Genomic DNA, 115,343 nt, shown 5'->3' on the forward strand with positions numbered 1-115,343 from the left:
TTGCGCAGGCGCATCACGGCAGCCTTGATATCTGCGCCATCGAACTCGTCAGCCTCTTCCTGCGTACGCTCCGGCGCGCGCGTATAGGCAAAGACGCTGACACCGCCCTGGTCCTCGTATTCTTCTTCGGCTTCTTCCTCAGTTCCTGAAATCTGCGCCGCTTCGGAAGCGGGGTGCGCTTCAGCAGCGCCATCATCTTCCGGTGCATCGCCAGCTTCGTCCGTGACGAAATCGGTCACAAAGGACTCAACCTCCTCCAGATCCGCCAGGTCATTGATCAGAACATCGTCTTCCGTCAGAGCTTCTTCATCCGGCATCTGGAAACCGGACGGTATGACATCGGACAGCAAGCCTTCGGCCTCAAGGTCCGCCTTGCCCGGCAATGTATCGAGGCTCTCCAGCCCGAAATGCTCAAGAAACTTTTCAGTCGTTCCGAAGCAGACTGGCAGGCCGGGTGTTTTACGGCGGCCGCGTGTGCGCACCCACCCCGTTTCCAGCAGCGTATCGATGACCGTCTTGGAGACCGCCACGCCGCGCACAGCTTCGATCTCGGCGCGGGTCACCGGCTGACCGTAGGCGATAATCGCCAGCGTTTCCATTGCCGCCTGCCCCAGCTTTTTCTGGACCTGACGTTCCTCCACGAACAGCCAGGAGAGATCCTGCGCCGTCTGAAAGCGCCATTTTCCAGCGACTTCGACCAGGTTCACGCCACGTTTGGAATAGACGCCGCGTAGCGACATAAGCACTTCGCCCGCCTCGATCCCATGGGGCAGAACCTGCGCAACCTGATCGGCGGAGAGCGGCTCGCCCGCGGCAAAGAGGATCGCTTCAGCACGGCGCACGCCTTCCGCCAGCAATTCCTCACGGCTGCCGGCAAAGGCAGGTGTGTTCAAGCCCGGAAACTCGGCCTGCGGATCTACTGCCCCCTGATCATTCATCTCGTCGGTCATGGTCAGCATCTCAGGCAGTTGCCACCATCTCCTGCGGGCGCGCAGTCATGCGGCGCAGGAAGATGGGCGCGAAGTGCGTATCCTGACGAAGATCCACTTCGCCGTCGCGCGTCAGCTCAAGCGCTGCGGAGAATACGCTTGCGGTGACAGAACGTTCAGGCACTTCAGGATTGATGTCCGTCATCGCCGTGCGGATGTCCTCAAGGCTCGCCCATTGGTCGAGTTGCTCACGCAGCGCACGCAACGTCGTGCGCGCCTGCTCCAGCGGCAGGACCAACTGTTGCTCGATCCGGTGCGGGCGTTCCTTTTCCTTCCGGTCACGGAGCGCGCCCAGCGCCGTGGAAAGATCGTAAAGCGAAGCGGTGTATTCCATATGCTTCACGACTTTGGGCTGCTCGGTCTCGCCGCGAAGATGCACCACCTGCCCCAGGATCGGGCCAGCTTCCAGCTCGCGCACGGCCTGGCGCATGGCATCCAGCCGCTTGAGGCGGAACGAAAGCCGGGCGGCCATCTCTTCGCCGGTCGGCTCGTCTTCTTCGAGTGCTTCGGGCTTGGGCAGCAGAAGGCGCGACTTCATGAAGGCGAGCCAGGACGCCATCAGCAGATAGTCAGCCGCAATGTCGATCCGCTTGGTGCGCGCGTCTTCGATGAAGCTGAGATACTGCTCGGCCAGCTGCAGCATCGAAATCTGCAGCAGGTTCACCTTCTGGCGGCGCGCCAGTTCCAGCAACAGGTGTAGCGGGCCTTCATAGCCGCCGATCTCGACGGTGAAGATATTGATACCCTCGGCGTCTTCAGCGCCCGCAGACAGCGCATCGATGGAAATCGTGTCGCTCATGCCATCGTCCCCGGCGGCGGGATCAGCTCATGGAAGCGGCGCCAGGCTGGCGCGGGCTCAAATGGCTGGACGGATTTGGCAATGGCATCGGCGGCGGCGGCGCGCGCTTCCGCCTTGCCGGAAAGACGCGGCGCAGCGCGGGCCACTTCGGTCATTTCGGCCAGGATGGCATCGGCCTCTTTCAGAAAGCCGGAACAATGGAGTAGCACATCGCAGCCCGCTGCGATCGACGCATCTGCGCGCTCCGCCAGAGTGCCACCAAGGGCCTTCATTCCGAGATCGTCTGTCATCAGGAGGCCATCAAAGCCGATTCGGCCGCGGATGATGTCCTGAATCATGATCTTCGAAACGGTCGCCGCTTTGCCGGGATCATAGGCCTCGTAGGCTATGTGGGCGGTCATCGCCATCGGCGCGTCCGCGACGCGGGTGAAGGCGTCGAAATCCTTGGCGAGCTCATTCTGACCGGCCGTAACGCGCGGCAGTTCCAGATGGCTGTCGGCAACCGACCGGCCGTGGCCGGGGATGTGCTTGATAACGCCGGCAACGCCGCCTGCAGTGAGGCCAGCGAGCGCGGCGCGGGCAAGATCGGCGGCCTGATCTGGCTCGGCGCCAAAGGCGCGGTCACCGATCACGTCATGCGCGCCGGGGACCGGCAGGTCGACCACCGGTGAGCAGTCGGCATGGATTGAAAGGCCCGCGAGTTCCGAAGCGATCAGGCGATGGCCGAGCCAGGCGGCTTCCCGGCCTAGATCCTTGTCCTGCTCGTAGAGGGCGGCATAGTCCGCCCCGCGCGGGAATAGTGGCCATTCAGGCGCCTTCAGACGCGCAACACGGCCACCTTCCTGATCGATGAAGATCAGCGTTTCGCGGCCTGTGGCATTCCAGATATCCGCCACCAGGCGTCGCACCTGCATCCGCGAGACGCAGGACCGACCCATGAGGATGACACCCCAGGGGTTTTCAGCGGCAAAGAGGGCCGCTTCGCCGGAGGTCAGCTCCGGTCCGGATACGCTGAGAATGCAGGCTTTCACGTTTATCCCGTCACCACGATACAGGTTGCCCCTGATTCCTTGATTGCCTCGCAGAATGCTGCAGCATCGGCACGTTCAGCGAAAGCACCAACCCGGAGGCGATAGAAAACGCCTTCCGAGCCAAGGTCTGCCCGCTGAATGCGCTTTGAGGCGCCATGATACAGTTCCGGCGCAGAGGTGGTCACCCGGCGCCACGCAGTTTCAGCTGCTTCTTCCGAGCGCAGCGCGGCGATCTGGACCAGGAACGGACCGGTTTCCGCGAACTTAAAACGGGCCTGCGAAGAGAGCGGCGCAATCGGCTCCGGCGCCGGAAGCGTCACGGTGGCGAGCTTCCTCTCAGTTTCGACCGATGGCGTGGGAACTGCAGTGTCTACAACGGTTGAAGGCTGAGGCGCGGCAGTCACGACACTTTCGGCCGGCTCGTCCAGCAGCGAGGACGGACGCAGGTCGCGCGGCGGGCCACCCGCGAGGGTGCCGGAGGCTGGCAGCGACGCCGGAGTAACCGCCGGATCGCGCTGCGAGGCATCCATCGCATCGTAAAACTGCTTGTCCGTATGGGCGATGGTCTCGCCGCCCGGCTCAGCGGGGCGCTGCTTGAAGGGCTGGGCCTCCGCAATCACACTGGGCAGACCATCAGCCGATGGGCGCACGCCCTGCCGGTACGTGTTCCAGACAACACCCCCGAAAATCAGCAGAACGCCAACGGCCAGCGCCAGAATCAGCGGTCCGCGCGCAGCTTCGTCTTCGCGCACATCGAACCCGCGATAATCGTCTTCAAACGGGTTGTCGTGGCCTGCCATGTCCGATCGGCTCATGGAAGAACTCCTTGGAATCAATCACCTAGGTTAATTTTTAGGCGGCTTTCCTTAACGAGCCTTGAAGAGAGACCTATTCCACAGCGGAAATCGGCCCCTCGCCTCAGGTCAGTGCGCTTGTGTCGAACAGGCGGCGATGCTCATCCATGGCAAAAGAGTCAGTCATTCCAGCGATGTAGTCGCACACCGTGCGGGCGCGCTGGGTCTCGTCCTGCTTTACCGCGACGCCGTTCCACGGGGGTGGCAAGGTCTGAGGCTCGCTCAGGAACACCTCGAACAGGTCCGCCAACACCCGCTTTGCCTTCGAGCGCATACGGTTCACCCGGTAGTGCTTGTACATGCGGGCATAGAGGAAGGTGCGCAGGGCGCGTTGGGGGCCTTCCAGTGCCTCTGAGAAGCCGATCAGCGGCTCGCCCAGCGCCCGAACCTCTGCAGCTGATCCAGGGTTGAGCCGTTTCACCCGCTTCTGCGTCTCGTCCACGAGATCGTTTATCCACAGGCCGATCAGCCGTCGAACCGCTTCATAGGTGACCATCCGGTCATCCAGATCGCGGTATTCCATGCGGACACCGCGGAACACGTCTCCCACGACGGGGATGTCCATCAGGTCCGCCACCGTGAACAGGCCAGCGGCGATGCCATCGTCGATATCGTGGTTGTTATAGGCGATGTCGTCCGACAGGGCGGCGACCTGGGCTTCGGGGCCGGCGAACTGGTCCAGCTCCAGATCCGCCAGGGGGGTAAAATCCCGGAAGGCGAGCGGGAGGGTGCTGATGGGAGTATCAGGCCCGGTCAGCGGGCCATTGTGTTTCACGAGGCCTTCAAGGGTTTCCCAGGTGAGATTGAGGCCATCAAAGCGTGGATAGCGGCGCTCCAGACGTGTGACGATGCGCAGCGACTGCGCATTGTGATCGAAGCCCTCATAGGGCTGCATACAGGCGTCCAGCTGGTCTTCCCCTGCATGGCCGAAGGGCGGATGGCCGAGATCGTGGCAGAGGGCGAGGGTTTCGGCCAGATCCTCATCAAGCCCGAGCGTGCGGGCGATGGTTCTGGAAATCTGTGCAACTTCAAGGGAGTGCGTCAGGCGCGTGCGGAAATGATCGCCTTCATGGGCGACGAAAACCTGGGTTTTCTGCTTCAGGCGGCGGAAGGCGGTGGAGTGGATAATCCGGTCCCTGTCCCGCTGGAACGGCGTGCGAGTGGCCGAGGGCGCCTCCTCGACATAGCGGCCACGGCTATCTTCATGCCGTGTTGCATAAGGGGCTCTCTTTTCCATTCGGGGATTCGTCCTTATCTTCTGCCCATGACCGAGACGACTGCCCCGGATGTGACCCTCACGGCTTCTGCCGCCAAGCGGATTAACGCGATTCTCGCCAAACAGGACGGCGCCGCATACCTGCGCGTGTCCGTCGAAGGGGGCGGCTGTTCCGGCTTCTCCTACAAGTTTGATTTCGCTGGAGAATCCAACTCTGACGATCTGGTGATCGAGCGCGATGGCGCCCGCGTGCTGATCGACGAGATGAGCCTGGAATTCCTGCGCGGCTCGGAAATTGACTTCTCGACCGAGCTGATCGGCGCGGCTTTCAAGATCAACAACCCGAACGCCACAGCGGCCTGCGGCTGCGGGACGAGCTTTTCGGTCTAATCCGGCCCGCCATTCCGGCCCCTCAAAAAACAGAGTTGATGAGCTGGCGCCCGCTGCGCGCCGGAGCGTGTCATTGCGTACCCTTCAGAGGCGAACCCGTGTCAAACCGTGTCTTTTTGAGGCTTTTCAGGGACATTTTGGGTCGTTTCGCGTCACTTCAGGATCGTTTCGAACCGGATGCGCGCCCCTTCCAGCTAACGCCGGGAGACGGCTTTCAGGATGGCGCGCGGCTCGGCTAGTCTGCCCCCAACAAGACAAGGGGAGACATCATGAGCCAGCCGAAGCCATTCAAAGTCCATGTTCCGGATGCAAAGCTGGCGGAGATCCGTGCCGGCGTCGAGCGGTACAAATGGTTCCCTGCCCCGGCCAATGAACAGGGCTTTGCCTATGGCATGTCGACCCCCGTGATGCAGGACATCCAGCGCTACTGGCTGGAGCAGTATGACTGGCGCGCCGCCGAGGCGGAGCTGAACCGCTGGCCACAATTCACCGCCGAGGTGGACGGGCAGACGATCCATTTCGTGCATGTGGTGGGCGAGGCGGGCGGCAAGCGCCCGCTGCTGATCACGCATGGCTGGCCGGGCAGCATTTACGAGTTCTGGCAGGCAATTGGACCGCTGGCATACCCTTCCGAACACGGAGGGAAAGCGGAGGATGCGTTTGATCTCGTGATCCCCTCCCTGCCCGGCTATGGCTTCTCCGGAAAGCCTGCCTCGCCCATCGGGCAGCGGGCGACTGCGGCGCTGTGGGACAAGCTGATGCGGGAGGTGCTGGGCTACCCTACCTATCTGGCGCAGGGCGGGGATTGGGGCTCGATGGTCACGGGCTGGCTGGGCAAGAACCACGGGACGCATGATGGCAAGGGCGGAGCGAAGGCGATCCACCTCAACATGATGGGCTTTCGCCCAACACCGGCTGTTCCTCAGACGCCGGAGGAAACAGAATGGCTGCAGCATTCGCAGATGATGATGCAGATGGAGGGCGCCTACCTCATGCAGCAGGCGACCAAGCCGCAGACGCTGGCGATGGCACTGATGGACTCGCCGATGGGCACGGCGGCGTGGATTCTGGAGAAGTTCCACGGCTGGAGCGATTTGAGCGAACGCGGCCTGTTTGACGTTTACACCCGCGACCAGCTGCTCACGAATGTGATGATCTACCTCGTGAACGACGCGATTGCGACGAGCGTCTGGTATTACAATGCCCTCTTCCAGGAAGGCGGCAATGGCCTGCCCGAAGGCGAGCGCTGCGAAACGCCGACCGCCTTTGCGAGCTATCCCGGCGAGCGTTACATCGTGGCGCCGCCGCGAAGCTGGGCCGACCGGGCGTATAATATTGTTCGGTGGACGGACATGCCGCGCGGCGGGCATTTCGCCGCGATGGAAGCGCCGGAGGTTTATGTGGACGATGTGCGCGCGTGGGCGCGGGAGGTGGGGTGAGATGGCATAACCGCGTTCGATCTTGCCCGTTGACGGTTCATCCTGAGCGAAGTCGAAGGACGATCCGGGGCTTGGGACAGCTCTGGGGGGCCATCCTTCGACTTCGCTCAGGATGAGCGTTGGGTCTCAGGACGAATGTCGCGTTTGGGGAGGTTTTTCGCTTTATTTCACCAGATGTTCAGGAACCATCCGATCTGACGGCTGCGCCTGCACAGGGTGACGTGTGCGGAGGGGTTTGCAGGAACGCCTCAGTTTCGTCATCCCGGAAAGCGCAGCACGCGCTTGTCCGGGAACCCGCCGCAGCCACGTTTCTGGGCCCCGGATATTTGCGGCGCAAATTCCGGGGTGACGGTGGAGGGGGTTTGGGACAGCTCTGGGGGCCATCCTTCGACTTCGCTCAGGATGAGCGTTGGGTCTGGAGGATGGGAAACGCTAGGCGCGCAGGTCGTGACCGACATTCTGAAGGACGGCGTTGGCGAACTTCGCGTCGGCTTCTTCGAAGAAGTCGTGGGCGAGGGAGACGTATTCGTCGAGGATCACTGCGTCGGAGAGTTCCTGATGCTGAATGAATTCAGCCGCGCCGGCGCGCAGGAGGGCGCGCATGGTGGCGTCGAGGCGGGTAAGTTTCCAGCCCTTGGCGAGACGCGCGAGAATGGCGGTGTCTATCTTCGCCTGATGCTCGACCACGGCATTGACGATGGATTTGAAAAGGTCCGGGTCCGCCTCTTCCACGGGCAAACCGTCCGGGCCGAAACCCAGACGGTCTTCCATGAATTCACGGATGGTGGCGCGGGCGGATTTCTCCGTCTGCTCCATTTCGTAAAGTGCCTGCACAGCCGCAAGGCGCGCACCTGCACGGCGCGCACGGGTTACGTCAAAAGGCATCTTCTGGGTCATTATCGGATCAGCTCTTTGCGGAATTTGATCATCGCAAGGCAGGCATTGGCCGCTTCGGCGCCCTTGTTTTTCTGCTTGCGATCGGCGCGTGCGAGCGCCTGTTGCTCGTTTTCGACCGTGAGAATGCCGTAGCCGATGGCCTGGCGGCGCTGGACGATGAGGTCCATCAGACCGCGCGCGCTCTCGCCGCAGACATAATCATAGTGCGAAGTTTCGCCACGAATGACACAGCCGAGGGCCACAGCGCCGTCAAAACGCCCGGAATCGGCCGCCATGGCGATCAGGCCCGGGATTTCGAAGGCGCCCGGAACTTCCATAACCGTGACTTTCGCGCCAGCAGCCTCAAGCGCTTCAAGCGCGCCGGCCTCCAGCTCGTCACTGATATGCTTGTAATAGCGCGAAATCGCGATGAGGACGCGGTCGGCCATCAGGTGTTCTCCTCGTTCAGGCGGCGCCAGCCCTCTATTGTCAGACCGTATCCGTCAAGCCCTGCCAAGCGGGTGGGCTGCGTATCGGACAGGTATACCATGCGTCGGACGCCGAGTTCGCGCAGGATCTGAGCCCCGACACCGTATTCCCGCAAGGGAGTGGACGGATCGCGCGGGGCCGCGGATTTCAGGCCGAGACGCTCCGCGATGGAGCCCGGCTGCATTGTGTTGACGAAGACAATCACGCCCGGCTCGGGCGCAGAGGCGATGAGGCGCATAGCGCTGCCGACAAGGCCCGAACGCGGGCCTTTCTCGCCAAGGATGTCTGCCAGGATGTCCGTCCGGTGGACGCGGACGAGCGTGGTGGCGTCCGGCGTGATCTCGCCATGGACGATGGCGATATGCTCGGAATTGTCCAAAGCGTTGCGGAAACAGACCGTGCGGAAGCCGGTACCGTGATCGGATTCCAGCGGGGCCTCGATGCGGCGTTCCAGGAAGCGGTCGTTCTGGCGGCGCCAGGCGATCAGATCCGCAATCGTGCCGATACGGAGATTGTGGAGCTGGGCGAAGGCGACCAGTTCCGGCAGGCGGGCCATGGTGCCGTCATCGTTCATGATCTCGCAGATGACGCCCGCCGGATTGAGGCCCGCGAGGCGGGAGATATCCACCGCCGCTTCGGTGTGGCCGGCGCGGACGAGCGTGCCGCCTTCCTTGGCGATCAGCGGGAAGATGTGACCGGGGGTGACGATGTCGTCATGGTCCAGCGTCGGGTCGATGGCGACGGCGATCGTCCGGGCACGGTCATGTGCGGAGATGCCGGTGGTGACGCCCTCTTTCGCCTCGATGGAGACGGTGAACGCCGTGCCCATACTTTCGCGGTTGTTGCGGGTCATCATGTCGAGCTGCAGCGTGTGGGCCCGCTCCTGCGTCATGGCCAGGCAGATGAGACCGCGGCCATGCTTGGCCATGAAGTTCACCGCTTCGGGCGTGGCGAAGTTTGCCGGGATGATGAGGTCGCCCTCATTCTCACGGTCTTCGGCATCGATCAGGATGAACATGCGCCCGTTGCGGGCGTCTTCGATGATGTCCTCAATAGAGGAGATGGCGGCGCTGAACTCGCTGCTCATTTTGGTTGGCTCCCTTCCGGCGCGTCCGCGCCGACCATGCGGGCGACGTAGCGGGCCAGCATGTCGATTTCGAGATTGACGCGGTCTCCCGGCTTTTTCTGGCCGAGTGTCGTGACCTGCCAGGTGTGCGGGATGATGGCGACCTGGAAGTCGCCATTCGGCAGCGCGGCGGCGACCGTGAGCGAGACGCCATCAACGGCAGCCGAGCCCTTGGTGGCGAAGTAGCGCGCAATGACGGCAGGTGGGCGAATGGTGACGCGGAAGCTCTGGCCTTCCGGCTCGATGCTGACGATTTCGCCGACGCCATCGACATGGCCGAAGACGAAATGGCCGCCGAGTTCATCGCCGAGCTTGAGGCTCTGTTCGAGATTGACGGCCGTGCCCTGCTCCCATCCGCCAAGGATGGTTTTGGAGAGGGTTTCGGGCACAGCCTCCACGGCGAACCAGGCACCGCGTTCGCCCTGCCCCATGTCCACCACCGTCAGGCAGACGCCGGAATGGAGGATGGACGCGCCCATGGCGATCTGCGCGAGCGGAAACCCGCTCTCGACTTCAAAACGGGTAAGGCCGTTGCGGTGCTCTGCCTTGCGGACAGTGCCGACATCGGTGACGAGGCCAGTAAACATTGTTCTTATCCTTGGGCCTATTGCTCAGACCGAACATAAGTATCGAGGACATCATCCCCAATCCGTTCCGTCGCGACAGGGCGCCAGCGGGTCGCAGATTTCAGGTCTGACAGGCCGAGGGCGCCGAGGGCGGGAAGGCCTTCCCCGCCGATGAGAATGGGCGCGCGGAACCAGGCGATCTCGTCGACCAGGCCGGCGCGGATGAAGCTGGCCGCCAGCGTGCTGCCGCCTTCGATCAGCAGCGTGCGCAGCCCTTCCGCCTCGGCGCGGCGGACAAATTCGCGGATGTCCATGCGCACACCGTTGCCGCAGCGCCAGACATCGACGCCTGCGCCGGCCAGCGTATCGCTGCCCTCCCGCGAAGTGACAGCGACGACGCGGCCAAGGTCCGCCGACTGAACGAGGCGGGAGCTGAGCGGCATGCGGCCCTGGGAGTCCGCCACGATGCGCACGGGCTGCCGGGCCGGGAGCGGCACGGTGCGCGCTGTCAGTAGCGGATCGTCGGCCAGGACGGTGCCGACGCCGACCATGATCGCGTCATTCTCGGCGCGCATCCGGTGGCCGCGGGCGCGGCTGTCGCTTGAGGTGATCCACTGGCTCGTCCCATCGGACAGGGCGATGCGCCCATCCAGAGAAGACGCAATCTTCAGGGTGATGCGGAGGTTTTTCATTTTCCGCCCGCGTCGTCTTCGTCTTCGTCTTCGAGCGCGGCTTTTTCAATGAACTGGGCGAAATCGCTCGGGTCTTTGAAATCCTTGTAGACCGACGCATAGCGGACATAGCCGACCGGATCGACGCGCTTGAGCGCTTCCATCACCAGCTCGCCGACCTCAGAGGATTCCACTTCCGTTTCGCCGCCGCTTTCCAGCTTGCGGACGATGCCGGATACCATCTGGTCGATGCGCTCGCGGTCCACGGGACGCTTGCGCAGGGCGATGAGGATGGACCGCTGGAGCTTTTCCCGGTCGAACAGGGTGCGCTTGCCATCGCGCTTCACAACAGTGATCTCGCGCAATTGCACGCGCTCGAATGTGGTGAAGCGGGCGCCGCAGCTTTCGCAGACGCGCCGGCGGCGCACAGCTGTATCGTCTTCAGCCGCCCGGCTGTCCTTTACGGAAGTGTTTTCAGAACCGCAGAATGGACAGCGCAAGACGGATCAGGCCCCCAGCCCCTCATAGATCGGGAAGCGTGCGGTGAGCACTTTCACCTCTTCGCGGATGCGGGCTTCCACAGCCTCGCTGTTGCCGCTGGCGAGGGCATCGACGATCTCGCCGATCCACGTGCCGATCTGGATGAATTCATCTTCGCGGAAGCCGCGCGTGGTGCCGGCGGGCGAGCCGACGCGGATGCCTGAGGTGACGGTCGGCGGCGCGGGATCGAACGGGATGCCGTTCTTGTTGCAGGTGATGTAGGCACGCTCGAGTGCAGCCTCCGCATCGCGGCCCGTAACGCCTTTCGGGCGCAGGTCGATCAGCGCGAGGTGGGTATCGGTGCCACCGGAGACGACATCGAGACCGGCCGAAAGGCAGGCGGCAGACATTGCGCGGGCGTTGGAGACGACCTGGGCGGCGTAATCGGAAAACTCCGGCATCAGCGCCTCGCCAAAGGCCACGGCCTTGCCGGCGATGACATGCATCAGCGGGCCGCCCTGAATACCGGGGAAGATTGCCGAGTTGACCTTTTTGGCAATGGCCTCGTCATTGGTGAGGATCATGCCACCGCGCGGGCCGCGCAGGGTCTTGTGGGTCGTTGTAGTGGCAACGTGGGCATATTCCAGCGGATTGGGATGGGCCCCACCGGCGACGAGGCCCGCGAAGTGGGCCATGTCGACCAGGAAGATAGCGCCGACATCATCGGCGATCTCGCGGAAACGTTTGAAATCAAGCTGGCGTGGGTAGGCCGAGCCGCCGGCGATGATCATCTGCGGGCGATGGGCACGGGCGAGACGCTCGACTTCGTCGAAATCGACCAGGTGATCATCCGGGCGCACGCCATACTGGACGGCATTGAACCATTTGCCCGACTGGTTGGGTTTGGCGCCATGAGTGAGGTGGCCGCCTGCCGCGAGGCTCATGCCGAGGATGGTATCGCCCGGCTTCAGAAGCGCGCTGAACACGCCCTGGTTGGCCTGGCTGCCGGAATTGGGCTGCACGTTGACGAAGCCGCAATTGAACAGCTTCTTGGCACGCTCGATGGCGAGCTCCTCGGCAATATCGACGAATTCGCAGCCGCCATAGTAGCGCTTGCCCGGATAGCCTTCGGCATACTTGTTGGTGAGGATCGAGCCCTGCGCCTCAAGAACGGCGCGCGAGACGATGTTTTCCGAAGCAATCAGCTCGATCTGGTACTGCTGGCGCGTAGCTTCCTTGGCAACGGCGGCTGCCAGTTCGGGATCGCGCTCGGCAAGGCCCGCCGAGAAGAAACCTCCAGCCAGTGTTTCCGGTACATGTGCCGAATCTGCCATGGGAGCCTCCTTTGCTACGGTCAGGCGCTGTTTACGCCGTGCCGAAGGCGTGGGCAACCGCGACTCGAAGTCCATGCCGATTTCAACTAGAATGGAAGAATTCTCGCCGCCGCGACGAAAAACAACTGCGGATACTTTACGAGCCCGCACGATTATACTTAGACAAGCTAAGAATTGCGAGAATCGTAGTAACAAATACAGGATGCGTGGGGTGGGTGATGACTGAACAAGAAGAACTAGATCCATTGGGAATGACTGTAGAAATTGTCTCGTCCTATGTGGCGAACAATACAGTTCATTCGACAGACCTGCCCGCGCTCATCAAGACTATCCATTCGACCATCACCGGACTGACCGGCGAGGCCGCAGCCCCGGCGGAAAAACCTGAGCCAGCCGTCGCCATCAACAAATCAGTGACCCCGGAATACCTGATCTGCCTGGAAGACGGCGCGAAGCTGAAGATGCTGAAGCGCTACCTGCGGACGCGCTATGACCTGACGCCAGAAGAATACCGCGCGAAATGGGGCCTGCCAGCCGACTATCCCATGGTTGCGCCCAACTATGCCAAGCTACGCTCCAAGCACGCCAAGCAGATCGGCCTCGGCAAGAAACGCTGACGCCGGAAAAGAAAAGGCCCGGCAGAACCGGGCCATTCCCTGTCATATTTGAGAACGGTCAGCGCCCTCAGGCAGCCTTGTCGAGGCCGAGCTGTTTCCAGACGGCCAGGATCGCGGCCACAAGCTCGTCCATCATCGCTTCATCGTGCACCGGGCTGGGCGTGAAGCGCAGGCGCTCTGTACCACGCGGAACGGTGGGGTAGTTGATCGGCTGGACGTAGATGCCGAAATCGAAGAGCAGCGTGTCGGACAGCGCCTTGCAGCGTTCCGGATCGCCCACGAGCAGCGGAACGATGTGCGACGGGGAATCCATCACCGGCAGACCGGCATCACGGAATTTCTGCTTCAGTTCCAGTGCCTTGGCCTGGTGGACAGCCCGCAGGCGACGCCCCTCATCGGCGCGCAGCTTGCGGATGCTGGCGAGGGCGCCAGCCGCCATGACAGGACAGGTGGAGGTGCTGAAAATGAAACCGGAGGCCATTGAGCGAATGGCATCAACCACGGTGGCGTGGCTGGCGATATAGCCGCCCATCACGCCATAGCCCTTGGCCAGCGTGCCTTCGATGATGTCGATCCGGTCACCCAGGCCAAGCATTTCGGCGACACCGGCGCCCTGCTGGCCGTAGAGGCCGACAGCGTGGACTTCGTCGAGATAGGTCAGCGCGTTGAATTCTTCGGCAAGGTCGCAGATTTCCTGCATCCGGCCGAAATCGCCATCCATCGAATAGACGCTTTCGAAGGCAATCAGCTTGGTACGGTCTGCATCATCATTCTCGAGCAGGGCGCGCAGATGGTCCACGTCATTATGGCGGAAGACACGGTATTCGGCGCCGGAGCGCCGGATGCCCTCGATCATCGAGGCGTGGTTGAGCGCATCAGAGTAGATGATGAGATTCGGCAGGATCTTGCCGAGAGTCGACAGGGTCGCGTCGTTCGAGACATAGCCGGACGTGAACAGCAGCGACGCTTCCTTGCCGTGCAGGTCTGCCAGCTCGCGCTCAAGATCAACGTGGAAGCGGGTGGTGCCGGAGATGTTGCGTGTGCCGCCCGACCCTGCGCCGAAGCTGTCGATGGCTTCGTGCATGGAATTGATGACATCATCATCCTGACCCATGCCGAGATAGTCGTTCGAGCACCAGATGGTGACTTCCCGCTCACCATCCTCGAACCGGGCGGTGGCTTTCGGAAAACGCCCCTTGTGACGATGAAGGTCGATAAAGACCCGATACCGTCCTTCGCTGTGAATGGCGCCGAGGGCGTCTTCGAAGGCTTTGAGATGCTTCATGGCGATGCTCTGAACTTTCTTCGACTTTTATCGTGCAGTGACCAAGTTACCGGACGATTATTCCGCCCGCCTATGTAGTCGAACCCGTAAAATTACCTATGCGGCATAACCGGGCAGCTGCCGGTCCAGCTTGCGCAGCAGCGCCGGCCACACCAGACGGTCGGTCAGCACGGACATTCCGCTGCTGTGCGCGGTCATTCCGCCCTGCCCGGCCACCTTCTCCTGAAGCGCTTCGTCGCACTCCAGAACACCGTCGCGGCCAGCCGAAAGCGCCATGATCTGCATCATGCAGGCGCGCTCCAGGAAGAACATGCGGGAAAAGGTGATCGCGGCGTTCGCACCGCAGGTGAGCGTGCCGTGGTTGCGCAGCAGCATCGAATGTTTCTGCGGACCGAGATCGCGCACCAGACGCTCACGCTCGTCGAGGTCGAGGGCAACGCCTTCATAGTCGTGATAGGCCACGTCTTCGCGCACGATCATCGCGGTCTGGCTGATCGGCAGGAGGCCTTCCTTCTGCGAGGAGACAGCCACGCCCTGATCGGTGTGCAGGTGCATCACGACATGGGCATCTTCACGGGCCGCATGGATGGCCGAGTGGATGGTGAAGCCGGCCGGATTGATCATCGAGTCGGTTTCCTGGACGACGTTTCCATCCAGATCGACCTTCACCAGCGAGGAGGCCGTGATTTCCTCGAAGAAATAGCCGTAGGGATTGATAAGGAAGTGGTGATCTGGGCCAGGCACCCGGTGGGAGATGTGGGTGAAGATCATGTCGTCCCAGCCATAGAGGGCCGTCAGACGGTAAAGCGCAGCAAGGTCCACGCGCGCTTTCCATTCTGCTTCGCTGACAGAGTTGCGGATGTCGATTTTGCCTGCGCCGTCGGCCATGATCTTGCCTCCCAAGATGCGTTTCTGGTGATTTGTGGTGCGTTTCCTCCAGCAAAAGTAAACGAGTTTTCGCCCCTGCGCCAGATTCAGATGACGCCCGCGTCACGCTTTGCCGCGAGGGAACCTGCTGCTGCGGCGTTTCACCCCTCGCCTTGACGGGTGAGGCAAAACATTCCCACATGCCGCCGCATGAACTCGCCGCGCCTTGCATTCTACGCTTCAAAACGCCCGGAGGCGCAGCAGGTGCTGCCGCTGCTGCGGGACCGGTATGGCCATTATTCGGAAGAAGACGCCGAAGTGATCGTCGCCCTGGGCGGCGACGGGGCGATGCTGGATACGCTGCGGCGGCGCTTTGATGATGGCAAGCCGGTCTACGGGATGCATCTGGGCACGGTCGGCTTCCTGATGAACGATTACCGCCCCGACGGGCTGATGGAGCGCATCGAGGCAGCTGAACGCGCGACGCTTTCTCCGCTGCGGATGCAGGCAACCGACCTGTCGGGCAAGATTCACCGGGCGATGGCGATCAATGAGGTTTCGCTGCTGCGCCAGACGGCGCAGTCGGCCCGGCTGAAGATCATCGTGGATGGCCGGGTGCGGATGGAGGAGCTGGTCTGCGACGGGCTGATGGTGGCGACACCGGCCGGCTCGACCGCTTACAACCTGTCCGCCCATGGCCCGATCCTGCCGATCGGGGCGAAGCTGCTGGCGCTGACGCCGGTAAGCGCGTTTCGCCCCCGGCGCTGGCGCGGCGCGCTGCTGAAGGCCGAAGCGCGGGTGGACATCGAAGTGATCCATCCCGACCGGCGCCCGGTTTCCGCCGCTGCAGACAACGAAGAAGTGCGCGAGATTGCGAAGGTGACGGTGGAGACCGACCCGTCACGGACGCTGAAAGTGCTGTTTGACCCCGGCCACGCGCTGGACGAGCGGATTTTGCGGGAACAGTTCGCTTTCTAGGGCGATTTCAAGGCGTTGCGTCAGCCGAATGTTAAAGGTTTTTGGTTAACCTCACACGCTCAGAAACTGGGGGTGTGTGATGCTGGGCAAGTTTCTCAAGGTTCTTGATACAGGCAAAAGCGGACGCAAGCCGGCACAGGCGGTGGTCACACCCGACATTTCGCGGGTGATCAAGGCATCCGGCGCGCAGGCAAGCTATCCCCTGCCCGAACCTGAGATGGCAGCGGAATTCGAGCCAGAACTGGAAACGGCGCCCGAGGCAGACGCCTTTGCCGAATCCTTCGACGACTTTGACGAAGACCTCACCCTCGAAGACGTTTCCGAAGCCGAAGACCTTGAGCCGGAAGCCCCGGCAGACATGGAAACGCAGGCCGAGGAAGCGCTCGACGCGCTGACCGAAGAATTCGAAGGCTGGATGCGCAACGACCTTGAGAAGATGCGCGACGCCTGGCGCGTGGCGCAGAAACCGCAGGCGAGCGCCGACGATTATCGCAGCCTCTACACCTGCGCCCACAATATTCGCGGCGCAGCGCCCTCCTATGGCTTTCCGGCGGTGTCGCGCCTGTGTGGCTCGCTCTGCACCCTGTTGAGCGGCACACGCCCCGGCGAGAATGCTGCGCTGATCAACCTGCACATCGAAGCCTGCCGCGCAGCCGTCGCCGCCGGCCCGCAGGGCGAAGGCAGCGAGTCAGTGGCGGACGCCGTATGCGAAGCGCTGGAAGACCGCGTGACGCTGAAGCTCGCTAACGCGAGCTAGCGACTAGACCTTTACGTTCGAGAGCAATTCGACGGTCTGCCCGTAACCGGCTTCTTCCGGGATAAGCAGGCAGGGCTCACCGCTTTCCGTCTTGCTGGGCTTTGGCAGGACCGTGACCACAGGCTCGCTGGCGAAACGGCGGTTTGCATCTTCCATGGATGTTGCATGGGCAAGCTTCACGAGGTTCATCCGTGTCGGGAAGATGATGGTGGCCTTGCCGGCCTTTTCCTGTTCCAGCGCCTCAGTGGCCGAGAGCCAGACGGCATCGGTGGTTTCACGCCCGTCATGCGCGGCGATCTGACCATCCGGCGCCGGAGCAATATAGAAATGGGTATCGAAACGCTTGGGCATCATGACCGGCGTGATCCAGTGGCCGAAATGAACCAGGCCATCGAGCGCCAGCGCCAGGTCATGCTCCCGGATGAGATCGAGGAACTGAACTTCGCCGCGATCGCTCGCCGCGCGGAAGGGCGCGAGCTTGTCGGCAATCTCTGCGCTTACGAGCGGGGCGCCGGGCCCACGCGCGGAGCGATGGCGCGCCAGCACGATGCCGGACTCTTCATAGGCTTCACGAATGGCGGCGATGCGCGCGTCTTGCTGAATGGGGCCGAAATCACCGTCGGTATAGGCGTCCCAGCCCGGATCGGTGTCGCCCTTGGCAGCTTTTCCGCCCGGAAACACCAGCGCGCCAGCGGCAAAGTCGATCTGGTAATGGCGTTTCACCATCAGCACCTCAGGCGCGTTAACCCCTTCTCTCAAAAGAAGAATTGTCGCTGACAGCTTGGCTTCAGGCGGTGTCTGGGCGTTCATTTTTGCCTCTTTATGTCCAATTTCCGGAAAATTCGCCGGGTCTCTTCCGCGTGATGTTCAGCTTGCTCCGTTAGGGAAGGCAATAGCCAGAAACTGTTCTTGAGGAATCTTCGCGTGACCAGCCTGAATACACCGACCACGACCTTGCGCAGCCAGCAGAACCATCTCCGGTTCGTGCCGGTGGTGCACCTGCTCGCGGGCGACATGCTGGGCATGGCCGCGGAAGAAGCCATCGAGTTTGAAGAGCGCGTGAGCTTTGGCCCCGCCGGTCTGAAAGCGCCAGAAGCCGACGCCGCCAAATGGCTGGCCGATCGCCTCAGCCGGATCGCCTCAGCCGCGTGGGAAGACATGAGCATCGGACGCCCGATCCTTGTGCCTGCCCCGATGGCCGCGCTGTCGAATGCGAACACGGCTGTTGCCTGCGACGCCGCCATCCGCCGCACGAGCATGTGCCAGCAGGAATTCTGCCTGATGTTCCCCGACACGGCCTTTGCCGCCGAAACTGTGGATTGCGCCAGCCGCGTGGCGCGCCTGCGCAAGGCTGGCTTCCGCGTCGGCATCGACATGCGCCGCTCCTGGCACACGCCGCTCACCGAGGGCCTGCGCCTGATGATCGACACGATCCGCGTGGACGCTGACGAGCTGGAAGCCTCGCCCGACCTTCAGGAAATCGTGATGGTCGCGCGGGAATCGGGCATCCTCGTGGTGGCCGATAACGCCAATTGGCGTGACGGCACCTTCCTTGAAGAAACAGGCATTGCCGGAGCAGTTGCTCCGCGTACGGACGCTTAAGCCGCGTCGGTTCCGGTACCGCTGGCAGCAGCCTCTTCGCGGGCAGCCATTTCGGAATAGAAATCCAGCTTGTCGAGCAGATAGTCCAGATCGTCCTTCGGGATCGCCTGGAACTGCGTCAGCACGCGCTCGATCATCCGGGCACGGAAACGCGCGCGGTCGTTCGGGCCGCCGTCATGCTCGGTCTCATGGTACACATTGACCGCTGCCTTGAAGGCCGGGAGCAGCTTGCGTGGCAGGCCCGCATGATCGAACACCGCCTGAAGGCCGAGCGGGCCGGCATCGTGGATCATCAGCCAGACGCGCTGGTGGGCGACGCCTGACAGCTCCGACAGGGAATGCTCCACAAACGGCATCTGGCCGCAGCAAAGAGCGCGCATGATGAGCGAGTGCGACAGGCGGCCATTGAGGTTCAGCTGCGACACGAACCGCGGCAAATCGTGGGAGCGGCCCGCCTGCTCTACCAGGTCGATCGTCGCCCGTTCACGGGAGCTGGCGGCCAGGTCGATCGCCAGCTGGGCCGGCAGCTCGTGACGGTTGACCAGCATGTCGAACAGTTGGCCGGAAACGAGGGAGACCATCTTCTCCGCGATATGCACGGGAATGAAGTCGCGCCGGATGAGGCCGGCCTGAATGATCTCGTCGCTACCAAACCGAGCGATGGTATCGCCGAAGGCCTTGTCACTCAGCTCGGCGGTCTGGTTGTTGGCGAGGGCGCGGACAGCCTCGACAGAGCCATGCTCGGAGACAATCTCCGAGATTGTGATGGACAGGCCGTCACGGCCGGCAATGGCCGCCTGCTTGGCTGCGGTGACGGAAAGGACCAGCTCAACGAGGTCATCCTCCGTGAAGGAGGGCGACTCTTCGAGGATCGGGATGGCAACGGCTTCGATGTCCCTTGCAAGCTTCAGCGCGATCTCACGCGGGATAAGCGGCGATGAGCGCAGGGTAACGGCCAGCGTGCGCCGAACGAGGTCTGCAGCGTCCGCGGCGAGGATCTTGATGATTTCCTGCGCGTACTGCTTCTCGCTGTCGCTGAGCACATCAAGGCCGATACGGCGGCAGAGGCGATGCGCCACCGACGCGCGCTGCTCGGGCGACTCGCCTTTCATCAGCCGGTGAATGTCCTGCTGGGTGAGTTGGGGCCGAAGGCTCTGCACGCTCATAGGTTAATAGAATCCCGCTCAAAATATACCGGCAACCTCGCCGAAGCCGGTTAACAGCAATTTACCAAAATGACCGAACGGAAAGAACCCCGTGCAAAACAAAACCGGCCGGTCTTTCGACCGGCCGGCTTGCAATACCCTGTAAGGGTTGAACTTATTCTTCGTCTTCTTTGAACAGCTCGTCGCGGCTGACAGTTTTATCCTCAACCTTTGCCGTTTCGAGGATGTAGTCGACGACCTTGTCCTCATAGATCGGAGCGCGCAGCTGGGCCATGGCAGCCGGATTCTTCTGGAAGAACTGGACGACTTCACGTTCCTGCCCCGGATACTGGCGGGCTTCGCGGATGAGGGCCTGGTTCACTTCAGCTTCGGAGATGCGCACGTCTGCCAGACGGCCGACTTCAGCCAGCACGAGACCGAGACGCACGCGGCGCTCTGCGATCTTGCGATACTCTTCTTTCAGCTGGTCTTCGGGTTTCGCTTTTTCCTCATCGGAAACGCGGCCGGCATCCATCTCGCGCTGGAGCTGACCCCAGATCTGCTCGAACTCCTGATTGACCATGCCAGGCGGCAGGTCGAAGTCGTGAGCTGCGTCGAGCTTGTCGAGCAGGTCGCGCTTGGCTTTGGAGCGGGAAGCGGCGGTGTGCTCACCAGCGAGCTGGTCTTTCACCAGGCCACGGAGCTGCTCGGCGCTTTCCAGGCCTAGGCCTTTGGCGAATTCGTCATCGATTTCCGGCGTTTGCGGGGCGCGGACTTCGTGAACCTTGGTTTCGAATACAGCGGCTTTGCCTGCCAGCTCAGCCGACGGGTAGTCTTCCGGGAAGGAAACGGTCAGCTCTTTCTCGTCGCCAGCTTTCACGCCGACGAGTTGCTCCTCAAAGCCGGGGATGAAGCGGTTGGAGCCGAGGACGACAGCCTGCTGCTCAGCAGTGCCGCCGTCGAAGGCTTCGCCGTCGATCTTGCCGACGAAGTCGACGATCACGGCGTCGCCGTCGACAGAAGCTTCGCCTTCGGCGCGGGCTTCGAATTTCGTGTTCTGCTCAGCGATGCGCTTGAGGGCTTCGTCGATCTGCTCGTCGGCGATCTCGGCAACCGGACGCTCGATCGTAAGCGTGGCAACGTCCACCGGGGTGAATTCCGGCATCACGTCGACATGCATGTCGTAAGCAAGGTCTTCCTGGCCGGCGACGACTTTCTCGATGTCGGCTTCCATCTTGACGTTCGGCTGGCCAGCGGGGCGCAGCGAATTGTCTTCAAGAGCCTTCTGGTTCGTCTCATTGACCAGCTTGTCGATGACTTCGCCCATCAGGTCGCGGCCATACATCTTGCGCACGTGAGCCGCCGGCACCTTGCCAGGGCGGAAGCCCTTGAGGCGCATCTGGGGGCGGACCTCTTCGATGCGGGCATCGAGCTTAGCCTGCAGCTCGCTGGCCGGCACCTTGATCGTAAAGGTGCGGCTAAGACCTTCTGCCTTGGTCTGTGTCACTTCCATGAGACATTCTTCCGTCTATTTGGGCGGCGCGGCACACGCCGTCATGCGCGCCCGGAGCCTGCTTATCCTGCCTGAAGCGGCGGCTTATGTCACAGCCACAAGGCCCTGTCCACGCTAGCTTCGCGGGATATGCAGTGCCTGAATATGACGTAACGGAAAGGCCGTCCGTGGTGCGGATGAAAGGACTCGAACCTTCACACCTTGCGGCGCTGGAACCTAAATCCAGTGCGTCTACCAATTCCGCCACATCCGCGTGTGGGGGCTTCCTACGCGAGGCCGCGGCCAGCCGCAACGGACTTTGGGCGCTTCTGTCGCTATGAATCCACTGCTTGATGTGATTGGCGAGAAAAGACCTGATGGCCATATGGGCAGCAGACCTCCCTCCTCATCGCGGCTTTTCCCATGCAGACTGACACCACATTCCGCATTGTGCCTATGACGGGCGCACATCTCGCCTCGGTCGTGAAGGTGCAGGCCGAAGCTTTCACACCCGACCTGCTGGAGACGCCAGCCGTCTTCGCGGATCGGCTGGCGCGGTTTGGCGAGCATTTCCGGGTGGCACTCATGGCGGACCGAACGGTCGGCTATCTGGTGTGCTTCCCCTGGAAGCTGGGCGATACGCCGGTGAACAATGAAAATTTCCCCGAGACATTGCCGGATCCCGACTGCTTCTACATCCACGACATGGCACTGCTGCCAGAGGCACGCGGATCGGGCCTTGCCCGCGCCATGCTGGAGGACGCCTACGCGCAGGCCGACCGGATGGGCTTTGATGCCGTGAGCCTGGTCGCGGTGGGCCAGTCAGGCAGCTATTGGGACAAGATGGGGTATGTGCCTTACACCGCTGTCAGCCCGGCAAAGCTGCAGCGCATCCTCGACATCTATGGCCCCGGCGCGCGCCTGATGGCGCGGCCGATCTGACGAGGCCTAATCCGTCTCGCCATGTAGCGCACCGAGGATATCGGGCAGCACATGCTCAATATCTTCCGCGATAAGGCCTGCGCCGAAGCGGCGGCCTGCCTCTCCATGCAGCCAGGCGCCGATGGCGGCGGCCATGAACGTGTCCACGCCCTGCGCCATGAAGCCCGCGATAATGCCGGCAAGCACATCGCCTGAACCTGCTGTCGCCAGCCACCGGGTCGCATGCGTGTTGACGACGGCGTTGCCATCGGGCTGGGCGATTACAGTGTCTGCGCCTTTCAGAAGGACGATGCAGCCAGCCTTTGCGGCAGCGGCGCGGGCAGCCTCCACCTTATTGTCGCTGGTGGTGAGCAGGTCGCCGAAGAGGCGGGCAAACTCGCCATCATGCGGGGTCATGATGTCCGTTGGCCGGAGCTGTTTGAACAGGGCCGCCGGATCATCGGCAAAAACCGTGAGCGCGTCAGCATCCAGCAGGACGCGCGCCGGGCTCTTGAGGATGGCTTCGACGTTATGTTTCGTCGCCTCATTGAGCCCTGCCGCCGGGCCGATGACCATTGCCGTGGAGCGGGCCGCATAGGCGGCAAGATCATCCGCCGTCTGAAAGGGGGCGAGCATGATGGCCGTGAGGTGAGCGGCATGAACACCGGCCGCCTCTGGCGGGGAGAGCATGGTGACGAGCCCTGCCCCGGCGCGCAGTCCGGCGCGCGCCGTGAGGCGCGCCGCGCCCGTATTCCAGGGGCCGCCGCTGACGACCTTGAGGTGGCCGCGCTGGTATTTATGGACACCAAAGCCTGGCTGAGGCAGCTGGCCATGCCAGAGCAATGGCGAGTTCTCCATGAGTTTTGTCTGCACAGGCACGCCAATATCGACCACCATTATGGCGCCGGAAAAGGCGGACCCCGGCAACAGGACATGGGCCGGACGCAGCGCCGCAAAGGTGATTGTCGCCTCAGCCTGGAAGGCAGGCCCCAGCGGGCGGGCAGTATAGCCATCTACGCCGGATGGTACGTCCACGGATATTACGCGACCACCGCGCAGGGCAAGCATTGCGGCAGGCCCCTCCAGAGGACGTGTGAGGCCGGCGCCATAGAGCGCGTCGATGATGAGGTCGGGCTGTGTGCTCAGCGCATCTTCGAGCTTGTGGACTGGACCTTCCCACAGGGCGGCGGCCTTGGCGGCGTCACCTGTCAACTCGCTGACCGGATGGGTGCAGTAGACTTCGACCTTGCGCCAGAAACCAGCGAGCTTGGCCGCCGCAACGAACCCATCGCCGCCATTTCCGCCCGGCCCGCAAAGGACCTGGATGCTCCCATTGGGCCAATGCGCGTGGACAAATTCGGCTACCGCCTCGCCTGCCCTCTGCATCAGGGTGAACCCGTCGGTTCCGTTGTTGAACACGGCTTGCTCAGCGGCAAGCATCTCCTGCGGTGTCAGAATAGGCCTTCCCATGAAGGCCTCATAGCACGCGGGTTGCGGATTCGCTCCCGTATTCTGCAACGCGCAAGACGCCGCCCCGGCGCTCGAGCCGCGTGACCGAACAATGGCCCGGACGGAAGACCGTCACGCGGTCGTCCCCTTCCAACGCGCCGACCAGCGCATTGATCGCCACGAAATGCGAAAAGACGGCCATGCCATCGGGCAATGCCGACACAGCATTCGCCATGCGCTGGCGCCAGGCGACAAATTCCGGCCCGGCTTCAGTCCATGTGCCAGCCATAAGTCCGCGCAGCCAGGAGACACGGTCGGCAATACCGTCCGGCGTCGAAATCTCGGAGACCTCCGGCATGACACGCGCGACAAGGCCGGCCTGCGCTTCGAAGGGCTGCGCGGTTTCACGGCAGCGCTGCATCGGGCTGGTTACGGCGCGGGCGGCGCCCGCACGTGAGAGAATATCGGCCGCGGCAACCGCCTGCCCCTTACCGAGATCGCTGAGGCCAGGATCGGGATGGTCACCCCAGCTGGCGGCGGCTTCGCCGTGACGGATCAGGAAGATCACGCGGCGGCCTGCGCCGGCGCCTTACCGGCATCTTCAAGCTGGGTGGCAGCGGTGTAGCCATGGGCCGTAAGGATTTCGAGCGCGCGGCGGTAGGCGGCCGGCGGCTTGATGCCAAGACGCTCGCGCGCGGCTTCCAGCGGTTCTTTCATGAGTTCTACGATATCCTGACGCATGATTCTCTGAGCAGCCGCACCGTTGCGCTTACCCTCCCAGAAACAATCCATGATTCGTGCAGACTTGGGCGCGTTTTTTGCAATCGTCCGGCAGCCCATGAAGGCAATGAACAGAACGCCATTGCCGGGGTTCTGGCTGTAGGTAAAGGCGAGCAGCGAGGCTTCGCCGAGTGCGTCACGGTTGTAGCCAGACAGGACGTGAAAGAGATCGTGCGTGTCGCGCAGGCGATTGCCAAACCAGAGATAGTCGTCGTCGTAATCAGCAACGCCGGCACGATGCTTGGCGCTCTCCTCAACGAGGCCCTGGGCGGTGAGACCTTCCCGCTCCATGAACTCGACATAGGCGCGTCCGACAGTGCCTTCCGGCAGCGCTTTGATCCAGGAATGATCGTCCAGGACTGGCGGCAGATAAGTACGCTCCTTCAGGAGGCGGTATCCCTCCGGGCTCTTCACAAAGGCGGCAAAGTTCTTTTCGAAGGAACGGCCATTCAGCGCTTCGATAATGTGGAATACCTGTTCGGTGTCTTCCTTGTTGGCGATCAGCTTCTGCATGTGATGCCACGCCTTGATCGGCTGGAAACGGGACCGTTTCCGCTCCGGATGAACATTGATATCAAGATCACCAAACGCCATTTCGATCATTCCCCACACTTCATAAGGTTGACGCGACGTAGCACAATCTGGCGTCGCCAAAAAGTGACGCTAGCGTCATTTTCCTGCTTTTCCGTGAAAATCCGAGTGCCCACCGTTTAATCACCGATGCCCAATTTTTAATCTTGTAATCGCGCCTGACCAAAATGGTGGAGCCCCCCTATCGCTTCAGGCGGGAACACCTCATACGCACGAATAGACATCAAACCCGGCGGCTGGGGAGAACCACGCAATGAAAAAAATCGAAGCGATCATCAAACCCTTCAAACTCGACGATGTGAAGGAAGCGCTGCAGGAGATCGGCCTGCAAGGCATGACCGTCATCGAAGCCAAAGGCTTCGGCCGCCAGCGCGGCCACACTGAACTCTACCGCGGCGCAGAATACGTCGTCGACTTCCTGCCCAAACTCAAAATCGAAGTTGTGCTGGCTGACAGCGCAGTCGAAGGTGCAGTCGAAGCGATCAAGAAAGCAGCGCACACCGACAAGATTGGCGATGGCAAGATTTTCGTCTCTGACGTGATCGATGCCGTTCGCATCCGCACAGGTGAGACGGGCGACTCGGCGCTCTGATCGATCCCTGCGGGACCAGCAAGCGACCGGCCCCGCAAAACACCCCGCACCGAAGAAAACCTCATAGAAGGCAAAAAAAATGGCAGATGATCTTCTCAAGCTTATGAAGGAACAGGACGTCCAGTATGTGGACCTGCGCTTCACCGACCCGCGCGGTAAGCTGCAACACGTGACCTTCCACAAGGACATGGTGGACCGCAGCTTCTTCGAAGATGGCCAGATGTTTGATGGCTCCTCGATCGCCGGCTGGAAAGCCATCAACGAGTCCGACATGCTCCTGATGCCGGATGCAACGGGTGCGTTTATCGACCCCTTCTTCCAGCAATCCACGCTCGTCGTTTTCTGCGATATTCTCGATCCGATCTCGGGCCAGGCTTACAATCGCGACCCGCGCTCGACCGCCAAGAAAGCTGAGGCCTACCTCGCCGCTTCCGGCGTGGGCGACACCGCCTTCTTTGGCCCGGAAGCAGAATTCTTCGTGTTCGACGATGTACGCTGGTCCACCGACCCGCACAACACGGGCTACGCCTTCGACTCGACCGAACTTCCGGCCAACACCGGCAAGATGTACCCGACCGGCAACATGGGCCACCGCCCTGGCCCGAAGGGTGGCTACTTCCCCGTTCCGCCGATCGACTCCGAGCAGGACATGCGCGGAGAAATGCTCTCCATCATGGGCGAAATCGGCCTTGAACCGGAAAAGCACCACCACGAGGTGGCGCCTGCCCAGCACGAGCTTGGCCTGAAATTCTCCACGATGACGGTCATGGCTGACCGCATGCAGCTCTACAAATACGTGATCCACCAGGTGGCCGCTTCCTACGGCAAGACGGCAACCTTCATGCCGAAGCCGATGTACAAGGACAACGGCTCGGGCATGCACGTTCACCAGTCGATCTGGAGAGATGGCAAGCCGCTGTTCGCTGGCGACAAGTATGCAGACCTCTCCGAGACCTGCCTCTACTACATCGGCGGCATCATCAAGCACGCCAAGGCCCTGAACGCGATCACCAACCCGTCGACCAACTCCTACAAGCGTCTGGTCCCGGGCTACGAAGCGCCTGTGATGCTGGCCTACTCGTCGCGCAACCGGTCTGCCTCGATCCGCATTCCGTTCGGCTCCAACCCGAAAGCCAAGCGTATCGAAACCCGCTTCCCGGACCCGATGGCGAACCCCTACCTCGCCTTCGCTGCCCTGCTGATGGCGGGCCTCGACGGCATCGAGAACAAGATCCACCCCGGCGACGCGATGGACAAGGACCTCTACGACCTGCCGCCGGCAGAAGCCAAGCAGATCCCGCAAGTTTGCGGCTCGCTGCGTGAAGCTCTCGGCGCGCTCGACGCGGACCGCGCCTTCCTCAAGAAAGGCGGCGTGTTCGACGACGATCAGATCGATGCCTACATCGAACTGAAGATGGAAGAGAACATGAAATACGAACTCCATCCGCACCCGGTCGAGTTCGACATGTACTACAAGAACTGATACGCGGGGTATCAGTTCTGGGGCAGAGGCCGGCATGTTCGCATGCCGGCCTTTTCTCTGCCTTAAAGCCATGCCACCGCTGAGTGCATGACACTTCTCAAGCTGACGCTCTATTATGGCGCCCACGCCTTCTGGCCATTTGCGCTTGCTTGTCTCTGGGTGGCGTTGCGCGGCCGCGGATGGCTGCGCTACGCGGCGATGGGCGCGCTGCTGCTCTCGCTACCGCTTGCCTGGGCACGCTTTGCCGAACCACGCCTGCTGACGGTGCACCGCGAAACGATCCTGCTGCCGGGAGCGAATTCATCCTCCCCTGCCATCCGCATTGCGCTCTTTGGCGACCCACACATTGGCATTTTCAAGAATGCGATGCCGATTGAGCGGATCGTGGCGCAGATCAATGCCGAAGGTGTTGATGCCGTGTTCCTGGCCGGAGACCTGACCTATCATCCGGAGCCGGAGGATATTCCCGAGGACTTCGCTGCGCTGGCAACACTCGATGCGCCGCTCTTCGCTGTGCTCGGCAATCATGATGTCGGCTTTCCCGGAGAAAACCTGACCGAGCCGCTGATGCGGATGTTCCAGGAAACCAGAGCGCGCGTGGCACACAACCGCGCCATCGACACAGAAATCGCGGGACACCGCATAATCGTTGCCGGGGCCTCAGACCTTTGGGAACGCCAGCAGGATTTCGGCTTCAGCGCCAGCCTGCCAGATGGCGTGCCTGTTCTGCTGCTGACACATAATCCGGATACGGCGCTGACTGTACCGGAAGACTTCCGCTATGACCTGATGCTGGCCGGACATACGCATGGCGGCCAGGTTCGCATTCCGGGGCTTTACCAAAAGGTGCTGCCGGTTACCGGACCGTTCGACAAGGAGCTGCACCGGTTTCAGTCCCCCAGCGGGGAGCGGCTGGTCTATGTGACAACGGGGACCGGCATGGTCGGCGTGCCGCTGCGCTTCCTGATGCCGCCGAGGATCGACGTCCTAACCGTGCACCTGCCTGAATAGTGCTGTCTAGAGATTTGCGCTGCCCTCAGCCGCGCCCGTATCCGGCGGCGGCATCGCCGACCGTCCCCGGGATTTCTCAGATTCCCTGTGCGCCGGATCCATGTAAGGAACAAGCGCGAAGGCTTTCTCCATGCTGCCAGATAAAGCATCCGGATCGATGTCCGGGCGCGTGGACTGATAGATCACCGACCCCATGGCGGAAACAAATCGCGCGCGCACTTCCTCTGTATCCTGATATTCTTTCAGGAGTTTCTTTTCACGCTCGCTGAAATACGGATTTCCCGCCATCTGCCGCTTGTAGGCAGCGATTTCGCGAACCGCCCGATCAGATTCAGTGCGCATCCCTTTGACGGATTCGACCAAAGCTGCTGTGGCTTGCCCGACTGCATCCCCCGGAGCTGACAGCCCCATGGTAAACTCCAACTGACGCACGCGAACGATTGATCGGAGCGATTCCTTGTCCGCCCGCAGCGCGTGAACCATGATGGGATGTCCACCCTCCACATGAGCCGCTTCGATTTCAACGACAAAATCATTGATCAGCGCGAGTTCATCCAAAAGCGCAACCACCGCAAGTAGCCCTTGATCGCGCGCAATGGCATCACCGCTCAACGATGCCTCAAAGTTTGAGATGATCGCATCGGACATGCCCCGAAGTTCACCGGCACGCATCTTGGGATCACCAACCTTGCCAATCAGCTCAGAGGCCAAACGATTGGTGGTAACTGGACGGTCTGGCAGCGCCTCAATCATCCAGACCGCGTTTTCATGGATCATCCCGAGGCGCGAGCGCGCCGTTTCAATCGCCGTGATTGCCTGACTTTGATAGCTTTCTTCGCTAGGAGCATCGCTGGTGAGAGCGATCGTCACATCAAAGATTGGCTCCAGCATCCCGACGAAATTCTGCATGGAAAGACCGGCCTGCGACAGCCAAAGGGATTCCGCCGAGTAACGCTCGATCGCCTGTGCCGACGTGACCTGGCTGGGCAATTGAGGCGCCCCGGCAAAAAGCACCACCGCGCCCATCGCAAAACGGCAAATGATCGACCTGACCAACACCTGAGCCCCCTCTAGCGCACCTTGGTCTATCATTCTGGCGGAGTTTACGCGTCAACCCAAGCGAAAACCCAAACCGGGAATGCGACAAAAGAAAACCCCGGCGCAGGGGCCGGGGGTTTCCTAACTAATCTCAAGGAAAACAGACGATCAGCCTGCTTCGGTCTGGTTCTTGGTAGCGTGGACGTAGAGCGGCTCGGCATTGCCTTCGACGACTTCGCCGTTGATGACCACTTCTTCCACGCCGCGCAGGTTGGGCAGCTCGAACATCGTGTCGAGCAGGATCGCTTCCATGATCGAACGCAGGCCGCGGGCACCGGTTTTCCGGACAATGGCCTTGCGGGCAACTGCCGTGAGCGCCTCGGGCGTGAAGGTGAGCTGGACGCTCTCCATGTCGAACAGCTTCTGGTACTGCTTGAGCAGGGCGTTTTTCGGCTGGGTGAGGATCTGGATGAGGGCTTTCTCGTCGAGATCTTCCAGCGTTGCCAGAACCGGCAGGCGGCCAATGAATTCCGGGATCAGACCGAACTTCTGAAGGTCTTCCGGCTCCACTTCGCGGAGCGTTGCGCCAACGCCGCGCTCTTCACCGCTCTTGATGGTGGCGCCGAAGCCGATCGAGGCATTCTCACCGCGCGCGGCGATGATCTTCTCGAGGCCGGCAAATGCGCCGCCGCAGATGAAGAGAATGTTGGTCGTGTCGACCTGAAGGAATTCCTGCTGCGGGTGCTTGCGGCCCCCTTGCGGCGGAACGGCAGCGACCGTGCCTTCCATGATCTTCAGAAGCGCCTGCTGGACGCCCTCGCCCGACACGTCGCGGGTGATGGACGGATTGTCCGACTTGCGGCTGATCTTGTCGATCTCGTCGATGTAGACGATGCCGCGCTGGGCGCGTTCAACGTTATAGTCGGCGGCCTGAAGCAGCTTCAGGACGATGTTCTCCACGTCCTCGCCGACATAGCCAGCTTCGGTGAGCGTGGTGGCGTCCGCCATCGTGAAGGGCACATCCAGGATACGCGCCAGCGTCTGCGCGAGCAGCGTCTTGCCGCAACCCGTGGGGCCAACGAGCAGGATGTTGGATTTCGACAGCTCAACCCCATCGGACTTGCCGGCATGGGAGAGGCGCTTGTAATGGTTGTGCACGGCGACGGAGAGAATGCGCTTCGCGTGGCGCTGGCCGATCACATAATCGTCCAGGACATCGCAAATCTCCTGAGGCGTCGGGACGCCGTCGCGGGACTTGATCGCGGAGGTTTTGTTTTCCTCGCGAATGATGTCCATGCAGAGTTCGACGCATTCGTCGCAGATGAACACTGTTGGGCCGGCAATGAGTTTCTTAACCTCATGCTGGCTCTTCCCGCAGAAGGAACAATACAGCGTGTTCTTCGAATCGCCGGAGCCGGTTTGCTTGGTCATGCGGTCCTCATTGCCGTACAAGGTTTAACATGGGCTTTAAGGCCCACCGGAGTACGGTTCCTTTTTAAACAATATAGTTGTTCGCCTGCCCTGCAAGGGCTGGGCCGCACCTTGAAAGAACGCGGATTATTTATCGTCTTCAGCGGTGCGGCGTTCATAGACCTTGTCGACGATCCCGAACTCCATGGCTTCTTCAGCCGTAAGGAAGGTGTCGCGATCGAGCGTTCTCTCGACTTTTTCGTAAGGTTGACCGGTATGCTTAACGTAGATGTTGTTCAGCCGGCGCTTGAGTTCGATGATTTCCTCGGCATGGCGCTCGATATCGGTCGCAACGCCGGAATAGCCACCCGAAGGCTGGTGGAGCATGACACGGGCGTTCGGAAGGGCGATACGCATCCCCTTCTCACCTGCCGCCAGAAGCAGCGACCCCATGGACGCTGCCTGCCCAATGCAGACCGTCGAGATCGGGCAGCGGACGTATTGCATGGTGTCGTAGATCGCCAGGCCGGAGGAGACGTATCCGCCGGGGCTGTTGATATACATGGCGATTTCGCGCTTCGGGTTCTCGGATTCGAGGAACAGGAGCTGCGAAGTGATCAGCGCCGCGACGCCATCATCGATACCGCCGGTGACGAAAATGATCCGTTCCTTGAGGAGACGGGAGAAGATGTCGAACGCGCGCTCACCGCGGCTCGTCTGCTCGACGACCATCGGGACAAGGTTGAGAGCGGTCTGATAAGATGTCGACATTTAAAATGGCCTTGTGGATCAGGGCTGAATCGCCACCTGCAGGATTGGCAGATGCCCTTATATTTGTCCATTCGCCGCCCACCGCAAGGCCGCGCCTGCTGTGGAATAGCCTGTAATTGCTAACGCAACTGCCTCGCGGCGAAACCACTTGCGTAACGGCAAGCCGCCGGCGCCCTATTCCGTCGCTGCAATCTTCCGCCGCCCCATAAGGCGCAGCGTGATGTTACGGCCCATGCGAAGCACTGGGTACAGCAAGCGAGACGCCGTGCGCGAGGCAAAAACACGGGCCATGATGGCGTTGAAAAAGCCGGCGCCCGTGCTCATCAGCGCGAGGCGGTGCATACATTCGGGGCCGGAATAGATCTCCCCGTGTATGATCAGCGCCATTTCCTGGTCGAAATCGATGCCCTGGGACACCGCATACAGGACTGCCGGATGATCCTCCCGCGCGCTGATGAGCTGTACCGGGCCCACAGCATCGCGCAGACGCAGCAGCTTCACATATTCGGAGCAAAACGGGCATTCGCCGTCATAAACGATGAAAGTTCCCTGATCAGCGAACATCGACGTACTCCGTATCCCGCGCCAGCACCCGCTTTTCGACGTGGCCCTTCACGAGCTTGTGGCAGCTGGATTCGATCACCTGCTGGTAGCCAACAACATCATGCAGAGAAAGCGCATTGAATTCAGGGTACAGGAACGGATTGCTCGGGTGGTGGTGCACATGAAAATAGTAGCTGCCTTTGCCGAATGCATCCTCACGGGCCAGCATTTTCTCATGGTGCGCCACGATGAACCGCCGCATGCGCTCCTGCCGCGCCAGGCGCGCCTCTTCGGTTTCCAACGGAAGCCGGTCAGTCAGCGATGATGGCGAGATGCAGCGCCCGTCTGCCTCATTGCGCTCCACGGAGTCTGAAGATGCGAGCATGGTGTGATCATACTGCCCTTCCACTGCCTGGGAACCGAAGTAAGCGTGGGACATCGAATAGGAGTGGCTGTTGAAGAAGGCCGAGGGAACCTTCACGGCGCGACCATCTTCCGTGACGGCCTCGAAATAGACCTGCCGGGCATCGGCGACATCGAACCAGGCCAGGAATGCAGCTTCATTGAGATGCAGCGCCGGCGCCCCAAGGAAGATGGTTGCGACACAGGCAAGCTTGGTGCGCCAACTGAGCCCCTCCTTTGAAGTCCGCGCAGCCCACCAGACGGTGATGTTGTTCCAAACCCAGGGCCAGAAAAACAGGCCGCCAAGCACGTAGATACCAATGTGCAGCAGCTCGTACATGACCGAAGCGACCTTCAGCCAGCTGACGCGGAAGACGCAAACGATTGCAAACAGCTGTGCGACCACGATCACCAGGTTCATCGGCACATGGACAAAGCGGAAGACCTGATAGGCGAGCTCCGTGAGCCACGGGATGTGCCCGATCGGCAGGATACCGCTTTCGATCGTATAAGGGATCTGATTGTAGGTTTGGTTCTCGAATATCCAGTACCATGGCGTCGGACCAGCAACGACCTTTGCAAAACCGGACCAGAAATAGTTCGCAAGGTGAAGACCGAAAACAACGCCAACAATCTCGTTCTGGCGATCCGTATGCCCAAGCCAGGGATGGATACGAGGGCCAACCGTGACGGCCATCAATCCGAACACACCCAGGTAAAGCGCCATATCCAGCATGTAGCGGATGTCCAGGAACGACATTTCCAGGCCGGAAATCTGCGTCACCAGCATTCGCGTCGAGATCAGGTATATTGCCGTCGGCACGATGAACGATGGGCGGAACCAGGCGACCAAGGAGAGGGCAAGGGCCAAGAAATAGGCCGTGTTCACGTAGGCAACTTCGCGGGCAGCATTCTCAACTTGCGCCAAAGTGTAGTCAGGACGTTCCACGATGAGCAGGACCGTCAATCCGACAGCCGAAGCGCGCAGGCATGCCGCCATAATGGCCGTCAGACTTGAATACCGTGTTCGCACAAGCGCCAACGCAAACACGATGGCGGCCGCCAAAGGCATATACAGCCGCCAATTGCCCGGAACCCAGTTAGGGTAGAACTTGGGTAGCACATTGTGAAAAAGCGCCAGAATCAACAGTGTGCCGGCGACAAAACCGAGCGATGCGCCTGCCGGTTTCCAGTTAATCTGCCGTTGCAGCAGATCATCCGCATTAATGTTGTCCCAAACTGACACGCCACGGCACCTTGAAAGGCAAATTCGCCTTGGAGGTTCGCAAATTACATGCCTTGTCAGGCGAATAATGCTGAAGGGCTCACCCGACAGACTAACTCGAGAATAGGCTCAACCAAATGGCCAAGGACCAAGACCGCTTGGCAAACTGGCGGCCGGCGCATCCATGAATGCCGAATAGTCCGCCACCACCCGGTCTCGCTGATTGTCGCTCAGAAGCACATGATAGCCCTGCGGATAGTAAACCGTGCGAACATGGGCGGGAAATTGTTTCAATGTTCGACGCGGGCCGGCCGGTGGCACGACCCTGTCATGGGCGCCATAGGCCGCGAGGACTGCCACGGTGGGCGGCAAGCGCCCAACCACACTGTGGGCGTTCTCCATTAGCGAGATAGCGCCATGGAGCTGATCAATGCGATTGGTGCGGGAGTGCAGCGGGTCGGCGTCCTGTAGCGCAAGGAAGGCGCCGTTGTCCGAGAGCTTTGGCTTCAGGAATGCGGGCGGACTGACTTTCAGGCCCGGCCCAAGCGCCATCATCAGCTTCAAAGCACCGCCATATGCCGGATTGAGCGCGCCCCAACCTACCAGCCCCGGACCGGAGAGGATCAACCTGTCTGCCGCCGGTGGCCGATCCGACGCAAAGGCAGTGATCGCAACGGCCGCCCCCATGGAAATAGCAACGACACTGACGACCGCCTCAGGATGCCGGTCGCGCGCAAGGCCAACGGCGGTACGCAGGTCTTCGCGCATCAACTCTTCGCCGGCCCAATGCCCGCGATTTACAGATCGCCCGAAACCGCGCTGGTCATAGGCGTAAACCACCCTGCCCTGCGCAGCCCATTCGGGCGCGGCCAGACGGAACTCGCCGGCGTAGTTATTCATGCCGTGGATACCCACGATGACCTGCCGAAGTGGTTCGACGCCTTCGTTCTTCCAGACCGTAAGCCCGAGCCGCGCCCCGTCATGGGCGATCATTGCATTCTCGGCGTCGAGAAAGGCTGGTGTCATCTGGCGCAGCCTAGCAGGATGTATAGCCTACCGTTTCAGCCGCCGCCCATTGCAGGCACCCTCTCTCGAAGGGCCAGGATGCTTCACCACTGGGCAATGCGGCATCGGGGTCCTTCATAAAGGCCAGATAGTCGGCATGAACCTTCTCTGCCTGCAGGTCGCGCAGCAACATGTGGTACCCGTTGGGATAATATACGGTGCGCACAAAGACCGGCAGGATCTTCGCAGCGCGACGCACCCCATTCTCAGGGATCACGATGTCTTTGGCGCCATAGGCAATCAGTGTCGGGACATTTGGCTTCAGGTAAGCGGCGGCCGTATTGGCATGCTCCATCAGCGTTACAAGGCCGTAGACCTGATCGATCCGGGTCTTGTAGGTCATATGAGGGTCAGACCAGGTGCGTCGGAGCATCGCGTTGTTGTCTGACGGCTCGATCTTGATCAGGCCTGCGGGCGGAACGACGAGCCAGTCTGGGTTTGCATGCGCAGTCGTCCACAAGCTAACGCGGTAAAGCGGATTGATCGCCCCCCATCCGCGGAGACCTGGCCCGGAAACGATCAACCGGTCGGCCTTGGGGGGATTGTCAGATCCGAAGGCCGTGAGCGCGACTGAGCCACCCATTGAAACACCAACAACAGTAATGATCGCGCTGGGGTGACGCGCGCGCGCAACATCGACTGCCGTGCGCAGATCTCTGCGCATCAGCTCTTCTTCCGGCCAGATGCCCTTGTTCGGGGAGCGCCCGAAGCCGCGCTGGTCGTAAGCGTAGGTCGTCACGCCATGCTTCGCCCAGTAGGGCGCGGCCATATGGAATGTTGCGGCATAGTCGTTCATGCCGTGCACGCCGATGACGACGTATTCGGGATCGTCTGTTCCCTCGGCAGGCCAGACCGTAAGACCCAGTCGCATCCCGTCTTGAGTGATGAACTGGTTTCTTTCAGGAATGAAGGCCGGACTGACTGGCGCGGATGGGCTGAGCGCGCCCTGGGTTACCGGCGTTGCACAGGCCGCCACAGCCACAGACAGCGCCGCCATCACGAGCGTCATAAGCTTCACAAAGGCACCCCTGAACAGGTTCAACGGGAACTGCACGGCCACGGTCTCCAATCCTGATCACATACCCACCGCAACCTATTCGTTCCGGATGAACGGCGGCTGAGCTGATCCGTTCCATAGTGCCTATGTGGATTTCGCACTGCAACAGGCCGGCGGCAGCAACTGGCCCACCCCACTTGCTTGCCCCGGTGGCTGCAGCGTGCGAGACCGGATCATCCAAGAATCCAGACGGGGATACCGTTCACATGAAATTGAGACATCTCAGCTTTTCGGCAGCTGCGCTCGCACTGGCTGCCTGCGCCCCGGAAACTCCGGCCGTAGCGCCCGAAGCGCCTGCAAACCCGGCAGCCGACCTGCTCTACCCGCTGCCAGAAGGCACGGTTCCGGAAATCACCACCGCAGACATCGCCGCGCGCGTCCAAGCCCTGGCCGACGACGTGTTCGAAGGCCGCGGCCCTGGCACCTCGACGGGAGAAGCTGCCGCCGACTGGATTGCGGCGGAACTTGCCCGGATCGGCCTTGAGCCAGCGGGCGACAACGGCACCTGGTTCCAGGATGTGAAGATGGTGAACCAGACCGTCGATCCCGCCACATCCAGCCTTGTGTTGACCTGGCCCGACCAGGAGGAACTTTCGCTCGGCCTGAAAACGCAGGCCGTGATCTGGACCAAGCATCAGGACACTGACCACATCTCCTTCGACCCGACCGATGTCGTGTTTGTCGGCTATGGCGCAGTCGCCCCGGAATATGGCTGGAACGACTATGACAATCAGGATTACGCCGGCAAAACCGTGCTGATCCTCGTCAACGATCCCGGCTTCGCCACCGGCGATGCAAATCTCTTCAACGGCAAGTCCATGACCTATTATGGCCGCTGGACCTACAAGTTTGAAGAAGCGGCCCGCCAGGGCGCAACAGCTGCCATCGTGATCCACGAAACTGAGCCAGCCGCCTATGGCTGGGACGTTGTTGCCAACTCCTGGAGCGGCGCACAATCTGACCTCGTACGCCCCAATGGCGGCGCCGACCGCGCAATGCTCGAAGGCTGGGTGCAGCGCGATGTGGCGCAGGAAATGTTCGCCAAAGCCGGCCTCGACTTTGAAGCAATGAAGGAAGCGGCAAAAACGCCGGGCTTCAAACCGGTGACGCTCGAGGGCGTCAAGGCGCGCGGCGAGATCCATCAGACCATCGACAACCTCACCAGCCGCAATGTGCTCGGAAAGCTGCCCGGCACGAAAACACCTGACGAATACGTTCTGTTCACGGCGCACTGGGATCACCTTGGCATGAAGAAAGGCGCCCCCGGCGAAGACTTCTATGAAGACCAGATCTATAACGGCGCGGTCGACAACGCGACCGGTACGGCTGGCATCATTGAGATCGCCGAAGCGCTGAAAGCCCAACCGCTGGATCGCTCTGCGCTCTTTGCATTTGTCACGCTGGAAGAATCCGGCCTGCTCGGCTCAGAATTCTTCGCCAACAATCCGGTTGTTCCGCTCAATAAAGTTGTCGCCGGCATCAACATTGATGGCGCCCTGCCCATGGGCCGCACCAAGGACATGACGATTGTCGGCTTTGGCGCATCGGACCTAGAGGATATCCTTAAAGATGTTCTGGCTGCCAAAGATCGCGTGATCACTCCGGACGCCAAACCGGAAGCTGGCTTCTTCTACCGCTCCGACCACGTCTCTCTTGCCAAGAAAGGCGTGCCGATGCTCTACGCAGGCGAAGGCGAAGACAAGCTTGAAGGCGGCATCGCGGCGGGCAAGGCTGCCAACGCAGCCTACACCGCTGAGCGTTACCATAAGCCAATGGATGAATACTCCGAGAACTGGGACCTCACCGGCTATCAGGAAGACCTCCAGGCGCTGACCGAAGTTGGACTGCGTATCCTCAACTCCGACACCTGGCCGACCTGGTATCCGGGCAACGAGTTTGAGGCGACGCGCAAGGCAAGTCTCGCTGGCGAATAAGCCAGCAAGTCTGCTCGCAACAGAACCAAATTAAAGAAAGACTGAGACCGCATGCTTTCCTATCAGCACGGATACCACGCGGGGAACCGCGCCGATGTGCTCAAGCATGCGGTTCTCGACACGCTGCTCAGGGCCGCCGCGCGCGGCCCTCGGCCTATCTTCTATGCCGAGACACATTCCGGACGCGGACGATATGACCTGACTGGCGCGCAGGCACGCAAGCGGGGCGAGTCCGACAATGGCGCGCTTGCCTTCATGGATGGCAAAGCCCCCAAACCACTCGCCGACTGGGTGGATTTAATTCGCGCGCGAGGCCCGAAGGATTATCCGGGCTCACCGGCTGTGGCGCAGACACTGCTGCCCAAGTCTGCCCGTATGGTCTTGTTCGAACTCCATCCCCAGGAAAACGCTGCACTGAACGAAGCGATGAAGGGGGATGATCGCATTCGCATACAGAAGGCGGACGGATATTCCGGCGCGCTGAAACTGGCGCCGCGTGCGGGCGAGCAGATGGTTGTTCTTGTGGACCCGAGCTATGAAACCCACCGCGACATTGAAGCCCTGGCCCTATGGACGCCCAAGGCACTCAAGCGCTGGCCGAAGGCAATGCTGATCCTGTGGATGCCCCTGTTCCGGGATGGCCGAGAGGCCGAATTCGGCGAATACCTTTCGACACTGGGCGACGCGCTTATTGTCGGTGCGCGCTGGCCAGTGGCGACAGGAACGGAAAGCTCAATTGAAGGCTCTGCAATGGTTGCGTTTGGCGCACCGCCGGAGACCTATGAAAAATGCGAGGCCATCGCCTCCAGCCTCGAACACTACTGGAAGCAAAACCCTTAGCCGATAGGGTTCATTGCTCAGACCACGGAACTGAAGGATCAGGCGCCAGTCTGTTTGCGTCCGTATTCCTCATAGCTCTTGCCAAGCGCGAATGAGATCATGCCCAGGCCTCGGCTGGCTGTATAGGCCCGCGAGAGAATGGCGCGGCGATGCATTCCGAGCGTCAGGAATGTTGCGCCGCCAGCAAGAATACCGCCCGCGAGCAAGCGGATGGCCCCATGAACTCCGCCACGCAGGCGCGCTGCAGCAGGCTTCATATTGCGCCCCGCGATCAGGGCATCCGTAAGGCCGGTCCTGTACCAGCGGCGCATGAGCCACTTTTCAGTCGCGCGGTCCGCGGGAATGTGTTCGTAGACTTGGGCGTCCTTCGCCTGCACAAGGCGGTATCCCCGGTCGAGCAGTTGCGTGAAGAACAGCGTATCTTCCGCGCCGGTGAGAGACATCTTGGGATCGAACCCCATCCCTTCTTTCCGGACGACGCTCATGTCGATCAGACAGTTGCAGGTGGCACCCGGCTTTTCCTGATCCGTGTCTTCAGTGATCGGCGTTCCGTGAACGGCCCATTCCTTAAGCCAAGCGGGCGCTTTTTCAGGATAAACCGGCTGGACCGGCCCGAACACGCCGGCGGCGCCCGTTTCCCTGAAACGTTTCACCAGAGCCGCGAGCCAGTCCTTGCGCGCAAATTCATCGTCATCGATGAAGACCAGCACGTCTGCTGCTTCGGCAAGGCGCAGCGCACGGTTGCGCACATGCGTCACGCCGGGAGCGTCTTCCAACTCATAAGCCAGCGGCGCAGCAAATACCCGCTGCCATTTCTCCACAACGGGGCGGGCGCCGCCTTCGCGGTCATTGTCGATGACGACGAAGGAAACATTCGCTTCAAGCGGCATGTCCAGTTCGGAAAGGCTACGCAAAAGCCCGTCCAGCATGTCGTTTCGCTTATAGGTCGGGGCGGCGACGAGAACCTGCAGCACGTGCGGCGTTCCTCCGGAGAATGTCACGTCCGTTGTCCTTCAAGATGCGATGACACGGCAGAATACCCCTGGAATTGTGCTGACCGGTTAATACGTGGCGATATGCTGCAAGTTCCGGGCCGCCCCCCGCAGAATGCGAAACGGGGCGGCCCATTCCTGGACCGCCCCGCTCCGTTAACCGTTAAAAGCGCGATTACTCGGCGGCGACAGCAACGTCTGCTGCCGACAGGTCGGTGTAGCGCTTCAGGTGGTGATCAACATTGCCCAGCTCGGAATCGATCATGGTCAGGCGCTTGAAGTAGTGACCGATAGCAAGCTCATCGGTCATGCCCATGCCGCCATGGATCTGGATCGCCTGCTGGCCAACGAAGCGGCCAGCCTGACCGATGCGAACCTTGGCAGCCGAGGCGGCTTTCTTGCGGGCCACTTCATCTTCGTCGAGCTTCAGGGTCGCCATGTAGGTCATGGACACCGACTGCTCGGCCTCGATGAACATGTCGGCCATGCGGTGCTGGAGCACCTGGAACTTGCCGATCGGCGTGCCGAACTGCTTGCGGGTCTTGGCGTAGTCGACCGTCTGCGCGTTGGCGACTTTCATGGCGCCGCAGGCTTCGGCGCAAAGCGCCGCGATTGCTTCATCGGTCACCTGCTCGACCAGGCCAAGGCTGTCTTCACCGATCACGGCGTCGGCGCCAACGGTGACGTTTTCGAAGTAAACTTCGGACGCACGGCGGCCATCAACCGTCGGGTAATCGCGCGTGGTGACGCCTTTGGCATCCTTCGGCACGATGAACACGCCCACGCCTTTGGCGTCGCGCTGCGCGCCGCCGGTGCGGGCCGTGACGATGAGATGGCTCGCCCACGGCGCGCCAACAACAACAGCCTTGTGGCCGTTGATCACATAGTCGGAGCCGCTTTTCTTGGCGGTGGTCGACAGGTCGGCCAGGTTATAGCGGCCTTTAGGCTCGGCATAAGCGAATGCGAAGACGCGCTCACCGGACACCAGAGCAGCCAGATGATCTTCTTTCTGAGCGGTCGTGCCGCGTTTCAGGAAGCCGCCGGCGAGAACGACAGTTTGCAGGAACGGCTCGACCACGAGGCCTTTGCCGAACTCTTCCATGACAACCATGGCGTCGATCGGACCGCCGCCAAGGCCACCATCTTCTTCAGAAAACGGCGCAGCGAGAAGGCCAAGCTCGGCGAACTGAGCCCACATTTCCGGACGCCAGCCATCCTTCGACGCAACAACCTTGCGGCGGGTGTCGAAATCATACTGTTCACGGATCAGCCTTGCGAGGCTGTCCCGGATCATCGTCTGCTCTTCGGTGAAATTGAAATCCATGGATTGATCTCCTCCCTGCCCCGGTGCCTTAGAGGCCGAGGATCATTTTGCTGATGATGTTGCGCTGAATTTCGTTCGATCCGCCGTAGATCGAGGTCTTGCGCATGTTGAAGTAGCTGTCGGCCGCGAAGTTCGAATACTCCGGCCCCACACCGATTTCGTTCGAACCGGATTGATCCATGCCGCGAGCATAAGGCGCGCCGTAATTGCCAACGGCTTCCAGGGTCAACTCCGTCAAGCGCTGCTGGATTTCAGTCCCCTTGATCTTGAGGATCGAGCTTTCCGGGCCGGGGCCATGGCCCGCTGCTTCGGAAGCGAGCGTGCGCAGTTCAGTGAATTCCAGCGCGGTCAGGTCGATTTCGAGCTGGCTGATCTTGCGGGCAAAATCGGTCGTGCTGATGAGCGGCGTGCCATCCAGCGTTTCTTGCGATGCGATGGAACGCAGGCGCTCGATGCCGCGCTTGGAGCGGGCAACGCCGGCGATGCCGGAACGTTCGTGCGCCAGCAGGAACTTCGCGTAGGTCCAGCCCTTGTTCTCTTCGCCGACGAGGTTTTCGACCGGCACGCGAACATCCGTGAGCCAGGTTTCGTTGACCTCGTGCGTGCCGTCGATCAGCTTGATCGGACGCACTTCGATGCCCGGCGTTTTCATGTCGACGAGGATGAAGGAGATGCCTTCCTGCTGCTTGGCCGACGGATCGGTGCGGCAGAGGAAGAAGCCCCAGTCCGCATGCTGAGCAAGCGTCGTCCAGGTCTTTTGGCCGTTGAGCACGTAGTAGTCGCCATCGCGCACAGCGGTCGTTTTGAGGCTGGCAAGGTCAGAACCGGCGCCCGGCTCGGAATAGCCCTGGCACCACCACACATCACCGGAGAGGATGCCCGGCAGATGGCGCGCCTTCTGTTCTTCGTTGCCGAAGGTGTAGATAACCGGCGCGACCATCGAGATACCGAACGGAAGCGGCATCAGCGCATCAACGCGAGCATTCTCTTCCGACCAGATATAGCGCTGGGTGGAGGTCCAGCCCGTGCCACCGTATTTCTTCGGCCAAGCAGGCGCAGACCAGCCCTTCTTGCCGAGGATCTTGTGCCAGGCGAGGAATTGCTCGCGCGTCAGGTCTTCCCGATTGCCGAGCCCGACGAGCTCTCTGGGATAGTTTTGTTCAATGAAAGTCCGCACTTCTTCGCGGAAGGCGATCTCTTCGGGTGAAAACTCGAGGTTCATGGACGTTCGCTCCTGGATCTGCCTGTTTAGTCCCGGCACTTCATTTCTGTATGTCAGCCATTCCTATTCGCTGACAAGGTGACGCGCACGTAAACGTAAAGAATGCCGCACGTTTCCCTACGTCACCCTTCCGCTGGCTTGGCGATAAACGGGGCACAGGCTGTTTTAAGAATGCCGACGGCTGTTGCCGAGCCAAGGCCGCTACCAGTCTGGAACTCAAGCTGCACAAGAGGCTTGAGGCCCATACGCTCAAGAGCAGCCTCGTGGGCCGGCCGTTGGGTAATGTGAGAGGCAAGGCAATGGCTGACGGCATTGGGGGAAACTGCGTGCACGACGCCCGCCGCAATCGTCGTGGCGAAGCCATCAAGAAGCACCGGAATGCCCTGGTGTCGGGCCGCGATAATCGCACCGACGCAAGCTGCGATTTCGCGTCCGCCGAGACAGCGAAGCGCTTCGAGTGGATCGGACATATGCCCCCGATGCACCTTCAATGCCGTGCTAACGAGTTCCACTCGTTTCCGAGAAAGGTTCAGTGGGGTCTGCGCGCTGGGGCGTACCCAATATTCCGGCGAGCCGCCATAAAGCGCGCAAGCGACAGCCGCTGCGACCGTGCCCACGCCGGCGCCAGAAACAGCAAGAGCCAGCAGGTCCGGGTTGTCTTCAACTGCCTCAAAGCCGAAAGCGATGGTGGCGGCGCATTCGCGCTCGGTCATTGCGGCGGTCTGCGCGATGCTCGGCGTCGGCTTGTCGAGCGCCAGTTCGAAGACGCGGACGTTTGCGCCCACCTGCGCCGCAATCGCGGAAAGCGGCGCCTTGCCCGCCTTCAACGCGTCGATGTGGGCGCGCGTATCTTCGTTGGAAGAAAGCGAAACGCCCGCCTCGACAAGCCCATGAGAGCCCGCAAAGATCGCCAAGGTCGGCTTCTCGATGCGCGGCGGAAACCGCCTCTGCCAGGTTGCCAGCCACTCGGCGGCTTCGCCCAGACGACCGAAATCGCCCTCCCGGCCCATGCCGAGGAGCGCCTCGTGAACCTTGCGACCACACTCTGGGTCCTTGTCGACCGGCTTCATTATAAGGTCGCGGACATCGTCCAGAGGGGACTTGTTCCGGGTCGGTTCGCTCAAGGTGATGTTCTCCTGTTACCGGATGACCCGGCAATTTTAATCCTGTGGGGCTACCTACAGCACTTCTGGCAAGGATTTATTTCATCCTCGCCTGTAGAACTTGCACTGCAGCCCGGCGTCAGTATGGGTTACTGGTATAATGATACAGAGTGAGCCAATAAAGAGCCCGTGCATCAAGGTGTGCGCTGTAGACGGCCAGACGGGATTCTGTCTCGGCTGCGGTCGGACTTTACAAGAAATTGGCACCTGGACGCGACTCGGCTCTGATGGCCGCGATGCGGTGATGGTACTTTTGCCTGAGCGGATCGAACGGCTCAAAGCGCTGGGGAAAAGGTAACCGGTATGGGTGCAGGCAGGATTTTGTCGGTAATTGCCGTCGCGGTTCTGATCGCGATGGTTATCGGCCTTTATCTGGCGCCGAAACTTCGGGAAGCCGAATATCAGGCGGCTGTGGAACGGCAACGTTCTGCTCAGACTTTGGTCGCTTCAGCGGCATCTGATTCGACGTCGACCATCCATACACGCGCCGCCTTCATCGAGCGCGAAGCCGACGGTCATTACTGGACTCGCGCAGATGTTCAGGGAACCGAGGTCAAATTTATGGTGGATACCGGCGCCAGCATTGTCGCCCTGACCTATCGCGATGCCCAAAGACTAGGCCTCGCCCCCGAAACGCTTACATATGATTCGGAGATACGAACTGCGGGCGGCGTCACATATGGTGCCTCTATCATGCTCGACAGCATCCGCATCGGTCGCGTGGAAGTTGAAGGCGTCAGCGCCGTCATCCTCCGCGAAGAACTTGAGCAATCCTTGCTAGGAATGACATTCCTCAGTGAGCTGAACTCCTACGAGTTCCGTAAAGGGCAGCTGATTATACGCCAGTGATCGGCTTTCCATCGAGACCTCGGCCAACACCCACTTCCCAAGCAAAGCGTTGATCGTCGCCCGCCCACCGGGCATAGGCCACCCGCCCCTCCAGCCCCGCAGCTTTCATAAGATCGCGGTACCAGTTCTCTGCGCCGGCATTCAGCTTCTGCGGATGGACGCCCCAGAGCAAGCATGCCTGACGCAAGCGTTGGTCTTCAAGCGATCCATAAAGAATCGGCGCCGCGCCGCGGACCCGCGCGAACCGCGCAAGTCTCTCGAACGCCCCAGTGCGCAACGCCAGGGCCACAGCGCCTTCCGCCTCCGCCATTGCAAGCGATGTCTGCGCGACAACATCGACTGCCGAAGCAGGCTGCGTGTCACCACAAAACTCCATCAGCGAACGGCGATAGTCTTCAGCACCTTCGGTCGCGCGAATGATGCGGGACATGATCGCAACCGCCGTCGCCGGATGGCGACCGACAGCGGTTTCAGCCGACAGCATAACGGCATCAGCGCCCTGATATATCGCTGTAGCAACGTCCGATGCTTCGGCCCGAGTTGGTGCAGAATTCTCGATCATGGACTCCAGCATCTGGGTCGCCACAATTACCGGCCTGCCCAGCGCCCGCGCGCAGCGCACGATCCGCCGCTGAATGACGGGAACGTCTTCGGGCGCAAATTCCACCCCCAGATCGCCCCGCGCCACCATCACGGCGTCTGCCGCCTCAACGATGGCTTCGAGGTTGGTTATTGCTGCGGGCTTTTCGAGTTTCGCAACCAGCGGCGCGCGGCCCCCGATGATCCGCTTGACCTCTTCAATATCTTCAACCGTCTGGACGAAAGAGAGCGCGACGATATCCACGCCGATTTCCAGCGCGAACAGAAGGTCGGCCCTATCCTTTTCCGTCAGTGCGCGAACCGGAAGCGCCTTGCCGCGAACGGTAAAGCCCTTCTTGTCTCCGAGCTTGCCCGGCACTTCAGAGCGAACGATTGGTTCTGCGCCGCCCTTCACCACCGTGAAGATCAGCTTTCCATCATCCGCAAGGATGGTGTCGCCCTCTTCCAGGATTGCGACGATCTCTGCGTGCGGCACAGCGATCGACTCTTCATCGGGCGCAACTTCCCCCACAACGATCCGGTAATCCTTCCGAAAGCCCAGACGCATTGCGCCGCCTTCAAACTTTCCGACCCGCACCTTCGGCCCCTGAAGGTCCGCGAGCGTCGCCAACGGCCAGCCAACGGCCGCCTCGGCCGCGCGAACGGCATTGAGCGCTTCCTGGTGCGCCGCATGTTCGCCATGGCTGAAGTTCAGACGGAATACATCAACGCCAGCCTCGGCCAGCGCGCGCACTTCCCTAGGCGAACGGCTTCCCGGCCCCAAGGTGGCAACAATCTTGGCGTTCTCGCCGCGAAGACGGGCTTTCTGCATCTGGTCCTCCTTAGGTGACACGGCTGTCACCCCCCGACTTTACAGCGACTCGGGGGCGGGCCGCCATCACGCTTTCGGCCCGCTCCACAGTGTCGAAATCAGGCGACCGCGTCCGAAACAGCAAACGGGTCGTAGGAGAGGATCGGCGCCAGCCAGCGCTCGGCCATCCGCACTTCCCAGCCCTTGCGCACTGCGTAGTCAGCCACCTGATCGCGGTCTATACGGCCGACTGCAAAGTAGACGGACTTGGGGTGCGACAGGTAGAGCCCCGAAACGCTCGAAGCAGGCGTCATCGCGTAGCTTGACGTAAGCTCCACACCGATCCGCTTATCCGCCTCCAACAGACGGAACAGCGTCGCCTTCTCCGTGTGATCGGGCTGGCAAGGATAACCGGGGGCAGGACGGATGCCCTGATACTTCTCTCCAACCAGCTCCTCATTGGAAAGCGACTCGTCAGGCACATAGGCCCACAGCTCCTTGCGGACCTTTTCGTGCATGTATTCGGCCATAGCCTCAGCGAAACGGTCGGCCAGCGCCTTCACCATGATCGAAGAATAATCATCGCCTTTCGCCGCAAATTTCTTGGCGATCTCTTCAGCCTCCGGTCCTGCCGTTACGCAAAAGCCTCCGATCCAGTCTTCACCTTCCGGCGCCACGAAATCGGCAAGCGCAAAGTTTGGCTGGCCATTATCCTTCATCATCTGCTGGCGCAGCGTGAGGAACGTTTCGCCATTGGCGAGCTTCACATCATCTTCGGATGAGTTGGCTTTCCAAAAGCCGATCACCGCCTTCGGATTCAACCAGGCTTCCCCGATCAGTTGTTGCAGCATCACCTGCGTATCCCGCCACAGGCTGGAGGCCGCCTCTCCAACAATCTTGTCTTCAAGAATTGCCGGATAACGCCCCGCCAGATCCCATGCCGAGAAATACGGCGTCCAGTCGATATAACGTGCGAGCGTTCCCAGATCGATATCCTCGAACGTCCGCACACCCTCATATGTCGGCTTGGGCGGCACGTAGGACTTCCAGTCAAATTGCAGCTTCGCCGCACGCGCATCTGCAATCGGCAGGCGCGGCTTGGGCGGGCCATCCTTGCGGCTTTCACGCATCCGCTCATAACGGGCGCGAACTTCATTCAGGAACACCGGGCGATCATCATCGTTCAGCAGCGTGCCGACAACACCCACCGCGCGGCTGGCGTCCACCACATGCACAACCGGAGCGGAGCGAATGGCCGGTTCGATCTTCACTGCCGTATGCGCCGCGCTGGTTGTCGCCCCTCCGATAAGGAGCGGCTGAACCATGCCCCGGCGCTGCATCTCGGCGGCAACATAAACCATCTCATCCAGTGACGGCGTAATGAGGCCGGAGAGGCCGATAATGTCGGCCTTTTCCGTCACCGCCGTATCGAGAATTTTCTCAGCCGACACCATGACGCCAAGATCGACAATTTCATACCCGTTGCAGGCCAGCACGACGCCAACAATGTTCTTGCCAATGTCGTGCACGTCGCCCTTCACCGTCGCGAGGATGACCTTGCCGTTGGACTTTCTCTCAAGGCCCAGCGTGCGCTTTTCTTCTTCCATGAAGGGTTCGAGATAAGCGACCGCCTGTTTCATCACGCGCGCTGATTTGACCACCTGGGGCAGGAACATCTTGCCGGAGCCGAACAGGTCTCCGACGACATTCATGCCCGACATCAACGGGCCTTCGATAACGTGCAGCGGACGCTCGACCCCTGCGCGCGCTTCTTCTGTATCGACATCAATGAATTCAGTAATGCCGTGCACCAGCGCGTGCTGCAGGCGCTTCTCAACACTCAATTCGCGCCAGGAGAGATCCTTCTGCTGGACCTTTCCTTTTTGCCCCTTGAAGCGTTCGGCAAGTTCCACGAGCCTGTCCGTCGCATCCGCCCGGCGGTTCAGGATAACATCCTCCACCGCGTCGCGCAGCTCGGGCTCAATATCGTCGTAAATATCGAGCTGGCCAGCGTTCACGATACCCATGTCCATGCCCGCTGGAATGGCGTAGTATAGGAACACTGAGTGCATGGCCCGGCGTACGGGCTCATTGCCGCGGAACGAGAAGGACACGTTCGAGAGACCGCCGGAGATATGGCACCCCGGGCAGGTTTCCCGAATGATCTTCGCGGCCTCAATGAAATCCAATGCGTAGGTGTTGTGCTCTTCAATCCCGGTCGCAACGGCGAAGATGTTCGGATCGAAAATGATGTCCTCGGGCGGGAAGCCGACTTCTTCCGTCAGGATACGGTAGGCTCTCTGGCAGATTTCGATCTTGCGGGTCGCGGTATCGGCCTGCCCCACCTCATCGAACGCCATCACCACGACGGCCGCGCCATAGGAGAGACAGGCTTCCGCCTGCTCACGAAACTTTTCTTCGCCCTCTTTCATCGAGATCGAATTGACGATTGCCTTGCCCTGCACGCATTTCAGGCCAGCTTCGATCACTTCCCACTTCGAAGAGTCGATCATCACCGGAACGCGCGCAATATCCGGCTCCGCGGCGATCAGGTTCAGGTAGGTGGTCATGGCCTGAACGCCGTCGAGCATCCCCTCGTCCATGTTCACATCGATAACCTGCGCGCCATTCTCCACCTGCTGGCGCGCCACGTCGACGGCATCGGCGTAGCGCCCCTCGGTGACCATCTTCCGGAACACGGCCGATCCGGTCACGTTCGTACGTTCGCCAACGTTGATGAATGTTGCTCTTGCTTCGGTCACTTGCGGGCCTTTCCGCGGTCCAGCGGCCAGTTTCCATCCTCAAGTGCGGAGAAACCGTCCGTCTTCTGATTGTAAATGTAAACCCAGGCGTCTTCGCCCGTCACCTGCCCTTGATCATCCAGCACGGGCAACCGCATTCGTTGATAGAGCGATGTTGCCGGATCATCGGTCACATCTTCAAATTCGTCCATCGCTGGCGCGATGCTGGCATCCCTGATGCGCCAGCGCACCCCATGGCAGAGCGCGTCGCCGCTCACGACACCCGGAAAGCCACCAAGGTCCGGCATCCGCCCCCGGAACCGGCACGGCCCGAGGAAATCCCCAGCCACATCGAGCCCCAGTTCATTGGGCGCGCCCGCTGCGCCCTGCTTGAGCAATCCATAAAAGATAAACAGATCGCCCGCCTTGACTTCTCCGTTGGTCACGATCGCACCGTAAATGGCTCAAGCCCGGCAAGGCGCATCGCCGGTTCAATCTCCGGCACCTTGCGCGGCGAAGACTGCCTCACCGCGTTTGCGATTGCCGCAATATGTCCGGGCGATGTTCCGCAGCATCCGCCCAGAACATTCACAAGGCCGCTGTCGGCCCATTCGCGCAGGTGCGCCGCTGTCTGGTCTGGCGTTTCATCATACTCGCCAAACGCATTCGGCAGACCGGCATTCGGATAGGCGATCACGCGCGTATCTGCGACCCGCGAGATCGACGCGACGTGCTGACGCATCAGATCCGCGCCGAGCGCGCAGTTGAGGCCAATGGCCCAAGGCCGTGCATGGCGCACCGAATTCCAGAACGCCTCGGCCGTCTGCCCACTGAGCGTGCGCCCGGATGCATCGGTAATTGTTCCGGAAATGATGATTGGCCGCGCGATCCCTTTATCGCGCTTCAGGTCGAGCAGTGCCTTAATCGCGGCCTTGGCATTCAGCGTGTCGAACACCGTCTCGATCAGGAAAACATCCACGAACGGCGCCATCTCTTCGGCCTGCTCGTAATACGCGCTGCGCACCTCATCGAACGTCACATCTCGGTAGCCCGGATCATTCACGTTCGGGCTCAGCGACAGCGTCTTGTTCGTCGGCCCGATGGCGCCCATCACGCCAATTGGGCGGCCAAGCTCTGCTTCAGCTTTGTCAGCTGCTTCCCTGGCAATCCGCGCGCCCTCCCGGGCAATTTCAGCAGCCAACTCTTCCATCTTGTAGTCCGCCATTGCAATGACGGTCGCGGAGAAGGTGTTGGTTTCCAGAAAGTCCGCCCCCGCATCGATATATTTGCGATGGATTGCCGCGATCACGTCCGGTCGCGTCAGGTTGAGCAGGTCGTTGTTGCCTTTCAGCGGAATGGGCCAGTCGCCAAAACGCTCCCCCCGGAAGTCTTCCTCGGTGAGCTTGTATGTCTGGATTTGCGTGCCCATCGCGCCGTCGAGCACGAGAATGCGCTCATTGGCCAATGCTTCAAGCGCCTGGAAACGTTCATTCGTGTTCATGGCTCAGACTGCCTTTGCAGGTTGGGGGCTAAGGCCCAGCAGGCGACAGGTGGAAAGCGCCAGCCCAGCCCGATTCAGCGTATAGAAGTGAAAGTCCTCGACGCCCTGTGCCTGCAGCTTCCGGCAGAGATCGGCAGCGACATTTGCAGTCACCAGGTCGCGGGTCTCTTCATCCTCATCAAGACCATCATACAGGGTGTGCAGCCACGCCGGGATCGTCGCGCCGCAAAGCCCGGCGATGCGCTTGAGCCCATTGAAGTTCGGCTGCAACATGATGCCCGGAACCACAGGAATGGTCACGCCGCCGGCGCGCGCTTTCTCGAGGAATGTCAAATACACTTCCGGTTCGAAGAAAAACTGAGTGATGGCACGGTCTGCGCCTGCATCCTGCTTGGCCTTCAGGAATGCAATTTCGGCGTCCCAACCACGGCTCTCCGGATGAAGTTCAGGATAGCAGGAAACCGAAATCTCGAAGCATTTGCCCAACTCTGGTCGGTGTTCCCTCAGCCCACGGATAAGATCGACGGAATCTGCAAAGCCGCCGGGATGGGCCTCAAACTTTGCCCCCATTCCCGCAGGCGGGTCCCCGCGCAACGCTACGATATGTTTCACGCCCGCCTGCCAATAGCTTTCAGCAACGGCAAGCACTTCTTCCTTCGTTGCCGATACACAGGTCAGGTGGGCCGCGGGTTTGAGTTCCGTTTCGGCTACGATACGGCGAACGGTGTCATGGGTGCGTTCACGCGTAGATCCGCCGGCGCCATAAGTGACAGAAACAAACTCCGGCGCCATCGGCTCCAGCCGTTTGATGGTGTCCCACAGGCGCGCATTCATCGCGTCGGATTTGGGCGGAAAGAACTCGAACGACACGCGCACCGGCGGTATCGTCAACGGGGCTTGCAAACCGGTCACGCGGCTTTCTCCCGGATGGAGGCGGGCTTCAGCGCGCGCCAGATGTTTACGGTAAGGCCAGGCGCACCGTTTTCCGGTGGCGCAAAGCTGCGAGGTTGTTCCAGGCTGAGGCCCGCTTCTGTCGCCCAGTTGGCGAGCGCATCATGGCGCACGCCAAGGCGGTGATGCCCATGCTCGGTACGCAGGAATTCCAGATCGTGGGGCGCAAAATCGATCACCAGCAGCCGCCCACCCGGCGCCAGGACACGTGCCGCTTCGAGGATCGCGTCGGCCGGCGTGTCCAGGAAGTGAAGCACCTGATGGATGACAACAATATCCGCACTGGCATCTTCAAACGGAACTGACGTGACATTGCCAAACCGGACCCGGGCATTGCGCACCCCTGCGCCTTCTAGATTCGCCCGCGCGACGGTCAGCATACGATGGCTGAAGTCGATACCTTCCGCCTCCGTCACCAGCGGGGCAAACAAGGCAAGCATCCTGCCCGTTCCAGTGCCGAAATCTACCATCCGGCGGAATGGGCCATCCCCAGCAAGGTCCAGAAGCGCCGCCTCGATGGCCTCGTTCGGGTAGTGCAGAGACCGCACGGTATCCCAGGTTTCGGCAATGCTGGAGAAGTAGGCTTCTGCCGATGCAGCCCGGCCGGACATGACCGTGTGAAGTCGCTCCAAATCGGCTTCGATTTCCGGGACACCCGGCCCGAGGGACGCAAACAGCGCATCCAGCAGCTCTCGCCCCCGCCCTGTCTGGGCGGCGCGATAAAAAACAAACGCCCCCTCCGGTAAACGTTCGGCCAGCCCGGATTCGGAGAGAGATTTCAGGTGATGCGACAGGCGTGGCTGGCTCTGACCCAGTACCTGAACCAGTTCACCAACAGACAGATCCTGTTGTCGTAACAGGCTAAGTAGCCGCAACCGCGTGGGCTCGCCCGCGGCCCGCAACCGCTCCAGAAGTCCTTCGAATGCCTCGCTCATGCAAATCATATAAACGAACCTTTATATGATTTGCAATCCACCTTCGGAACCGTCCCTAAACCGGTTCGTTATCAAATGGAGCCATTATGGCACGAAAGACACGGTGCGGATCAATTCTTGGCAGAAGGTTGAATGCTCAAATGCGAAACTCCATCTCCCGACAACTGTATTCACGCCGCTTGTCATCATCCGTTGACTTAATTTGATTCTGAAAGCATATGCCACGTCAACAGCTGATGACTTACATCGCTTCTCCACCGAAAGCTGTTCCTAAGGATCGACTGAACGCATGAAAACCGCCCTCCCCGGTGCTGCGCTCCTCGCCATGACGCTTGCCGCCTGCGCCACCGCACCTGCGACAGGACCGACCGAAATTGCCGATCCGTATGAAGGCTTTAACCGCAAGATGTTTGCCTTCAACAATGGGCTGGACAAGTACGCCCTTTCCCCAGCGGCGACGGCCTACAAGACCGTCACGCCGGAATTTGCCCGCGATCGCGTGGCAGATTTCTTCTCCAACCTCAAAAACCCGGTCATCTTTGCCAATGATGTGCTCCAGGGCGAGGGGAACCGCGCCGGAACCACCTTCGCGCGGTTCGGAATCAATACGACGGTCGGCGTTCTCGGCTTGTGGGATGCAGCGTCCCACATGGGAATCGATGGTCACCGCGAAGATTTCGGCCAAACGCTTGCCGTATGGGGGGTCGAAAGCGGGCCCTATCTCGTCATGCCATTTCTTGGCCCCACCACGCCGCGCGATCTCGTCGGATTCGGCGTGGATCGGGCAATAGATCCCCTTTCCTACGTCCAGTATGACGACGATTGGGACACAGACCTCGCCATTCGTGGCGGCATGAATGTCGTGAATGGCCTGAATATACGCGTGCGGTTTGACGACCAGATCGACGCGCTCAATGCACAACCAGAGCCCTACATAGCCCTTAGACGGATTTATTCATCTTCGCGTCAGGCAGAGATCCTTAATGGAAAGGTCGACGAAGCGACCGCCTATGACGATCTCCCTGATTTCGACGCATTCGACGATTACGACGACGAAGTTCAGGAAAACGAAGAGGGAGTCGGGGCCGCCCCTGAAGAAGGAGTTTCACAGTGAAGCGTTTCATCCTCCCGGCCGCCATGGCCATAACCATCTCGCTCAGCGCGCTGCCCGCATTCGCTGACGCGAAGACTGAAGCCTATGTTAAAAAGAACGCCAACGAAGTGCTGGCGACGCTGAACAGCCCCAGCCTTTCCGCGCCGGAACGGACTGCAAAGTTCAGCGAATACATGGACCAGTTCGCTGATTTCGATGCGATTTCAAACTTCGTGATCGGCAAATACAGCCGCCGCTTTACCCCCGCCGAGCTGAAGACCTACCGCACAGCTTTCCGCAACTATGCGATGGCCGTGTACGAAAACGAACTCGACGCCTACCGCGGCGAAGCAGTGACCGTGAAGAACTCGGTGGATCGCTCCGCAACCGACTCGATCGTCAACACCGTGATCAAGCGTCAGGACGGCAAGGATATGGACGTGCGCTGGCGCGTTCAGGGCAAGGAAGGCGATTATCAGGTCGTTGACGTGGCCCTGAACCTCGACGGCAACCTGATCTGGCTCGCCATTGAACAGCGCGCCCAGTTCATCGCCCTGCTGGACCAGAATAACGGCTCGGCTGACGCGCTGATCAATAAGATCAACTCGATGACCGAGAATGTGAAGACCAAGAAGCGCAGCTGATTGCAGCCTGCAATTCCTTCTCAGATACAGGAACGCCCTGACCGTCGGTCAGGGCGTTTTCTTTTGACGTGAAATCCCGGCGGTTTACGGAATCGCAACGGCGTCCGGCAGTTCGAAACGCACCGAAGCCCCCGGACCAAGATCAATGCCAAGATAGAACCAGGCAACCGTGAGGATCACGCCCGACAGCAGCAGCCAGACCGAATAAGGCAGCATCAGTGCCGTGAGGCTGCCAAGGCCAAAGCCCTTCACCCAGCGCTGGGCAAAGATCAGGATCAGCGGGAAATACACCATGAGCGGCGTGATGATGTTGGTCGCGCCATCGCCCACGCGGTAGGCCGCCGTGGCGCCTTCTGGAGAGATACCGAGCAGCATAAGCATCGGCACAAGAACCGGCGCCATCAGCGCCCATTTGGCAGACGCCGAGCCGACGAACAGGTTCAGGAAACCAGTGAACAAAACCATCAGGCCAAGCACCACAGGCAGCGGCAGGCCGCTGGCCTCAATGGCGTTGGCGCCGTGAACGGCAGTGATGAAGCCAAGGTTCGACCAGCCGAACATCGCAACGAAGTGGGCCGCAGCGAATGCCAGGACGAGGTAATAGCCCATATCCTTCATGGCCTCGGCCATCATGGCGACGAGATCGCGGTGATTCTTGATGGTTCCGGCGGCTGCGCCATAGGCCCAGCCTGCGAACAGGAACATCAGAAAGAAGCCAGCGACCAGCGACTGGTAGAGCGGCGCCAGGGTGGCATGGATCGAGCAGTCACCCGCTTCGATTGTGCCAGGGGCACAGGCAGCTTCATTGATCAGGGGCGTGCCGGGACCAAAGGTCATGAACAGCCAGAGGCCAACAACGGCAAGCGAGGCCAGTCCGGCATAAGCGAGGCCTTTCTTCTGGCCGGCGTCCAGCGGCTTGTCTTCGTCGCCGAAATCCTTGGCCTGGGCTTCAGACGGGGTCCATTTGCCAAGACGCGGCTCGACGATCTTGTCGGTGACGAACCAGATGAGCGGCAGGTAGATCACCATCAGGACGGTGATGAAGAACCAGTTGCCCGCAATATTCACATGCAGGCCGTCGACGAGGCCGGAATTATCCACGGCTGTCTGGGTGATCCCAAAAAGCAGCGCGTCGAGCTGGCCGGGAGTGATGTTGGCGGAAAAACCGCCGGAAACACCGGCAAAAGCAGCAGCAATACCGGCAATCGGGTGGCGTCCGGCGGCGGCGAAGAGAATGCCGGCGAGCGGGATGAGCACCACATATCCTGCATCCGAAGCGTGGTTGGACAGCATCGCGATCAGCGCAACGACTGGCGTGAGCAGCGCTTTGGGGGCACCGCGAACGGCGGCACGCATGCCCGAAGAGAAGAGGCCGGAGCGCTCGGCCACCCCTGCCCCCATCATCACGACAAGCACATAGCCGAGCGGGTGGAAGTGGGTGAACGTGGCAGGCATCTGCACCCAGAGGCGCTGGATATTGTCGGGCGACAGGAGGCTGGCTGCTGTAACCACAACAGAAGTGCCGTCCTCGTTCAGCTGCGTCGGGTGGACGGCGGAAACGCCGAGCATGGCGCAGACAACCGAGATCAGGATCAGGATGCCGATCAGATAGAAGAACAGGAAAACCGGGTCAGGCAGTTTGTTGCCTGTTTTCTCGACAAAGCCGAGAAAACCTTTCTGTGTTGGCGCCACTTCCGTACCAGTCATTCGAACTCTCCCAGATTTCCCGGAAGGGACTGTGCGGATCGAGGCCCCGAAGGCAAGGATTTTCTGAGAATTTCACAGGCCAGCGCTGCTGGCCGGAACGCACGCTTTGGGGCGTGGCCGGCGGGGTGCGCTGCGAGATGGGAAAGAGTTGAGGGAGATCCCCGCCTTCGCGGGGATGAGCGGAGGTTGGTTGGCGGGCGCTTAGGACGTGTCGGGGGCGAGCCCGCTGATCCTTCGACTTCGCTCAGGATGAGCTTCGGGAGGTGGGGTGTTTGAGGCGTCCCCAAAACGACAGGAAAACGCCAACGGGGCCTGGGCGAGGTTCGTCGGGAGATCGGATTCCCAGACGGGATCGCTCCATTCCGGTTTCGTGAGCGCTGGTTTCTTGTAGGCGCGCCAATGGTCGCCGACGCTGACGATGTGGATGCGGCCCCATTTGGTGACGGCGATGAGGAGGGTGCGAAGCTCGACATCCTGCCGTTTGAAGATCGCGCGCAGTTGCAGCCAGAGGTACGGCCAGAAGACTGGCAATACATGGGCATAGAGGCGGGCGATCTGGGGTGTCATCCCTGGCAGTATAAGTCAGCCGGCGGAGGGGTGGATACGATTGCGGGTTGTGGTGTGGGGACGGGCGATGAGGGGTGGATAGGGGTGCCCGCTCTATCCTTCGACTTCGCTCAGGATGAGCTCCGAAATGCTGTGCCCAAGAAGCTCATCCTGAGCGAAGTCGAAGGATGGGTGGGCTTTGCTGGGTCCCGGTCTTCGCTTGCAGCGAAACCGGGATGACGGGCCCAGAGGGCGGAAGGCCCTCACCCCGGCCCTCTCCCAGAGGGAGAGGGGGGCGCGTTGTGTCTGGGGGCGTCGTTGTGGGTACAAACAGTGTCAGACAGTGACTTTTTGGGACTTTTCGGGGACGGCGCGGACCGATTTGTGCCCGGTCCGCGCCGCGTGATGTCAGGCGGCGGCCATGTGCCAGTTTTCGAGTTCCATGACTGTGGCCTGCCAGGGGAGGTCTGCGAGGCGGGCAAGCCAGTCATGGATCAGGGGGTCGTCCGGCGTCGATTCCTTGAACCAGAAGAAAGGCGAGGCGCAGAGGATGTCTGCCGCCGTGAGACGGTCGCCCATCAGCCACGGCCCCCGCTCCAGCGCGCGGCAGAGGCGATCGGTCAACTCCGGCATACCGCGATAGGTGGCGTGGAGAAGCGGGTGATCGATACCGGCATAGGCATGGAGGATGACAGGCTCCATCACGCCGGCATACCAGGTCATCCAGGAGAGGAAGCGGCCACGCTCCGGATCGCCCGCCGGGACGGTGTATTCCGCTGCCGGGAAGAGGTCTGCCAGGTAGAGCATGATGGCGGCGCTTTCCCAGATCTCGACGCCATCATGGATGAGCAGCGGCACCTTGCCTTCGGGATGGGGATTGAGGGGATCGCGCCCGCCTGAGCCATCCTGACGGGGGATGGAGACGATGCGGATGGTGACGCGGTCCGCAATGCCCATCGCATAGATGAGATCGAGAATGCGGGTCGAGCGGGAATGGGGGGAGTGATAGAGGATGAGCATTTGGGGGTTCCTTCACAGTCTCCCGAGCGCCGACTTGCCGGGCTCGGCATGGGGACACTATGGTGGCCCCCTCCTGACAGTTTTCGTCAGGAGGCTTTCTGTAAGGTCTGCCCATGGCCCGCACTGACCGTCTCTTCCGATTGCTGCACCTGATGCGCACCCTGCCCCAGCCTGTGACGGCGGCGCGGCTAGCGCAGGAGACTGAAGTTTCCGAACGGGCGATCTACCGCGACATTGGCGCGCTGAGGGCCGCCGGGGCGCGGATCGAGGGCGAGGCGGGCTATGGCTATGTGCTGGCCGAAGACCCGGCCCTGCCGCCGCAAAGCTTTACCCGGATCGAGATTGAAGCGCTGATGATTGGCCTGGCCGAGGCACGCAATTCCGGCGACCAGCAGATAGCCGAAGCGGCCCAGAAGGCGCTGGCCAAGGTAATCGCCACCCTGCCCGAGCGCCAGCAGCGCGAAGCGACGCATGCGGTGCATTTCGTGTTTCGGGGCAACCGGCGCGAGGTGCCCGCGCGCGACCTGGCGCTGATCCGCGCAGCGTGCTGGGAAGAAGAGGCGTTGCGCCTTTCCTATCGCGACGAGGCAGGCGCGGCGACAGAACGGATCGTCCTTCCCCTGACGATTCTCTACGCAGAGAAAGTGCTGGTGCTGCTGGCCTGGTGCCGCCTGCGCGATGACTGGCGCAGTTTTCGCATCGACCGGATCGCCGCGGCAGAGAAGACCGGGGAAAGCTTCCGGCCACGCCGGGTGGGCCTGCTGCGCGACTATATTGCGCGGATGGAGGCCCGGCGGGGGAACTGATCCCCCGCGCCCTATTTCTGCATGGCGGCGGCGATTTCGGGGCGGTCTTCAGCGGTTTCTAGATAGGCCGGAGACGGGCGCAGCAGGGTCGCCTGTTCATAGGCATAGCCATAGGCGAGGATGTGGGCATCGGCGCCGCGCGCGCCCATGAAGGAGACGCCGATGGGAATGCCGTGCACCTCGCCCATGGGCACGGTGAGGTGGGGATAGCCTGCCACGGCGGCGAGGAAGCCCGCCCCGGCCCAATCGGGCCAGACATCGCCATTGACCGGATCAACTCGCGGCGAAACCGGGCCGGAGGGCGAGACGAGCACGTCGACATCAAACTCTGCCAACATACGGTCTATGCCGTTTTCACGGGCGGTGGTTTGCACGAGGCGGAGGGCCTCGACATACGCCTCATCCGTGAGCGGACCGAGGGCATCGGACTCCTCGAAGAGATCCTGCCCGAAGAGCGGCAGTTCTTCTTCGCCGTTGAGCAGGTTGAACGCGATCACATCGCTGAGCGAGCGGGTTTCAACGCCGGGCGCGGCATCGGCCAGATAGGCGTTGAGGCTGTCCTTGAACTCGTATTCCAGCACCCGCAGCGAGGCGGGCCAGAATTCGCCGGGAATATCGTTCTCTTCAATCTCGACGAGAGTTGCGCCGAGCTGGCGCATCTCGCGCAATGCCTTGTCGAAATTGGCGATGATGTCCGGATTGGAGCCCTGCGCAGCGCGCAGGACGCCGATGCGTTTGCCTTTCAGGGCGGCGCCGGAGAGATGCTCTGTGTAGTCTACCTCATCAGGCGCCATGGCATTCATCAGCAGCGCGGCGCCGGTGACGGTTTTCGTCATCGGGCCGGCGGTATCCTGGCTGGGCGAGATGGGCACGATGCCCGTTTGCGGAATGAGGCCGACGGTGGGCTTGAAGCCGACGAGGCCGTTTACATTCGACGGGCAGATGATGGAGCCGTTGGTTTCCGTGCCGACGCCGCCAGTAGCGAGCGAAGCGGCGATGGCGGCGCCTGTGCCCGAACTCGACCCGCAGGGGGACCGGTCGAGCATATGCGGATTACGAACCTGTCCGCCCACGGATGACCATCCGCTGATGGAATTGTTGGAGCGGAAGTTTGCCCATTGGCTGAGATTGGTCTTGCCGAGGATGATGGCGCCTTGTGCGCGCAGGCCAGCGACGAGCGGGCTGTCGCGGCCTGTGATGTTGTCCTTCAGGGCAAGGGAGCCTGCCGTGGTGGCCATCGGGTCCAGCGACTCGATATTGTCCTTGAGGAGGATGGGCACGCCGTCGAGCGGGCCGAGCGCGGCGCCGGATGCGCGGCGGGCATCAGACGCGGCGGCCTGGGCGAGCGCATCGGGATTGACGACGAGGATGGACTGGAGGCGCGGGCCGGCACGGTCGATGGCCTCGATGCGGGCGAGATAGGCGCGCGTGAGCCCAACCGAAGTCATCTCGCCGGACGCCAGTTCGCCGGAGATTTCCGGCAAGGTCTTCGCCAGCATGGCATCGGCCACGTAAGAGGGCGGCGCCGCGATGGGCGCAGGCGTTTCCGGCGAAGCGGCCACGGGCGTGCCGCAGGCGGCAAGCGCGAGCGCGGCGGTGATGGTGTGTTTCATCGAGCCCCTCTCCCAACCCTGTTCAGGGCCGGGAGAGTAGCAAGGGTTACGCGCGCGGCAAGGCCGCCCGGCGTTAGCGCGAGAACTTCTTGAACTTCAGGCGCTTCGGATTCACGGCGTCTTCGCCGAGGCGGCGTTTCTTGTCTTCGAGGTAGGACGAGAAGTCGCCTTCGAACCATTCGACATGGGAGTCGCCCTCGAAGGCGAGGATGTGGGTGGCCATACGGTCCAGGAACCAGCGGTCGTGCGAGATGATGACGGCGCAGCCTGGGAAGTTGTCGAGGCCCTCTTCGAGCGCCTGCAGGGTTTCCACGTCGAGGTCGTTGGTCGGTTCGTCGAGCAGCAGGAGGTTGTGGCTGCCGCGCAGCATCTTGGCGAGGTGGACGCGGTTGCGCTCACCGCCCGAGAGGATGCCGACTTTCTTCTGCTGGTCGGTGCCCTTGAAGTTGAAGGCGCCGACATAGGCGCGCGACATGACCGAGACGCCGCCGAGGTCGATAAGGTCGGTGCCGCCGGAAATCTCTTCCCAGATGTTCTTGTTGGGATCGAGCTTGTCGCGGCTCTGGTCGACATAGCCGATCTTGACCGTTTCGCCGACGCGCATGACGCCGGAATCGGGCTGTTCCTGGCCGAGGATCATCTTGAACAGGGTGGACTTACCCGCGCCGTTCGGACCGATGACGCCGACGATACCGCCGGGCGGCAGCTTGAAGTTCAGGTTTTCGATCAGCACATTGTCGCCGAAGGCCTTGCTGAGCCCTTCGGCCTCAAGCACGACACCGCCCAGACGGGGGCCGGGGGGAATGCGGATCTGCGCCGTCATCACCTTCTCGCGCTCTGCCTCGGACGCCATCTTCTCATAGGCGTTGATACGGGCCTTGGATTTGGCCTGACGCGCCTTCTGGCCTGAACGGACCCACTCAAGTTCCTTGGCAAGAGTGCGCTTGCGACCGACATCGTCGCGCGCTTCCTGCTCCATGCGCTTGGCTTTCTGCTCCACCCAGGAGGAGTAGTTGCCCTGGAAGGGCACGCCGCGGCCACGGTCGAGCTCGAGAATCCAGCTGGTGATGTCGTCCAGGAAGTAACGGTCGTGGGTGACGAGGATGACGCAGCCGGGGAAGTTGATGAGGTAGTTCTGCAGCCAGGCGACGGTTTCGGCGTCGAGGTGGTTGGTCGGTTCGTCCATCAGGATCATGTCGGGCTTCGAGAGAAGCAGCTGACAGATGGCGACGCGGCGGACTTCACCGCCCGACAGTTTCGACACGTCTGCATCGTTGTCCGGGCAGCGCAGGGCGTTCATCGCCATTTCGATCTTGGAGTCGATGTCCCAGGCATCAGCAGCGTCGATCTGCTCCTGCAGCTTGGTCATCTCTTCCATGAGCTCGTCGGAATAGTCTTCGCCGAGCTTGTTCGAGATCTCGTTGAACTTGTCGAGCATCTGCTTTTCCGGGCAGGCGGCAGCGACGTTTTCAAACGCGGTGAGGGCCGGATCGAGCTTCGGCTCCTGCGGGAGGTAGCCGACCTTGATGCCTTCGGCGGCCCAGGCTTCGCCGATATAGTCCTTGTCCACGCCCGCCATGATGCGCAGCAGGGTCGATTTACCCGAGCCGTTGACGCCGACCACACCGATCTTGGCGTCCGGGAGGAAGTTCAGGTGGATGTTTTCAAACACCTTCTTGCCACCGGGATAGGACTTGGTGAGGCCCTGCATGTGGTAAACGATCTGGGGACCGGCCATGGGCATTGGTTCCTTTGCGAAGCTGGGAGTTAATTCTGCTGGGCGCGATGTGGCCTGCTGCGCGCAGAAGATCAAGCGATACGCAGCTTATCGGGCGCAGTCAGAGTCCCGCAAACACGGGTTTTTCGCTTGTGCACCCGCCGGGGGAACGGCATCTGGGACGGCAGACCATGGGGAAACGAGATGGCGGACGCGAAAACCGGCTCAAAAGGCTTTGGCGACGATGACATGACGCAGGTCTCGGGCTGGGACGCGCTGCTGGACGACCTGTTCGGCCTGAATGTGCGGGCATTGCGGACGGTTGGCATGTCGGTGATTTCGCCGGCGAAGCTGTTTACGGCGGCGCGGGACGCAGACTGGCTGGGCCGGTACACCCCCTCGATCCGCCTCGTTTTCACGATGATCGCCGCAGTGGTGTTCCTCAAATTCCTGTGGGTGAACGATACATCGGGCCTGTTTGCCTACACCCAGCGCACGATGGAGGCGATGGGGACCGAATTTCCGGGGATGACTTATGAGGAGGCGACGCGAGACTATCTGGCGGCGCTGCTGGTGACCTATCCATTCACCTATTTCGGCTGCCATGCAGTGTTTTCGCTGCTGCTGAACATCTGGGGCAAGGGCACGCCCCTGCCCGTGCGCATTCGCCTGTATTTCGCGACGCTGTTGCCGGTGATGCTGATGGGCGTGATGATGACGGTGGCGTATTCATATGTGACGGCGGACCAGATGGACATGTGGACGGCGGTCGGCCTGATCGTGATGCTGGTGATATATATCACCACCGTGATCCGGGGGCTGGAGCCGGTTTACAGCCTGGGGCAGCGGATATGGCGGGGCCTGCTGGCGGGCATTGTGATTGGCATTGCAGACCTGGCTGTCGCGCTGGTTTCCTCCACCTGGGCGGTGACTGTTCTCAACGCCAGCGCGACCTAGGGCGCAGATGCGGGAGATGACAGGGGCGGAATCTCCGTTAGTGTCCCGGCCATGCTTTTCCGAACCATTTTTGCGGCTGCCTTTGCTGCTATCGCCCTGTTTTGTCTGACCACCCTGCAAACTGCGGAAGCGCGCGCCCCACGGGAGGACCCTGCCGAGATGACCGATGCTCCGCGCCTGACCCTGGAACGCCTTTATGCCTCGCCTGCCCTCTCCGGCCCGGCGCCGCGGGGGGTGAAGTTCTCGCCCGATGGCGGACGGGTGACCCTGCTGCGCCCGCGCGAGGACGATCACAGCCGGTTTGACCTGTGGCAGTTCATCGTGGCGACGGGCGAGTTGTCGATGCTGGTGGATTCCGACCTGCTGGACCCGGCGGACACTGAGCTTTCGGAAGAGGAAAAAGCCCTGCGCGAGCGCAAGCGCATCGCCAGCGTGCGCGGCATTGCCGACTATAGCTGGGGCGACGCGACGAGCGTGATCGTTCCGGCGGGCGGCGACATCTACCTCGTGGACGTGGCGCCGAGCGCGGCCTATGCGCCCGGCGCGAAGACCAAGCCGAAAAAGCCCGTGGTGACGCGGATTACCGAGACGGACGCCTTTGAATACGACATCAAGGTTTCGCCCCGAGGCCGGTTTGTCAGCTTCATCCGCGATGGGGCAGTGTTTGCGTGGGACCGCGAAGAGAAGACAGAAATCCAGATCAGCCCGGACGCGCGCCCTGACGCCGCCGTGAGCTATGGCGTGGCCGAGTTCGTGGCGCAGGAGGAGATGAGCCGTTACACCGGATATTGGTGGAGCACGGACGAGCGCTATGTGGCGTTTACCGAAGTGGACGAGAGCGGCGTGGACATTATCCCGCGCTTTGACATTGCCGCAGACAAGGTGACCGTGATCGACCAGCGTTATCCGCGCGCGGGACGGCCGAATGCGAAAGTGGCGCTGCATGTGCGCGACCTGAAAGACAAGCGCACGGACCGCATCACCGAAGTTGGCCCCGACGATTACCTGGCCCGCGTGAACTGGGCGCATGGCAGCCTTTGGTTCCAGACCGTGAACCGCGAGCAGACCGAAATCCGCTATAACCGCACCGATGGGAAGCCCTGGCGCGTCTGGTCTCCGTTTACGGAAGAACAGAAGAACTGGGTGAACCTGTCGAACGATTTCCTGGCCCTGCCCGATGGCGGCATCCTGCTGACGCATGAACTGGACGGATACCGCCACATCTATTGGCGCAATGCCGAGACGGGCGAGATGCGGCAGGTGACCCGTGGCGCATGGGTGGTGGATGCGTTGGCAGGGTATGACGCCAACAGCGGGACGATCTATTTCACGGGCTCTGTGGAAACGCCGCTGGAGAAGCATCTCTACGCCGTTTCGCTTGGCTGGACCGGTGCGGAAGTCGAGGAAAAAGGCGCTAAACGCCTTCCGGACTCCGCCTGCGTGGATACGACGCCGCGTTCAGCCGCCATGCGGCTTTCCTGCCCTGAGCCCAAACGCATAACGACCGAAGGCGGAAGCTGGTCCATCGCCATGAGCCCGGACGCTCAAAGCTATGCGGGCACATTCTCCTCCCCCACCCAACCGCCGCAGACAGGGCTTTACAAGGCGGATGGCAGCCGCATTGCCTGGATCAACGAAAACGCGCTGAATGCCAGCCATCCGTATGCGCCTTATCTGGCGGCACATACCGTACCGGAATTCGGCACGCTGGCCGCTGAAGACGGGCAGACGCTTTACTACTCGATCCAGAAGCCGCCGGGATTTGACCCGGCGAAGAAATACCCGGTGATCGTTTCGGTCTATGGCGGGCCGCATGTGCAGCGGGTGGCCAATGACTGGCGGCCGCTGACCGACCAGTTCTACACCCATCAGGGGTATATCGTGTTCCGGCTGGACAATCGCGGCACATGGAACCGGGGCAAGCAGTTTGAGGATGTGATCTTCAAACAGACCGGCGGGCCGGAAGTGCGCGACCAGCTGGCGGGCGTAGCGTGGCTGAAGGCACAGCCTTTCGTGGACGCGGGCCGCGTCGTGATCGAGGGCTGGAGCTATGGCGGATACATGACGCTGATGACACTGGGCCAGGCGCCGGAGGGCACGTTTGCCGCCGCGATGGCCGGGGCGCCGGTGACCGATTGGGCGCTGTATGACACCTTCTATACCGAGCGTTACATGCGCACGCCGCAGGACAATCCGGAGGGCTACCACGCCTCTTCCGTGTTTGCGCATGTGGAGGGGCTGAAAGGCCCGCTGCTGCTGCTGCACGGGATGGCGGACGACAATGTGACCTTCGACAACACGACCCGCCTGATGGCCGAGTTGCAGAAGATGGGCCGCGTGTTCGAGCTGATGACCTATCCCGGCCAGCGGCATGGCATTCAGGGCGAAGCGCTGCAGGTTCACCTGATGCGCACACGGATGGACTTCCTGAAACGGCACCTGAAGGAGACGACCGAGTGACGATCAAGCCCTGGACGATCCTTTCTTCAAAGCAGGTGTTGCGGGACGGCTTCATGGGCCTGCGAACCGATCGCTGCCAGCGGGAGGATGGGCATATTGTCGAGGCCTATCATGTGACCGAGCTGACCGACTGGGTGACCGTGATCCCGGTGACGGCGGCAGGGAATGTCGTGCTGGGGCGCGAATATCGCCATGCTGCGCAGGTGGTGATGGTGGGCCTGCCGGGCGGCGTTTCGGACCCGCACGAGAAGAACTGGGCCGATGTTGGCGCGCGGGAGCTGCGCGAAGAGACCGGCTATGTGCCGAGTGAAATGGTGTGGGTCGGCACCTGCTATCCCAACCCGGCAACCCAGAACAACAAGATGCATTTCTACCTGGCGCTGGGCTGCACGCAGGACGCGGGCCAGGAACTGGACCCCAACGAAGATATTGAAGTCCTCGAAATGCCGTACCGGGAGTTTCTCGACTATGGCCAGATGGACGTGCAACATGCGCTGCATGCCGCCGGGCTGTTCTATGCCGAGCGCCACTTCCTGAAACATCCCCATCTTCGCCCCAAGGAGTAAGCCCCATGCCTGCCTTCCAGCCGACCGCCGATCAGTTCCGCGCCTTTCGCGATGATCCCCATGACGGGCCGGTGGCACAGGTGAACATCCTGAAGTTCAGGGTGAAGGCGGCGTATCGCCCCGAAGACCCGGAGCATGGCGAGGCGATCAGCGGGCGCGACGCTTATATGCGCTATTCGGAAGCGTTTACGGCGGCGGCGGCAGAGGTGGGCGGGACGACACTGCTGCTGGCCGATACGGAGCGGTTTTTCATTGGCGGCGGGGACTGGGACGCTGTGCTGGTGAACCACTTCCCCAACCGGCAGGCCTTTATCGCGACGCTGAACCACAAAGATTACAAGGATATGGCGCGCCACCGCGAGGCGGGCCTGCTGTGCCAGGAACTGATCGTGACGCGGCCGACCTGGGTGAATGGCGAAAAGCTCTGACGCCCCCCACCCCCGTGACAGACCCTCTCGAGTGTGATGAGTATTGCGGCACGATCGCTGACAATACCCTGCCGGAACAAGATCGCGAGACGATCCGGCAGAGGCATCTGGGAGGAAAGCATGAGCGGATATGAAGTCTACGGAGCATTGGGATCGCCTTATTCGCTGAAGGTGCGGGCGGCGATGCGGGCAAAGCGCCTGCGCCATAGCTGGACCGGGATGACGGGCGAGGAACGCGCAGTCGTGATGCCGAACGTGAAGGCGCAGGTGATCCCCGTAATCCGGCGGCCCGATGGCAGCTGGACGAACGATTCCACGCCTTTCCTACTTTCCATCGAGCATGAGGGGCGCGCGCTGGTGCCCCAGGATCCGGCGCTGCGCTTCGTGTGCCTGCTGCTGGAGGACATGGCGGACGAATGGTTCATGAAGGCGATGTTCCATTATCGCTGGTTCTATGAGGCCGATCAGGAATGGTGTGCCAACTGGCTGATGTATGACTCGATGCCGAACGCGGGCCGCGAGAAGGTGGAGCAGAATGCGGCGGTGATCCGTGCCCGGCAGATTTCGCGCATGGCGCTGGTGGGGTGCACGCCGGAGACGGCGCCGCTGATCGAGGCGAGCTGGAAACGCAGCTGCCTGGCGCTGCAGGAGATGGCGCTGGGGCCGGCGCGCTACCTGTTTGGCGACCGCGCTTCGCTGGCCGACCTTGCCTTTTATGGGCAGCTCAAGGTGATGAGCTATGACCCGACGCCGATGGCCTGGCAGCGCGAGGCTGTGCCTTACCTCTATCGCTGGCTGGACCATGCCGATGACGCCAGCGGCGCGGGCGGCGACTGGATGGACCGGAATACCGCGCTGGCGAGCCCGGCGATTACCCAGTTGCTGGCACAGGCGGGCGACACCTACCTGCCCTTCCTGCTGGCCAATGCGAAGGCGATTGAGGCGGAGGCGGAAACCTTCTCCCTCAGCATTGAAGGTGGGCGCTATGAGCAGGGCGTGTTCAAATATCAGGTGAAGTGTCTTGCGGGGCTGCGCGAGGAGTGGCAGCGGCTGGACGAGACCACACGCGCCGGGCTGGCGCGGATTATCGGACCCGGAGCGGACATACTTGGCTGACGAACTCTCCCCCATCTCGCGCCTGCTGCATCGGCGGGGCGAAAGCCTGCAGAAGGGCGACCCGGTTGCCCTGCCCATCGTGGCCTCGACGACCTTCCACCTGCCGGGCGACCCGCAGGCGAGCCATGTGTATGGCCGCTATGGCAACCCGACCGTGGAGGAAGTGGAGGCAGAGATCGGCCTGCTTGAGAATGCCGAAGCGATCCTGTTCCCCTCCGGCATGGCGGCGATTGCGGCGCTGTTCTACGCACACCTGAAACCGGGCGACCGGGTGCTGGTGCATGCGGACGGCTATTATAATGCCCGCGCGCTGCTGGAGGCGTATTTCGCGCCGCAGGGCATCGACATTGCCGCCTGCCCGACAGCGACGATGGCGCAGGCCGATCTGACCGGCGTAAAGCTGGTGCTGGCGGAGACGCCTTCCAATCCGGGGCTGGAGGTTTGCGATCTTGCTGCGCTGGCGCAAAACGCCAAGGTGGCCGGGGCGCTGCTGGCGGTGGACAACACGACGGCGACACCGCTGTGCCAGCGCCCGCTGGACCTGGGCGCCGACTTTACCGTGATGGCCGACACCAAGGCGATGGCGGGCCATTCCGACATTCTGGCCGGGCATGTGGCGAGCCGCGACCCAGCCCTTCTGGCGCCGGTGAAGACCTGGCGGCGGCTGGGCGGGGCGATCTGCAGCCCGTTTGACGCCTATCTGCTGCACCGGGGCCTGGCGACACTGGAGCTGCGCGTGGCGCGGGCGAATGCGAATGCGCTGGCGGTGGCCAATGCGCTGGCGGGCGTGAGGGGCGTGAGCGGACTGCGCTATCCAGGACTGGCGACGGACCTGGCGCATGGCGTTGCGCGCAAGCAGATGAACGGGTACGGACCGATTGTCAGCTTTTGCCTGCCTAGCCGGGCGCTGGCCGAGCAATTCATTGCCGACCATCCGCTGCTGACACCCGCGACCAGTTTTGGCGGCGTGCATGCGGCGGCGGAATGCCGGGTGCGCTGGGGGGACAAGGTGCCGGAGGGATTCATCCGGATGGCGTGCGGAATTGAGCCGGTGGCCGACTTCACCGCCGCAACGCTGCGCACGCTGGACAGGTTGAACCTTCACGGCGCTTAGGGGTTAGCCACACCTGCCCCATAGGGCTATGGTGCCATAAGATTCGACGATTGCGGGGGACCGGTGATGCGCCGTTTCAGTATAGTTCTTTTGTTCATCGTGCTGGCGGGCGCCGCCTATGGCTGGTTTGCCCTGCGCAAGCCGCCCAAGCCGATGGAAATGTCCGAACCTGTCCGCATACACCAGGGCGTGGTGATCGGCGGGCTGGACCGCGAGAACCCTGACATCATTGTTTTCAATGGCATCCCCTACGCCACCGCGCGCCGCTGGAGCCCACCTTCTGCCCCGCCGCAATGGGGCGCCATTGCGCGCGACACCCGCGAGTATGGCCCTGAATGCCTGCAGAGCCGGGCGAGTGCGGATGGGTTCATCGGCAGCATCCTCGAAGGCGTCGGCATGTCCGGCTTCGAGCAGATGATGGCGAAGATTGCCATCTCGCTGCAAAAGCCGCCGCCGGAGTCGGAAGACTGCCTGAGCCTCAACATCCGGACGGGAAATCTGGGCGGGAACGCCCTCCAGCCGGTGATGGTGTGGATCCATGGCGGATCGCACCAGTTCGGTTCCGGCTCGCAAGCGATCTATCAAGCCAACGGCCTCGTCGAAAAAGGCGTCGTGCTGGTGACCATCAACTATCGGCTTGGCGCGTTCGGTTACCTCGCCCACCCGGCGCTGACCGAAGAGGCCGGCACCTCGGGCAATTATGGCCTGATGGACCAGGTGTCTGCGCTCAACTGGGTGCGCGAGAACGTCGCCGTGTTCGGCGGCGACCCGAACAATGTGACCGTATTCGGAGAGAGCGCGGGCGCCCAGTCCATCACCGAACTGATGGCGACGCCGATGTCCGAAGGGCTGTTCCACAAGGCGATCCTGCAGAGCGGGGCGAGCACATACAATGCGCTGCACCTGAAGCGCTCGGCCATTCCAGGCGTCAAAAGCGCCGAAGAAACCGGCATTGAGTTCCTGTCGACACTTGTTCCGCACACGGCGCGAGCGGCCGATCTTCGGGCAATCTCTGCCTCTGCCATTATTGCGCGCGCAGAGGCCCGCCCCGATCTGACACCCTATTTCCTACCTGTTGTCGACGGCAGGATCCTGCCCCGGTCAATCGGCGCAGCGTTCCGCGATGGCGAAACGCCCGCCGTGCCGATGATTGCGGGGTACAATGCCGATGAAGGCAGCCTGTTCTACCCGGCGATCCACTCCCCCACCGTTCTGCGCCCCGGCATTGCCGGCACGCTGCCGGAGCGGGAAGCGGCGATGGCGGGTGTGTTCGGCCTCAACCCGGCCAAGGCGCTGCAGGCGCTGTACGGGATGAATACCGAGGAAAGCTGGGACAAGGGCGCGACCGACATGCTGGGCGACGACATGTTCGGCGTGCACATGCGCTTTGTGGGCCACAGGAATGTTGAAGGGGGCGCGCCGACCTACCTTTACCAATTCACCCGCGTGCCGCCCTCGCCCAACCAGACGATCGGCGCGTTCCATGCCGCCGAAATCCCCTTCGTGTTCAACAGCCACCTGCCCGGCCTCAAAGTGACGCCGAACGATCTGACGCTGACCGAAGCAATGATGACCTATTGGACGAACTTTGCGCGGACCGGTGACCCGAACGGGACAGGTGTGCCGGAATGGCCGAGCTATTCGCTGGACCGGGATGTGTGGCTCGACCTGAACCATTCCATCCGGGTGATCGAGGGCCTGCGGGCGCGCAAGCTGGACATTCTGGAAGAAACGCTGCTGCAGCGGATCACGCAGATGTCCGGGCCGCGCCAGGTGCTGGATTTGCCCGAACCAGTGGCGGCGGATGAGCGAGCCCTGACGGACACGGCACCGACGCCGATCAAACAGGGTTTACCCAAAGCAGCGAGCGCCGCCCCTCCGGCAGCAACGCCCATGGCCGCACCGAGAATGGAAACACCCATTGTTCGCACGCCTCAGCCCGAGCCGCAGCCGCAGCCGCAGCCGCAGCCACAAGAAGAGCTTCCAGCCCCTATCCTGCGGCCACTGAACCCGCCTGCGCCTGCAGTGGAACCGGCCACTTCTGCAGCAGATAATGCAGAACCGCAGCCTGATCCGATCACCCCCTCAGCCGATGAGTAGGCTTTCGCAGATTGCGACGAGGCCGGCCTGATCGACTTCGTCAAAGGCGTCGTAGCTGGTCGAGTCCACGTCCAGCACGGCTGCGAGCGAACCATCGGCGCGAAAAACCGGCACGACAATCTCGGAGTTTGACGCCGCATCGCAGGCAATGTGGCCGGGAAATTCATGCACATCCGGAACGATGATCGGTTCCCGCGTTGCCGCCACATGGCCGCAAACGCCCTTGCCAAAGGGGATACGCAAGCAGCCAAGCGTGCCCTGATAGGGGCCGACCACGAGCTCTTGCGGCTTGAGCGGATCGACGAGGTAAAACCCGGTCCAGAAAAAGCGCGGTGTGAACGCCTGTGCCAGGAGGCAGGCCGCCGTCGCATAGCGGGCGGTTTCCGAGGTTTCACCCGAAACAACGCAATCAATCTCTTCCTTGAGCTGGCGGTAGGTTTCAGCCTTGTCCATGTCGCATCCTTCAGCAGTCATCGCGAAACGCCGTAGAATAGGATCCCGACAGGCTTGTCCATTCCCGGATATCAGAGCCTCATACGGAATGATCAGCGCCGGTCTCGTCTTGCCGCAGCTTTTACACTTTCGGCCCGCATTGGCACAATAAGGCCGCTAAAACCGCCTGTTTGGGCAATGAATTCGTTCAAATTCACGCAAATTCGATTCCCGAATGAGGCGAATATTCAGAACTACGTATTATAGCTGGCTGGTGTCACGGTGGCTCAGACGCATACCGTGTCGGTGGCGGAGCTAGAGTAAATGCCCATTTCAGACAGCGTCCAGCTCAAGGGTCAGGTGACTATTCACCACCCCAACCTGGTGAATCTCTACGGCTGTGCCGTTGGAGATGGATCGCGCATCGGTGCTTTTGTGGAGATCCAGAAGGGCGCCGAGATTGGCGAACGCTGCAAGATCTCCTCACACACCTTCATCTGTGAAGGCGTGACGATTGAAGACGAAGTGTTCGTGGGACACGGCGTCATGTTTACGAACGACAAGTTTCCGCGGGCGACCAACCCGGATGGGTCTGCCCAGTCCGAGGCGGACTGGAAGCTGGAGCTGACGCGCGTGAAACGTCGCGCCTCGATCGGCTCCAATGCGACCATCATGTGCGGCATCACCATCGGCGAAGGCGCACTGATTGCTGCGGGCGCTGTCGTGACCAGAAATGTTCCAGATTTTGCAATCGTGGCCGGCGTTCCGGCAAAGGTGATTGGCGATGCGACCGGCAAGTAAACCCCTGACGAAATCCAAACCCGCGACACGAAAATGCGCCGCCGCGGAGACTGCCACCTCTTCAGGAAAGACCCAAAAGGGCCCCAAAATGACTGCTCCGATGGAAGCCAGCAACAAGATCATCAACATCGCAGTTGTCGGATATGGCTACTGGGGCCCGAACCTTGTGCGCAACTTTTCCGAGCTGAATACGGCGCGTGTCCATACGGTCGTCGACCTGAACCCGAAGCTGCTGGAATTGGTGAACAAGCGCTATCCGGCGACAAAGACGACCACGGACTTCCAGGAAATGCTGCGCGATCCGGAAATCGATGCGGTTGCCATTGCCACGCCGGTGAACACACACTTCTCGCTCGCCATGGCGGCCCTCAAGGCCGGCAAGCATGTGTGGCTGGAAAAGCCAATGGCGGAGACGTCGCTGCAAGCCCGCTCGCTGGTCGAGGAAGCCGAAAAGCGGGGCCTGATCCTGCATGTGGACCACACATTCATCTACACGGGCGCCGTGCAGAAGATCAAAAGCCTGATCGACTCCGGCGAACTCGGCAAGGTGCTCTATTTCGACTCGATCCGTGTGAACCTCGGCCTTTTCCAGCGCGATGTGAACGTGATTTCGGACCTCGGCGTGCACGATTTCTCGATCCTGGATTATCTGTTCAATGAGCATCCGATCGCGGTTTCGGCGTCAGGCATCAACCACTTCCCCGGCACGCCGGAGAACCTCGCTTACATCACCCTGTTTTACGAATCCGGGCTGATTGCGCACGCCAACGTTTCCTGGCTGGCGCCGGTGAAGGTTCGCCAGATCCTTATCGGAGGCTCGGACAAGATGATTACCTATGATGATCTTGAACCTTCCGAGAAGCTGAAGATCTACGACAAGGGCGTGAGCTTCACCGACGATCCGAAGAAGATCCATGAAATGCGCGTGGGATATCGTACAGGCGATATGTGGGCGCCGAAGCTCGACGGGTCTGAAGCCCTGCGCGTTGAGGGTGAGCATTTTGTTGACTGTATCCTCACCGGAAAAACGCCGATCACGGATGGCCGACTTGGTATGCGTGTTGTTGAAGTCATCGAAGCCGCCACCAGCTCCATGCGGGGCCGCGGCGAAACCGTACACCTGCCCCGCCAAGGAAGCTCTAAATGATCCCGTTTGTTGATCTCAAGGCGCAGTACCATTCCATCAAGGAAGAAGTTGACGCCGCTGTTCTGAAGACGCTGGAAAGCTGCGCCTTCACGCTCGGGCCGGAAGTTGCCGACTTTGAAAAGCTGTTTGCCGCTTACTGCAACAACACCCACGCAATGGGCGTGAACAACGGCACGAGCGCGCTGCACCTGGCGCTGCTTGCGGCGGGCGTCGGCCCCGGTGATGAAGTGATCACCGTGCCGCACACCTTCGTGGCATCGGCTGCTTCTATCTACTATACCGGCGCAAAGATCGTGTTGTGCGATATCGATCCGGCAACCTACACGATGGACCCGGCCGCGCTGGAGGCGGCCATCACACCGCGGACCAAGGCGATCATCCCGGTTCACCTTTACGGCCAGATGGCCGACATGGACCCGATCATGAAGATCGCCGAAAAGCACGGCCTCGTGGTTCTGGAAGACGCGGCGCAGGCACACGGCGCCGAATATAACGGCCGCCGTGCAGGCTCGGTGGGCCATCTGGCCGGCTTCTCCTTCTATCCGGGCAAGAACCTTGGCGCGGCCGGTGAAGGCGGCGCTGTGGTGACCAGCAGTGACGAATATGCCCGCCGCGTGAAAATGCTGCGCGACTGGGGCGCAGAGCGCAAATACGAGCACGTTCTGAAAGGCTACAACATGCGCCTGGAGGGCATGCAGGGCGCTGTTCTGAAAGTGAAAATGAAGTACATTGAGCAGTGGACGGAAATGCGCCGCGCCGCCGCCAAGCGCTATGACGACATGTTCGCCGGAACCGGCGTGCAGACGCCCAAGCAGATGGAAAACCGTCGTCACGTCTACCACCTCTATGTCATCCGCACGCCGGAACGCGCACGCTGGCAGGAGGAGCTGACGAAAAAAGGCATCCAGACCGGCATTCACTATCCGTACCCGGTGCACCTGCTGCCCGCTTATGAAGACCTCGGCTACAAGGAAGGCCAGTTCCCGCATTCGGAAAAGGCCGGCAAGGAAGTGCTCTCCCTGCCGATGTATCCTGAACTGACGGGCGACATGCAGGCCGAAGTGGCTGAAGCCGTCACCGCGCTCCAGAAATCCCTGGTTCACAGCTGATACCAGCGGGCGGCGGGAAGGATTTCCGCTGCCTGAACCACTCTCAAGATCACTCAGGCAGAACGACAAATGAAACTCGAAGGCGCAAAAATCCTGGTCACCGGCGGCTGCGGCCTCATCGGCTCGACAACCATCGACCAAATTTTGGCAACGGAAAATCCGGGCAAGGTCGTCATCTTCGACAACCTCGTGCGCGGCTCGATGCGCAATGTCGAGGACATCCTGAAAGATCCGCGTGTCGAGCTGGTGCGCGGCGACATTCGTGACGCCAAGGCCGTGCTGGACGTGACCGAAGGCATGGACGCCGTAATCCACATGGCCGCTATCCGCATCACCGCCTGCGCCGCCGAACCGCGCGAGGCGATGGAAGTGATGTGCGACGGCACATACAACGTCGTGGAAGCCGCGCAGAAAGCCGGCGTGAAGAAGGTTCTCGCCGCCTCGTCCGCCTCCGTCTACGGCCTCGCCGATACCTTCCCCACCAAGGAAGACCATCACCCCTACAACAACCGCACCTGGTATGGCGCCTCCAAGGTGATGCTGGAGGGCCTGCTGCGCTCCTTCAACGACATGTATGGCCTGGACTATGTGTCGACCCGCTACTTCAACGTCTACGGCCCGCGGATGGACATCCATGGGAAGTATACGGAGGTTTTGGTGCGCTGGATGCAGCGTATCGAAGAAGGCACGCCGCCGCTGATCCTGGGCGATGGCACAACCTCAATGGACTTCATCTATATCGAAGACCTTGCCCGCGCGAACGTGCTGGCGCTGAAGTCTGATGTTTGCGACGAAGTGTTCAACGTTGCCTCCGGCGTGGAGACCAATCTCAACGAGCTGGCCGCCGCCCTGATGAAGGTGATGGATGCGCCCGCCGGCATGGCGCCGGAATATGGCCCGGAGCGGAAGGTGAACCCGGTTGCCCGGCGCCTGGCGGACACGACGAAGGCCCGCGACCTGCTGGGCTTTGAAGCGCAGATCGACCTTGAAGAGGGCCTGCGCCGCCTCGTTGCCTGGTGGCGCGCCAACAAGGACGTGTTTGAATGATCCCGATCATCAAGCCCCTGATGGACGAAGCGGAAGCAAACGCCGCCGCGCGCGTGATCCTTTCCGGCTGGGTGACCCAGGGACCGGAAGTCGCCGCCTTCGAAAAGGACTTCGCCGCCTATACCGGCGCGGCCCACGCGACAGCCGTTTCCAACTGCACGACAGGCCTGCACCTGGCTCTGCTCGTTGCCGGCGTGAAGGCCGGGGACGAGGTGATCACGGTCAGCCATTCCTATATCGCGACCGCCAATTCCATCCTCTATTGCGGCGCAAAGCCGGTGTTCGTCGATGTCGATGCCGACACGATGAACATGGACCCTGCCCTGATCGAGGCGGCCATCACACCGAAAACCAAAGCCATCCTGGTGGTTCACCAGATCGGCATGCCAGCGGACATGGCGCGCATTATGCCCATCGCCCGCCAGCATGGGCTGAAGGTGATCGAGGATGCCGCCTGCGCCGTTGGGGCCGAGCTGCTGTGGGACGGCGAATGGCAGAAGGTTGGCCGGGTTTGGGGCGATGTCGCCGTTTTCTCGTTCCATCCGCGCAAGATCGTTTCGACCGGCGATGGCGGCATGATTACCACGCCGCATGCAGATTGGGACGCTCAATTCCGCCTGCTGCGCCAGCATGGCATGAGCGTGCCCGACACCGTGCGCCACAAGGCGAACACGGTGATTTTCGAAGAGCATCCGATCATGGGGTATAATTACCGCATGACGGACATTCAGGCCGCCGTTGGCCGCGAACAACTCAAACGCCTGCCGGGCGTTGTGGCCCGCCGCCGCGAGATTGCCGATCGGTACCGGGAGCGTCTTGCGGACGCCCAATGGCTAGGTATGCCCGCAGAGCCCGCCTGGGCCCGCTCGAACTGGCAAAGCTTCAGCGTACGCCTGCCTGACCAGGCGGACCAACGGGAAGTGATGCAGGCGATGCTCGACAAGGGCATCTCCACGCGCCGCGGCATTATGTGTGCGCATCGCGAAAAGGTGTATTCCGGTAGTCCGCTGCACGCGCCGCTGCAAAACTCGGAAATCTCGCAAGACAAGCGGATCATTCTGCCGCTTTATGTCCAGATGACGGACGCCGATATTGACGCGGTAACAGACGGCCTCAAGAAAGCGACGAAATAGTGACTGACGCAAATCTGACAGGCAAGACAGACCCGGCGCCTCTGCCGGATCGAAAGAGCGAGAGGATAACCCGCATCCGGCCGGATCGCGGGCTTCTTGACGTCGAGCTTGATCAACTCTGGCTGTATCGCGGACTTCTGGCGACGCTCGTGAAACGGGACATCTCCGTTCTCTACAAACAAGCCGCGCTGGGCGTCGGCTGGGCCGTTATTCAGCCGATCTTCGCCGTGATCATTTTTACGGTCGTGTTCAGCTATATTGCCAAACTGCCTGTGCCGGGAGACGTGCCCTATCCAGTGTTTGCATTTGCGGCTGTTCTTCCGTGGACATACTTTGCGGAGTCCATCAGGCGGGGTGCGACCAATCTTGTGAATGAGTCAAACCTGGTGAAGAAGGTTTTCTTCCCGCGCATCCTCATTCCTCTAGCCGGGGTCATCGCGCCGTTTCTGGATTTTCTGATCGCCTTCGCCGTAATGATCATCCTCATGCTTGTGATGGGTGTGACGCCAACCTGGCGACTGATTGCGGTAGTTCCATTTATCGCCCTTGCCGCCATGCTGGCACTGGGCGTTTCATTGTGGCTTGCACCGATCAATGTTCGCTACCGCGACGTAAAACACACCCTGACATTCATGCTGCAGATCTGGATGTATGCTTCCCCGGTGGTGTACTCCTCCGACCTCGTGCCGGACGAATGGCATTGGGCCTACGCCCTTAACCCGATGGTGGGCGTGATCGAAGGGTTTCGCTGGGCGGTGACGGGAACAGAATTTCCAGACCTGACCATGTTGGCGATCAATGGCGCCATGATATTGACGCTGTTCCTGACCGGGCTTGTTTTCTTCAAGCGCATGGAACGCAGCTTTGCGGATGTAATCTGATGCCTGACTTTGCCATCCGGGCGCAAGGCCTTTCAAAGAAATATCGGCTGGGCGCAGCGAGCAACCAGAATGACAGCCTGCGCGACGCGCTCGCTTCCGGCCTGAAGCAACTGACCGGACGCGGACAGGCGCGTCAAAATGGCGAGTTTTGGGCGCTTAACAATGTTTCATTTGAGATCGCGCGCGGCGAGAATGTCGGTATCATCGGCCTGAACGGCGCCGGGAAGTCGACGCTATTGAAGGTGCTTTCCCAGATCGTCACGCCCACACGAGGTTCGGCAGAAATTCGCGGCAGGCTGGGCGCGCTTCTGGAAGTAGGCACCGGGTTCCACCCTGAACTCACCGGGCGCGAGAACATTTTTCTGTATGGGTCGATCCTTGGAATGAGCCGCGACGAGGTGGCCGCCAAGCTCGATCAGATTGTCGCGTTTTCCGAGATTTCGGACTTTATCGATACGCCGGTGAAGCGGTATTCCTCGGGCATGTATGTGCGCCTGGCGTTTGCGGTTGCCGCGCACCTTGAGCCCGACATTCTGCTGCTGGATGAAGTGCTTGCGGTTGGCGATTTTGCCTTCCAGAAAAAGTGTATGGACTTCGCCCGGTCGCTTGAACGGCGTGGCTCCACGATCCTTTTCGTTTCCCACAATATGTTCACGATCAAGAGCTTCTGCCCTCGGGTCATCTATCTGCGCAAAGGCGAAGTTGTTTATGATGGCCCGACGGACGAGGGCTTGCGCATGTATGAAGCCGATAGCCGCCTGGCGCTGAGCCCATGGTTCCGGTCTGAGGATGGGAGCGCACCGCCAATAACGATAACCGACATCAGTCAGACTGACATACACGGCGCAGAAAAGACTGTATTCGACTATGGCGAGCGGATGAAAGTCCGCATCCGGTATGAAGCCAGCGAGCCGGTCAGAACGCCAGATTTCCGGATCGGTATTGACCGGTCTGACGAAGTGCACTGCTGCAGCTTTTCGACCGAGGCAGATGGCATTCCCATCTCCCAGGTAGTCGGCGAAGGCGTTATCGAACTGATCACCCCTCCCCTGAAGCTTGTTGCGGATACCTACACCACGACCATCACCATTCGCGTGGCCGGACGCTCTATCGTGTCGCAACTTGGCGTGCCTTTCCACATGCGGCACGAGGTCTTCCAATCAAGCGTCTTTGGAGTGTTCCACGAAGCCGGCAGCTGGCAGGTCGAAACCCAACAATCTGATGTTAAAATGAAGGCCTCCAATGACCAGCGTTGATGTGGTTGTCCCCTGCTACAACTACGCTCACTATCTTGAGGGATGCATAGCGACGGTGCTTTCGCAGCGCGATGTCGAGGTACGCATCCTGATTATCAATGACTGCTCACCAGATAATACAGAAGAGGTCGCGCAACGTCTGGCGGAGAGCGACCCGCGCATCACATACCTCAGGAACGAACGGAACCTTGGCCTGATCGGAACGGCGAACCGGGGCGTCATGGATTGGGCGACGGGAGACTATGTCGTCCTTCTCTCAGCCGATGACTTGCTCGCGCCGGGCGCGCTCGCCCGCGCCGCCGGCCTGATGGACGCCAACCCCGAAATCTCCCTGACTTACGGCATGGCGCTTATGTTGCACGATAATCAGCCAGCGCCCGTCGTTCAGGATACGAGAAGCGCAGACACAAGAATTGTTCCCGGTCCGGATTTCCTGAAACATCTGTGCGAACAGGGAAACGCCGTTCCTACGCCAACCGCAGTCATGCGCACCAGCGTTCAACATCGCATTGGCGGATACAATGACAGGTTCAAGCACACGTCCGATGTTGACACCTGGCTACGCGCTGCCGCGGCTGGTTCCATCGGTATCATCAACGCAGTGCAGGGATTGTATCGCTGGCACGATACCAATATGAGCGCCGCCTACCAGCGGCGCCCGATCGGTGACCGCCGCGAAATGCTTGCGACCTGCGAAGAATTCTTCCGTCTGCAGGGCGATCGGTATCCGGAGTTTGCCGATTGGCTGGACGCCATGAAACAGCGCTTCGCCCAGGAAGCCCTTTGGATCGCCAGCTGCTCTTTCAATGATCCGCACGATGCCTCCTGGAGGGATAGCCTGTCCTTTGCCAGCGAGCTGAATTCTGCCCTGTGGACATCACCGGTGTGGTGGAAGCTGATGGCGAAGCGCGCGGTGGGAACCAAGGTGGCCGCGCGACTGTCCCGCTCGACAATCGAACCCGCGCTCAACGACAATGGTCGCATCTGGTTTGAACACGGCGAACAGATTGGCTGGTGGCCGGGCAACGCCTGAGTTGGCAGTCAGGAGCCGCCTGCCGAAACGCTATCCATTCGCGCCGAGCAGAAAATTGCGCAACCACAGCACAAGATAGCTGGTCGCGCCATAAAACTCCCACCACGGCGTAGAGAATGTTTTCAGGCGCCAGGAGGTGACGGGCCCCATACGCCATCTCAGCGAGGAGATGCCTTTCAGGAACGGGATCACCTCGCCCCGAAGAAGGTATTTCATATTGTAGGCGCCGCGGCCGATATCATAGAATTTGTAGAGCGCGGCCACGTCCTTTTCCTTGCGGCCATGATGGTGCGAAATCACCATGCCCGGATGGTAGGCGCCGTCCCATCCGGCACTTCCTGCGCGAGCGGCTGCGTCCATGTCTTCGCCGGCAAACAATCGGCCCGCGCCCATCGACTCATCGAAACCGCAAATATCCGCAAAAGCTTCGCGGCGAAATGCAAGATTGGCCCCGATCAGACCGTCCGTATGAAGATACTGCCCCGCAGGATAGCGCCTGGAAACCTGAGAGAAGTTCACCGTTACTGCTGCATCGGTCTCATCGAACAGCTCCACCCTGCCGGTAACATAACCGAGGGTTTTATCCTTGAAGGCCGTCCGGACTTCCGTGAGAAAGTTCGGATCGACATAGCAATCATCATCGGTAAAGGCGAGAATGCGACCACGCGCATGAGCAACACCGGTGTTACGGGCAGCGCTCACGCCACGCTTGGTCTCAATCAACAGCTTTGCCGGAACAGGCATAGCGGCCAGTTCCCGCTCGACAATTTCTCGCGTATCATCCGTAGACCCATTGTCTACGACAATTAACTCCCAGCTACCTTTGTACCGAATGTTCCGGATCGCATCGAGGCAGGCAACGATCTGTTCGCTGCGGTTGCAGGTCCCAACGACAAGAGAAATGTCCAGTGGGTCTGACGTAACATTGCGCGCAATCCGAACCCGCCGCTGGCCGCCGCGGCAGGCCACCGGGCCATCGGGATCAAACTTCCGAAAGCGCCAGCGAACGAGTATTTTCAAACGTTCCCGCAGGGTGACGCCGTGGCGTCTTGCGACCATATCGAAGAATGGTGTGCGCCGGACAGCATCCCAGTAGAGCCAGGCCCAGGGATGATAGGAACGGGAAATCCAAGGCTTCTGTGAGCCAGTATAGTGGACAATGCACGGCGCTTCCGCGTAGCCCGGCATTTCATGGCGGGCCATGTTGATTGCGGTCGTCGCCTGCACATTCCACTTGCCAGGCAGCCGACTGACGGCGCCCCAGTAGACATGATTGATTGCGTCCTGGTCAGGCCAGGGAAAACGATCTCCCTCCCTGCTATAGAGCTCAATCGCCCGGGTGAACCCTTTCTCTGCCCGCACGCGATCAAGGTCAATCAACAGCACACCAACGTTTATGTAGTCATGTCCCGCAGGAAGGCCCCACTTCTCGGCAAAAGCGTCCGCATCTTCGTTCACATCAATTGCGGCCGCTATAGAATGACCGCCAATATCCCACCGGGAGAGTTCCCTGAGATCTGTCGTAACGATCAAGTCTACATCGAGGTAGATCACCCGATGGCAATCGGCCGGGGCGAGCTTTTCGAGGCCTAAACGGAACAGGATCGCCCTGGTGAAATGCCCTCTGCTTCCAAATGCGGGAAGATCGTCTTCCTCGACATCGATCCAGACGAACTCCGCCCCTTTTGCGCACTTCTCGACCAGACGCCGAGCCTCAGCGTCGATGTCCACAGATAGGATAATAAAACGAAACGCATCCGCAGGCGCCAGTTTCACAATCGACGCAATTGTTGCAGCCAGATGCGGCGCATAGTTGCCGTCGACACCGAAAGCGACATCCGTGCGAAGGGCTGGCGCAATCATTGCGGCGCCTCCGACATAGGGGTTTCTGGGGCCGGTTCCGGCTTTCCGCCGACGCCAAACGCATACAGAGCCGCTTCCCTCAGAGGGCGGAAACCGGCAAGCATTTTAAGCCCGCGGCTCGGGTTAAGCCCCAGCAGGCGAACGACGGCGCGGCGTGCGCCTTTGTGCTCCCCGCAGGAGGCCCGCATCATCGCGGCCTCCAGGAAGTAATTGAAATAGCCTTCCTGCGACCCGTAGTAAGAACGCACGAAGGCAATGGGCGTCCGCCAGCGGCGCAAGTTGGGAAGAGCGTGCCGCCAGAATATGCGGCGCGTAAATCCGGCACGCCGCATTGTCAGATCGTCAAATGAGCCGGCAGAACGGACCCGACAACAAACCCCCGGAACGGCAACAAACCCGATCGCCCTGTCGCGAGCGATCTGCAGTTGCCAATCCCAATCGGAATCCCCGATCAGGGTTTCATCCATAAGCCCGATCTCTGAGGCCACACTTCCCCGAATGACAGACGCGCCGACCTGCGGGAAATATCCGCTTAGCATTTTTACGAAGACATCATCCTCGACCGGCGACTCAGATGGCCAAGCTTCACCAACGATATTCAATTTCTGGTCAGCATAGACAATCTGCCCGAAAACCGCGCTCAAAGAGGGCTGCTCATCCAGCATCTTGATCTGTGGACGAATATTCTCCGGGAACCAGACATCGTCATCGTCGAGAAAGGCTATAAACTCGCCGGTTGCATTGGCGAGGCACAGGTTTCGGGCGGCGGGACAACCATCCTTCGGTGTGTGGAAATACCGCGCCGCGAACTCTTCGGCCACGGCTGCAGCGTCAGCATCCGTTCCGTTGTCACCTACGAGAATTTCAAACTTCAAGTCGTCCGAGATCGCTTCGACGGCGCGGATACTCCTGAGAGCATCCCGCAGCAGGGCGGGACGGTTTCGGGTTGCTACGATCACGGAAACGGTGCGCAGCGGGGTCATCTCAGAACCACTCTTCCCAGCGATCATATTTGCCCTTCAGCAGGGCATTGAAGATGAAGTCACTATCGAATTTTGTAACAAATGTACGAGCTATCGTACCTTCGCAGCGCGTTTCTTCAGCCTGAGCGAAGATGGTCGTATAGCCCGCCTCCCGCGCAATATTAGCAGCTTCCGCGGTCCAGTTTCCAGACTGTCCGAACGGAATTGCGAAAGTTTCAGGCGCAAATCCGAGACGCTTTGAGAACAGCTCTCTCGAGCCGGCAAGCTCATCAACCATCTGGTCTCGGCCGATTTGGGCGAAGTTCGGATGGGTCGCCGAATGGCTGCCCATTTCCGCGCCTGATTTCAGCATCGCTTCGATATCCTGCCAGGTCAGGACAAAGTCCTCACCGAAGGGATGGCGACCGTCTGACCATTCCGAAACCGGAAAGAAAGTCCAGGGTAGGCTGTATTCTTCCAGGATGGGAACGGCATTCGTCAGAACACTCCGAAGCCCGTCATCGAAGGTTATGGCGAGATCTTTTTCGCCACCGCCCGTTCGAACGATTTCCGAAGCAGGAACGAAGCGATACCCCTTGTTCAGCGCCAGTTCGATCTGACTGCGAAACATCGAAGGGGTCACATCGTTCACGCCCCATTCTTCCTGCCCGATCGTATGGTAACAAAGAATCCGGCCGATAAAGCGTTTGCGCGCGCCCGGAAGGGCCGCGAGCAGGTGCCGTTCGCAGCATACGCGGGCCGATGCAACGCGCGGGCGGGTTATGCCTACCTTGCTCAATGCCCTTATCGCGAGAGACTTCATCGGGACGGCCCGTGCACCCTGTTACCAGCAACAATGTGTGACACATGCTGGTTAAAATGGGCTTCAATTAGCCGGTAAAATAGAATGGATCCGGCGGGAAAGGACAAGCGGCATCAGTCCTTTTCTGTGCAATTATTCTTCTCCAGAAGCCAAGAACCATGCAGTTTCCAGCAACTCGGCGCCAACGGCACAACGCATTAAATTCCGCCCCAGCCGACAGGGCTTGCCCGCCGAGATTGAAAACTAGACTACAACTCAGGCACCCACGTTGGGCCCTCAGCGCCGCCCTCCCCCCGGAATCGGGGCTACCGGGACCGATCGCGGCCAGCCAGCATGACCGCAATTTTACCCGATGCCGGACAGGATTAATTCCCGATTGTCCGATAAGTGCATCAATGAGCAACTGACCGTTGAAGCGGTGGGAAAGCTCTGAAATAGTTATCGAAAGGGTGTCGGAAGATATCCACAGGAGGGTTATCGAGTGCGGTCTCGCGTCAGGAATTTTGCCCGCGACCTGGCTGCATTTTCCTTCCTGCTATATGCTGCTTCCGCTGCGATGGCGCAGGTGCCTTCCCATGCCACCCCTGCCGTTCCGAACGATTTCGAAGATGCTGAATTCTGGGACGAAGCCGAGACAGCCCCGGACGCGGACTTCGAGGATGAGTTTGCCACCTATTCGCTCGAAACCGACGAAAGCCAGCTGGAAGCGGCTCATAAGGCCTATCTGCGAGACGGCGCACTGCAGCTGGTTCGCCCGGAGTCGGAGCCAATAGACATCCAACCCGTGGAGCCGCCTGCGTGGATTGAGGCATTGTTGAGGTTCCTGGGAACGCTGGCGCCGATCCTGCAGATCATATTCTGGGGCGCCATTGCCCTGGTGGTTATGGCTATACTCTATTTCCTATTCGGTGAAGCCGTCCGTGTTCGGCTGGGCTTCAAGCCGATCAAAGCGCCAAAGCGTCAGGATGATGTTCTGCCAGACATACGCCCGGACGCGGACAAGGCCCGCACCCTACTGGAGGAAGCAGACGCCCTCGCGCGCGAAGGGCGATTTGCGGAGGCCGTTCACCTGCTGCTGTTCCGCTCCATCGAAGACATTCAGGAGCGGCTGGAGGGAGGCGTCCCCTCATCTCTGACTGCGCGGGAAATTGCCGGACTGGGCAATCTGCCTAAAAGAGCCAAACACGCTCTGGGGCCAATCATCCAGATTGTGGAACATAGCTTCTTCGGCGGTCAAACGGTCGACGGCAATGGATGGCAAAATGCGCGGCGCAGCTATGAAGAGTTCGCGTTCGGAGAGGGGTGGGCATGAGCAAGCCAGCGCAGGGTGACTCCCCATTTTCTGTCCGCATTGTTGCGATTCTAATCGCGATTGCGCTGATCGCCTTTGGCGGCGTCATGGTGCTGGCTGGCTGGGCCCCTGAGTTGCGTGAGCGTAATGTAGCGGGCGACCACCCCTACTCCACATCCGCGCTCGGATACAACGGATTTGTCCGCCTACTGACGCAGCAGGGAATTCCCGTCTCCATATCTCGACTGGAGCGCGACCTGGAACAACGCGACTGGGGAGTGATGATCGTAACCGCTCCTGCCTTTGGCAACTTCCGGGAAATGAGCGAGCTGGACTTCCAAAGCTCGACACTGCTGGTGTTACCCAAATGGATTGGACATTCTGATCCATTGAACTCGCAACATCAGGCCGACACATATTTCATAGAAGCCAGGCACCTGAACAACTGGGTGCATGAATTCTACCCGGACGCCGAGATCGTCAGGGCGCCGCCCGGAACGCCCGTCAAGGGCGCGATCAAGACTGGCGCCCTCAAGCCTGATGTGCGCCTCCAGCTGATCAAGTCGGAAAGCCTGGACACGATCGTCGGCACAGACACAGAAGCGCTGGTAGCGTATGATCCGACGCGCGGCATTTATGTGTTGAGCGATCCCGACATGATCAACACATTCGGACTGGCAAACCGAGAGAATGCTCTTTTTGCGACACGCCTCGTGAACTATCTTCGAACGTCGGAGCTTGAACCCGTCTTGCTCGACGCGACAATTCACGGCTTTACGCGCTCTGAAAACCTTCTGAAAATGTTGTTCAGCGCGCCATATATCGGCGCCACACTTATCGCTTTGGCCGCAGCTCTTCTGCTCGGCTGGGCCGCGACAGTGCGCTTCGGACCGCCAGCACGCGACATACGGGCGATCGCCCTTGGCAAGCAAGCGCTGGCGGACAATTCTGCCGGCCTGATTTCCATGGCACGCCGCGAAATCCGCATGGCACCTGGATACGCCGCCATGATACGCAGACGTCTTGCGCTTGCGCTTCGGCTCCCCCGCCACCTCACTGAAAAGCAGCTTACCGAAGTGTTCGACCGGCTCGACGGCAGCGACGAGGAACCAAGATTTTCAGAACTGGAAGCGGCCATTCGCGGCCAAACATCAAGCCGGGAGGACCTCGTGCAGAAAGCGCGCGAGCTGCACCAACGGCGTAAGGAAATCATCAGGAGAGTAATGCATGAGCGTGGCTGATATCCGCAATCTGGCGGACCGCATCCGGAACGAAGTGAGAAAGGCAATCATTGGGCAGGACACAAGCGTCGACCTGCTGCTGGTCGCGCTATTCTCGTCCGGTCACGTGCTGCTGGAAGGGCCGCCCGGAACCGCGAAGACCTTGCTGGCGCAATGTTTCTCCAGGGCCATTGCGCTGCAGTTTGGACGCATCCAATTTACACCTGACCTGATGCCCGGAGACGTTCTGGGAACCAACCTCTTCAATTTCCAGACCAATGAATTCAGCCTGACAAAAGGGCCAATATTCACCGATATTCTGCTCGCGGATGAAATCAACAGAACGCCGCCGAAAACACAGGCCGCCCTTCTCGAAGCCATGCAGGAACGCAAGGTTACGATTGATGGGGAAAGCTATCCTCTCAATGCCCGCTTCACGGTGATCGCAACGCAGAACCCGATTGAGCAGCAGGGCACCTACCCGCTGCCGGAAGCCCAGCTGGACCGTTTCCTGTTCAAGCACATTCTAGAGTATCCGACGCGCGACGAAGAGCTGCGGATTGTAATGCAGCATGGCACCCGCACCGGGATGAAAACGCCTGCCGCGTTCGGTGTAGAGCCCGTTCTTACGGCTGCAGAACTCGACGTAGCCGTGAACGCAGTGTCTGAAGTGCGCCTGAACGATGATATTATTTCGTATATCGTGGATATCGTACGCACGACCCGGGAAACCCCGGCCCTAGAAACCGGCGCAAGCCCCCGCGCCGCTGCGGCGCTGGCGATGAGCGCGCGAGCACGCGCTGCGTTGGATGGACGGGACTTCGTGATCCCGGACGATGTCAAAACGCTGGCACTGCCCGCCTTGCGTCACCGGGTAATCCTGTCCCCAGCTGCGGATATCGAAGGGCGCACAACCGACGAAACACTTTCCGGCATCATCGAGCAGACGGCGGCGCCCCGGTGATCTCCCCAACTCCCCGCGCAATCTTCCTCATGCTGATGGGGACACCGCTGTTGATCGCGGTGGCATTGTTTGCGCCTCAATTCTGGATTTTGTCTGCGGCATGGATATTAGCCATCGGCGGCATCATCCTGCTGGACGGTATGCTCGCGGCGAAGCTGCGGTCATATCTCGTGGAGGAGGATATCCCGGCGCTTCTGTATGTAGGGGAACCGACGAATATTCCGGTCCTGATCCGCTTCAACAATGGCCCGTTGCCTGCGCGGGTCGAGGTTCAGCTGGAGACAAACGAGAACATCCCACATTCTGAACCTCAGGGCCTAAGGGGATGGGATAACCGGGAACGCGCGTATGCGTTTTCCCTAACGCCCGCCCGCCGGGGAATGGCGCATTTCGTTCGACTGTGGAGCCGGTGGAAAGGCCCGCTTGGCCTCGTGCAGAAGCGTCATATTCACGAGATAGATGTGAATATTCCGATCACCCCGAACATCCGATGGGTGCGCGATGAAGCAATCCGCCTTTTCTCCCGAGATGCCGAGTTCGGGATCAAGGCGCAGATTGAACGGGGCGATGGCAGCGAATTCGACGCCCTGCGGGAATTCACCGCCGGAATGGACCGACGCGCAATCGACTGGAAACATTCCGCCCGGCATCGGCACCTGCTGGCGAAGGAATTCAAGACAGAGCGCAATCACCATATCGTCTTCGCATTCGATACCGGGCGCCTGATGAGCGAGCCTCTCGGCGGTGTTCCAAAGATCGACAGGGCTGTCACGGCAGGCCTGCTGTTGTCCTATGTTTCCCTCCGATCCGGCGACCGCGCCATGTTTTACGGATTTGCCGCGAAGCCTGGCGCGCAGAGCGGTTTTCTCAACGGCACCAGCAGCTTCCCGAAGGCTCAGGCGATCGCGGCCGAGCTGGACTATTCAGATGACGAAACAAATTTCACCCTCGCACTGAACAGCCTCGCAAGCCGCCTGGAACGGCGCAGCCTCATTATAATTTTTTCCGATTTTGTGGACACGATTTCAGCAGAGCTGATGCTGGAGAATGTGAAACGATTGACCGATAGGCACCTCGTGCTGTTTGCGACCTTTGAGGACGAAGCGTTGGGCAACATGGCGGATGTGTTGCCGGAAACACCTGAAGACGTCGCCCGCGCGGTAATTGCCGACACGCTGTTATCGGAACGCGACCTTGTTCTTCGGCGCCTGCAGCGCATGGGCGTCCAGATCATCGAAAGCAGACCCGAGACCTTCGGCAGCGAACTCGTTTCACGATACCTGCAAATCAAACAGAGGGACATGCTATGAGCCGTGACCTCCTGAAATCGTACCGCTTCCGCGAGGAGCGACAGGCGGACTGGCAAAAGCTGGACCTGATCCTTACACGCGCTGAAAATGGCGGCGTAAAACGCCTGAGCGATGAGGAGATGCTCGCCCTGCCGAGGCTGTATCGTCAAGCAGTTTCATCGCTGTCTGTTGCCCGGTCCATATCTCTTGACCAGAACGTCATCTCCTATCTGGAGAGCCTCTGCACGCGCGCCTACTTCTTTGTTTATGGCGCACGCACCACGATTGGTGAGCGGATCATGGTTTTCCTGCGCAAAGACTGGCCAGCCAGCGTGCGCGCAGCGACCCTTCCAACCTTGTTATCGGCATTGTTCTTTTTTGGAGGGTGGGCCCTCGCCTTTTTCCTGTGCGTTCAGGACATGGATTGGTTCTGGACATTCCACGGACAAAACTTCTTTGACGGCCGGAACCCGGATGCGACCGTCGAATACCTGCGAAGCACAATCTACACGGATGGTTATGGCGAAGGAGAGCTATCCGCCTTTTCCAGCACGCTCTTCAACAATAATGCCCAGATTGCCCTATTTACCTTCGCCCTCGGATTTGCCTTTGGCATCCCAACGGCCTGGCTGCTCGTATACAATGGCGTCATGATCGGTTCCCTATATGCGGTCTTCTGGGACAAGGGGCTGGGCTATGAGTTCACCGGTTGGCTGGCCATACATGGCGTTACCGAGATCTTCGCGATTATTCTCGCGGGCGCCGCAGGCTTCATAATTGGCGGGGCCGTTGCTTTTCCTGGTAACCGAACGCGCCTGGCATCCGCTCGTGCGGCAGGACAACAGGCAGCAACGATTGCCATGGGCTGCGTCGTCATGCTGATCGCAGCAGCTATCCTCGAAGGCTTTGGACGCCAGCTGATCAACTCAGATGGAACGCGCTATCTCATCGCCGCAGCGACGGGCGTCCTCTGGACCGCATATTTCTACCTTCCGCGCCGAGAGCGGCAAGAATGACGAAAATACCCACACCTGCACAAGGCCAACAAAAAAGCCCCATAGTCAGCATGGAGGCAGCCACCCAGCGGCGCGCCCGGATGGCCGAGGCAATGCGGCAGTCAAAGTTGGTCCGGAACCTGATCACTCCGGAAGGCGCTGCAATCAGGTTAAAACTGGCAACCGCCGGAGAACGAGCGGGCGCTTTCCTGATTGATATCATCATTCAATGGGCGATTGTGATCGCGACGTTCCTCGGACTAATTTTCGTTATGGGGGCGATGCGGAACGAAAGCATGAACATCGCCTTCGCCGTCTGGCTGGTGTTCTTCTTTTTTGTCCGGAACTTTTACTACATTATCTTCGAGATCGGGCAGCGCGCTGCCACGCCCGGGAAACGCGCGCTCGGCTTGCGCGTCGCCGCGCGGGATGGCGGGCGCCTGACAGCAAACTCGGTGCTGGCTCGGAACTTCATCCGGGAAATCGAGGTCGGATTGCCGTTTCAGTTTTCACTGATGGGGATGTTTGGCTCGAGCGGCTGGATGGCGCTATTGGGGCTCGTCTGGTCCTGCGTGTTTCTACTCTTCCCAATCTTCAACAAGGACAAAATGCGCGTTGGCGACCTGATTGCGGGCACTTGGGTCATCCGTGCACCCAAAGCCAAACTGATGCACGACATCGCCTCCGTCACGGTCAATCAAGGAGGCTCATCCCGGTACGCCTTCTCGACAGCGCAAACAGATGCCTACGGCATACATGAACTTCACGTGCTGGAGGACGTGCTGCGGCAGTCGACGCCCGACATCAAGAAACAGGTAGCCGAGCGCATTCGGATCAAGATTGGTTGGGTGAAGCAGGCCGGAGAAACCGACCTTGCCTTTCTGGAATCCTATTACGGCGCGCTGCGCAGAAGGTTGGAACAACGTATGCTTCTGGGTGACCGCAAAGCAGACAAGTTCGATGTCAGGTAAGGCCCAGGCGAGACGTTTCGCGTGCCGTTCGGCGCGGCTCTTCGGGAACTTCTGGCAATATCGGCATGCGCAACAGGTGCTTGATCATGCGAGCGACCACCTTCGCCGAAACGCCAGGCGGCTGCACCAACGCACGGACCATCATTGCGGGATCTTTCGCCCTCACACCATCAATCATGGTGCGCCAAGCATAGTCTGTACGGGTGATGTGAAGATGCTCTCGGAGCGCCGAGCGTTCGTCCTCACTGAGCCCAGACTGCCCAAGGAAGCGAACATCGCTGGCAACCAGTTTCCCGATTGCTCTGGTCGGATACGCCTTTGACAGCGATTCCGGCATGCTAACGGCAATATACCCACAGGGGTCAGTTATCACCCAACGGGCACCCATTATGAGGGATCGGGTATAGAACTCGTAATCCTCAGCGAGCCGCATATCCTCGCGAAAATAAAGATCGTTGCGGCGCAGAAATTCAATGCGCATCAGGGGTTTCAAGTAGCCGATCTCACGCCGCGAGCCGCTATACTTCGACAAGTTCTGACGAACAAATTCAGCTAACCCCATAGGAACTTCACCGATCAGCTCATCTCGCCACACCCGCACACCGTCTGCAGGCGACTGACCGGGCTCAACACGAATTACATCGTCGGCCAGGAAATCGAAGTCAGAACGCTCCGCATGTTCGATCAGGCGACGCATTCGGTCCGGAAGGAGATAATCGTCTGCATCAAGACTGGCGACCCACTCGGTCTCGACCATCTTTAGCGCTGCGTTGCGGGCCGCTGACGGGCCAGCGTTGGCGGGCTGACGGGTAATCGTTAGGCGCGGGTCTTTTTCCGCGAGTGCTTCAAGCAAGGCATAGCTGCCGTCTGTCGAACAATCGTCCACAACGATCACGCGGGTGTCGACCGTTTGCTGTAGTGCGCTTTGCACCGCAGTCTCAATGAAGGCGCTACCATTGTAGCAAGGAATGATGATCGTGACCTTGCTCAATGCCGAACCTGTCCGTATTGCAGCTGCATAATGAGTGTCTCCCGGCGACGCACCGAAAGGCTACATTTCTGGTAATGCAAGAAACCAGCCGCAAAAGCCGTTGCGTCAGCAACGCAAGCTTAGCTGAAAAGCGATACAAACGCCCAGATGATGGCGCCCCACAAGCCTGCACTCAGCCCAACAATCGTCAAAAGACGGAGCCAGACAGGCAGTTTGTCCCCACTAAATTCGTTCATGTACGAACGATCATTCTCAAGCACTCCCGTCACGGGGTCTGCGAATGCGCCAGGTTCGATAGGCATTGATGAGCTCGTACGCAACATGGAGGCAACTAAAGCGCTGAAGACTTAACAGCCCTTTAAAGAACAGATCTTATTGGCCACATTATGGGAAGCCGGCATCGGATTCGGGCGCAAATCAGGCAATTTTGTGCCCTATCCCGCCTCCAGCCACCAATGCGCGTAACTTCTTCCATTATTCCTAGGCTGATAAGCCGCTCATTTCCTGCCGACGATTTTGCCCACCCCTTCAAACTTAGGGTCAAAAAGCCGGAACGCAGCGATGCCAGCAAGCGCCTGTAGGTAGGCCGGCGTGGTGAACGTGCTCCACAGGGTAGATTCCGTGAAGGTAATCGTGAGATTGACGATCACCAGGATCAGCAAAGCCGAATTGACCAGCGATCCATCGCGGAACCACAGGCCCAGGCTGCGCAGAGAAGTCCAGCCCAGATAATAGATGAACAGCGCCAATCCGATGAAGCCGAGATGGACCCTCACTTCCCAGTATGCACTATGGAAAGTGAGCTTGGTGCCATAGGCCTTGTAATCATTTTCGTTCAGCGTCTGCGCTGCTCCGGAATCGTAGAACCAGAAGCCTTCCAGACCCGTACCGAACCAGGGCCGCTCTTCAGCAGCCAGCCGCGCACCTTCCCAGAGGCTGGTGCGCCCCGTGAGCGTTGCATCTTTGCCGACGAGCCCGAGAAACTTGGCCACAATTTCATTGTCCGGCATGTTCACGACGACCAACATAAGCGTAACCAACGCCGCAAATGCCGCAAGAATGACGAAAACAGGCAAGCCGCGAATGCGGGTAACGGGCGACCAGAACAGCTTGACCCCGATCAGGGCAGCGCCGCCGAGAATGGCGAAGACCAGAGCTGTCGTCGAATTAGCGAGCAAATTGAAATAGAAGCACACCGGCACAAAGGGTAACGCCAACAGGCGCAGCCAGGCATGCTCCTTTTCGTTCAACACCGTAATGAGGCTGAGCAACATGCAGAACAGCATATGCGCAGCAAAATAGTTCTTACTCGCATACCACCCGCCAAGCGAGAACAAGGGCATCATGGGAATGGAGACGATCGTCGTAATCATGCCGGCAAACATCACCACACGGAGTGCCTGCTGGGTGGTCAAACGTCCTGCAATTACGACCGCCACGAATGATGTCAGGACGAACAGTATGCCCGACCGCAGCGCTTCGCCGGGGAAAGGTGACCAGCCCACGGACATGAGACCAAACAGAGCAACGATGAAGAGCGGCCAGCTCCGGAACATCAATGGCATGAGCCGACGATAGTCGTACGCCATCAGCGCCAGAAAGCCGAGAATGCACAGATAACGAAGCGGCGAGAACACTTCGAGCGGCAGGTAGATGATGAACATCCAGAAGGTCACAAAGACCTGCTCAGGGACGCCAGCGCCCTTCTCTACCGAGTAGACATTGACATATGCGGGCTCAACTGCAGCCACCTGGGGTCTCTGGGCAATGTCAGTCACGAGGCACCTCCACGACACCACGCGCACAGCATGTGCGTCTCGCCAGACTTAGCAGTAAATGCTGGACAGATCATGAAGGCACCTTTGCGCCGATGATCTGCGTGATGACTTGGCGCAGAAAGCCGAGCGGCTGAACAAATGTCTCCTCCGGCAGCTCCCCAAGAACACAAGAATAGCCCCTTATTCTCGTAGGATCATCGAGAAGGTCACCGATCAATGTTGGAAGCGACTTCTCAAGAGGTTCCTCAAGGGTGAACCCGCAGGCGCGGTGCTCCACCCAATTGCCGGTTTCCGTTCCCGCCGGCGCTATTGCGGGGGTGCGGAAATACCCCCCCTCGTAAATGCGATTGGGAAGGAGCCAGACGGAATTCAGGCCAGCCTCCATGAAGTCACCGGACCAGACGACATCTAAACCCTTGTAGATTTCCGAAAGGTCTTCCGGAGACCGGTATCGTCCGTGAAAAGACACGTTTGGGTGTCGGGAAATCTTTTCGTCGAAGTCTGGAATTTCCAACTTCGCCACAACCCCGTGAAGACGAATTTCCACCTGCGTCCCGAACTGGCCGGCCACCGAGCACAAAAGGTCCAGCGACCGGCGGCAGCGTAGATTGCCTACCCATCCGATCCGGAGCTTGCCCGCTTCCTGGGCCTTGTTTCCTACCCCGCGATCGCCGTAATCAGCTCCGCCAGTCAAACGGTTCTCGACCAGAAACACCTTAGGCCCACCCGAATAGTAGCGGTCAAAATGCTCCCTGACGAATGCGGGGGACGACACGATCAGGGCACGGCACTTTTTCAGAAGCCACCCTTCGAAGGCGCGCAGCGTCCATCCGACAGGGTCTTTCCGGCAAAGAAGGCGATGAATGTCGAGGCACTCATAGATCACCGGCGTCGACAGTCCGGCATGGCGCTTTGCCAAGAATGCACATGCGAGCATGTCTAGGTTGCGCGCATAAATTACATCTGCCGAGCGCAACTCGTCAGCCGCCTTCGCAGCGATGCGTGCGCCTCGAAAAACCTGGCGAATTCTCTGGACGAAAGCGCCATCGCGCGTTTCGCCAAGATCGATATTGATCCACTCCTGCGCGAGCGGGGCCCGCCGACGCATCATGAACCCCGTCACCGCAATACCATCCGCCTGCAGCGCAACCACACGCCTGCGGATTGCTGCGTCCGCAGCATCGTGACCGAAGAACGCAATCTTCGTCATGCCGGTTCCCTGCAAATTCGCCCGATAGAGCATTTAAGCTCTTCGTCGGACACCCCACACAAGGGGTGAGCCCCTCTTCTCACTCGGCCGAAATGCGATCTGTCTGATCACCGCGACTGCTGGCCTTCGACGGCGGCACCTGAAGCGCAATGGACGATTTAGGTCCTTTGTTGGACGCCTTCTTGGAGGCGCGCCCCCAGCCGAAAAGGCTGCGCTTAGCTTCCATCTGATAGTACTTCCGATAGGCCTTGTAGGTCGCACCCGGATCTCGGTGATGGCGACGACGATTAAGGTCCACCATGTTGAGCGTAACGCCGAGAAGGTCTGCCTTGAAGTTCCGCAGGAGAGCGAGGGACTGACGGGCTGCCGAGCGGGTCGTCTGCCGCCAGCGAACAACGAGGATACACTTATCCATTTTACCCGCCACCACACGCGCCTCTGCCATCAGCAGCAACGGGCCAGTGTCGACGAGGATCAGATCATACATCGACCGCAGGCGAGCGAGCAATTCATCGAATGCACGCGTACCGAATACATCGTGCGGCGTATGCCCATTCAGAGAAAGCGGGAGGATGTCGAGCATCGTCTTGTGGTCTTTGACGATTGCATCAGACAGCTGACCTGCGCCGAACAGATGCTCTACGAAGCCGATCTCAGGCTTCAGGCCAGCCATCTCCGTGAGCTGACGACGGCGGAAGTCGCCATCGATGACCAGCGTACGCGAGCCCGACATTGCCGACATGCGACCAAGGCTGAGCGCAAGGCTGGTTTTGCCTTCGTCCGGAAGCGAGGAAGTGATCGCCACCGTTTTCGTTTCGCTGTCGAGGTCCGAGAACGCGATCGCAGCCCGCAGGTATCGAATGCTCTCGGCATAGGCGGAAAGCGGATTCTCGACCAGGAAGTCGGCCGGGTTCGTCTGACCGATGCCGAGAATGCCAGCCGTGCGGATCAGTGGAACAGAACCGATCGGATTAGATCCAAGTTTGTTCTCGATGTCGTCAGAGGAACTGAGATGGGAGTCAAAAAACTCCGCAAGAATGGCCAGGCCACCGCCAATGATTGCCCCGAGGATACACCCCAGCAGAAGATTGAAAAACTTCCGTGGCGCAGCCGGGCTCGACGGAACAGAAGCCGTAGAGAGAATGCTTGAATCTGCCGTGATCAGGGCGTCTTGTTCGCGCGTTTGTTTCGAACGAGCCAGGAATTCCTCGAGCATGACCCGGCTGGTTTCCGAATCGCGCTCCAACTCACGAAGACGAACCAAATTGATATTGTTTCCGCGAAGCTGAGACGTCGAGCGGCCGATTTCGTTCTGGATAGAATTGTACTGCGATTGCGCGACGCGCACTTCGCTCTCGAGATTGGCCGCAATGCGGTTCATCTCGGCGTTCAGCTGACGATCAATGTCGGCGACCTCATTTCGGGCGCTGATGATATCAGGGTGACGTTCACCGAGACGCGTTTCCAGTTCCGCAACCCGACGCAGAATTTCGGACCGGCGTGTTTTCAGATCGTTGATCAGGTTCGAGTTGATAACTTCAGAAACACCCTCAACACCTGCGCCGCTGTCGATCTGGCGACGCATGCTTTCATAGCGGGCGCGAGCGCGATCCAGCTCGATTTGAGCCTGGCCGCGCTGGGAGGTGAGGTAGCCGATCTGCTGTTCGGTCAGCGTCGTGCCCTGAGCTTCCAGAAGGCCCGTCTCAGCTCGGAAGGCTTCGACGCGCTGCTCCTTGTCCTCCACCTCTTCGCGGAGGCCGGCAACCCGCTCCTGCAGCCATTCGGTCGCTTTGCGCGTGGCTTCATATTTCTTTTCAAGCTGCTGAACGCGGTATTGTTCGGCAACTTCGTTTGCCAGGCGCGCCGCTGTCTCAGGCGACGGGCTGGAGACGTCGACCGTCAGGAGGTAGGTTGCGCCAATCCGGCCAACCTGCACTTTGCTCGCGAGCGTCCCGACGACACTTTCAAAAACCTCAGCTTCTTTCTGTTCCGGCGTGAAGCCCGCAAACGGGTCCTTATCAGAAGTGTCCCCGCCCAGCATTCCAACAACGGACTTCTTAACCGAAGAGGCAAAACTGTCCTTCTTGGGGCGGAGCGTCCAGTTGAACTCAGGATCTTCGATCAGCCTCTGCTTCTCTGCCACGCGGCGCAGGAGTGTCTTCGAACCGATCACCCGGACTTCAGTGTCGATCACTGAGGTCGTTGCTCCGCCCGCACCGGAGAACAGCGCACCCAAATCAATAACGTTGATCTGGTTCGTATCCAGCTGGATAACCGCCTGCGCCTTATAGGTTGGCGTTTGGGTGAATGTGTAGAAAGCAACAAGCCCGAAGACGGTCACGAACCCAGTGAGAATTAGCCAGAATCGCCGGTAGACGATCCCCAGCAGCACCTTGATATCGAACAGGTTTACATCCGACCCGTCAGAGTTGCTTCCGTGGCCGGAAGAGGATGGGATTTCGATCATATACGACTTGGTCAAGGTGATGTCTCTGAGGATACACCGGAAGCCCGCAACATGCGGGCTTCCTGCAGATGGTACAAATTAGGGGAACAGACGAACGCCGATACCGGCAGTTGTCTCACCGATGGAAGGCTCAACGAAAAACGGTGCGCCCGAAATGTCCCGATCGAACCGGCTCACGAAAGCATTGAAGTGCACGCGGCGGTTCATCTTGTAGAGTGCGGTCACGCCGAACTCGGTATTCTCGTCCTTGCGGTTGCTTTCCTCGAAATCATACTGATTGTAGCGGGCGCTCGCCGAAAGGATGATATTGCGGCGAAGCTCGTGATCGAGACGAACGCCGAAATTGGTGTCGAGCGCGGTCGGCGCGCTGAAAGCGCCTGTGTCAGAAACCCGGCGGCCACCCGTGAACGTCACAGTCGTCAGCTGTGTCGGGAACCACTGGACACGCCCGTCGACGGACAGTCCGCTGACATCGCTGAAGTAGCTGTCGTCCTTGGTTTCGTTCAGATAGCCGACAGCAACGTCCCCTCGCACCAGCGAGGTCAGTTCGAAATCGACACCGCCAGAAACGGTGTAGCCTTGCGAATCACGCGAGCGCAGGTTTCCGCCGATGAACTGAAGTGTGTCGTAATCGCTTTGCTGGTAAGTTGCCTGTCCAAAGACCGCGAAGTTCGGCGAAACAGCGTAGGAAAGACGGGTACGCGCATCCTTCACCGACCGATCGCGATAGCTCTGATCTATGGGGAGACCCGATCCGATTTCACGGCCGTTTTCATAATCTTCCTGACGGATGCCGGCGGCATTGGTCCAGCGGAAGCGATCGCTTTGGTAATTCGCTTCGACAGTCGCGCCCTGAATGTTCAGGCCGATCGGCGCATCCGGGCTGAATTCATTGACAAACTCAGTCCGGCGCTCGACCCGGTCTTCGACAAACACAGAGCCACCAAGCGCGAAAGAGCGACTGACATCCACTCGGCCACGCAGGCGTGCGCGGAGATCGTTGTAAGACTCGTCGCCCTGATCAACGTACTCATTGCGATAAGCCGAAACGTCGAAACCGAGATTGTGAACGCTCCACATTGTGTCGCCGGAAACCTCAGCGCCAACGCGGGCGATCATACCCGACTCTTCGTTTGCGCCCGAGAAGAAAACGTTGTCCGAATATGAGACACTGGCTTCGGCGGCGGGCCGCACCATGAAAGCGCCCAAGCGAACGGGCTCCGGATCGAATTCCGGCTGGCTGCGATCCTGCACAGCCGTGTATTTGTCCCGGCTGTAATAGTTATTTTCCTGAGCGTGAGCCGCAGTAGTTGCGACGGCACACATGGCCACGCTCATCAGGCTAAGGCGCTTGAGATCAGTCATGCTGGTATCGTTCTCACTTTGACTATCCGGCCATCCGGGCCGATTTCCCGCAATGTTAAGTGCAATTTCGGCACCACCCCACTGGCGGCCTGCAACAGCTGTTAACCGAAGGGTTCTGCTGCACGCTGTTTACGCGGAAATGGATTACAAATGAATATCACGAACCCTGAGTTTTCGCCTATCAAGCGGGTTTCTCCTGCAGAATTCGCATATGAAGCGCGACTTTGAAGCAATAACAATGTGTAAACAGGCACATTGAAATTCGATGTAAATGAAATGTGAACGGCTTTGGCGGCGGTCGTTTTACCGCCCGGAAGCAGCGAATCTGGCTTTACCTGAGGCTGAGCCACCAATTAGTTTCAGCTCCATGCCGACTCTCTCCCTCGCACCAGCCTCCGCTTCCGATTACCGCCTGCTGGCCGAAAAGCGCCTGCCCAGATTCCTGTTCGACTATCTGGATGGCGGTGCGTATGCAGAGCTGACCTTGCGCCGCAACATTGCGGATCTGGAGGCGCTGGAACTGCGCCAACGGATTTTGCGGGACGTTTCCAGTCTCTCCACACGGAAAGACTTTCTAGGCAGCTCTCTAACGATGCCGCTTGCCTTGTCTCCCGTCGGGTTGTCGGGAATGATGGCCCGGCGGGGTGAAGCACGCGCCGCGAAAGTCGCCGGCAAGTTTGGAATACCCTACTGCCTGTCCACACTTTCGATTTGTTCTGTCGAGGAAGTCGGCGCGGCCACAGAGGGACCGTTCTGGTTCCAGCTTTACATGATCCGCGACAGGGGCGCCGTGGCCGACCTGATTGCCCGTGCGAAAGCTGCCGGCGCAACAGCCTTGCTGCTAACCGTTGACCTGCCGGTCGTCGGAACCCGTTACCGCGATGTTCGAAACACCATGAGCGGCGGCGGCGGCGCATGGGCCAATCTGCGCCGCGGTCTTATCTCTTATATGCTCCATCCCCAATGGGCGGTGGATGTTGGAATGAATGGCGGGCCCCACATTTTCGGCAATGTCGCGCCGTATGTTGCCAATGCGTCCACACCTGCCGATTTCGCTGCCTGGGCCAACTCATCGATCGACCCTTCCGTCAGCTGGGCAGACATTCAGTGGATCCGCTCCAAGTGGGATGGCCCGCTAATCATCAAAGGCATCCTAGATCACGAAGACGCCATTGAGGCGGTGAACCGGGGCGCAGACGGCATCGTTGTGTCCAATCATGGTGGTCGGCAGCTGGATGGGGTGAGCTCGTCCCTTCGGGCACTTCCGCCCATCGCGGATGCCGTATCCGGGAAAACGCTGATCATTCTCGACGGCGGCATTCGGTCAGGGCAGGACGTTCTCAAAGCGCTTGCGAGCGGTGCTGATTTAACCATGATGGGGCGCCCTTGGGTGTACGCACTCGCAGGCGCCGGCGAAAAAGGGCTGTCAGATCTTCTGAGCGCTATGAAAGGCGAGCTTTCAGTTTCCATGGCGCTGACTGGCATCACTTCGGTGACTGACGCCTCGCCCAACCTATTGTTCAGATCGCCTTTGCAAGCCTGAGATTTCCGTCGATGCCGTATTGGCACAGTGGCGTTGGCCTGCCGCCCCACACAGACAGCAAAGGGAACGGCATCGCAGGCGCGCTCGGATGTTTTGAACCGGCACGCAACCTGCATGTGTAAGCGTGCCCTCGATCCGGGCGGCAAGCATTGGGGCACGTCTCAACGCCAAAGACCGGAGCAGGCGTACAGAAAAACAATGCCACCGCGCATGCTCGCTGCAGGATTCACATGACAGGCACCGCCCCACCGCCCCCTTCCGGTCATGTCGACGCGCTTACCGGACTCCGCGGCGTTGCCGCCTTTTCTGTTGTTCTGGCGCACTTTACCATTCGCTGGACTGAACAGTTCAACGGCGAATCCATCTATCCGTATGGCGATATTGTTCCCAGCTGGCTAACCCCTAGCCTGCCAGTACTCGCATTTGGCGTGAACCTGTTCTTCCTCATTTCCGGCTTCGTGATGGTCGCCTTCCTGCGCCACTCCACCAGCTTGTTTGACTTCACAGTTCGTCGCCTGAGCCGACTGTGGCCGGTCCTAATTCTCTGTTCGGCGCTGACGACACTGATCATTATGGGAGTCGGCATTCACAATCGCTTTGAGTCACTTCAGGGCTGGGCTGTCACACCGCTGGAGTTCGTCAGCTCAATCCTGTTCATCGACCCCGCCGACATTGGCCGGATGACTGGCAATCCAAATCTGGATTGGGTGGACGGCGCATATTGGACGCTGTGGGTGGACGTTAGGTTCTACGTCCTGGTGGCAATTGTCTACCGCCTCTTCAGTGACCGGAAGAACTTTGCGATTGCATGGGTCTTCATTCAGGCCATCTCTGTGGCGATCCTGTTCCTTCAAAGCTACCTGGAAGTCCCCGTGCATTGGACGGCTGGCGCCATCCTGCAGCCTTCCTACCTCTACTGGTTCACCCTGGGCATGGCGGCTTGCTACTATGTGCAGCTCAAGGAACGGGATCTGGCATTTATGCTGGCCGCCGCCGGGGCTATCGCGCTCGTGCTTGAGAGCGTGATTTCAGCGCGGCTGTATTTCGACGGTGCAGTGCTGCCGCAGCTCGGCATCTACCTGGGGCTTGTCCTGGTATTTTCGCTGTCGCTGTTCAAATCTCCGATCACGCCCCTTCTGACAGGTCGCACTGTGCTGCTGCTGGGTGCAGTGTCTTTCCCGCTCTACATCTTCCACCAGCGCGCAGGCCTCACCGCTATGGTTTTCTTCGACGACCTCGGTGTGCCGACACAACTCATTCTGCCGCTTGTCACTGCGTTGGTTGTCGCCATCGCCATCGCCTTACACTTCTTCGTTGAGCGCCCTGTCCGCCAGCTCGCTCTGAAAATCACTGGGCCATGGGTAAATCGTGCAGAACATAAATTTGCGTTTGCCAAATTCCGGAAAGGGCGCACTGTCGCGCAAATGGAGCGCACCGATGCAGTTGGCAGCCAGCCATGACCACCACGCTGAACTCACTGTACGATTGTTTGGTATCCCCCATTCGGCACAATGCCTGCAGGGCGGACCGCAAGTAATCAGTGGCCACACGAGCATTCGCCTGGATGGAAAGTAGCCAGGCGATGGACAAACGCGAAAAACAAGGATGCTCCCAGAGCTTCCAGATGTTATCTTGAGAAACAAACCGATCTGACGGATCGCAACAGTATAGACTATTCGGAACCCGCATAATGTCAGGCGAAATTAGCGTCATTCTGCCCACCTTCAATAGGGCCAATATGATCGCGGAGACGTTGGATTCTCTAATCGCGCAAACCCGCCCTGTGCGAGAAATTCTTGTTATAGATGATGGGTCCACTGACAATACCCATGACGTCATCATGCGGTACGCTCAGAAGGTCACGTATATCCGCAAAGAGAATGGCGGCAAGGCGAGTGCGCTGAACCTGGGCCTGGAACGATGCACAGGCGATTATATCTGGATCTGCGATGATGACGATCTGCTGGAGCCTGATGCTTGCGAACGTTTGGCCGGCGCGCTTGATGCAGACTCGACCCTCGGATTCGCGGCGGGGAAACATGAGGACTTTACGATCGATAGCCGAACAGGCACGCGACTGATCAAACCTCCAGGCCTGTGGCGCCCTTCTCAGCCGGAAGAGATCTTTTCTGATCTACTTGATGGCTGCCATATCTTCCAGCCAGGCCTTATTGTCCGCCGCGAAGTCTACAAACAGGTCGGCAACTTCAATCGGGCCTTCATCCGGTCTCAGGACTACGAGATGCTGCTGCGCATAGCGCGTGCAACGCGCGGACGCCTATTCCCGGAACGGGTCTATCTTCACCGGGAGCATGCTGGCGATCGTGGAACGGCAAAGGAACGATTCTCTGCCAAGGAAAACAATGCGAAATGGATTCAGTTCCATCGCATGATCTTCGAACCGCTGATGGCGGACCTTAACGACCGCGAGCTGTTGCCTCAAGATGTCTGGTCGCGCCCCGATGTTGTGCCCGTCATGGAGCGCGTTGCTCTACTCAAACGGGGCCGTGTATTCGCGCGCCACATGATGTGGGAAGAAGCCCTGGAAACCTTTGGAAAAGTCGCCCAGCTGCAGCCCGATATCCCGTTCAGCCCATTCGAAAAGGATCTCGTAATCGGGGCAACCGCATCGAACTTTGGCTGCGCCCCTATTTACGAAGCGCCCGCCAACCGTTCCGAACTGATGGAATTGAAACACATTTCTCCCACAGGCCGGACGATTGCGGCACTGATCGGCAGGTCCATCCACTGGCGTATCCGCCGAGCCCTGCAAAAGCGCAAACTGCGACAGGCCGCGCGGATGACGACTTTTGCTTTGCGCAGTCAGATCTAACGTATCTGGCGCGCCGGCTTTTACCTCACACTGGCGCTTGATTTGTATAGCTTCGGCTGCGCGCCACCAATGCGACGCGCGCCTTTGATGCTACTTGGCGCCGTAACTCAACTTCTGCATCATTTCATAAAAGCCGGGTGGCAATTCGGACATCTGCTCGGATGTAAGAGTTCGCCTTCCCAACCCGATAGACGCCGGAGTAATCGGCCGGGTAACAGCCTCATGATGCGCATGGCGCCCGACATCCGCGAGCTTCGCAGGCACACGGGTCAGATACTCAACATCGAACTCCAATCCTGCCCAGTCGAAAATGCGACGAAAGACTGCCTCAGGTTCTTGCACCAACTCCTCATAAGATACGGAAAGCGGTGCACGCCGGGCAGACTTCAGATACTTCAAGCAAGCATTGTTGGCATCTATCCACCGCTGACCGGAATCCCGAATGCTGCGCATTCCGGCCTTCACCTGAGAGGCAACGGCATCCACACCATCCCGCTTCAGATAAAGATAGTAGGCATTCGGATAGGCTTTCACGATGTTCTTCAAATATGTCGTATTCCAAGGCGTCTTGTCGCCCCAGCGCGCCGTCGTAAAGCCATGCTCAACGGCCAGGAAAGCATACAGCTCATCATAAAACCGGTGCACAGTTTGCGCTGCCTTGGGTGCCTGTTCCAGGCGCTGCCATAGTGGCGTAAAGCTACCCACTTCGAAATCATCACGGTGCGGATGACGATCAAAATAGGCGCATGCAAGGAACACCTTCTCACGCCAAGTGAGACCGCGCCATTTTGGCCAGCGCGACAGAATCTCACCAAAGACGTAGGTCTCCGGGGGAATGTAGATTTGCCCAGAGGCCATGAACACACGACGCGTCAGCGTATTGCCGGATCTCGGCGCACCAATTACAAAAAGCGGTTCATGCGGCATCATCCTGCACCTCCGGATTTCGAAGCTTCAGAGAGTATCCTGATATGTCGCTCATCTCTAAACCCTTTGTTCGACGCGCTTGGTCGTGGCCGGCGATGGAAGTCGTCGCCCCCCTATACTCCTGCTGAAAGCTACTCGTCATTTCCGGACATACCTTTGCTAGTTTCATCGGCTAACTGAACGGCGGCGATGAAAGCCAACCCATTTTCGCGCAGCCTTCAGTGGCGACGCAAAAACAGCGCCTCTACGCGATTGCGTAACAGGATCACCAAGCAGCTGATCAAGTCGGTCCGGAACAGTTTCCGCAGAATACTGCGCCACGCACCAGAGCCGCGCTTTTTCTGCTGCCGCGCGCTCCGCAGCCAAGTTCGTACGTATACGTTCGAGAACATCAGACACTTCAGAGGGCGCACAATAGAGGGCATGCTCACCAAACGTAGACCTCAAGGAAGGCTGGAGCAAGCAACGGACCCCCATCAGCATAGCCTCCGCAACAGTCCTGCCGAAAGTCTCCGTCCATTGAGAATTGTGGAAATACGAAAAAACATCAAGGCTATCGAGGAACACCGGCACTGCTTCGCCATTGAATGGGATAACGTCCCATCCGTCCACATCCACGCCCATATCCGTAAAGAAGTCGCGCTCCGTTCCCATCGTCCGAATTTGAGTGTTTGCACTACCAGGCAAACTTGCGGCGATGTCTGCGGCGCAATCTCCCCATTTGTCCGCGTGTGGACGGCCATGCCGCCCAACAACCAGATGGGTCGAACAAAGCTTGTTGCGCTTAGGCCGCCAGTCATCCAGGCCAAAACTGTTCGTCCAATCCATTTGGGTCATGCGCAGAAATGGAACGAAACTTCGGAGGTGCTCCCTAGAAAGGCCGGAAATCGGCGCCCAGACCGGATTAACTCCAAATTGCGCCTTGATGCGCCTCTGCACCAGCATGGGGTCGTATGCCAGGGCACCATCCCCCTTGAAGGGCGCCTGATGGCAGACAATGATAGAGCTCCCTGAAACGACCGTGATCGGATTATCTATACCATCCTGAAAAGGCTCCGGATGGTGAAAGAACGCAATCCTGGCCTCAACCACGCGATCAGCCGACACGCGGGAAACCCCGGCCAAGTCTAGAAGCGCCACCAATTTCGGATTGGGCACCTCGTGCGGTTGGAAAAAGCCACGACTAGAAACAAAGTGGATTCCGATCGTGAGACCAGCAGCCTGCAAGCCGCGGACGTCAGCCTCCACGGCCATTGCCGTTCCGCCCATGAAACGGGGATCTACGATGATGAGGGCATCATAGCAGGAACCTGGCGTCATACCTGAAGGACGCTTTTCGAGCGTCGCAGGTTCAGGATTGATCACGGCCTCTACCTCCTGACATCTGTAGTCGCGCTGCTCAGTCTACCGACGAAGTCTGCTACGCGGCGATGATATTCTTCCTGTGCAACCTGAGGGCCGTCGCAGTGGGCGCTCCCCTCAATCAGCCACATCTCCGCGCTGGGTCCAGCCATGCTGATCAAGGATGCTGCATGAGACGTTGAAACAGTGGGATCTTGGCTGCCGTGCACAATGAGTATCGGTCGCGGACTGATCTCAGAAATCACATCTTCAGGAGCAATATACTCGGAAATCCCCGCACGAGATCTGGCTAGAGACACGACCAGTCGCCCCCATAGCCGCGCGATCCAGCCCGCGTGCACGCCGCGTTTTTTCAGCCGGGAGGAAAGTCCGTCGGCTACGAAATCCTCAAAACGCGCGATTGATGCTTCCGCGATCACACCTGATATGGATGGCTCCTTTGCTGCCGCGATGACAGCTGCCGATCCCCCCAGGGAACAGCCAAACACAACGATCTGTGAATAGCCCCGACGACGCATCTCCTGCGCCGCTGCCACGGCATCTTCCGCTTCCCGCACAGCCAGTCCAGTCCCTCGGCTATCGCCATCGCTCAAGCCGTTTTCGCGCAGGTCGAACAGCAACACGGCGGCCCCGGTCGAGCGGAGCATCTGCAGGTTTTTCAAATGGCTTCGTCGATCCCCTGCACGCCCATGAAGCGTCACAAACACGAGATCAGATGGAGTTGCCGCCGGAACCAACCATCCACGCAGAACTTCCCCAGTTGGGGCCGAAAAGCTTACATCTTCAAAATCAATCCCGAATGTAGATCGGGGTGTTTCGGAAAAGGAGAAGCCTTCCGGGTTCGGCTGACTATACCATTGCGGAGCGATTAGTCCCTTTGACTCCCTCCAAGCAAGGAGAAGGAGCAAAAGAGCAAACGCCGCCAGCAATAAGCCGGCTCCCGCAATCAACGCCCCCCGCATGTCACGCGACCTCGGATACAGGAGTCGTTTCTGCGTCCAGCGCCTCAAGCCGGCGGGAAATATCCTCGGCGACAGCTTCGATATTGGGGGTTCTGAGGATGTTGTAGTGATCCGCGTCGAGCACAACGACTTCCATATTTCCCGTCAGAATACCATCCCAGCCCAGCTTGTTGCCTGCGCGTTCGAAGGGTAGCTCGGCATTCTTCGCGCGGTATAACAATGCATCACCTTCATATTGCGGAGGATGGTACAGCTTCTGAGCCCGTTTGTACCCGTCGATAACTTGCCGGGAGAAGATTTCGATGTGTGATTTCGGTGCCGGCGGCGGTTTGGGCTCAAACCGTGAGCGAACCTTTTCAACAACCTTATTCGCCCGTTTTACAGCTCGGGCGCCGATCTCTCCGAAATCAAGTTTAGTCCACCCTTTCATTTTCCCGGCTAGGCGTTTGACCTCATTGTCTATCCGGATCGGGCGATACATTTCTTGCGGCGCCAGCGTATCAAGCATGCACAGGAATTCGACTTCCCGTCCGCTTTGCTTCAGCTGATGCGCCATCTCGACAGCGATCACTCCGCCACCGGAGTATCCTACCAATCGATAGGGGCCAACCGGGTCCAGAGAAAGAATATGACGCACATAAAGCTCCGCCATCTCTTCAATGGTTTCCAGAATCGGCAGGGATCCGTCGATGCCTTGTGCCTCCACACCATATACGGGTGAGCCACACTTCAGCCCATCCGCAAGCGGCTTGAACACAAGCGCAGTTCCGCCCGCGCCGTGGATCAAGAAGACCGGCTTCTTCTCCGACGCGCCCGGCACCATTCTCACCAGAGGTGTCCAGCGGCTCTTGGTGATTGGTTTTGCGGCCGGTTTTTTCGGCAATTCCGATACCGTACCCTGAGCTGGCTCTGCCGCCTCTGCCGTTCCGGCCTCTCCGGAATTCGCCTCTGCTTCCGCACCGTGAGTTTCCGCTGCATCTTCCGGCAATTGTTCGCGCACCATAACTGCGAGGGCACGGATGGTTGGCGCTTGCAACAACGCGCTCAAAGCCAGCTCAACGCCCATCTCGCGGCGAATACGAGCAAACAGTCGAACACCGGTCAGCGATCCGCCGCCGTAAGAAAGAAACTCTTCGTCGAGCCCAAGTGTGTCAACTCCCAGGATTTCGGCGCACATCTGGGCGAGCCTTTGCTCGACGGGATCTCCCGCGTTCACCGCCTTACCGTCTCCTGCCTTCTTGCCGGTGGCAGACATTGTGTCCGCAGGCGCCCGTGTCAAATGCAGGATCTGAGCAATCGACACTGGCGTAACGACAATGGAGGAGGCGCCTTGCGTGAAGATCTGCTCAAACACAGCGCGGGACTCAGCTGAACGGATCCCCTCCGCCATTAGACGTTCCCGAATATCTGCATCCGGATTGGGAAGCGTCGGCACTTCACCAGAAAAGGTGACCCGCCGGAAGGACGCGCCACGGATTTCCAGCAACACGCCGCCCGTTTCATCCCTAAGGTCAATATCAAAGGACGCGGCGTCTTCTTCGACAGACTGCATACGGCACACCGCCGAGAACCGCTGCTTCAGAGCGCCGAATATTCTTACCTCATCGATAGACACAGGCGCGAACACGCCGCGTTCGGCGTCGTTTTCCAGCAAGAACAGACCAACCGCAAAGCTGGTGTCGAACAGGGCCGGGTGAATACGATAGCTTCTAAGATCGGATGCGAACTCTGGCGCGAGAACGAACTCAGCGGTCGCGACACATTCCCCTGTTCTTGCGTGCACCACGTTTTTCCAACGCGGACCAAAGCCGACACCACGGCTATCGAGCGTCAGCAACTCTGCTGACACCTCATCCGGGCAGGAAACTTGGCCAATCGGGCTTGTATCCGCAGACATGCGTTTGGAGATGCTGGCGTCAAAGTGCAGCAGCCAACCTTCGCCGGCATGAACGCGGCTTTCCACTTCAATGTGGTATCCATCGTCCTCAAGCGGCGTCAGCGTGGTACGCACCTGACGCGATTGACGCGGCTGGATCACCAACGGCACCACATAATTCAGCCTGCTGATCTCCACCGCATCGCCCATGCCGCCTGCCAACGCCGCGGCGCTGGCAATCTCGACATAAGCCGCCCCCGGAAGAACGGCCTTGGTGCCAATCCGGTGCTCGGCCAGCGCCCACAGGGCCGCTTCAGAATAGGTTTGGTGGAAATGCAATTTACCGTCTCGGCTATCAGACTTCGCTCCGAGCAACGGATGAAGAATGCCACCCTCGCCTGACGCACCAGTATCAGCCGCACGCTTCGCCATGCCGACATCGGACCACACGCCCCAGGTGATAATCATCCCGTCGCATCGCGACGCAGCAACCGACTCAGCAATCGCATTGGCAGCCACATAGTCACTTTGCCCGGGAGGAGTAATCAGCATACTGGTTGATGAAAACACCGCAAACAGATCGACCTCACCTTCAGGGAACAGACGGTCGAGAACAGCAGCACCATCGGCCTTCGCCGCAAGCACTCCATGCGCATCTTCCAGGGATTTCATCGCCATGGGCGCATCGTTGATCGTGCCGGCGCCATGGAACAAACCATTGACGGCGCCAAATCGGTCCCGAACCTCTTCCAGAACGCGTTGCATGTCTTCTTCATCGGAAACATCGGCAGAGATCGCCAGAACTTCTGCCCCCAACGCTTCAAGCGCGAGCAAATCCCGTACTTTTGCGACATCGGCGGATGGCCCTCGGCCCTCTGCCAGGGTGCCCCAGCTCTCTCTAGGCGGAATACTCGAGCGCCCCACCAAAACCAGACGCGCCTTGACCGTTTCGGCAAGATACTGTGCCAGCTCCATGCCAATGCCGCCAAGGCCGCCGGTGATCAGATAGACGCCGCGTTCGCGCAGCTTGTTGCGGTCGAGCGGAATCGCGCTGCGCTCAAGCGCCGGTGTAAACCGCTCGCCCTTACGCCAGGCGGCAACTGGCGCGCCCCCATCGCTATCAATTTCCTTCAGGATGTTGTCTGCCATATCTGCCGCGCTGGCTTCTGTATCCAGGTCAACCACGCGTGACCGGACGCCAGACTGCTCTGCCGCGAGCATCTGCCACGGCCCCAAAACGGCGGCCTGCATGGCGTCGCAGTGGTCTCCGGCGCTGACCGCCAAGGCGTTCTGTGTCAATGCAACAAAGTGTGCGCCTTCAGCCCAGCCGGTGAGTTGCAGGGCTTTGGCCAGCGTAAAGCTGGCGTCGAAAGCGCCCAGACGCTTGTCGCTGCCCGCAAAAAGTCGCGGCCAGAAGAAAAGAACCGTGTCGGGCTCAGACGGTTCGTTCGACAATGCCTCAATGAGTGGAGCGTAATCCTCGGCCCCGGCATCAAATGCAAAGCCCGATCCGTCTCCGCGCGGCTGATCCGCCGCCGGATCATGCGAGACGACGATACAGGAATCTCCGCGCGCCACCAACCGGTCGATCAGACCGAAAGCAGCATCGCTGCCATCGCTGAAGATCACATGCTTTCGTTTCCTCCGCCCGGCGGTCTCAATCGGTGCCTTCTTGAAGACGCGCGCCTCAATCCAGGAGGATATGTCGGCACGCCGCAGGATTTGCTGAACCTCGTCATCGTTATCCGCCCGGCCTTTTCCGGGCTCGATCCAGTGACGTTGCCGCTCAAAGGCGTAAGTCGGCAGCGATATCCGCCGAAGCCCTTCCCCTTTCCGCACCCGCGCAAAATCTACCGGAACGCCGAGCGTCCAGAGATTGCCGAATGCGGAAAGCGCGTAAGCCTGGTCGTCTTGCGGATCGACGGCTGTCGGCAATGTCGGCACGCATCCCCGAGCAGAATGTTCCGATTGCACCAGCCCGGCAAGCGCACACAGCGCCTGCCCCGGCCCCACCTCAACCAGAATAACATCCGGCGAGGAAAGCGCCGCCGAGAGCCCATCGGCAAATCGCACGCACCCGCGAAGGTGGTTCACCCAATAGTCGGGCTTGGACATTAGGTTCGGGTCGGCAACTTCGCCCACGAGGTTGTTGATAAAATCGACCTTGGGCGCAGACAGCTTCACGCTCTCCAGCCGCTTACGGAACCGCTCGAGCCCGCTATCGAGCATACGCGAATGCGCGGCCACTTTGATGCGCACCGGTGCATGCTTGATGCCTTCGGCTGCAAGACGCTTCGAAAACTCGGCAAGCGGTTCATCCGCCCCCGAAACAACCGTCACCTGTGGCGAATTCAGAACGGCAATATCGAGATCGTCACCCAGCAGTCTCCGCACACTCGCTTCATCATGCTGAACACTGATCATTCCGCCTGCGGGCGCGCTTTCGAACAGCGCACCGCGCTCCAAAACGACTGCAATAGCATCCTGCAAGGACATGACACCGGCCAGAACTGCGGCAGCGTATTCTCCCGCGCTGTGCCCGATCACGGCATCGGGCGTTACGCCCCAACTCTCCCAGAGTTTCGACAAGCCGTATTCAACGATGAAGACTGCCAGCAAGGAATAGGTCGGCCGCTCCAGCGCCGCTGATCCTGCGGTAAAGTCTTCGGACGCAAACATCACCTTGCGAAGATCGCTCGCGAGGCTTGGCTCCAGGGCCGCGAAACATGCGTCCGCTGCGGTGCGGAACACAGCATTGTTCTTGTACAGAGACCTGCCGGCATTCGGATATTGCGCGCCGCCGCCCGGGAACATGAATACGATGCGCGGCTTGGCATCCTTTGCCGTGGCGGCAGTTCTTTTCCAGGCGCCGTTTGCCGACAGTTGATCCGCAAGTTCTGCCATGTTTGACGCGACAACTGCGGCGCGGTGATTGAAATCACGCCGTCCCGTCTGCAGAGTGAAGGCTGCATTTGCGATGCAGAAATCCGGCCCCGGATCACCTGAAAAATCGCGCCATTTCGCGATCAGGCCATCAAGGGACTCTTTGGTTTTTGCCGAAAGCGGAAACACGTAGGGGCCGCTCGTCATTGCGCCGGGGCGCGCAGGCGCCTCCTCCAAAATAACGTGCGCGTTGGTTCCGCCTACGCCGAGGGAGTTGACCCCGGCCCGGCGCGGCTTCGCGCCGCGCTGCCAATCGCGGCTGTCACCAACGACCTTGAACGGGCTGCGTCCGAAATTGAACCGGCTGTTGGGGCTGTTGAAATTCAGCGTCGCAGGCAGTTTTTCGCCGCGCATGGCAAGGGCAACCTTGATCAGCGAGGCGATGCCAGCCGCTGTGTCGAGGTGGCCGATATTGGTCTTCACAGAGCCGATCCCGATGGAGCCGGCGCCTGCGCCATCATACGCCTGCTGAAGCGCAGACAGCTCGATCGGATCACCCACCAGCGTGCCTGTTCCGTGTGCTTCAATGTATTCAACGGAGTCCGGCTCGACGCCCGCCACAGCCAGAGCCTCAGAGGCAGCCATCGCCTGACCATCAATACTTGGCGCCAGATATCCGGCTTTGCGTGCCCCATCATTATTGATGGCGGAGCCGAGGATCACCGCATGAATGTTATCGCCATCCCGCAGCGCGTCGTCTAGGCGGCGAAGCGCAACAACTGCTGCGCCGCTGCCAAACAGCGTCCCATCGGCAGCATCGTCAAACGCGCGACAGTACCCGGTGGATGACAGGATCTCACCTTCCGCATACCGATACCCGCGGCCATGCGGCAGGTCGATGCTGGCGCCGCCCGCGAGCGCCATATCACATTCGCGCGACAAAAGGCTCTGGCACGCCTGATGGATTGCAACCAGAGACGTTGAACAAGCCGTCTGCACGCCAACGCTCGGCCCGTGCAGGTCCAGCAGGTAGGAAACCCGCGTCGTCAGGAAGTCCTTGTCGTTGCCCGTGTGGCGCAGAAGGAACATCCCCCAGTTTTCCACCAGCTCCGGATTGCTGAGCAGGTTGAATGCCAGATAGGCCTGCATGCCGCATCCGCCGAACACGCCAATGGCGCCATCGAACTTGTCCGGCATATGCCCGGCGTCCTCCAGCGCTTCCCAGCTGCATTCCAAAAAGTGACGGTGCTGAGGGTCGAGGATCGCAGCTTCCTTCGGACTGAATCCGAAGAATCCAGCGTCGAACATTTCCATATCCGGCAACTGCATTGTTGCGCGAATATAGTTCGGATCCTGAATAGTGGAGAACGGCACGCCAGCGGCGATCAGCTCTTCTTCGTTCAGCCAGCGGGTGGCATCGCGCCCTGCCGACAGCATGTTCCAATACTCTCGGACAGAACGCGCGCCCGGAAAATGTCCGGCCATGCCAACAATGGCGATACTGTTCTCATCGGCCATGGGAGTTACGCTCCTGCTGGGTGACGGCGACGGGCCGCGAGGCGCGCTTGCGCCCGGCCTATCCCTGCATTCACCTTGTCCTTATCTCCACCCTCACCCTCGCGGATACGGGTGGCCAACGTTCTGACTGTCGGGAAACGGAAGACGTCCGTTATGCTGACATTGCCATCAAATTCTGCTTGGACGCGGCGCAGCATCTGGAAGGCCAGAAGAGAGTGCCCCCCCAGATCGAAGAAATTGGCGTTCACATCCAGCGCGCTCAATCCGAGCAGCTCACACCACAGGGTCGACAGGCGCTGTTCGACTTCATTGTCCGCAGCTTCCATAACGCCGCTGGTGACCGCGTCAGGCGCCGGAAGCGCCTTGCGGTCGATCTTGCCATTGGGTGTCAGCGGGAATGCCGGCAGCGACACAAACTGCGCGGGCACCATGATTTCCGGCAACTCCTGGGAAAGCTGGGCTTTCAGCGCCTTGAAGTCCGGCGTGGCGCCCGGCTTCGAAACGCAATATGCCACAAGGCGCTTGCTCTCGCTGGTATCCCCCAGCGCCACCACGACAGCCTGGGCGATCTCATCGGTGCCCACCAGGGCCGCTTCGATTTCGCCAAGTTCGATACGATGTCCCCGCAGCTTTACCTGGTGGTCGATCCGTCCAAGGAACTCCAGCTTCCCGTCCGGATGACGGCGAACAAGGTCGCCAGTCCGGTACAGGGTCTCCCCAGGGCGATCCGCCAGCGTAACAAAGCGTTCGGCTGTTAGTTCCGGGCGATCCCAGTAGCCGAGCGTGACACCGTCGCCACCGATCAGCAGCTCTCCTGCGGCCAGCGCAGGCTGCGCCCGTCCACTAGCGGAATCGATCCGCAGCGTCGTATTGATCAGCGCTTCGCCTAGCGGAATGAAGTTTCCAAACTCTGTGAGGTCACACATGGTCGACCAGATCGTCGTCTCAGTCGGGCCATACATATTGAACAGCTTGGCTTGGGGCGCATCAGCGCGCAGCGCCCGCGCCAGGTCCATCGGAAGGGCCTCGCCTCCCACGCAAAGCACCTCAAGCCCGGCAAGCTTTTCACGCTCCCCGCCCAGCATCATCGCCATCGACGGCGTGCACTGAAGGTGCGACGCGCCGAAAAATTCGAGATCCTCAGCCACAGAAAAACGCGCCTCGCTGGCGGGCAGTGCCCCGGCCCGCTCCATGACGCGGCGCAGGTAGGGCAAATGTTCGATTGCCAGATCCTGGTCGACACCGAAATCCACGAGGCAACCGATTTCATCGACGCCGACACCATGAACGCGGCGCGCCATTTCTGCGCAGGTTTCAACGGACCCGAACAGGCCGCTCGTCTGGAAATAGCGCTCGAAAGCGTGATCGAGCAACGCATCCATTTCGTCCGGCGTAAGCGGTTCGGCGTCCATAACTTCCTGTGCCGTGCGACCGGTCTGTTCTCCGCGCTGAACCAGCGTCGGGAAAGTCCAGGCCGCATCCCGCACGAGATCCACAGCAGTACGCAGGTACGCCTTCATCGGCTCCCGGACGACTTCGCGGACGCCCTCATCGGTGTCGCCCACAAAGGAGTGCAGCATCAGGGTCACCTGCCCCTCGCCCGCATGTCCTGCAGCTTTCCACGCCGCGCGATACCGCGCGATGTTGCCCGCCAGCTCGTCAACCGACATCCCGAGAAGGTGAGTCAGGACGTTGAATCCCTGCCGGCCAGCGCTCTCGAAGGCTTCGGCCGCTTTCGCGATGGTCAGCCAGATCGGGAGTTCTTTCTGAACCGGTCGCGGCATAATCCGCGTAGGGATTTCCTGTCCATTCGGATTTACGAATGGCACCGCTTCTCCGCGCCACAGGCGTTTCAGCGTATCAATGCGCTCCGGCAGTGTATCTTTGCGGCCCGCAAAAGCGTCCGGCGCAAGCACGAAATCGTTCGGCTGCCAGCCCGTCGCAATCGCCAGACCAACCCGGCCGCCGGAGATATTGTCGATGACCGACCAGTCCTCGGCAACGCGGACCGGATGATGCAGCGGAAGAACACAACTTCCGGCGCGAATGTGCACATTCTTGGTGATCGACGCCAGCGCTGCGCTGGTCACGGCCGGGTTCGGATACGAACCGCCAAAGTCGTGGAAGTGACGTTCCGGCGTCCAGATCGCTTCGAAGCCATTTTCATCGGCAAACCGCGCGCCAGCAAACAACAGTTTGTATTGGTCAGCATTTGCCGTCGAAGAAGCGGCAAAATAGAACAGGCTGAACGGCTTGCTCTTCTTTGCTTCAGCGCCATGCAGCGCCACGGTCAGTCCGCGCGACAGCGTCCAGAACAGTTCCAGCACGGAAATATCAAAGTTGGGGCTGGTGACGGCCAGCCAGACATCACCGTCCTTGTAAGGAAGGCGCTTATCCATCGCTGCGAAGAAGTTTGCCAGTGCGCCATGCTGCACTTTCACGCCCTTCGGCCGGCCCGTAGAACCTGAGGTGTAGATCAGATAGGCAAGGTCCTGAGCGCTCGACGAAGGCCGCGCCCATCCGTCCGCAGTGCCAGCACGAAGCTCATCAAACGTCAGGCGCGTTGCACGCACACCTTCACCCACACCCTGCACATTGGTCACGACGAAGCGGGAGCGCGAATCTTCGAGCATGTAATCCAGGCGATCCGCCGGATAACCCGGATCAAGCGGCACATAGGCACATCCCGACTTCAGTACGGCCAGCAAAGCCACAACCATTTCGATCGAGCGGCTCATGCAAACGCCGACCGTTTCACCCGGCTGCACACCGCGCGCAGCCAGCTGCGCCGCGACGATGTCGGAAGCTTCGTCCAGCTCCGCATAGCTCAGCGAAGCTTCCCGCGTCTGAAGCGCAATTCGGGCTGGCGTCTTGGCCGCCTGTGCTTGCACGCCGCCATGCATAGAAACGAAGGGAACATTGACGTTCGCTCCGGCTTCGAATGCTGCCCGCATCGCCAGCTCATCGGCGGCGGAAAGTTCGATTGCGGAAACGCTCAGTTCCGGCGCGCGGATCAGCGCGTCGAATGCGGCCTTGATATGCGCCGCCATCGTCGCCGCCACCTGGGCGTCGAATGCAGCGGCGGAGAATCGCAAGGTTGCCTTGCCGGCCACCAGTTGCATCGCAATATCAGCGTTCGGGTGCTTCGGCGCCCCCGCGCCAAGCTCCAGCGCGATGGCAAAGTCAGTTGCCCGCCCCTGTGCGCGCTCTGTCCGCGCCCGGCGCATATACGCATCGACGGACAACGGCCCCTTATCCTTGGCGGCCTCAAGAAGGGCGCGCGCGCGCTGTGTCAGTTCGCCTGCTTTTTCGGCCGGCGAAACATCCAGCACAACCGGGCGCCACGGCTCAAACCAGGCGGCGCTCTGGCCAAGGCCGGAAACATGATCGGCATCATAAAGCGCAACGGCAACCGCAGCAGCCCCGCTGACATGAGCGGACCAGGCGGCAAGCGCCGAAAGCGCTACTGCCACGTCCGCCTGATCTGCCAGAGCAAACTCATGAACACCCGCTGCCGGCGCCATCGCGCGCGGATAAGGCACACCTTCGGCAGCTGGCGTACGCGCGCTTTGCGCCAGCCAGAATGGCTCAGCTTTCGAAGCGGACTTCACCAGCCCATCGAGATGGGCAACCGCATCGTCTGAGAGCGACGGCAAACAAGCCCCAACGCCCAGATCCTTCTGGCCTGTAAGCGACACCGGCGCACCAGCTGAATCCGTAATGCCCTTCAAGCGCACAAGGCTGCCACCCTGAACGGCTACCATCAGGGCGTCTGCGTCATGTCCCACGATAGATCCCGCCGGCAGAACGGATTGCGCACTGCCGGAGAGCTCAAGCTCGTTCACCAGCAGAACGCGTTCACCGGTCCAGAGCTTCAGCGCGGACAACGGATTGTTATAAGGCCCGAAAGACATCGCCCGCGCCAGAGCCAGAACTTCCTCAACCGGCACATCGAAGCGCAAAGTTGCCGCTGCCGCCGGGCGTTTGAATTTTCCAAAGTAGGTGCGCTCGCCCGTTTGCGCGCGTACCGGCACGTCTCCAGCGGACACCGAAGCAAGAATGCGTTTGAAAGCGCTCAGGCCCGCTTCGAAACATTTGGCGTTAAGGCTAAATGCCGTGTCATTGGGGTCGATAGAAACCGGTTCGACGTCCACAATTCCACCGGTGTCCGGCTTGTCGGTCATTTCGTGCCAGGTCACGCCGTGCCCGCTCTCTCCTGCCAGAATGGCCCAGGAGGTCGCATTCAGGCCGGCATACCGAGGCAGCGGGCCATCATGGAAGTTAATCGCCTTTCTGCGCGCGCGCGAAATAAGCTCCCCTGGAAGCATGTCGAGATTGGCGATGCTGAAGAGGTAGTCGAATTCGAGCGCATCCAAATCGTTCGCCGATGCCTCATTTTTATTCAGCACACGGAAGCCGGAAGTGCCAGCATAGCTGGCGATGGCAGCGTCATGCGTTAATATCGCTGTGACCTGGCCGCCCATTGAAACATAGGCGTCGACACATTGCGTCAAAAGCGGCCCATCGCCGACGAACAGCGCAGTAATATTATTCACAATCCACCCACTTCTTGTATTCTACTAACAATTACGCCCCCGTCGTTAAGGTTAATCCGGCACCTCGCCACGATCAAGGCAATCCCCCGCGTGGTTAGCCGATATTCGATCAGGATTGGTAAAATCTCAGGCTTCAATTGCCTGTATCATACGCTGGTCCTGTAAATCCTGCCTTCAGTTGTGCTTCTTGCCAGCCGCACATCCGCCTGCACGCCCTGTTGTGTCCCCACGCATCACGCCTCCCCCATGTTCACTATCGGATCGGGCACTATTCGCCTTCCGGCTTGCCAAATGCAGGATTTGTTCCCACCCCAGATGCGCGCTTTGGTTGCCCCGCCCACAAATAAAATCTGTAGCAACTGCAATGCTGGGGAGAGGGGTACCCCTCGCAGGGGCATCATTTTTGGTGCATGGCACAATAATCTCATTGTGACCGCGCCCCCGATGCTTTCGTTTCGAACTGAAACAGTCCAAGTGATGCGCTTATGACCGATAATAATACGCCGGCCAATTTCGGTAACGAACAGGAAGTCTCGCCAGGTCGCGTAATCCGCGCCACCGCCTGGCTGGGCCTCGCAAAGCTGGTGAGCTACGGTCTCGCATTCCTCAGCACCATCGTGCTCGCGCGAATTCTTGTTCCGGAAGATTTTGGAGTCATCGCCCTTGCAATGGCGATCATCGGCGTCCTGGCCGGGCTTCTCGATGTTCCAGTGACGACCGCGCTCGTCGCGCTCCAATCCCCGACCGATGATGAATTCGACACCGCCTGGACGATATCCATCATC

The 115,343-nt window shown here is 60.1% G+C and carries 98 protein-coding genes and 1 tRNA gene (2 of these 99 only partly in view); 42 read left to right on the top strand and 57 right to left on the bottom strand.

The features are described from left to right. From scpB to K1X12_RS13250, 5 genes are all read right to left on the bottom strand, one after another. Window positions 1–950: the 5' portion of an SMC-Scp complex subunit ScpB gene (scpB, locus tag K1X12_RS13230; RefSeq protein ID WP_225907982.1), read on the bottom strand. Its footprint begins 52 nt before the window's first position; the window shows 950 of its 1,002 coding nt (coding positions 1–950); it begins with the start codon at window positions 948–950; its stop codon lies off the left edge, out of view. A 10-nt stretch (window positions 951–960) separates the two neighbouring features. Further along, window positions 961–1,788, bottom strand: coding sequence for a segregation and condensation protein A (locus K1X12_RS13235; RefSeq protein ID WP_220988036.1), 828 nt, complete (start codon window positions 1,786–1,788; stop codon window positions 961–963). Then, entirely contained in the window at window positions 1,785–2,819 is a 1,035-nt protein-coding gene (gene nagZ / locus K1X12_RS13240) for a beta-N-acetylhexosaminidase (protein ID WP_220988037.1), read from the bottom strand. The genes K1X12_RS13235 and nagZ overlap by 4 nt, the downstream gene beginning before the upstream one ends. A gap of 2 nt (window positions 2,820–2,821) precedes the next feature. Beyond that, on the bottom strand, window positions 2,822–3,634 hold the full coding sequence (locus tag K1X12_RS13245) for an SPOR domain-containing protein (RefSeq protein ID WP_220988038.1): 813 nt from the start codon (window positions 3,632–3,634) through the stop codon (window positions 2,822–2,824). Between the two features lie 103 nt (window positions 3,635–3,737). Then, window positions 3,738–4,928 (bottom strand): deoxyguanosinetriphosphate triphosphohydrolase, encoded by a 1,191-nt coding sequence (locus K1X12_RS13250; protein WP_439649738.1) that lies wholly within the window; start codon window positions 4,926–4,928, stop codon window positions 3,738–3,740. A gap of 9 nt (window positions 4,929–4,937) precedes the next feature. On the opposite strand from K1X12_RS13250, the gene erpA reads away from it, so the two are divergent. Continuing rightward, on the top strand, window positions 4,938–5,279 hold the full coding sequence (gene erpA, locus K1X12_RS13255) for an iron-sulfur cluster insertion protein ErpA (protein WP_220988040.1): 342 nt from the start codon (window positions 4,938–4,940) through the stop codon (window positions 5,277–5,279). A gap of 269 nt (window positions 5,280–5,548) precedes the next feature. Next, window positions 5,549–6,718 (top strand): epoxide hydrolase family protein, encoded by a 1,170-nt coding sequence (locus tag K1X12_RS13260; RefSeq protein WP_220988041.1) that lies wholly within the window; start codon window positions 5,549–5,551, stop codon window positions 6,716–6,718. A gap of 432 nt (window positions 6,719–7,150) precedes the next feature. On the opposite strand, the gene nusB is transcribed toward K1X12_RS13260, so the two are convergent. Genes nusB through glyA form a run of 7 tightly spaced genes read right to left on the bottom strand, consistent with a single transcriptional unit; the run spans window position 7,151 to window position 12,260 of the window. Then, on the bottom strand, window positions 7,151–7,615 hold the full coding sequence (gene nusB / locus K1X12_RS13265) for a transcription antitermination factor NusB (protein ID WP_220988042.1): 465 nt from the start codon (window positions 7,613–7,615) through the stop codon (window positions 7,151–7,153). Next, the gene (ribH, locus tag K1X12_RS13270; protein WP_220988043.1) at window positions 7,615–8,043 is read right to left on the bottom strand and encodes a 6,7-dimethyl-8-ribityllumazine synthase; all 429 of its coding nucleotides are present in this window, start codon (window positions 8,041–8,043) and stop codon (window positions 7,615–7,617) included. The genes nusB and ribH overlap by 1 nt, the downstream gene beginning before the upstream one ends. Further along, window positions 8,043–9,170 (bottom strand): 3,4-dihydroxy-2-butanone-4-phosphate synthase, encoded by a 1,128-nt coding sequence (ribB, locus tag K1X12_RS13275; RefSeq protein ID WP_220988044.1) that lies wholly within the window; start codon window positions 9,168–9,170, stop codon window positions 8,043–8,045. The genes ribH and ribB overlap by 1 nt, the downstream gene beginning before the upstream one ends. After that, window positions 9,167–9,796: a riboflavin synthase gene (locus K1X12_RS13280; RefSeq protein ID WP_220988045.1), complete on the bottom strand. Its 630-nt coding sequence runs from the start codon at window positions 9,794–9,796 to the stop codon at window positions 9,167–9,169. The genes ribB and K1X12_RS13280 overlap by 4 nt, the downstream gene beginning before the upstream one ends. A gap of 17 nt (window positions 9,797–9,813) precedes the next feature. Then, entirely contained in the window at window positions 9,814–10,467 is a 654-nt protein-coding gene (locus K1X12_RS13285) for a RibD family protein (RefSeq protein ID WP_220988046.1), read from the bottom strand. Continuing rightward, window positions 10,464–10,946, bottom strand: a complete 483-nt coding sequence (gene nrdR, locus K1X12_RS13290) for a transcriptional regulator NrdR (protein ID WP_220988047.1) — start codon at window positions 10,944–10,946, stop codon at window positions 10,464–10,466. The genes K1X12_RS13285 and nrdR overlap by 4 nt, the downstream gene beginning before the upstream one ends. 6 nt (window positions 10,947–10,952) lie before the next feature. Then, the gene (glyA, locus tag K1X12_RS13295) at window positions 10,953–12,260 is read right to left on the bottom strand and encodes a serine hydroxymethyltransferase (protein WP_220988048.1); all 1,308 of its coding nucleotides are present in this window, start codon (window positions 12,258–12,260) and stop codon (window positions 10,953–10,955) included. A gap of 251 nt (window positions 12,261–12,511) precedes the next feature. Here glyA and K1X12_RS13300 point away from each other — a divergent pair, with 251 nt between their 5' ends. After that, window positions 12,512–12,877, top strand: a complete 366-nt coding sequence (locus tag K1X12_RS13300) for a Ros/MucR family transcriptional regulator (RefSeq protein WP_369426125.1) — start codon at window positions 12,512–12,514, stop codon at window positions 12,875–12,877. Between the two features lie 67 nt (window positions 12,878–12,944). On the opposite strand, the gene hemA is transcribed toward K1X12_RS13300, so the two are convergent. Together hemA and K1X12_RS13310 are read right to left on the bottom strand one after the other, a co-directional pair. After that, window positions 12,945–14,162: a 5-aminolevulinate synthase gene (gene hemA / locus K1X12_RS13305; RefSeq protein WP_220988050.1), complete on the bottom strand. Its 1,218-nt coding sequence runs from the start codon at window positions 14,160–14,162 to the stop codon at window positions 12,945–12,947. Between the two features lie 96 nt (window positions 14,163–14,258). Next, complete coding sequence (locus K1X12_RS13310) at window positions 14,259–15,050, bottom strand: class II aldolase/adducin family protein (RefSeq protein WP_220988051.1); 792 nt, start codon at window positions 15,048–15,050, stop codon at window positions 14,259–14,261. A 189-nt stretch (window positions 15,051–15,239) separates the two neighbouring features. Between K1X12_RS13310 and K1X12_RS13315 the strand changes: the two genes are divergently transcribed. After that, window positions 15,240–16,007, top strand: a complete 768-nt coding sequence (locus tag K1X12_RS13315) for an NAD kinase (protein ID WP_220988052.1) — start codon at window positions 15,240–15,242, stop codon at window positions 16,005–16,007. 79 nt (window positions 16,008–16,086) lie between these two features. Then, complete coding sequence (locus tag K1X12_RS13320) at window positions 16,087–16,764, top strand: Hpt domain-containing protein (protein ID WP_220988053.1); 678 nt, start codon at window positions 16,087–16,089, stop codon at window positions 16,762–16,764. A gap of 3 nt (window positions 16,765–16,767) precedes the next feature. Here K1X12_RS13320 and K1X12_RS13325 read toward each other — a convergent pair whose 3' ends face one another. Further along, the gene (locus K1X12_RS13325) at window positions 16,768–17,574 is read right to left on the bottom strand and encodes an NUDIX hydrolase (protein ID WP_220988054.1); all 807 of its coding nucleotides are present in this window, start codon (window positions 17,572–17,574) and stop codon (window positions 16,768–16,770) included. Window positions 17,575–17,688: 114 nt separating this feature from the next. On the opposite strand from K1X12_RS13325, the gene K1X12_RS13330 reads away from it, so the two are divergent. Beyond that, window positions 17,689–18,366, top strand: coding sequence for an EAL domain-containing protein (locus K1X12_RS13330; protein ID WP_220988055.1), 678 nt, complete (start codon window positions 17,689–17,691; stop codon window positions 18,364–18,366). Here K1X12_RS13330 and spbR read toward each other — a convergent pair. From spbR to K1X12_RS13345, 3 genes are all read right to left on the bottom strand, one after another. Then, window positions 18,363–19,532: a SpbR family protein gene (gene spbR / locus K1X12_RS13335; protein ID WP_220988056.1), complete on the bottom strand. Its 1,170-nt coding sequence runs from the start codon at window positions 19,530–19,532 to the stop codon at window positions 18,363–18,365. The two genes, K1X12_RS13330 and spbR, sit on opposite strands and share 4 nt — an antisense overlap. Window positions 19,533–19,686: 154 nt before the next feature. Beyond that, window positions 19,687–21,024, bottom strand: coding sequence for a trigger factor (gene tig / locus K1X12_RS13340; protein ID WP_220988057.1), 1,338 nt, complete (start codon window positions 21,022–21,024; stop codon window positions 19,687–19,689). Between the two features lie 168 nt (window positions 21,025–21,192). Beyond that, window positions 21,193–21,277, bottom strand: a tRNA-Leu gene (locus tag K1X12_RS13345). Between the two features lie 149 nt (window positions 21,278–21,426). On the opposite strand from K1X12_RS13345, the gene K1X12_RS13350 reads away from it, so the two are divergent. Next, a complete protein-coding gene (locus tag K1X12_RS13350; protein ID WP_220988058.1) occupies window positions 21,427–21,945 on the top strand; it encodes a GNAT family N-acetyltransferase in 519 nt (172 codons plus the stop codon). A 6-nt stretch (window positions 21,946–21,951) separates the two neighbouring features. Here the strand turns inward: K1X12_RS13350 and K1X12_RS13355 are convergent, their stop codons facing one another. The 3 genes from K1X12_RS13355 to K1X12_RS13365 are packed head-to-tail and all read right to left on the bottom strand — an operon-like array spanning window position 21,952 to window position 24,756. Continuing rightward, window positions 21,952–23,394: an NAD(P)H-hydrate dehydratase gene (locus K1X12_RS13355; RefSeq protein ID WP_220988059.1), complete on the bottom strand. Its 1,443-nt coding sequence runs from the start codon at window positions 23,392–23,394 to the stop codon at window positions 21,952–21,954. Between the two features lie 7 nt (window positions 23,395–23,401). Beyond that, on the bottom strand, window positions 23,402–23,941 hold the full coding sequence (locus tag K1X12_RS13360) for a histidine phosphatase family protein (protein WP_220988060.1): 540 nt from the start codon (window positions 23,939–23,941) through the stop codon (window positions 23,402–23,404). Further along, complete coding sequence (locus K1X12_RS13365) at window positions 23,938–24,756, bottom strand: Coq4 family protein (RefSeq protein WP_225907983.1); 819 nt, start codon at window positions 24,754–24,756, stop codon at window positions 23,938–23,940. The genes K1X12_RS13360 and K1X12_RS13365 overlap by 4 nt, the downstream gene beginning before the upstream one ends. Before the next feature lie 241 nt (window positions 24,757–24,997). On the opposite strand from K1X12_RS13365, the gene K1X12_RS13370 reads away from it, so the two are divergent. The 3 genes from K1X12_RS13370 (at window position 24,998) to K1X12_RS13380 (ending at window position 27,830) form a co-directional block, all read left to right on the top strand. Further along, window positions 24,998–25,336, top strand: a complete 339-nt coding sequence (locus K1X12_RS13370) for a P-II family nitrogen regulator (RefSeq protein WP_220988061.1) — start codon at window positions 24,998–25,000, stop codon at window positions 25,334–25,336. A gap of 79 nt (window positions 25,337–25,415) precedes the next feature. Further along, window positions 25,416–26,819 carry a type I glutamate--ammonia ligase gene (glnA, locus tag K1X12_RS13375; RefSeq protein WP_220988062.1) on the top strand — a complete coding sequence of 468 codons (1,404 nt, stop codon included), beginning with the start codon at window positions 25,416–25,418 and terminating at the stop codon, window positions 26,817–26,819. Between the two features lie 87 nt (window positions 26,820–26,906). Then, window positions 26,907–27,830, top strand: a complete 924-nt coding sequence (locus K1X12_RS13380; protein WP_220988063.1) for a metallophosphoesterase — start codon at window positions 26,907–26,909, stop codon at window positions 27,828–27,830. A gap of 6 nt (window positions 27,831–27,836) precedes the next feature. Here the strand turns inward: K1X12_RS13380 and K1X12_RS13385 are convergent, their stop codons facing one another. The 7 genes from K1X12_RS13385 to K1X12_RS13415 form a co-directional block, all read right to left on the bottom strand. After that, window positions 27,837–28,886, bottom strand: coding sequence for a hypothetical protein (locus K1X12_RS13385; protein ID WP_220988064.1), 1,050 nt, complete (start codon window positions 28,884–28,886; stop codon window positions 27,837–27,839). Window positions 28,887–29,036: 150 nt separating this feature from the next. Next, window positions 29,037–30,299: an ATP-dependent Clp protease ATP-binding subunit ClpX gene (gene clpX / locus K1X12_RS13390; protein WP_220988065.1), complete on the bottom strand. Its 1,263-nt coding sequence runs from the start codon at window positions 30,297–30,299 to the stop codon at window positions 29,037–29,039. A 126-nt stretch (window positions 30,300–30,425) separates the two neighbouring features. Further along, complete coding sequence (locus K1X12_RS13395; RefSeq protein WP_220988066.1) at window positions 30,426–31,049, bottom strand: ATP-dependent Clp protease proteolytic subunit; 624 nt, start codon at window positions 31,047–31,049, stop codon at window positions 30,426–30,428. 174 nt (window positions 31,050–31,223) lie between these two features. Continuing rightward, on the bottom strand, window positions 31,224–31,613 hold the full coding sequence (locus K1X12_RS13400; RefSeq protein ID WP_220988067.1) for a DCC1-like thiol-disulfide oxidoreductase family protein: 390 nt from the start codon (window positions 31,611–31,613) through the stop codon (window positions 31,224–31,226). Beyond that, on the bottom strand, window positions 31,603–33,240 hold the full coding sequence (locus K1X12_RS13405; protein WP_220988068.1) for a hypothetical protein: 1,638 nt from the start codon (window positions 33,238–33,240) through the stop codon (window positions 31,603–31,605). The genes K1X12_RS13400 and K1X12_RS13405 overlap by 11 nt, the downstream gene beginning before the upstream one ends. Before the next feature lie 108 nt (window positions 33,241–33,348). Next, on the bottom strand, window positions 33,349–34,245 hold the full coding sequence (locus tag K1X12_RS13410) for an alpha/beta fold hydrolase (protein ID WP_220988069.1): 897 nt from the start codon (window positions 34,243–34,245) through the stop codon (window positions 33,349–33,351). A gap of 10 nt (window positions 34,246–34,255) precedes the next feature. Then, window positions 34,256–35,338 (bottom strand): alpha/beta fold hydrolase, encoded by a 1,083-nt coding sequence (locus K1X12_RS13415; RefSeq protein ID WP_369426126.1) that lies wholly within the window; start codon window positions 35,336–35,338, stop codon window positions 34,256–34,258. Window positions 35,339–35,547: 209 nt separating this feature from the next. Between K1X12_RS13415 and K1X12_RS13420 the strand changes: the two genes are divergently transcribed. Next, on the top strand, window positions 35,548–37,275 hold the full coding sequence (locus K1X12_RS13420) for a M28 family metallopeptidase (RefSeq protein WP_220988070.1): 1,728 nt from the start codon (window positions 35,548–35,550) through the stop codon (window positions 37,273–37,275). 51 nt (window positions 37,276–37,326) lie between these two features. After that, complete coding sequence (rlmJ, locus tag K1X12_RS13425) at window positions 37,327–38,115, top strand: 23S rRNA (adenine(2030)-N(6))-methyltransferase RlmJ (protein WP_220988071.1); 789 nt, start codon at window positions 37,327–37,329, stop codon at window positions 38,113–38,115. A 38-nt stretch (window positions 38,116–38,153) separates the two neighbouring features. On the opposite strand, the gene K1X12_RS13430 is transcribed toward rlmJ, so the two are convergent. From K1X12_RS13430 to K1X12_RS13445, 4 genes are all read right to left on the bottom strand, one after another. Next, the gene (locus K1X12_RS13430) at window positions 38,154–39,116 is read right to left on the bottom strand and encodes a glycosyltransferase family 2 protein (protein WP_220988072.1); all 963 of its coding nucleotides are present in this window, start codon (window positions 39,114–39,116) and stop codon (window positions 38,154–38,156) included. A gap of 166 nt (window positions 39,117–39,282) precedes the next feature. Beyond that, the gene (locus K1X12_RS13435) at window positions 39,283–40,431 is read right to left on the bottom strand and encodes an acyl-CoA dehydrogenase family protein (RefSeq protein ID WP_220988073.1); all 1,149 of its coding nucleotides are present in this window, start codon (window positions 40,429–40,431) and stop codon (window positions 39,283–39,285) included. A 28-nt stretch (window positions 40,432–40,459) separates the two neighbouring features. Next, the gene (locus K1X12_RS13440) at window positions 40,460–41,653 is read right to left on the bottom strand and encodes an acyl-CoA dehydrogenase family protein (RefSeq protein ID WP_220988074.1); all 1,194 of its coding nucleotides are present in this window, start codon (window positions 41,651–41,653) and stop codon (window positions 40,460–40,462) included. Between the two features lie 122 nt (window positions 41,654–41,775). Next, entirely contained in the window at window positions 41,776–42,777 is a 1,002-nt protein-coding gene (locus K1X12_RS13445; RefSeq protein WP_220988075.1) for a nicotinate-nucleotide--dimethylbenzimidazole phosphoribosyltransferase, read from the bottom strand. 139 nt (window positions 42,778–42,916) lie between these two features. Here K1X12_RS13445 and K1X12_RS13450 point away from each other — a divergent pair, with 139 nt between their 5' ends. After that, entirely contained in the window at window positions 42,917–43,114 is a 198-nt protein-coding gene (locus tag K1X12_RS13450; protein ID WP_220988076.1) for a DUF1289 domain-containing protein, read from the top strand. A 5-nt stretch (window positions 43,115–43,119) separates the two neighbouring features. Next, window positions 43,120–43,665, top strand: a complete 546-nt coding sequence (locus K1X12_RS13455) for a retropepsin-like aspartic protease family protein (protein ID WP_220988077.1) — start codon at window positions 43,120–43,122, stop codon at window positions 43,663–43,665. Here the strand turns inward: K1X12_RS13455 and pyk are convergent. The 6 genes from pyk to K1X12_RS13485 form a co-directional block, all read right to left on the bottom strand. Continuing rightward, window positions 43,652–45,076, bottom strand: coding sequence for a pyruvate kinase (pyk, locus tag K1X12_RS13460; protein ID WP_220988078.1), 1,425 nt, complete (start codon window positions 45,074–45,076; stop codon window positions 43,652–43,654). The two genes, K1X12_RS13455 and pyk, sit on opposite strands and share 14 nt — an antisense overlap. 98 nt (window positions 45,077–45,174) lie before the next feature. Further along, a complete protein-coding gene (metH, locus tag K1X12_RS13465; RefSeq protein WP_220988079.1) occupies window positions 45,175–47,817 on the bottom strand; it encodes a methionine synthase in 2,643 nt (880 codons plus the stop codon). Further along, window positions 47,814–48,242 (bottom strand): gamma-glutamylcyclotransferase family protein, encoded by a 429-nt coding sequence (locus K1X12_RS13470; RefSeq protein WP_220988080.1) that lies wholly within the window; start codon window positions 48,240–48,242, stop codon window positions 47,814–47,816. Before K1X12_RS13470 ends, metH begins: the two co-directional genes overlap by 4 nt. Next, a complete protein-coding gene (locus tag K1X12_RS13475; RefSeq protein WP_220988081.1) occupies window positions 48,239–49,297 on the bottom strand; it encodes a homocysteine S-methyltransferase family protein in 1,059 nt (352 codons plus the stop codon). The genes K1X12_RS13470 and K1X12_RS13475 overlap by 4 nt, the downstream gene beginning before the upstream one ends. 3 nt (window positions 49,298–49,300) lie before the next feature. Further along, window positions 49,301–50,209 carry a methylenetetrahydrofolate reductase [NAD(P)H] gene (gene metF / locus K1X12_RS13480; protein WP_369426127.1) on the bottom strand — a complete coding sequence of 303 codons (909 nt, stop codon included), beginning with the start codon at window positions 50,207–50,209 and terminating at the stop codon, window positions 49,301–49,303. Then, window positions 50,206–51,183 carry an ArsR/SmtB family transcription factor gene (locus K1X12_RS13485; protein ID WP_220988082.1) on the bottom strand — a complete coding sequence of 326 codons (978 nt, stop codon included), beginning with the start codon at window positions 51,181–51,183 and terminating at the stop codon, window positions 50,206–50,208. Before K1X12_RS13485 ends, metF begins: the two co-directional genes overlap by 4 nt. A 289-nt stretch (window positions 51,184–51,472) precedes the next feature. Between K1X12_RS13485 and K1X12_RS13490 the strand changes: the two genes are divergently transcribed. Beyond that, a complete protein-coding gene (locus K1X12_RS13490) occupies window positions 51,473–52,297 on the top strand; it encodes an MlaA family lipoprotein (RefSeq protein ID WP_220988083.1) in 825 nt (274 codons plus the stop codon). After that, window positions 52,294–52,920 (top strand): MlaC/ttg2D family ABC transporter substrate-binding protein, encoded by a 627-nt coding sequence (locus K1X12_RS13495; RefSeq protein ID WP_220988084.1) that lies wholly within the window; start codon window positions 52,294–52,296, stop codon window positions 52,918–52,920. Before K1X12_RS13490 ends, K1X12_RS13495 begins: the two co-directional genes overlap by 4 nt. Window positions 52,921–53,004: 84 nt before the next feature. Here the strand turns inward: K1X12_RS13495 and K1X12_RS13500 are convergent, their stop codons facing one another. From K1X12_RS13500 to K1X12_RS13510, 3 genes are all read right to left on the bottom strand, one after another. Next, a complete protein-coding gene (locus K1X12_RS13500) occupies window positions 53,005–54,627 on the bottom strand; it encodes an AbgT family transporter (RefSeq protein WP_220988085.1) in 1,623 nt (540 codons plus the stop codon). Between the two features lie 201 nt (window positions 54,628–54,828). Next, on the bottom strand, window positions 54,829–55,194 hold the full coding sequence (locus tag K1X12_RS13505; RefSeq protein ID WP_220988086.1) for a hypothetical protein: 366 nt from the start codon (window positions 55,192–55,194) through the stop codon (window positions 54,829–54,831). 387 nt (window positions 55,195–55,581) lie between these two features. Beyond that, the gene (locus K1X12_RS13510) at window positions 55,582–56,193 is read right to left on the bottom strand and encodes a glutathione S-transferase family protein (RefSeq protein WP_220988087.1); all 612 of its coding nucleotides are present in this window, start codon (window positions 56,191–56,193) and stop codon (window positions 55,582–55,584) included. A 113-nt stretch (window positions 56,194–56,306) separates the two neighbouring features. On the opposite strand from K1X12_RS13510, the gene K1X12_RS13515 reads away from it, so the two are divergent. Beyond that, on the top strand, window positions 56,307–56,999 hold the full coding sequence (locus K1X12_RS13515; RefSeq protein ID WP_220988088.1) for a helix-turn-helix transcriptional regulator: 693 nt from the start codon (window positions 56,307–56,309) through the stop codon (window positions 56,997–56,999). 11 nt (window positions 57,000–57,010) lie between these two features. On the opposite strand, the gene K1X12_RS13520 is transcribed toward K1X12_RS13515, so the two are convergent. Next, window positions 57,011–58,612, bottom strand: a complete 1,602-nt coding sequence (locus tag K1X12_RS13520; protein ID WP_225907984.1) for an amidase — start codon at window positions 58,610–58,612, stop codon at window positions 57,011–57,013. 73 nt (window positions 58,613–58,685) lie between these two features. Then, complete coding sequence (gene ettA / locus K1X12_RS13525) at window positions 58,686–60,350, bottom strand: energy-dependent translational throttle protein EttA (protein WP_220988089.1); 1,665 nt, start codon at window positions 60,348–60,350, stop codon at window positions 58,686–58,688. A gap of 183 nt (window positions 60,351–60,533) precedes the next feature. On the opposite strand from ettA, the gene K1X12_RS13530 reads away from it, so the two are divergent. The 7 genes from K1X12_RS13530 to K1X12_RS13560 all read left to right on the top strand — a co-directional run bounded on the left by K1X12_RS13530 (window position 60,534) and on the right by K1X12_RS13560 (window position 69,070). Beyond that, window positions 60,534–61,286: a hypothetical protein gene (locus K1X12_RS13530; protein WP_220988090.1), complete on the top strand. Its 753-nt coding sequence runs from the start codon at window positions 60,534–60,536 to the stop codon at window positions 61,284–61,286. 159 nt (window positions 61,287–61,445) lie between these two features. Further along, window positions 61,446–63,746, top strand: a complete 2,301-nt coding sequence (locus K1X12_RS13535; protein ID WP_220988091.1) for a S9 family peptidase — start codon at window positions 61,446–61,448, stop codon at window positions 63,744–63,746. Next, on the top strand, window positions 63,743–64,312 hold the full coding sequence (locus K1X12_RS13540; RefSeq protein ID WP_220988092.1) for an NUDIX hydrolase: 570 nt from the start codon (window positions 63,743–63,745) through the stop codon (window positions 64,310–64,312). The genes K1X12_RS13535 and K1X12_RS13540 overlap by 4 nt, the downstream gene beginning before the upstream one ends. A gap of 5 nt (window positions 64,313–64,317) precedes the next feature. Continuing rightward, the gene (locus tag K1X12_RS13545) at window positions 64,318–64,740 is read left to right on the top strand and encodes a DUF1330 domain-containing protein (RefSeq protein WP_220988093.1); all 423 of its coding nucleotides are present in this window, start codon (window positions 64,318–64,320) and stop codon (window positions 64,738–64,740) included. A 120-nt stretch (window positions 64,741–64,860) separates the two neighbouring features. Beyond that, a complete protein-coding gene (locus tag K1X12_RS13550; RefSeq protein WP_220988094.1) occupies window positions 64,861–65,856 on the top strand; it encodes a glutathione S-transferase N-terminal domain-containing protein in 996 nt (331 codons plus the stop codon). Continuing rightward, window positions 65,849–66,970, top strand: a complete 1,122-nt coding sequence (locus K1X12_RS13555) for a cystathionine gamma-lyase (protein WP_220988095.1) — start codon at window positions 65,849–65,851, stop codon at window positions 66,968–66,970. Before K1X12_RS13550 ends, K1X12_RS13555 begins: the two co-directional genes overlap by 8 nt. A 66-nt stretch (window positions 66,971–67,036) precedes the next feature. Further along, window positions 67,037–69,070, top strand: coding sequence for a carboxylesterase/lipase family protein (locus tag K1X12_RS13560; RefSeq protein ID WP_220988096.1), 2,034 nt, complete (start codon window positions 67,037–67,039; stop codon window positions 69,068–69,070). Here the strand turns inward: K1X12_RS13560 and K1X12_RS13565 are convergent. After that, the gene (locus K1X12_RS13565) at window positions 69,056–69,523 is read right to left on the bottom strand and encodes a free L-methionine (R)-S-oxide reductase MsrC (RefSeq protein ID WP_220988097.1); all 468 of its coding nucleotides are present in this window, start codon (window positions 69,521–69,523) and stop codon (window positions 69,056–69,058) included. The genes K1X12_RS13560 and K1X12_RS13565 overlap by 15 nt on opposite strands. A 303-nt stretch (window positions 69,524–69,826) precedes the next feature. Here K1X12_RS13565 and K1X12_RS13570 point away from each other — a divergent pair, with 303 nt between their 5' ends. From K1X12_RS13570 to K1X12_RS13605, 8 genes are all read left to right on the top strand, one after another. Beyond that, complete coding sequence (locus K1X12_RS13570; protein WP_220988098.1) at window positions 69,827–70,303, top strand: acyltransferase; 477 nt, start codon at window positions 69,827–69,829, stop codon at window positions 70,301–70,303. 88 nt (window positions 70,304–70,391) lie between these two features. Further along, complete coding sequence (locus K1X12_RS13575) at window positions 70,392–71,450, top strand: Gfo/Idh/MocA family protein (protein WP_220988099.1); 1,059 nt, start codon at window positions 70,392–70,394, stop codon at window positions 71,448–71,450. Beyond that, on the top strand, window positions 71,447–72,559 hold the full coding sequence (locus K1X12_RS13580; RefSeq protein WP_220988100.1) for a DegT/DnrJ/EryC1/StrS family aminotransferase: 1,113 nt from the start codon (window positions 71,447–71,449) through the stop codon (window positions 72,557–72,559). The genes K1X12_RS13575 and K1X12_RS13580 overlap by 4 nt, the downstream gene beginning before the upstream one ends. 69 nt (window positions 72,560–72,628) lie before the next feature. After that, entirely contained in the window at window positions 72,629–73,606 is a 978-nt protein-coding gene (locus tag K1X12_RS13585) for an NAD-dependent epimerase/dehydratase family protein (RefSeq protein ID WP_220988101.1), read from the top strand. Next, window positions 73,603–74,739, top strand: coding sequence for a DegT/DnrJ/EryC1/StrS family aminotransferase (locus K1X12_RS13590; protein ID WP_220988102.1), 1,137 nt, complete (start codon window positions 73,603–73,605; stop codon window positions 74,737–74,739). The genes K1X12_RS13585 and K1X12_RS13590 overlap by 4 nt, the downstream gene beginning before the upstream one ends. A 149-nt stretch (window positions 74,740–74,888) precedes the next feature. Then, the gene (locus K1X12_RS13595; RefSeq protein WP_220988103.1) at window positions 74,889–75,620 is read left to right on the top strand and encodes an ABC transporter permease; all 732 of its coding nucleotides are present in this window, start codon (window positions 74,889–74,891) and stop codon (window positions 75,618–75,620) included. Next, window positions 75,620–76,876: an ABC transporter ATP-binding protein gene (locus tag K1X12_RS13600; protein ID WP_220988104.1), complete on the top strand. Its 1,257-nt coding sequence runs from the start codon at window positions 75,620–75,622 to the stop codon at window positions 76,874–76,876. The genes K1X12_RS13595 and K1X12_RS13600 overlap by 1 nt, the downstream gene beginning before the upstream one ends. Further along, on the top strand, window positions 76,863–77,909 hold the full coding sequence (locus K1X12_RS13605) for a glycosyltransferase family 2 protein (RefSeq protein WP_220988105.1): 1,047 nt from the start codon (window positions 76,863–76,865) through the stop codon (window positions 77,907–77,909). The genes K1X12_RS13600 and K1X12_RS13605 overlap by 14 nt, the downstream gene beginning before the upstream one ends. Window positions 77,910–77,939: 30 nt before the next feature. Here K1X12_RS13605 and K1X12_RS13610 read toward each other — a convergent pair whose 3' ends face one another. The 3 genes from K1X12_RS13610 to K1X12_RS13620 are packed head-to-tail and all read right to left on the bottom strand — an operon-like array spanning window position 77,940 to window position 81,386. Further along, window positions 77,940–79,772, bottom strand: coding sequence for a glycosyltransferase (locus K1X12_RS13610; protein ID WP_220988106.1), 1,833 nt, complete (start codon window positions 79,770–79,772; stop codon window positions 77,940–77,942). Continuing rightward, a complete protein-coding gene (locus K1X12_RS13615; protein ID WP_220988107.1) occupies window positions 79,769–80,755 on the bottom strand; it encodes a glycosyltransferase family 2 protein in 987 nt (328 codons plus the stop codon). The genes K1X12_RS13610 and K1X12_RS13615 overlap by 4 nt, the downstream gene beginning before the upstream one ends. 1 nt (window position 80,756) lies before the next feature. Continuing rightward, the gene (locus K1X12_RS13620) at window positions 80,757–81,386 is read right to left on the bottom strand and encodes a polysaccharide deacetylase family protein (RefSeq protein WP_220988108.1); all 630 of its coding nucleotides are present in this window, start codon (window positions 81,384–81,386) and stop codon (window positions 80,757–80,759) included. A gap of 652 nt (window positions 81,387–82,038) precedes the next feature. Here K1X12_RS13620 and K1X12_RS13625 point away from each other — a divergent pair. Genes K1X12_RS13625 through K1X12_RS13650 form a run of 6 tightly spaced genes read left to right on the top strand, consistent with a single transcriptional unit; the run spans window position 82,039 to window position 88,287 of the window. Next, entirely contained in the window at window positions 82,039–82,869 is an 831-nt protein-coding gene (locus tag K1X12_RS13625) for a hypothetical protein (protein ID WP_220988109.1), read from the top strand. After that, entirely contained in the window at window positions 82,866–84,089 is a 1,224-nt protein-coding gene (locus K1X12_RS13630; RefSeq protein WP_220988110.1) for a DUF4350 domain-containing protein, read from the top strand. The genes K1X12_RS13625 and K1X12_RS13630 overlap by 4 nt, the downstream gene beginning before the upstream one ends. Continuing rightward, on the top strand, window positions 84,076–85,032 hold the full coding sequence (locus K1X12_RS13635) for an AAA family ATPase (protein ID WP_220988111.1): 957 nt from the start codon (window positions 84,076–84,078) through the stop codon (window positions 85,030–85,032). Before K1X12_RS13630 ends, K1X12_RS13635 begins: the two co-directional genes overlap by 14 nt. Beyond that, window positions 85,029–86,342, top strand: a complete 1,314-nt coding sequence (locus tag K1X12_RS13640) for a DUF58 domain-containing protein (RefSeq protein ID WP_220988112.1) — start codon at window positions 85,029–85,031, stop codon at window positions 86,340–86,342. The genes K1X12_RS13635 and K1X12_RS13640 overlap by 4 nt, the downstream gene beginning before the upstream one ends. After that, window positions 86,339–87,337, top strand: a complete 999-nt coding sequence (locus K1X12_RS13645) for a stage II sporulation protein M (protein WP_220988113.1) — start codon at window positions 86,339–86,341, stop codon at window positions 87,335–87,337. The genes K1X12_RS13640 and K1X12_RS13645 overlap by 4 nt, the downstream gene beginning before the upstream one ends. Continuing rightward, window positions 87,334–88,287: an RDD family protein gene (locus tag K1X12_RS13650; protein WP_225907985.1), complete on the top strand. Its 954-nt coding sequence runs from the start codon at window positions 87,334–87,336 to the stop codon at window positions 88,285–88,287. Before K1X12_RS13645 ends, K1X12_RS13650 begins: the two co-directional genes overlap by 4 nt. Here K1X12_RS13650 and K1X12_RS13655 read toward each other — a convergent pair. The 5 genes from K1X12_RS13655 to K1X12_RS13675 all read right to left on the bottom strand — a co-directional run bounded on the left by K1X12_RS13655 (window position 88,280) and on the right by K1X12_RS13675 (window position 96,098). Then, a complete protein-coding gene (locus K1X12_RS13655; protein WP_220988114.1) occupies window positions 88,280–89,278 on the bottom strand; it encodes a glycosyltransferase family 2 protein in 999 nt (332 codons plus the stop codon). The two genes, K1X12_RS13650 and K1X12_RS13655, sit on opposite strands and share 8 nt — an antisense overlap. A gap of 497 nt (window positions 89,279–89,775) precedes the next feature. Next, window positions 89,776–91,056, bottom strand: coding sequence for an O-antigen ligase family protein (locus K1X12_RS13660; RefSeq protein ID WP_220988115.1), 1,281 nt, complete (start codon window positions 91,054–91,056; stop codon window positions 89,776–89,778). Window positions 91,057–91,126: 70 nt separating this feature from the next. Further along, window positions 91,127–92,266 carry a glycosyltransferase family protein gene (locus K1X12_RS13665; protein ID WP_220988116.1) on the bottom strand — a complete coding sequence of 380 codons (1,140 nt, stop codon included), beginning with the start codon at window positions 92,264–92,266 and terminating at the stop codon, window positions 91,127–91,129. A gap of 79 nt (window positions 92,267–92,345) precedes the next feature. Beyond that, the gene (locus K1X12_RS13670) at window positions 92,346–94,748 is read right to left on the bottom strand and encodes a GumC family protein (RefSeq protein ID WP_220988117.1); all 2,403 of its coding nucleotides are present in this window, start codon (window positions 94,746–94,748) and stop codon (window positions 92,346–92,348) included. Between the two features lie 63 nt (window positions 94,749–94,811). Then, window positions 94,812–96,098 (bottom strand): outer membrane beta-barrel protein, encoded by a 1,287-nt coding sequence (locus K1X12_RS13675; protein ID WP_220988118.1) that lies wholly within the window; start codon window positions 96,096–96,098, stop codon window positions 94,812–94,814. A 367-nt stretch (window positions 96,099–96,465) separates the two neighbouring features. On the opposite strand from K1X12_RS13675, the gene K1X12_RS13680 reads away from it, so the two are divergent. From K1X12_RS13680 to K1X12_RS13690, 3 genes are all read left to right on the top strand, one after another. Beyond that, complete coding sequence (locus K1X12_RS13680) at window positions 96,466–97,641, top strand: L-lactate dehydrogenase (RefSeq protein ID WP_220988119.1); 1,176 nt, start codon at window positions 96,466–96,468, stop codon at window positions 97,639–97,641. 230 nt (window positions 97,642–97,871) lie between these two features. Then, on the top strand, window positions 97,872–99,101 hold the full coding sequence (locus K1X12_RS13685; protein WP_220988120.1) for an acyltransferase family protein: 1,230 nt from the start codon (window positions 97,872–97,874) through the stop codon (window positions 99,099–99,101). Between the two features lie 230 nt (window positions 99,102–99,331). Continuing rightward, entirely contained in the window at window positions 99,332–100,474 is a 1,143-nt protein-coding gene (locus K1X12_RS13690) for a glycosyltransferase family 2 protein (protein ID WP_220988121.1), read from the top strand. A 90-nt stretch (window positions 100,475–100,564) separates the two neighbouring features. Here K1X12_RS13690 and K1X12_RS13695 read toward each other — a convergent pair whose 3' ends face one another. The 5 genes from K1X12_RS13695 to K1X12_RS13715 all read right to left on the bottom strand — a co-directional run bounded on the left by K1X12_RS13695 (window position 100,565) and on the right by K1X12_RS13715 (window position 114,558). Continuing rightward, window positions 100,565–101,404, bottom strand: a complete 840-nt coding sequence (locus K1X12_RS13695; RefSeq protein WP_220988122.1) for a sulfotransferase family protein — start codon at window positions 101,402–101,404, stop codon at window positions 100,565–100,567. Between the two features lie 162 nt (window positions 101,405–101,566). Then, window positions 101,567–102,766, bottom strand: coding sequence for a hypothetical protein (locus tag K1X12_RS13700; RefSeq protein WP_220988123.1), 1,200 nt, complete (start codon window positions 102,764–102,766; stop codon window positions 101,567–101,569). Window positions 102,767–102,771: 5 nt separating this feature from the next. Then, window positions 102,772–103,692 (bottom strand): alpha/beta hydrolase, encoded by a 921-nt coding sequence (locus tag K1X12_RS13705; RefSeq protein WP_220988124.1) that lies wholly within the window; start codon window positions 103,690–103,692, stop codon window positions 102,772–102,774. Between the two features lie 34 nt (window positions 103,693–103,726). After that, window positions 103,727–110,002, bottom strand: a complete 6,276-nt coding sequence (locus K1X12_RS13710) for a type I polyketide synthase (RefSeq protein ID WP_220988125.1) — start codon at window positions 110,000–110,002, stop codon at window positions 103,727–103,729. Window positions 110,003–110,007: 5 nt separating this feature from the next. Further along, window positions 110,008–114,558, bottom strand: coding sequence for a MupA/Atu3671 family FMN-dependent luciferase-like monooxygenase (locus K1X12_RS13715; RefSeq protein ID WP_220988126.1), 4,551 nt, complete (start codon window positions 114,556–114,558; stop codon window positions 110,008–110,010). 485 nt (window positions 114,559–115,043) lie between these two features. On the opposite strand from K1X12_RS13715, the gene K1X12_RS13720 reads away from it, so the two are divergent. Beyond that, a protein-coding gene (locus tag K1X12_RS13720; RefSeq protein WP_220988127.1) for a lipopolysaccharide biosynthesis protein crosses the window boundary here: on the top strand, window positions 115,044–115,343 show its beginning. 1,215 nt of this gene lie beyond the right edge of the window; only the first 300 of its 1,515 coding nucleotides appear in the window; it begins with the start codon at window positions 115,044–115,046; its stop codon lies beyond the right edge, outside the window.

It is taken from the genome of Hyphomonas sediminis, assembly GCF_019679475.1.
In the GTDB taxonomy this organism is placed as follows: domain Bacteria; phylum Pseudomonadota; class Alphaproteobacteria; order Caulobacterales; family Hyphomonadaceae; genus Hyphomonas; species Hyphomonas sediminis.

What these genes read in the sequence shown, in the direction of transcription:
- tig (WP_220988057.1), bottom strand. Translation starts at nt 21,024, where the DNA reads ATGGAAGTGACACAGACCAAGGCAGAAGGTCTTAGCCGCACCTTTACG.
- K1X12_RS13510 (WP_220988087.1), bottom strand. Translation starts at nt 56,193, where the DNA reads ATGCTCATCCTCTATCACTCCCCCCATTCCCGCTCGACCCGCATTCTC.
- K1X12_RS13505 (WP_220988086.1), bottom strand. Translation starts at nt 55,194, where the DNA reads ATGACACCCCAGATCGCCCGCCTCTATGCCCATGTATTGCCAGTCTTC.
- K1X12_RS13710 (WP_220988125.1), bottom strand. Translation starts at nt 110,002, where the DNA reads ATGGCCGATGAGAACAGTATCGCCATTGTTGGCATGGCCGGACATTTT.
- K1X12_RS13590 (WP_220988102.1), top strand. Translation starts at nt 73,603, where the DNA reads ATGATCCCGATCATCAAGCCCCTGATGGACGAAGCGGAAGCAAACGCC.
- K1X12_RS13685 (WP_220988120.1), top strand. Translation starts at nt 97,872, where the DNA reads ATGACAGGCACCGCCCCACCGCCCCCTTCCGGTCATGTCGACGCGCTT.
- K1X12_RS13530 (WP_220988090.1), top strand. Translation starts at nt 60,534, where the DNA reads ATGGCGGACGCGAAAACCGGCTCAAAAGGCTTTGGCGACGATGACATG.
- K1X12_RS13300 (WP_369426125.1), top strand. Translation starts at nt 12,512, where the DNA reads ATGACTGTAGAAATTGTCTCGTCCTATGTGGCGAACAATACAGTTCAT.
- K1X12_RS13370 (WP_220988061.1), top strand. Translation starts at nt 24,998, where the DNA reads ATGAAAAAAATCGAAGCGATCATCAAACCCTTCAAACTCGACGATGTG.
- K1X12_RS13500 (WP_220988085.1), bottom strand. Translation starts at nt 54,627, where the DNA reads ATGACTGGTACGGAAGTGGCGCCAACACAGAAAGGTTTTCTCGGCTTT.
- K1X12_RS13350 (WP_220988058.1), top strand. Translation starts at nt 21,427, where the DNA reads ATGCAGACTGACACCACATTCCGCATTGTGCCTATGACGGGCGCACAT.
- K1X12_RS13490 (WP_220988083.1), top strand. Translation starts at nt 51,473, where the DNA reads ATGAAAACCGCCCTCCCCGGTGCTGCGCTCCTCGCCATGACGCTTGCC.
- ettA (WP_220988089.1), bottom strand. Translation starts at nt 60,350, where the DNA reads ATGGCCGGTCCCCAGATCGTTTACCACATGCAGGGCCTCACCAAGTCC.
- clpX (WP_220988065.1), bottom strand. Translation starts at nt 30,299, where the DNA reads ATGACCAAGCAAACCGGCTCCGGCGATTCGAAGAACACGCTGTATTGT.
- K1X12_RS13665 (WP_220988116.1), bottom strand. Translation starts at nt 92,266, where the DNA reads ATGACGAAGATTGCGTTCTTCGGTCACGATGCTGCGGACGCAGCAATC.
- hemA (WP_220988050.1), bottom strand. Translation starts at nt 14,162, where the DNA reads ATGAAGCATCTCAAAGCCTTCGAAGACGCCCTCGGCGCCATTCACAGC.
- K1X12_RS13400 (WP_220988067.1), bottom strand. Translation starts at nt 31,613, where the DNA reads ATGTTCGCTGATCAGGGAACTTTCATCGTTTATGACGGCGAATGCCCG.
- K1X12_RS13615 (WP_220988107.1), bottom strand. Translation starts at nt 80,755, where the DNA reads ATGACCCCGCTGCGCACCGTTTCCGTGATCGTAGCAACCCGAAACCGT.
- K1X12_RS13395 (WP_220988066.1), bottom strand. Translation starts at nt 31,049, where the DNA reads ATGTCGACATCTTATCAGACCGCTCTCAACCTTGTCCCGATGGTCGTC.
- K1X12_RS13320 (WP_220988053.1), top strand. Translation starts at nt 16,087, where the DNA reads ATGCTGGGCAAGTTTCTCAAGGTTCTTGATACAGGCAAAAGCGGACGC.
- glyA (WP_220988048.1), bottom strand. Translation starts at nt 12,260, where the DNA reads ATGGCAGATTCGGCACATGTACCGGAAACACTGGCTGGAGGTTTCTTC.
- K1X12_RS13420 (WP_220988070.1), top strand. Translation starts at nt 35,548, where the DNA reads ATGAAATTGAGACATCTCAGCTTTTCGGCAGCTGCGCTCGCACTGGCT.
- K1X12_RS13560 (WP_220988096.1), top strand. Translation starts at nt 67,037, where the DNA reads ATGCGCCGTTTCAGTATAGTTCTTTTGTTCATCGTGCTGGCGGGCGCC.
- K1X12_RS13410 (WP_220988069.1), bottom strand. Translation starts at nt 34,245, where the DNA reads ATGACACCAGCCTTTCTCGACGCCGAGAATGCAATGATCGCCCATGAC.
- spbR (WP_220988056.1), bottom strand. Translation starts at nt 19,532, where the DNA reads ATGAGCGTGCAGAGCCTTCGGCCCCAACTCACCCAGCAGGACATTCAC.
- K1X12_RS13245 (WP_220988038.1), bottom strand. Translation starts at nt 3,634, where the DNA reads ATGAGCCGATCGGACATGGCAGGCCACGACAACCCGTTTGAAGACGAT.
- K1X12_RS13680 (WP_220988119.1), top strand. Translation starts at nt 96,466, where the DNA reads ATGCCGACTCTCTCCCTCGCACCAGCCTCCGCTTCCGATTACCGCCTG.
- K1X12_RS13575 (WP_220988099.1), top strand. Translation starts at nt 70,392, where the DNA reads ATGACTGCTCCGATGGAAGCCAGCAACAAGATCATCAACATCGCAGTT.
- K1X12_RS13610 (WP_220988106.1), bottom strand. Translation starts at nt 79,772, where the DNA reads ATGATTGCGCCAGCCCTTCGCACGGATGTCGCTTTCGGTGTCGACGGC.
- K1X12_RS13520 (WP_225907984.1), bottom strand. Translation starts at nt 58,612, where the DNA reads ATGAAACACACCATCACCGCCGCGCTCGCGCTTGCCGCCTGCGGCACG.
- K1X12_RS13650 (WP_225907985.1), top strand. Translation starts at nt 87,334, where the DNA reads ATGACGAAAATACCCACACCTGCACAAGGCCAACAAAAAAGCCCCATA.
- K1X12_RS13235 (WP_220988036.1), bottom strand. Translation starts at nt 1,788, where the DNA reads ATGAGCGACACGATTTCCATCGATGCGCTGTCTGCGGGCGCTGAAGAC.
- K1X12_RS13315 (WP_220988052.1), top strand. Translation starts at nt 15,240, where the DNA reads ATGAACTCGCCGCGCCTTGCATTCTACGCTTCAAAACGCCCGGAGGCG.
- K1X12_RS13690 (WP_220988121.1), top strand. Translation starts at nt 99,332, where the DNA reads ATGTCAGGCGAAATTAGCGTCATTCTGCCCACCTTCAATAGGGCCAAT.
- K1X12_RS13475 (WP_220988081.1), bottom strand. Translation starts at nt 49,297, where the DNA reads ATGAACACGAATGAACGTTTCCAGGCGCTTGAAGCATTGGCCAATGAG.
- K1X12_RS13285 (WP_220988046.1), bottom strand. Translation starts at nt 10,467, where the DNA reads ATGAAAAACCTCCGCATCACCCTGAAGATTGCGTCTTCTCTGGATGGG.
- K1X12_RS13600 (WP_220988104.1), top strand. Translation starts at nt 75,620, where the DNA reads ATGCCTGACTTTGCCATCCGGGCGCAAGGCCTTTCAAAGAAATATCGG.
- K1X12_RS13435 (WP_220988073.1), bottom strand. Translation starts at nt 40,431, where the DNA reads ATGGATTTCAATTTCACCGAAGAGCAGACGATGATCCGGGACAGCCTC.
- K1X12_RS13585 (WP_220988101.1), top strand. Translation starts at nt 72,629, where the DNA reads ATGAAACTCGAAGGCGCAAAAATCCTGGTCACCGGCGGCTGCGGCCTC.
- K1X12_RS13380 (WP_220988063.1), top strand. Translation starts at nt 26,907, where the DNA reads ATGACACTTCTCAAGCTGACGCTCTATTATGGCGCCCACGCCTTCTGG.
- K1X12_RS13675 (WP_220988118.1), bottom strand. Translation starts at nt 96,098, where the DNA reads ATGACTGATCTCAAGCGCCTTAGCCTGATGAGCGTGGCCATGTGTGCC.
- K1X12_RS13325 (WP_220988054.1), bottom strand. Translation starts at nt 17,574, where the DNA reads ATGAACGCCCAGACACCGCCTGAAGCCAAGCTGTCAGCGACAATTCTT.
- K1X12_RS13260 (WP_220988041.1), top strand. Translation starts at nt 5,549, where the DNA reads ATGAGCCAGCCGAAGCCATTCAAAGTCCATGTTCCGGATGCAAAGCTG.
- glnA (WP_220988062.1), top strand. Translation starts at nt 25,416, where the DNA reads ATGGCAGATGATCTTCTCAAGCTTATGAAGGAACAGGACGTCCAGTAT.
- pyk (WP_220988078.1), bottom strand. Translation starts at nt 45,076, where the DNA reads ATGCAGAAAGCCCGTCTTCGCGGCGAGAACGCCAAGATTGTTGCCACC.
- K1X12_RS13565 (WP_220988097.1), bottom strand. Translation starts at nt 69,523, where the DNA reads ATGGACAAGGCTGAAACCTACCGCCAGCTCAAGGAAGAGATTGATTGC.
- K1X12_RS13695 (WP_220988122.1), bottom strand. Translation starts at nt 101,404, where the DNA reads ATGATGCCGCATGAACCGCTTTTTGTAATTGGTGCGCCGAGATCCGGC.
- ribH (WP_220988043.1), bottom strand. Translation starts at nt 8,043, where the DNA reads ATGGCCGACCGCGTCCTCATCGCGATTTCGCGCTATTACAAGCATATC.
- K1X12_RS13450 (WP_220988076.1), top strand. Translation starts at nt 42,917, where the DNA reads ATGATACAGAGTGAGCCAATAAAGAGCCCGTGCATCAAGGTGTGCGCT.
- K1X12_RS13605 (WP_220988105.1), top strand. Translation starts at nt 76,863, where the DNA reads ATGACCAGCGTTGATGTGGTTGTCCCCTGCTACAACTACGCTCACTAT.
- K1X12_RS13550 (WP_220988094.1), top strand. Translation starts at nt 64,861, where the DNA reads ATGAGCGGATATGAAGTCTACGGAGCATTGGGATCGCCTTATTCGCTG.
- ribB (WP_220988044.1), bottom strand. Translation starts at nt 9,170, where the DNA reads ATGAGCAGCGAGTTCAGCGCCGCCATCTCCTCTATTGAGGACATCATC.
- K1X12_RS13630 (WP_220988110.1), top strand. Translation starts at nt 82,866, where the DNA reads ATGAGCAAGCCAGCGCAGGGTGACTCCCCATTTTCTGTCCGCATTGTT.
- K1X12_RS13440 (WP_220988074.1), bottom strand. Translation starts at nt 41,653, where the DNA reads ATGAACCTCGAGTTTTCACCCGAAGAGATCGCCTTCCGCGAAGAAGTG.
- K1X12_RS13515 (WP_220988088.1), top strand. Translation starts at nt 56,307, where the DNA reads ATGGCCCGCACTGACCGTCTCTTCCGATTGCTGCACCTGATGCGCACC.
- K1X12_RS13280 (WP_220988045.1), bottom strand. Translation starts at nt 9,796, where the DNA reads ATGTTTACTGGCCTCGTCACCGATGTCGGCACTGTCCGCAAGGCAGAG.
- K1X12_RS13455 (WP_220988077.1), top strand. Translation starts at nt 43,120, where the DNA reads ATGGGTGCAGGCAGGATTTTGTCGGTAATTGCCGTCGCGGTTCTGATC.
- K1X12_RS13535 (WP_220988091.1), top strand. Translation starts at nt 61,446, where the DNA reads ATGACCGATGCTCCGCGCCTGACCCTGGAACGCCTTTATGCCTCGCCT.
- erpA (WP_220988040.1), top strand. Translation starts at nt 4,938, where the DNA reads ATGACCGAGACGACTGCCCCGGATGTGACCCTCACGGCTTCTGCCGCC.
- K1X12_RS13545 (WP_220988093.1), top strand. Translation starts at nt 64,318, where the DNA reads ATGCCTGCCTTCCAGCCGACCGCCGATCAGTTCCGCGCCTTTCGCGAT.
- K1X12_RS13365 (WP_225907983.1), bottom strand. Translation starts at nt 24,756, where the DNA reads ATGATCGAAATGGCGTTTGGTGATCTTGATATCAATGTTCATCCGGAG.
- K1X12_RS13355 (WP_220988059.1), bottom strand. Translation starts at nt 23,394, where the DNA reads ATGGGAAGGCCTATTCTGACACCGCAGGAGATGCTTGCCGCTGAGCAA.
- K1X12_RS13310 (WP_220988051.1), bottom strand. Translation starts at nt 15,050, where the DNA reads ATGGCCGACGGCGCAGGCAAAATCGACATCCGCAACTCTGTCAGCGAA.
- K1X12_RS13485 (WP_220988082.1), bottom strand. Translation starts at nt 51,183, where the DNA reads ATGAGCGAGGCATTCGAAGGACTTCTGGAGCGGTTGCGGGCCGCGGGC.
- rlmJ (WP_220988071.1), top strand. Translation starts at nt 37,327, where the DNA reads ATGCTTTCCTATCAGCACGGATACCACGCGGGGAACCGCGCCGATGTG.
- K1X12_RS13645 (WP_220988113.1), top strand. Translation starts at nt 86,339, where the DNA reads ATGAGCCGTGACCTCCTGAAATCGTACCGCTTCCGCGAGGAGCGACAG.
- K1X12_RS13635 (WP_220988111.1), top strand. Translation starts at nt 84,076, where the DNA reads ATGAGCGTGGCTGATATCCGCAATCTGGCGGACCGCATCCGGAACGAA.
- K1X12_RS13580 (WP_220988100.1), top strand. Translation starts at nt 71,447, where the DNA reads ATGATCCCGTTTGTTGATCTCAAGGCGCAGTACCATTCCATCAAGGAA.
- nusB (WP_220988042.1), bottom strand. Translation starts at nt 7,615, where the DNA reads ATGACCCAGAAGATGCCTTTTGACGTAACCCGTGCGCGCCGTGCAGGT.
- K1X12_RS13570 (WP_220988098.1), top strand. Translation starts at nt 69,827, where the DNA reads ATGCCCATTTCAGACAGCGTCCAGCTCAAGGGTCAGGTGACTATTCAC.